General features: G+C 66.5%; 106 protein-coding genes and 1 pseudogene (2 of these 107 cut by a window edge). 69 read left to right on the forward strand and 38 right to left on the reverse strand.

What is annotated here, in order from left to right; genetic code table 11:
- Positions 1-1,346: the 5' portion of a CoA-acylating methylmalonate-semialdehyde dehydrogenase gene (locus ACIQC0_RS11000; RefSeq protein ID WP_400534897.1), read on the reverse strand. 142 nt of this gene lie to the left of the window's left edge; only the first 1,346 of its 1,488 coding nucleotides appear in the window; it begins with the start codon at positions 1,344-1,346; its stop codon lies off the left edge, out of view.
- A gap of 106 nt (positions 1,347-1,452) precedes the next feature.
- Between ACIQC0_RS11000 and ACIQC0_RS11005 the strand changes: the two genes are divergently transcribed.
- From ACIQC0_RS11005 to ACIQC0_RS11055, 11 genes are all read left to right on the forward strand, one after another.
- Complete coding sequence (locus tag ACIQC0_RS11005) at positions 1,453-3,105, forward strand: PucR family transcriptional regulator (RefSeq protein WP_400534899.1); 1,653 nt, start codon at positions 1,453-1,455, stop codon at positions 3,103-3,105.
- A gap of 68 nt (positions 3,106-3,173) precedes the next feature.
- On the forward strand, positions 3,174-4,118 hold the full coding sequence (locus ACIQC0_RS11010; protein WP_377216352.1) for a LysR family transcriptional regulator: 945 nt from the start codon (positions 3,174-3,176) through the stop codon (positions 4,116-4,118).
- 167 nt (positions 4,119-4,285) lie between these two features.
- A complete protein-coding gene (locus ACIQC0_RS11015) occupies positions 4,286-5,659 on the forward strand; it encodes an MFS transporter (RefSeq protein WP_377216351.1) in 1,374 nt (457 codons plus the stop codon).
- A 49-nt stretch (positions 5,660-5,708) separates the two neighbouring features.
- A complete protein-coding gene (locus ACIQC0_RS11020) occupies positions 5,709-6,974 on the forward strand; it encodes a M20 family metallo-hydrolase (RefSeq protein ID WP_400534902.1) in 1,266 nt (421 codons plus the stop codon).
- Positions 6,971-8,398, forward strand: a complete 1,428-nt coding sequence (locus tag ACIQC0_RS11025; RefSeq protein WP_377216349.1) for an amidase — start codon at positions 6,971-6,973, stop codon at positions 8,396-8,398. Before ACIQC0_RS11020 ends, ACIQC0_RS11025 begins: the two co-directional genes overlap by 4 nt.
- 27 nt (positions 8,399-8,425) lie before the next feature.
- Positions 8,426-10,111 (forward strand): ABC-F family ATP-binding cassette domain-containing protein, encoded by a 1,686-nt coding sequence (locus tag ACIQC0_RS11030; RefSeq protein ID WP_377216348.1) that lies wholly within the window; start codon positions 8,426-8,428, stop codon positions 10,109-10,111.
- Complete coding sequence (locus ACIQC0_RS11035; protein WP_400534905.1) at positions 10,108-11,334, forward strand: MFS transporter; 1,227 nt, start codon at positions 10,108-10,110, stop codon at positions 11,332-11,334. The genes ACIQC0_RS11030 and ACIQC0_RS11035 overlap by 4 nt, the downstream gene beginning before the upstream one ends.
- A 31-nt stretch (positions 11,335-11,365) precedes the next feature.
- Positions 11,366-12,880, forward strand: coding sequence for a bifunctional phosphatase PAP2/diacylglycerol kinase family protein (locus ACIQC0_RS11040; protein ID WP_400534907.1), 1,515 nt, complete (start codon positions 11,366-11,368; stop codon positions 12,878-12,880).
- Positions 12,877-13,800 (forward strand): ABC transporter ATP-binding protein, encoded by a 924-nt coding sequence (locus ACIQC0_RS11045; RefSeq protein WP_400534909.1) that lies wholly within the window; start codon positions 12,877-12,879, stop codon positions 13,798-13,800. The genes ACIQC0_RS11040 and ACIQC0_RS11045 overlap by 4 nt, the downstream gene beginning before the upstream one ends.
- Entirely contained in the window at positions 13,797-14,627 is an 831-nt protein-coding gene (locus tag ACIQC0_RS11050) for an ABC transporter permease (protein WP_377216344.1), read from the forward strand. The genes ACIQC0_RS11045 and ACIQC0_RS11050 overlap by 4 nt, the downstream gene beginning before the upstream one ends.
- Positions 14,628-14,649: 22 nt before the next feature.
- Positions 14,650-15,969, forward strand: a complete 1,320-nt coding sequence (locus ACIQC0_RS11055) for a M18 family aminopeptidase (RefSeq protein WP_400534911.1) — start codon at positions 14,650-14,652, stop codon at positions 15,967-15,969.
- Here the strand turns inward: ACIQC0_RS11055 and ACIQC0_RS11060 are convergent.
- From ACIQC0_RS11060 to ACIQC0_RS11080, 5 genes are all read right to left on the reverse strand, one after another.
- On the reverse strand, positions 15,963-16,619 hold the full coding sequence (locus ACIQC0_RS11060; RefSeq protein ID WP_400534913.1) for a NeuD/PglB/VioB family sugar acetyltransferase: 657 nt from the start codon (positions 16,617-16,619) through the stop codon (positions 15,963-15,965). The two genes, ACIQC0_RS11055 and ACIQC0_RS11060, sit on opposite strands and share 7 nt — an antisense overlap.
- Positions 16,616-17,779: a DegT/DnrJ/EryC1/StrS family aminotransferase gene (locus ACIQC0_RS11065; RefSeq protein ID WP_400534915.1), complete on the reverse strand. Its 1,164-nt coding sequence runs from the start codon at positions 17,777-17,779 to the stop codon at positions 16,616-16,618. Before ACIQC0_RS11065 ends, ACIQC0_RS11060 begins: the two co-directional genes overlap by 4 nt.
- Positions 17,776-18,870, reverse strand: coding sequence for a Gfo/Idh/MocA family protein (locus tag ACIQC0_RS11070; protein ID WP_400534917.1), 1,095 nt, complete (start codon positions 18,868-18,870; stop codon positions 17,776-17,778). Before ACIQC0_RS11070 ends, ACIQC0_RS11065 begins: the two co-directional genes overlap by 4 nt.
- A 22-nt stretch (positions 18,871-18,892) precedes the next feature.
- The gene (locus tag ACIQC0_RS11075) at positions 18,893-20,434 is read right to left on the reverse strand and encodes a sugar transferase (protein WP_377216332.1); all 1,542 of its coding nucleotides are present in this window, start codon (positions 20,432-20,434) and stop codon (positions 18,893-18,895) included.
- Positions 20,435-20,588: 154 nt separating this feature from the next.
- The gene (locus ACIQC0_RS11080) at positions 20,589-23,294 is read right to left on the reverse strand and encodes an AAA family ATPase (RefSeq protein ID WP_400534919.1); all 2,706 of its coding nucleotides are present in this window, start codon (positions 23,292-23,294) and stop codon (positions 20,589-20,591) included.
- A gap of 487 nt (positions 23,295-23,781) precedes the next feature.
- Here ACIQC0_RS11080 and rpsF point away from each other — a divergent pair, with 487 nt between their 5' ends.
- The 5 genes from rpsF to ACIQC0_RS11105 all read left to right on the forward strand — a co-directional run bounded on the left by rpsF (position 23,782) and on the right by ACIQC0_RS11105 (position 26,343).
- Positions 23,782-24,087: a 30S ribosomal protein S6 gene (gene rpsF / locus ACIQC0_RS11085; protein WP_377216330.1), complete on the forward strand. Its 306-nt coding sequence runs from the start codon at positions 23,782-23,784 to the stop codon at positions 24,085-24,087.
- 70 nt (positions 24,088-24,157) lie between these two features.
- A complete protein-coding gene (locus ACIQC0_RS11090) occupies positions 24,158-24,733 on the forward strand; it encodes a single-stranded DNA-binding protein (protein WP_377216329.1) in 576 nt (191 codons plus the stop codon).
- A 128-nt stretch (positions 24,734-24,861) separates the two neighbouring features.
- Complete coding sequence (gene rpsR / locus ACIQC0_RS11095; protein ID WP_003800144.1) at positions 24,862-25,101, forward strand: 30S ribosomal protein S18; 240 nt, start codon at positions 24,862-24,864, stop codon at positions 25,099-25,101.
- 18 nt (positions 25,102-25,119) lie between these two features.
- On the forward strand, positions 25,120-25,572 hold the full coding sequence (rplI, locus tag ACIQC0_RS11100; RefSeq protein ID WP_377216328.1) for a 50S ribosomal protein L9: 453 nt from the start codon (positions 25,120-25,122) through the stop codon (positions 25,570-25,572).
- Between the two features lie 144 nt (positions 25,573-25,716).
- Positions 25,717-26,343 (forward strand): FMN reductase, encoded by a 627-nt coding sequence (locus ACIQC0_RS11105; RefSeq protein WP_377216327.1) that lies wholly within the window; start codon positions 25,717-25,719, stop codon positions 26,341-26,343.
- 21 nt (positions 26,344-26,364) lie between these two features.
- On the opposite strand, the gene ACIQC0_RS11110 is transcribed toward ACIQC0_RS11105, so the two are convergent.
- Both ACIQC0_RS11110 and ACIQC0_RS11115 read right to left on the reverse strand, forming a co-directional pair.
- On the reverse strand, positions 26,365-27,141 hold the full coding sequence (locus ACIQC0_RS11110; RefSeq protein ID WP_377216326.1) for an SDR family NAD(P)-dependent oxidoreductase: 777 nt from the start codon (positions 27,139-27,141) through the stop codon (positions 26,365-26,367).
- The gene (locus tag ACIQC0_RS11115; RefSeq protein ID WP_400534923.1) at positions 27,138-27,866 is read right to left on the reverse strand and encodes a FadR/GntR family transcriptional regulator; all 729 of its coding nucleotides are present in this window, start codon (positions 27,864-27,866) and stop codon (positions 27,138-27,140) included. The genes ACIQC0_RS11110 and ACIQC0_RS11115 overlap by 4 nt, the downstream gene beginning before the upstream one ends.
- Before the next feature lie 157 nt (positions 27,867-28,023).
- Between ACIQC0_RS11115 and ACIQC0_RS11120 the strand changes: the two genes are divergently transcribed.
- A complete protein-coding gene (locus ACIQC0_RS11120; RefSeq protein ID WP_400534925.1) occupies positions 28,024-29,517 on the forward strand; it encodes a GntP family permease in 1,494 nt (497 codons plus the stop codon).
- Between the two features lie 61 nt (positions 29,518-29,578).
- Here ACIQC0_RS11120 and ACIQC0_RS11125 read toward each other — a convergent pair whose 3' ends face one another.
- The gene (locus tag ACIQC0_RS11125) at positions 29,579-30,145 is read right to left on the reverse strand and encodes a hypothetical protein (RefSeq protein WP_377216323.1); all 567 of its coding nucleotides are present in this window, start codon (positions 30,143-30,145) and stop codon (positions 29,579-29,581) included.
- A gap of 663 nt (positions 30,146-30,808) precedes the next feature.
- On the opposite strand from ACIQC0_RS11125, the gene dnaB reads away from it, so the two are divergent.
- Complete coding sequence (gene dnaB / locus ACIQC0_RS11130; protein ID WP_377216322.1) at positions 30,809-32,191, forward strand: replicative DNA helicase; 1,383 nt, start codon at positions 30,809-30,811, stop codon at positions 32,189-32,191.
- On the opposite strand, the gene ACIQC0_RS11135 is transcribed toward dnaB, so the two are convergent.
- Together ACIQC0_RS11135 and ACIQC0_RS11140 are read right to left on the reverse strand one after the other, a co-directional pair.
- Positions 32,188-33,168, reverse strand: coding sequence for an acyl-CoA thioesterase (locus ACIQC0_RS11135; protein WP_400534927.1), 981 nt, complete (start codon positions 33,166-33,168; stop codon positions 32,188-32,190). The two genes, dnaB and ACIQC0_RS11135, sit on opposite strands and share 4 nt — an antisense overlap.
- A 194-nt stretch (positions 33,169-33,362) precedes the next feature.
- Positions 33,363-33,797 (reverse strand): DoxX family protein, encoded by a 435-nt coding sequence (locus ACIQC0_RS11140; protein ID WP_400534929.1) that lies wholly within the window; start codon positions 33,795-33,797, stop codon positions 33,363-33,365.
- A gap of 68 nt (positions 33,798-33,865) precedes the next feature.
- On the opposite strand from ACIQC0_RS11140, the gene ACIQC0_RS11145 reads away from it, so the two are divergent.
- From ACIQC0_RS11145 to ACIQC0_RS11155, 3 genes are all read left to right on the forward strand, one after another.
- Entirely contained in the window at positions 33,866-35,224 is a 1,359-nt protein-coding gene (locus ACIQC0_RS11145) for an MATE family efflux transporter (protein WP_400534931.1), read from the forward strand.
- A gap of 4 nt (positions 35,225-35,228) precedes the next feature.
- Complete coding sequence (locus tag ACIQC0_RS11150) at positions 35,229-35,819, forward strand: hypothetical protein (RefSeq protein ID WP_400534933.1); 591 nt, start codon at positions 35,229-35,231, stop codon at positions 35,817-35,819.
- 98 nt (positions 35,820-35,917) lie between these two features.
- Complete coding sequence (locus ACIQC0_RS11155; protein WP_377216317.1) at positions 35,918-36,277, forward strand: hypothetical protein; 360 nt, start codon at positions 35,918-35,920, stop codon at positions 36,275-36,277.
- On the opposite strand, the gene ACIQC0_RS11160 is transcribed toward ACIQC0_RS11155, so the two are convergent.
- On the reverse strand, positions 36,257-37,657 hold the full coding sequence (locus tag ACIQC0_RS11160; protein WP_377216316.1) for a Tat pathway signal sequence domain protein: 1,401 nt from the start codon (positions 37,655-37,657) through the stop codon (positions 36,257-36,259). The two genes, ACIQC0_RS11155 and ACIQC0_RS11160, sit on opposite strands and share 21 nt — an antisense overlap.
- Before the next feature lie 245 nt (positions 37,658-37,902).
- Here ACIQC0_RS11160 and ACIQC0_RS11165 point away from each other — a divergent pair, with 245 nt between their 5' ends.
- The 5 genes from ACIQC0_RS11165 to ACIQC0_RS11185 are packed head-to-tail and all read left to right on the forward strand — an operon-like array spanning position 37,903 to position 43,655.
- Positions 37,903-39,195 carry an ABC transporter substrate-binding protein gene (locus ACIQC0_RS11165; RefSeq protein ID WP_377216315.1) on the forward strand — a complete coding sequence of 431 codons (1,293 nt, stop codon included), beginning with the start codon at positions 37,903-37,905 and terminating at the stop codon, positions 39,193-39,195.
- Positions 39,196-39,197: 2 nt separating this feature from the next.
- Positions 39,198-40,190, forward strand: coding sequence for a carbohydrate ABC transporter permease (locus tag ACIQC0_RS11170; RefSeq protein WP_377216314.1), 993 nt, complete (start codon positions 39,198-39,200; stop codon positions 40,188-40,190).
- On the forward strand, positions 40,187-41,113 hold the full coding sequence (locus ACIQC0_RS11175) for a carbohydrate ABC transporter permease (protein ID WP_377216313.1): 927 nt from the start codon (positions 40,187-40,189) through the stop codon (positions 41,111-41,113). The genes ACIQC0_RS11170 and ACIQC0_RS11175 overlap by 4 nt, the downstream gene beginning before the upstream one ends.
- The gene (locus tag ACIQC0_RS11180) at positions 41,110-42,594 is read left to right on the forward strand and encodes a glycoside hydrolase family 1 protein (protein ID WP_377216312.1); all 1,485 of its coding nucleotides are present in this window, start codon (positions 41,110-41,112) and stop codon (positions 42,592-42,594) included. Before ACIQC0_RS11175 ends, ACIQC0_RS11180 begins: the two co-directional genes overlap by 4 nt.
- Positions 42,594-43,655: a LacI family DNA-binding transcriptional regulator gene (locus ACIQC0_RS11185; RefSeq protein ID WP_400534937.1), complete on the forward strand. Its 1,062-nt coding sequence runs from the start codon at positions 42,594-42,596 to the stop codon at positions 43,653-43,655. The genes ACIQC0_RS11180 and ACIQC0_RS11185 overlap by 1 nt, the downstream gene beginning before the upstream one ends.
- On the opposite strand, the gene ACIQC0_RS11190 is transcribed toward ACIQC0_RS11185, so the two are convergent.
- Positions 43,604-44,182 (reverse strand): CGNR zinc finger domain-containing protein, encoded by a 579-nt coding sequence (locus ACIQC0_RS11190; RefSeq protein WP_400534939.1) that lies wholly within the window; start codon positions 44,180-44,182, stop codon positions 43,604-43,606. The two genes, ACIQC0_RS11185 and ACIQC0_RS11190, sit on opposite strands and share 52 nt — an antisense overlap.
- 71 nt (positions 44,183-44,253) lie before the next feature.
- Between ACIQC0_RS11190 and ACIQC0_RS11195 the strand changes: the two genes are divergently transcribed.
- A complete protein-coding gene (locus ACIQC0_RS11195) occupies positions 44,254-45,264 on the forward strand; it encodes an EamA family transporter (RefSeq protein ID WP_400534941.1) in 1,011 nt (336 codons plus the stop codon).
- Between the two features lie 45 nt (positions 45,265-45,309).
- Positions 45,310-45,582 (forward strand): DUF2277 domain-containing protein, encoded by a 273-nt coding sequence (locus ACIQC0_RS11200; RefSeq protein WP_377216308.1) that lies wholly within the window; start codon positions 45,310-45,312, stop codon positions 45,580-45,582.
- 27 nt (positions 45,583-45,609) lie between these two features.
- Here ACIQC0_RS11200 and ACIQC0_RS11205 read toward each other — a convergent pair whose 3' ends face one another.
- The 5 genes from ACIQC0_RS11205 to ACIQC0_RS11225 form a co-directional block, all read right to left on the reverse strand.
- On the reverse strand, positions 45,610-47,892 hold the full coding sequence (locus ACIQC0_RS11205) for a heavy metal translocating P-type ATPase (protein ID WP_400534944.1): 2,283 nt from the start codon (positions 47,890-47,892) through the stop codon (positions 45,610-45,612).
- Between the two features lie 58 nt (positions 47,893-47,950).
- Positions 47,951-48,190: a heavy-metal-associated domain-containing protein gene (locus ACIQC0_RS11210; protein WP_377216306.1), complete on the reverse strand. Its 240-nt coding sequence runs from the start codon at positions 48,188-48,190 to the stop codon at positions 47,951-47,953.
- A gap of 55 nt (positions 48,191-48,245) precedes the next feature.
- Positions 48,246-48,587: a metal-sensitive transcriptional regulator gene (locus ACIQC0_RS11215; RefSeq protein WP_377216305.1), complete on the reverse strand. Its 342-nt coding sequence runs from the start codon at positions 48,585-48,587 to the stop codon at positions 48,246-48,248.
- A 252-nt stretch (positions 48,588-48,839) separates the two neighbouring features.
- Positions 48,840-49,370 (reverse strand): universal stress protein, encoded by a 531-nt coding sequence (locus ACIQC0_RS11220; RefSeq protein ID WP_400534946.1) that lies wholly within the window; start codon positions 49,368-49,370, stop codon positions 48,840-48,842.
- Between the two features lie 44 nt (positions 49,371-49,414).
- Positions 49,415-50,176 carry a class F sortase gene (locus tag ACIQC0_RS11225; RefSeq protein WP_400534948.1) on the reverse strand — a complete coding sequence of 254 codons (762 nt, stop codon included), beginning with the start codon at positions 50,174-50,176 and terminating at the stop codon, positions 49,415-49,417.
- A gap of 243 nt (positions 50,177-50,419) precedes the next feature.
- Between ACIQC0_RS11225 and ACIQC0_RS11230 the strand changes: the two genes are divergently transcribed.
- The 3 genes from ACIQC0_RS11230 to ACIQC0_RS11240 are packed head-to-tail and all read left to right on the forward strand — an operon-like array spanning position 50,420 to position 52,000.
- The gene (locus ACIQC0_RS11230) at positions 50,420-50,620 is read left to right on the forward strand and encodes a hypothetical protein (RefSeq protein ID WP_377216302.1); all 201 of its coding nucleotides are present in this window, start codon (positions 50,420-50,422) and stop codon (positions 50,618-50,620) included.
- Between the two features lie 2 nt (positions 50,621-50,622).
- Complete coding sequence (locus ACIQC0_RS11235) at positions 50,623-51,720, forward strand: WD40/YVTN/BNR-like repeat-containing protein (RefSeq protein WP_400534950.1); 1,098 nt, start codon at positions 50,623-50,625, stop codon at positions 51,718-51,720.
- The gene (locus ACIQC0_RS11240) at positions 51,680-52,000 is read left to right on the forward strand and encodes a MoaD/ThiS family protein (protein ID WP_377216300.1); all 321 of its coding nucleotides are present in this window, start codon (positions 51,680-51,682) and stop codon (positions 51,998-52,000) included. Before ACIQC0_RS11235 ends, ACIQC0_RS11240 begins: the two co-directional genes overlap by 41 nt.
- Before the next feature lie 262 nt (positions 52,001-52,262).
- Here the strand turns inward: ACIQC0_RS11240 and ACIQC0_RS11245 are convergent, their stop codons facing one another.
- The 3 genes from ACIQC0_RS11245 to ACIQC0_RS11255 form a co-directional block, all read right to left on the reverse strand.
- Positions 52,263-52,499, reverse strand: coding sequence for a hypothetical protein (locus ACIQC0_RS11245; protein WP_377216299.1), 237 nt, complete (start codon positions 52,497-52,499; stop codon positions 52,263-52,265).
- 119 nt (positions 52,500-52,618) lie between these two features.
- Complete coding sequence (locus tag ACIQC0_RS11250) at positions 52,619-54,313, reverse strand: alpha-amylase family protein (protein WP_400534953.1); 1,695 nt, start codon at positions 54,311-54,313, stop codon at positions 52,619-52,621.
- Positions 54,310-55,284: a TIGR03885 family FMN-dependent LLM class oxidoreductase gene (locus tag ACIQC0_RS11255; protein WP_400534955.1), complete on the reverse strand. Its 975-nt coding sequence runs from the start codon at positions 55,282-55,284 to the stop codon at positions 54,310-54,312. The genes ACIQC0_RS11250 and ACIQC0_RS11255 overlap by 4 nt, the downstream gene beginning before the upstream one ends.
- 215 nt (positions 55,285-55,499) lie before the next feature.
- On the opposite strand from ACIQC0_RS11255, the gene ACIQC0_RS11260 reads away from it, so the two are divergent.
- Both ACIQC0_RS11260 and ACIQC0_RS11265 read left to right on the forward strand, forming a co-directional pair.
- Positions 55,500-55,991 (forward strand): hypothetical protein, encoded by a 492-nt coding sequence (locus ACIQC0_RS11260; RefSeq protein ID WP_400534957.1) that lies wholly within the window; start codon positions 55,500-55,502, stop codon positions 55,989-55,991.
- A gap of 96 nt (positions 55,992-56,087) precedes the next feature.
- Positions 56,088-57,176 carry an ATP-dependent DNA ligase gene (locus ACIQC0_RS11265; protein ID WP_400534959.1) on the forward strand — a complete coding sequence of 363 codons (1,089 nt, stop codon included), beginning with the start codon at positions 56,088-56,090 and terminating at the stop codon, positions 57,174-57,176.
- 143 nt (positions 57,177-57,319) lie between these two features.
- Here ACIQC0_RS11265 and ACIQC0_RS11270 read toward each other — a convergent pair whose 3' ends face one another.
- Positions 57,320-58,639: an MFS transporter gene (locus tag ACIQC0_RS11270; RefSeq protein WP_400534961.1), complete on the reverse strand. Its 1,320-nt coding sequence runs from the start codon at positions 58,637-58,639 to the stop codon at positions 57,320-57,322.
- Positions 58,640-58,871: 232 nt separating this feature from the next.
- Between ACIQC0_RS11270 and ACIQC0_RS11275 the strand changes: the two genes are divergently transcribed.
- The 12 genes from ACIQC0_RS11275 to ACIQC0_RS11330 all read left to right on the forward strand — a co-directional run bounded on the left by ACIQC0_RS11275 (position 58,872) and on the right by ACIQC0_RS11330 (position 70,184).
- Positions 58,872-59,696 (forward strand): IclR family transcriptional regulator, encoded by an 825-nt coding sequence (locus ACIQC0_RS11275; RefSeq protein WP_400534963.1) that lies wholly within the window; start codon positions 58,872-58,874, stop codon positions 59,694-59,696.
- Positions 59,697-59,822: 126 nt separating this feature from the next.
- Positions 59,823-60,704, forward strand: coding sequence for a shikimate dehydrogenase (locus tag ACIQC0_RS11280; protein ID WP_400534965.1), 882 nt, complete (start codon positions 59,823-59,825; stop codon positions 60,702-60,704).
- Entirely contained in the window at positions 60,704-62,605 is a 1,902-nt protein-coding gene (locus tag ACIQC0_RS11285) for a bifunctional sugar phosphate isomerase/epimerase/4-hydroxyphenylpyruvate dioxygenase family protein (protein WP_400534967.1), read from the forward strand. The genes ACIQC0_RS11280 and ACIQC0_RS11285 overlap by 1 nt, the downstream gene beginning before the upstream one ends.
- A 25-nt stretch (positions 62,606-62,630) precedes the next feature.
- The gene (gene pcaH, locus ACIQC0_RS11290; RefSeq protein WP_400534969.1) at positions 62,631-63,500 is read left to right on the forward strand and encodes a protocatechuate 3,4-dioxygenase subunit beta; all 870 of its coding nucleotides are present in this window, start codon (positions 62,631-62,633) and stop codon (positions 63,498-63,500) included.
- Positions 63,493-64,047, forward strand: a complete 555-nt coding sequence (gene pcaG / locus ACIQC0_RS11295; protein WP_400534971.1) for a protocatechuate 3,4-dioxygenase subunit alpha — start codon at positions 63,493-63,495, stop codon at positions 64,045-64,047. Before pcaH ends, pcaG begins: the two co-directional genes overlap by 8 nt.
- Entirely contained in the window at positions 64,044-65,534 is a 1,491-nt protein-coding gene (locus ACIQC0_RS11300) for a lyase family protein (protein WP_400534973.1), read from the forward strand. The genes pcaG and ACIQC0_RS11300 overlap by 4 nt, the downstream gene beginning before the upstream one ends.
- Positions 65,527-66,345: an alpha/beta fold hydrolase gene (locus tag ACIQC0_RS11305; RefSeq protein ID WP_400534975.1), complete on the forward strand. Its 819-nt coding sequence runs from the start codon at positions 65,527-65,529 to the stop codon at positions 66,343-66,345. The genes ACIQC0_RS11300 and ACIQC0_RS11305 overlap by 8 nt, the downstream gene beginning before the upstream one ends.
- Complete coding sequence (gene pcaC, locus ACIQC0_RS11310; RefSeq protein ID WP_400534977.1) at positions 66,342-66,770, forward strand: 4-carboxymuconolactone decarboxylase; 429 nt, start codon at positions 66,342-66,344, stop codon at positions 66,768-66,770. The genes ACIQC0_RS11305 and pcaC overlap by 4 nt, the downstream gene beginning before the upstream one ends.
- Positions 66,767-67,966, forward strand: coding sequence for a thiolase family protein (locus ACIQC0_RS11315; RefSeq protein ID WP_400534979.1), 1,200 nt, complete (start codon positions 66,767-66,769; stop codon positions 67,964-67,966). Before pcaC ends, ACIQC0_RS11315 begins: the two co-directional genes overlap by 4 nt.
- 2 nt (positions 67,967-67,968) lie before the next feature.
- The gene (locus tag ACIQC0_RS11320; RefSeq protein WP_400534981.1) at positions 67,969-68,658 is read left to right on the forward strand and encodes a 3-oxoacid CoA-transferase subunit A; all 690 of its coding nucleotides are present in this window, start codon (positions 67,969-67,971) and stop codon (positions 68,656-68,658) included.
- A 1-nt stretch (position 68,659) separates the two neighbouring features.
- Positions 68,660-69,349 carry a 3-oxoacid CoA-transferase subunit B gene (locus ACIQC0_RS11325; RefSeq protein ID WP_400534983.1) on the forward strand — a complete coding sequence of 230 codons (690 nt, stop codon included), beginning with the start codon at positions 68,660-68,662 and terminating at the stop codon, positions 69,347-69,349.
- A gap of 31 nt (positions 69,350-69,380) precedes the next feature.
- The gene (locus tag ACIQC0_RS11330; RefSeq protein WP_377216282.1) at positions 69,381-70,184 is read left to right on the forward strand and encodes an IclR family transcriptional regulator C-terminal domain-containing protein; all 804 of its coding nucleotides are present in this window, start codon (positions 69,381-69,383) and stop codon (positions 70,182-70,184) included.
- On the opposite strand, the gene ACIQC0_RS11335 is transcribed toward ACIQC0_RS11330, so the two are convergent.
- Positions 70,168-72,603, reverse strand: a complete 2,436-nt coding sequence (locus tag ACIQC0_RS11335) for an EAL domain-containing protein (RefSeq protein ID WP_400534985.1) — start codon at positions 72,601-72,603, stop codon at positions 70,168-70,170. The genes ACIQC0_RS11330 and ACIQC0_RS11335 overlap by 17 nt on opposite strands.
- Positions 72,604-72,778: 175 nt before the next feature.
- On the opposite strand from ACIQC0_RS11335, the gene ACIQC0_RS11340 reads away from it, so the two are divergent.
- The 5 genes and pseudogenes from ACIQC0_RS11340 to ACIQC0_RS11360 all read left to right on the forward strand — a co-directional run.
- Entirely contained in the window at positions 72,779-73,948 is a 1,170-nt protein-coding gene (locus ACIQC0_RS11340; protein ID WP_400534987.1) for a Re/Si-specific NAD(P)(+) transhydrogenase subunit alpha, read from the forward strand.
- A complete protein-coding gene (locus ACIQC0_RS11345; RefSeq protein ID WP_400534989.1) occupies positions 73,948-74,253 on the forward strand; it encodes an NAD(P) transhydrogenase subunit alpha in 306 nt (101 codons plus the stop codon). The genes ACIQC0_RS11340 and ACIQC0_RS11345 overlap by 1 nt, the downstream gene beginning before the upstream one ends.
- Positions 74,250-75,623, forward strand: a complete 1,374-nt coding sequence (locus ACIQC0_RS11350; protein WP_400534991.1) for an NAD(P)(+) transhydrogenase (Re/Si-specific) subunit beta — start codon at positions 74,250-74,252, stop codon at positions 75,621-75,623. The genes ACIQC0_RS11345 and ACIQC0_RS11350 overlap by 4 nt, the downstream gene beginning before the upstream one ends.
- A 9-nt stretch (positions 75,624-75,632) precedes the next feature.
- Positions 75,633-76,553: a diacylglycerol/lipid kinase family protein gene (locus ACIQC0_RS11355; RefSeq protein ID WP_400534993.1), complete on the forward strand. Its 921-nt coding sequence runs from the start codon at positions 75,633-75,635 to the stop codon at positions 76,551-76,553.
- 77 nt (positions 76,554-76,630) lie between these two features.
- Positions 76,631-76,987, forward strand: a pseudogene (locus tag ACIQC0_RS11360) (FAD-dependent monooxygenase); the annotation flags it as partial.
- A 10-nt stretch (positions 76,988-76,997) separates the two neighbouring features.
- Here the strand turns inward: ACIQC0_RS11360 and ACIQC0_RS11365 are convergent.
- Entirely contained in the window at positions 76,998-77,501 is a 504-nt protein-coding gene (locus ACIQC0_RS11365; protein ID WP_400534995.1) for a GNAT family N-acetyltransferase, read from the reverse strand.
- A gap of 177 nt (positions 77,502-77,678) precedes the next feature.
- Here ACIQC0_RS11365 and ACIQC0_RS11370 point away from each other — a divergent pair, with 177 nt between their 5' ends.
- From ACIQC0_RS11370 to ACIQC0_RS11380, 3 genes are all read left to right on the forward strand, one after another.
- Positions 77,679-78,182, forward strand: a complete 504-nt coding sequence (locus ACIQC0_RS11370) for a MarR family winged helix-turn-helix transcriptional regulator (RefSeq protein ID WP_377216273.1) — start codon at positions 77,679-77,681, stop codon at positions 78,180-78,182.
- A 74-nt stretch (positions 78,183-78,256) separates the two neighbouring features.
- Entirely contained in the window at positions 78,257-78,541 is a 285-nt protein-coding gene (locus ACIQC0_RS11375; protein WP_377216272.1) for a hypothetical protein, read from the forward strand.
- Entirely contained in the window at positions 78,538-79,449 is a 912-nt protein-coding gene (locus ACIQC0_RS11380; protein WP_400534998.1) for a serine/threonine-protein kinase, read from the forward strand. Before ACIQC0_RS11375 ends, ACIQC0_RS11380 begins: the two co-directional genes overlap by 4 nt.
- Here the strand turns inward: ACIQC0_RS11380 and ACIQC0_RS11385 are convergent.
- Positions 79,446-80,120 carry a histidine phosphatase family protein gene (locus ACIQC0_RS11385; RefSeq protein WP_400535000.1) on the reverse strand — a complete coding sequence of 225 codons (675 nt, stop codon included), beginning with the start codon at positions 80,118-80,120 and terminating at the stop codon, positions 79,446-79,448. The two genes, ACIQC0_RS11380 and ACIQC0_RS11385, sit on opposite strands and share 4 nt — an antisense overlap.
- A gap of 108 nt (positions 80,121-80,228) precedes the next feature.
- Positions 80,229-81,668, reverse strand: a complete 1,440-nt coding sequence (gene purB, locus ACIQC0_RS11390; protein ID WP_400535002.1) for an adenylosuccinate lyase — start codon at positions 81,666-81,668, stop codon at positions 80,229-80,231.
- 154 nt (positions 81,669-81,822) lie between these two features.
- Here purB and ACIQC0_RS11395 point away from each other — a divergent pair, with 154 nt between their 5' ends.
- Both ACIQC0_RS11395 and ACIQC0_RS11400 read left to right on the forward strand, forming a co-directional pair.
- On the forward strand, positions 81,823-82,137 hold the full coding sequence (locus tag ACIQC0_RS11395) for a hypothetical protein (protein ID WP_377216268.1): 315 nt from the start codon (positions 81,823-81,825) through the stop codon (positions 82,135-82,137).
- Positions 82,137-83,543: a hypothetical protein gene (locus tag ACIQC0_RS11400; protein WP_377216267.1), complete on the forward strand. Its 1,407-nt coding sequence runs from the start codon at positions 82,137-82,139 to the stop codon at positions 83,541-83,543. Before ACIQC0_RS11395 ends, ACIQC0_RS11400 begins: the two co-directional genes overlap by 1 nt.
- Here the strand turns inward: ACIQC0_RS11400 and ACIQC0_RS11405 are convergent.
- Both ACIQC0_RS11405 and ACIQC0_RS11410 read right to left on the reverse strand, forming a co-directional pair.
- Positions 83,491-83,916 carry a phage holin family protein gene (locus ACIQC0_RS11405; RefSeq protein ID WP_377216266.1) on the reverse strand — a complete coding sequence of 142 codons (426 nt, stop codon included), beginning with the start codon at positions 83,914-83,916 and terminating at the stop codon, positions 83,491-83,493. The genes ACIQC0_RS11400 and ACIQC0_RS11405 overlap by 53 nt on opposite strands.
- Before the next feature lie 64 nt (positions 83,917-83,980).
- Positions 83,981-84,856 carry an endonuclease/exonuclease/phosphatase family protein gene (locus tag ACIQC0_RS11410; protein ID WP_377216265.1) on the reverse strand — a complete coding sequence of 292 codons (876 nt, stop codon included), beginning with the start codon at positions 84,854-84,856 and terminating at the stop codon, positions 83,981-83,983.
- A 128-nt stretch (positions 84,857-84,984) separates the two neighbouring features.
- Here ACIQC0_RS11410 and ACIQC0_RS11415 point away from each other — a divergent pair, with 128 nt between their 5' ends.
- The 4 genes from ACIQC0_RS11415 to ACIQC0_RS11430 all read left to right on the forward strand — a co-directional run bounded on the left by ACIQC0_RS11415 (position 84,985) and on the right by ACIQC0_RS11430 (position 89,916).
- Complete coding sequence (locus ACIQC0_RS11415) at positions 84,985-86,103, forward strand: histidinol-phosphate transaminase (RefSeq protein WP_400535005.1); 1,119 nt, start codon at positions 84,985-84,987, stop codon at positions 86,101-86,103.
- 149 nt (positions 86,104-86,252) lie between these two features.
- Positions 86,253-87,476 carry a pyruvate dehydrogenase (acetyl-transferring) E1 component subunit alpha gene (gene pdhA / locus ACIQC0_RS11420; protein WP_377216263.1) on the forward strand — a complete coding sequence of 408 codons (1,224 nt, stop codon included), beginning with the start codon at positions 86,253-86,255 and terminating at the stop codon, positions 87,474-87,476.
- A complete protein-coding gene (locus ACIQC0_RS11425) occupies positions 87,476-88,456 on the forward strand; it encodes an alpha-ketoacid dehydrogenase subunit beta (RefSeq protein ID WP_377216262.1) in 981 nt (326 codons plus the stop codon). Before pdhA ends, ACIQC0_RS11425 begins: the two co-directional genes overlap by 1 nt.
- A 23-nt stretch (positions 88,457-88,479) precedes the next feature.
- Entirely contained in the window at positions 88,480-89,916 is a 1,437-nt protein-coding gene (locus tag ACIQC0_RS11430; RefSeq protein WP_400535008.1) for a dihydrolipoamide acetyltransferase family protein, read from the forward strand.
- 81 nt (positions 89,917-89,997) lie between these two features.
- Here the strand turns inward: ACIQC0_RS11430 and ACIQC0_RS11435 are convergent, their stop codons facing one another.
- From ACIQC0_RS11435 to ACIQC0_RS11455, 5 genes are all read right to left on the reverse strand, one after another.
- The gene (locus ACIQC0_RS11435; RefSeq protein ID WP_400535010.1) at positions 89,998-91,023 is read right to left on the reverse strand and encodes a DUF6454 family protein; all 1,026 of its coding nucleotides are present in this window, start codon (positions 91,021-91,023) and stop codon (positions 89,998-90,000) included.
- Between the two features lie 105 nt (positions 91,024-91,128).
- Positions 91,129-91,467: a hypothetical protein gene (locus ACIQC0_RS11440; RefSeq protein WP_400535012.1), complete on the reverse strand. Its 339-nt coding sequence runs from the start codon at positions 91,465-91,467 to the stop codon at positions 91,129-91,131.
- Positions 91,468-91,636: 169 nt separating this feature from the next.
- Positions 91,637-92,065 carry a universal stress protein gene (locus tag ACIQC0_RS11445; protein WP_377216259.1) on the reverse strand — a complete coding sequence of 143 codons (429 nt, stop codon included), beginning with the start codon at positions 92,063-92,065 and terminating at the stop codon, positions 91,637-91,639.
- Positions 92,066-92,111: 46 nt separating this feature from the next.
- A complete protein-coding gene (locus ACIQC0_RS11450; RefSeq protein ID WP_400535014.1) occupies positions 92,112-93,404 on the reverse strand; it encodes a PLP-dependent aminotransferase family protein in 1,293 nt (430 codons plus the stop codon).
- A gap of 127 nt (positions 93,405-93,531) precedes the next feature.
- On the reverse strand, positions 93,532-94,089 hold the full coding sequence (locus tag ACIQC0_RS11455) for an NAD(P)H-dependent oxidoreductase (RefSeq protein ID WP_377216257.1): 558 nt from the start codon (positions 94,087-94,089) through the stop codon (positions 93,532-93,534).
- Positions 94,090-94,214: 125 nt separating this feature from the next.
- Between ACIQC0_RS11455 and ACIQC0_RS11460 the strand changes: the two genes are divergently transcribed.
- The 6 genes from ACIQC0_RS11460 (at position 94,215) to ACIQC0_RS11485 (ending at position 102,319) form a co-directional block, all read left to right on the forward strand.
- Positions 94,215-94,823 carry a TetR/AcrR family transcriptional regulator gene (locus ACIQC0_RS11460; RefSeq protein WP_377216256.1) on the forward strand — a complete coding sequence of 203 codons (609 nt, stop codon included), beginning with the start codon at positions 94,215-94,217 and terminating at the stop codon, positions 94,821-94,823.
- Positions 94,824-95,078: 255 nt separating this feature from the next.
- Entirely contained in the window at positions 95,079-96,062 is a 984-nt protein-coding gene (locus ACIQC0_RS11465) for an ABC transporter permease (protein WP_377216400.1), read from the forward strand.
- A gap of 2 nt (positions 96,063-96,064) precedes the next feature.
- Positions 96,065-97,081 (forward strand): ABC transporter permease, encoded by a 1,017-nt coding sequence (locus tag ACIQC0_RS11470; RefSeq protein ID WP_377216255.1) that lies wholly within the window; start codon positions 96,065-96,067, stop codon positions 97,079-97,081.
- On the forward strand, positions 97,078-99,339 hold the full coding sequence (locus tag ACIQC0_RS11475) for a dipeptide ABC transporter ATP-binding protein (protein WP_400535017.1): 2,262 nt from the start codon (positions 97,078-97,080) through the stop codon (positions 99,337-99,339). Before ACIQC0_RS11470 ends, ACIQC0_RS11475 begins: the two co-directional genes overlap by 4 nt.
- Positions 99,340-99,403: 64 nt before the next feature.
- Complete coding sequence (locus ACIQC0_RS11480) at positions 99,404-101,116, forward strand: ABC transporter family substrate-binding protein (protein ID WP_377216253.1); 1,713 nt, start codon at positions 99,404-99,406, stop codon at positions 101,114-101,116.
- A gap of 129 nt (positions 101,117-101,245) precedes the next feature.
- Positions 101,246-102,319: a Gfo/Idh/MocA family oxidoreductase gene (locus ACIQC0_RS11485; protein WP_400535019.1), complete on the forward strand. Its 1,074-nt coding sequence runs from the start codon at positions 101,246-101,248 to the stop codon at positions 102,317-102,319.
- Between the two features lie 14 nt (positions 102,320-102,333).
- Here ACIQC0_RS11485 and ald read toward each other — a convergent pair whose 3' ends face one another.
- Positions 102,334-103,452, reverse strand: coding sequence for an alanine dehydrogenase (gene ald, locus ACIQC0_RS11490; RefSeq protein WP_377216251.1), 1,119 nt, complete (start codon positions 103,450-103,452; stop codon positions 102,334-102,336).
- Positions 103,453-103,686: 234 nt separating this feature from the next.
- Between ald and ACIQC0_RS11495 the strand changes: the two genes are divergently transcribed.
- On the forward strand, positions 103,687-104,904 hold the full coding sequence (locus tag ACIQC0_RS11495) for a PucR family transcriptional regulator (RefSeq protein WP_377216250.1): 1,218 nt from the start codon (positions 103,687-103,689) through the stop codon (positions 104,902-104,904).
- A gap of 43 nt (positions 104,905-104,947) precedes the next feature.
- Here ACIQC0_RS11495 and ACIQC0_RS11500 read toward each other — a convergent pair whose 3' ends face one another.
- The 3 genes from ACIQC0_RS11500 to ptsP are packed head-to-tail and all read right to left on the reverse strand — an operon-like array spanning position 104,948 to position 107,837.
- Positions 104,948-105,721, reverse strand: coding sequence for an alpha/beta fold hydrolase (locus ACIQC0_RS11500; RefSeq protein WP_400535022.1), 774 nt, complete (start codon positions 105,719-105,721; stop codon positions 104,948-104,950).
- Positions 105,718-106,113 carry a helix-turn-helix domain-containing protein gene (locus ACIQC0_RS11505; RefSeq protein WP_377216248.1) on the reverse strand — a complete coding sequence of 132 codons (396 nt, stop codon included), beginning with the start codon at positions 106,111-106,113 and terminating at the stop codon, positions 105,718-105,720. Before ACIQC0_RS11505 ends, ACIQC0_RS11500 begins: the two co-directional genes overlap by 4 nt.
- Before the next feature lie 38 nt (positions 106,114-106,151).
- On the reverse strand, positions 106,152-107,837 hold the full coding sequence (gene ptsP / locus ACIQC0_RS11510) for a phosphoenolpyruvate--protein phosphotransferase (RefSeq protein WP_400535024.1): 1,686 nt from the start codon (positions 107,835-107,837) through the stop codon (positions 106,152-106,154).
- 91 nt (positions 107,838-107,928) lie between these two features.
- Between ptsP and ACIQC0_RS11515 the strand changes: the two genes are divergently transcribed.
- The 3 genes from ACIQC0_RS11515 to ACIQC0_RS11525 are packed head-to-tail and all read left to right on the forward strand — an operon-like array spanning position 107,929 to position 111,863.
- Complete coding sequence (locus ACIQC0_RS11515; protein WP_377216246.1) at positions 107,929-108,651, forward strand: TetR/AcrR family transcriptional regulator; 723 nt, start codon at positions 107,929-107,931, stop codon at positions 108,649-108,651.
- Positions 108,652-108,699: 48 nt separating this feature from the next.
- Complete coding sequence (locus ACIQC0_RS11520; RefSeq protein WP_400535026.1) at positions 108,700-110,700, forward strand: PTS mannitol transporter subunit IICBA; 2,001 nt, start codon at positions 108,700-108,702, stop codon at positions 110,698-110,700.
- Positions 110,700-111,863: a mannitol-1-phosphate 5-dehydrogenase gene (locus ACIQC0_RS11525; protein WP_400535028.1), complete on the forward strand. Its 1,164-nt coding sequence runs from the start codon at positions 110,700-110,702 to the stop codon at positions 111,861-111,863. The genes ACIQC0_RS11520 and ACIQC0_RS11525 overlap by 1 nt, the downstream gene beginning before the upstream one ends.
- A 69-nt stretch (positions 111,864-111,932) precedes the next feature.
- Here ACIQC0_RS11525 and ACIQC0_RS11530 read toward each other — a convergent pair whose 3' ends face one another.
- On the reverse strand, positions 111,933-112,109 hold the end of the coding sequence (locus tag ACIQC0_RS11530) for a sugar porter family MFS transporter (protein WP_400535030.1). It continues 1,263 nt past the right edge of the window; 177 of the gene's 1,440 nt are visible here — the last part of the coding sequence; its start codon lies off the right edge, out of view; it ends in the stop codon at positions 111,933-111,935.

The raw sequence follows: 112,109 nt of genomic DNA on the forward strand, positions 1-112,109 counted from the left end.
CCGCCGAACGAGTAGTAAGCCATGGGCACGGGCACGGGCACGTTGATCCCCACCATCCCTACTTCCACTTCGTTTTCGAAGCGCCGGGCGGCCCCGCCGTCATTGGTGAAGATGGCTGTGCCGTTGCCGTACGGGTTGCTGTTGATGAGGTTCAGTGCCTGCTCATAGGTATCTACGCGCACCACGGACAGGACCGGGCCGAAGATTTCGTCCTGGTAGATGGACATGTCCGGCGTGACGTTATCGAAGAGCGTGGGCCCGACAAAGAAGCCGTCGCCCTCAGCGTCGGCGGCGATGTTCCGGCCGTCCACGACGACAGTGGCGCCGGCTGCTTCGCCGGCGTCGATGTAGCCGGCCACCTTGTCCCGGTGCTGGGCGGTAACAAGCGGTCCCATGTCACAGCCGCGAAGTCCGTCCCCGGTGCGCAGTCCGGTGGCGCGTTCAGCGATCTTGGCAACCAGTTCGTCTGCTATGTCACCGACGGCAAGGAGGGCCGAAATGGCCATGCACCGTTCGCCAGCTGAGCCGAAACCTGCATTGATTGCCGCGTCTGCCGCCAGGTCAAGATCGGCGTCGGGGAGGACGATCATGTGGTTCTTTGCACCGCCTAGGGCCTGGACACGCTTCCCGGCGGCCGTAGCGGTCTGGTAAACGTACTTGGCGATCGGAGTGGATCCGACGAAGGAAACGGCCTTGACGTCCGGGTGGTTCAGGAGCGCGTCAACCGCCACCTTGTCACCGTGAAGGACGTTGAAGACACCGTCCGGAAGTCCGGCTTCTTTCCACAGTTCAGCCATCCAGTTGACAGCGGTGGGGTCCTTTTCGCTGGGCTTGATGATTACCGTGTTGCCGGCCGCGATGGCCAGCGGGAAGAACCACATGGGGACCATGGCCGGAAAGTTGAAGGGGCTGATGACGGCTACGGGACCCAGCGGCTGGCGGATGGAGTGGACATCGACGCTGGTGGAGGCGTTCTCCGTATAACTGCCCTTGAGCAGGTGCGGGATTCCGCAGGCAAATTCGACCACTTCCTGGCCGCGGGTGACCTCACCGAGGGCATCGGACAGAACTTTGCCGTGTTCGGCGGTGATGATTGCTGCGAGCTCATCCTTGCGTGCATTGAGGAGTTCACGGAATGAGAACAGGATCTGGGTGCGGCGGGCAAGGGACGTGTCCCGCCAGGCCGGGAAGGCGCCTTTAGCGGCAGCCACAGCCGCCTGGCTGTCCTGGGCCGTGGCCAGGGCAACCTGCCCGGTGACTTTCCCCGTGGCGGGATTGGTGACCGGCGCCGTGTTCTCCCCAACAGGGACATAGCTGCCGTTGATCCAGTGCTCGATGATGTTCAAAGTGTCTCCTTGAGGTCGCTGCGTTTGCGTCCAGTCTTACCGTCACGCAAGGGCAGCGTTAGAGCCGATGTGTAAGGTAAATCACAGGCTCGTTTACACTTTGTAAATGCTCCCCTCGGTCCGCGACGTTCTCGCCCTTCCGGTCCTCCAGGCAGCTGCACCGCAGCTGCTGGGCGGCTCCGCGCGTTTGGATGCTCAGGTCCGCTGGGTACATGTCAGTGAACTGCTGGACATCTCGGGCCTGCTGGCCGGCGGTGAACTGGTCCTCACCACCGGACTGGAGCTGGAAAAGCACCCTGACCTCACGGTCGGGTTCGTCGCATCTCTTGAACAGGCCGGCGCGGCAGGCCTGGTGGTTGAGCTCACGGGCAACCGTGAACGCAGTATGGCCGCGCTTCACGCCGCCGCGCGGCGCACCTCGCTTCCGATCGCCGTGGTTCAGCGGCGGGTACGTTTCGTGCAGGTCACGGAGGTCGTACACCGCATGATCGTTGCTGAGCAGCTGGAACGCGTGGAGCGCGCGCGCGACGTCCATGAGGCGTTCACGCTCCTCAGCCTGGAGAATGCCGGCACGCAACTCGTGGTGGAAAAGGCAGCCGAACTGATCGGCGCCCCGGTCATCCTGGAAGACCTGGCCCACCTGGTGCTCGCGTTCTCGGCCCACGGGAGGTCCGCCGCGGAGCTGCTGGCGGACTGGGAACGCCGCTCCCGGACCACCCCATCGACTGCCGGGACATCCCGGGCGGGCGCCGAGGCCTGGCTGCAGACTCCGGTGGGTGTGCAGCGCCAGCTTTGGGGACGGCTGGTGGTTCCCATGGAAATGGACGACGATGGCCCGGCGGCTATGGTCCTGGAGCGCGCCGCGCAGGCGCTTGCGATCAACCGGCTTGCCGAACGCGATCGGCGCGAACTTAGCCAGCAGGCCCAGGCGGGACTGCTCAACGCACTGCGACAGCCCCGCGGCCTTGACGAGGCCGAAGCGCTGGCACGGGCGGCTGCATTGGGCCTGAAACGGTCACCGTTCTACGTGCCGGTCGTTTTCCGAAGGACTGGCCATACGGCCGCTGCTGAGGCAAGTGCCGGACCAAGGCCGGGCGGGGCCTCCCGGGATCCGCTTGCCGGCCAGGAGGAGGAAAGGATCCTGCTCGAGCAGCTGGGGCGCGCACTGAAGACAATCTCCAGTACCGCCCTGTCAGCAAGTATCCAGTCAGGTTCCGTAGGCATGATCCTGGCCCTGCCGGCAAGGCAGCTGGAGGACCCTACCTTGCACCGGCTGACCGATGCCTTGGGCCGGGAGCCCGACAGCGTGTCGGCGGAGTGGACCGTCGGCGTCGGACATCCGCGGGGAAGCCTGCTCGAAGCCGCCGCCGGAGTGGATGGAGCCGCGCACGTAGCGGAAACTTCGGCAACCCTGCGCGGGGTCCGCAAACCGTTCTACCGGGCCACTGACGTCCGGCTGCGTGGACTGTTGGCGCTCCTGCGAAACGATCCGCGCGTCCAGCAGTTCGTGGAGTCGGAACTGGAGGCCCTGCTGCAGGCTGAAGCCCAGGGCCGGGGCGGTCACCTCGAACTACTGGCCCGGTACCTGGAATCGGGCGGCAATAAGGCAGCAATGGCGCGCAGCGGCTACTTTAGCCGACCCACGCTGTACGCCCGCCTGGCGCGGCTCGAGGAACTCCTGGGCGTTGATCTTGATGACGCCGAGTCCCGAACTTCGCTGCACGTGGCGCTCCTGCTCCACAGGCTCCGGGCTCTTTGAACCCGATGAGGACCCCAACCGACCGGACATCCGTAACGGCACGTGCCGTAGAGAGTGGACGTTGACCGATGGCAAAGCCCTTTACCCTTACCCAGTTGCGCTACTTCGCTGTGGTCGCCGAACTGGAGAACATGACGGCGGCGGCGGAACGCCTGCTGGTCACCCAGTCCACCCTTTCAACCGCGGTTTCCCAGCTGGAGTCAAGCCTTTCAACGCAACTGTTCGTGCGGCTTCCGACCCGCGGGCTGAGGCTCACTCCGTCCGGCCGACAGCTTTCGCAGGACATCAAAGTGCTGCTGGAACATGCGGACGCGTTGTACGAATCTGCCCGGGGCCTGTCCGCCGGCCTGGTCGGGGAGCTGAAGGTGGGAGTTTTCGCGCCCCTGGCTCCTTTCAGGCTGCCCGCGATCCTGCAGACCTTCGAGGTCCAGCACCCCGGCGTGGAGGTGTCATTCCTGGAGGCCGATCTCGCCACACTCCAGAGCGCCCTGCTGGACGGGCGGTGCGACGTTGCGTTGATGTATGGCCTGGGCCTTGGGCGCGGCTTTACCTACAAGGTGCTGGAACGCGTACCGCCGCACGTCCTGGTACATGCCGGGCATCCGGCCGCAGCACGCCCCGGCCGCAGCATTGCACTCAAAGAACTCGACGGCGAACCGTCCGTGGTGCTGGACCTCCCCCACAGCCGCGAATATTACGAACAGCTCTATGCACTTGCCGGCATTGTGCCCAACGTCCGGCACCGCTTCGCGGGATATGAGACGGTCCGGTCCTTTGTGGCGAAGGGGCACGGTTACGCGATGCTCAACCAGCGGCTGAACAGTGACATGACGTATTCCGGCGGGAAGGTGGTGGCGTTGACCCTGCAAGACGATTTCCCGCCCATTGAGGTGATGCTGGTCCGGCCGGAAGGCGTACAGCCCACGCGGCGTACGCTCGCTTTTGAAGAGACCTGCCGCCGAATCTATACGACTGCCGTCGGGGGCCAGCTGCCCGGGTCTGTCGTACATTGATGAAATCTATCGATGGCACCAAATCAATCAATTGGACACATGTGCCGCAGATCACACATGGTTATTGCAGCGCGGATGTCGGCGGGTCCCGGGAAGGGAAACCCCTCTAACCACGGCGCACACCCCACCTCCCCGGCGGGACAACCATGTTGATCAAAGGAGATTCTGTGGTTCAGATCCATCCCCAACCCCAGCAGGCACCCGAAGTTGCACCAACCCCCGGGCTGGGGGCACCCGTTCTCGAAACGGAGGCCCTGAGCGCGCGTCCCGGCGTTACGAAGATGCAGAAGCGGGTGCTGGCAGGCGGAAGTATCGGCCAGTTCATTGAGTTCTACGACTTTACGCTTTACGGACTCACCGCGGTGATCTTCTCGCAGCTCTTCTTCCCCGCGGCCAACCCCGTTGCAGCGATGCTGGCCACATTTGCCACGTTCGGCGTCGCGTTCGTGGTGCGGCCCATTGGCGGGCTCTTCTTCGGCGCGCTTGGTGACAGGATCGGCCGACGGCGGGTCCTCACCATCACGCTCATCGCGATCGGCGCAGCCACCGCCCTCATGGGCATCCTGCCCACCTATGGCCAGATCGGCGCATGGGCACCGGCCCTCCTGGTCCTCTGCCGGCTGGTCCAAGGCTTCTCGGCAGGCGGCGAGTCCGTAGGTGCCCCGTCCTTCGTCTTCGAGCACGCACCAGTCAAGAGCCGCGGGTTCTGGCTGAACATCACTATCGCCGCAACCGCGCTGCCTTCTGTGACTGCCGGAACCATGATCCTCATCCTTAGCCAATCCATGTCCAACGAGTCCTTCATGGCCTGGGGATGGCGCATCCCGTTCCTGCTGGCCCTGCCGCTTGCACTCTTCGGCGTCTGGATCCGCAGCCGCACGGTGGAGAGTGAAGCCTTCAACGAGGCCAAGGCCAGCCGGACGAAGGAATTCAGTCCCGTCCGCGAGGCCTTCCGCGAAAACAAGCTCCGGATGGTCCAGGTCATCTTCGTCATGGGCCTGACCGCCATGGGGTTCTACTTCCTTTCCGCTTACTTCGTCTCGTACGTCCAGACCTCGGGCGGCCTCAGCCGCGAGCAGTCCCTGTTGGTCAACGCTGCCGCACTGGCGCTTTACGCCGTACTCCTGCCATTGGGCGGCCGCATTGGTGACCGCGTGGGCCGGAAGCCGATGCTGATCGCAGGCTCCGCTGTCCTGGCACTCGTTTCCGTACCCTGCTTCATGCTGGTCACCAGCGGCAGCCTGCCGCTCGCGCTTTTGGGCCAGTCACTGTTCGTTGTGGCGCTGTGCATCTACGGCGGCGGCTGCTACACGTTCTTTGTCGAGATCTTCACGACGAAGACGCGCTTCACCTCGGCTGCGATCAGCTACAACGGCGCCTACGCCCTGTTTGGCGGCACCGCACCGTTCATCGGCACCGCCCTGGTGGGAAGCAGTGGCGTGCCGCACGCGCCGGGCTTCTACATGGCCGCGGCAGCCGCCGTCGTGCTTCTCCTGGTGCTCTTTACCCGGGTGCCGGAGACGCGCGGCCGGATGGGCTAGAAGCCCCCGCCCTCTTTCCTCTCCACAGCCAGACCTAAGGACTTCTCCCATGAATTCAGCAGCTTTCCTGTCCGACTTCCACCACGTTGCCACCATCGGCGCCACAGCGAACAACGGTGTGGACCGGCAGGCCGCAACTGCCGAGGATGCGCTCACCCGGCAGTGGTTCGCGGCCTGGGTGAACGACGCCGGATGGGAACTTCGGGTGGACGGAATCGGCAACATGTTCGGGCTGGTGGAGTGGGTGCCCGGGGCTCCTTACGTCATCATCGGATCACACCTGGACAGCCAGCCGCTGGGAGGCCGTTTCGACGGCGCCTACGGTGTCATCGCCGCGCTGCACGCGGCCCGGCGGCTCCAGGAGGAGGTGGCTGCCGGCAGGGCGGTGCCCCGCTTCAACCTGGCGGTGGTCAACTGGTTCAACGAAGAGGGCGGGCGCTTTGCCCCGAGCATCATGGGCAGCTCGGTGTACGCAGGCCTGCTCGACCAGGGGCAGATGCTCGACGTCGCCGACCTGCAGGGTGTCACTGTCCGCGATGCCCTGGCCGGCATCGGGTACCTCGGCACGGCCGAGGCGCCCGATGCCGCCGCCTACGCTGAAATCCACATCGAGCAGGGCCGCATCCTGGAGCGCGAGGGGATCACGATCGGACTGGTGGACAGCAGCTGGTACACCCAGAAGCTGGATATCGAAGTACTGGGGGAACAGTCGCACACCGGCGCCACGGCGATGGCTGACCGGCACGACGCCCTGGTGGCTGCCTCCAAGATCATCCTCATGGTTCACGATGTCACGAAGGAATTTGCCGACGAGGCGATTGTTTCCTCTGTGGGCCAGCTGACCTTGGAACCGAACTCACCGATCGTGGTGGCCCGTCGGGTGCACCTCGTCGCCGACCTGCGCTCGGCCGACCCGGACATCGTCACGGAAGCGCGGGCGAAACTCCTGAAGGACATCGACGTCCTGGCGCGTGCACACGACATCAAAGTGAACGTTAAAGACTTCGACATCCGCCCCATCCGGCGCTTTCCTGAGGCTGGCCTGGAACTTGCGAACAAGGTTGCTGCTGATCTGGGTCTTTCAGCCCGGCGCATCCAGACCATGGCGGGCCACGACTCCGTGGCCATGAACACGGTGGTCCCCTCCGTCATGCTGTTCATCCCCAGTGTGGAGGGCGTATCACACTGCGAGCGGGAGTTCACCACCGACGCCGACATGGTGGCCGGCGTGGACATGCTCACTGGGGTTGCCCGCGAGCTTGTGGCGGGCGCCTTGACCGAGGCCCCGGCCCGCGCTGCGGCGGCGCTGGCATGACGGACCTGCACTACCTTGATGCCACAAGCGCGCTGAAGTTGTTCCGGAGCCGGGAGCTGTCACCGGTGGAGCTCCTGGACGCGCTGATTGCGCGGACCGATGCGGTCAACGGGGCCATCAACGCTCTCACCGAAACGCTCTTCGCGGAAGCACGGCTGGCCGCCCGGCAGGCTGCAGCCCGGTACGCGCGCGGCCGGGACCTCGCTCCGCTCCTGGGTCTTCCGGTGGCCACGAAGGAAAAGCACGGGCTCCGTGGCCGCACACTCTCGCAGGGTCTCCTGGCGCGCAAAGGCGATATCGCGATGGCCGACCATCCGGTGATCGAACGCATCATAAACGCAGGCGGCATCATCCATGCCCGCACCACCACCCCCGAGTACAGCTGCGCCACCGTGACCCACAGCCCGTTGTGGGGCGTGACGCGCAATCCATGGAACCTGCAGTACTCCCCCGGTGGATCCTCCGGCGGTTCCGGAGCGGCGCTGGCAGCCGGCCTGGCACCCTTGGCCACGGCCTCGGATATCGCCGGGTCAACCCGGCTGCCGGCAGCCTTCACCGGGACCGTTGGGTTCAAGGCTTCCTACGGCCGGATCCCGGGGCTGGCACCGCTCGCCGCGGACCACTACCGCGGAGATGGGCCGATGGCCCGGACGGTGGCGGACACGGCGCTGCTGGCCGGTGTCATGGCGGGGCGGTCCCGGGCGGACCATGCGTCCCTGGCGGACCTCCCCGAGGGCTGGCCCGGACCGGGCACTGCGGTTGGAGGGATTTCGGTGGCGGGGATGAGGATCGCCCTGTGCATTCGTCTGGGCAATTACCCGGTGGCAGCAGACGTCGAAGCCAATACCCGTGCCACCGCAGAGGCGCTTCGCCAAGCCGGCGCGGTGGTGGAGGAAATCGAGCTCCCGTGGACCACGGAGAGTATCCGGCGGACCATCTTCACCCACTTTGGCTATCTCCTGGGACCTGCAATGGAGGACGAGACAGCGGCATCCGTGGAGCAGTTGGCTCCCTACACGCGGCAGTTCATGGCGGATGCCCGCCGGGCAGCCGAGGAGAACCGTTACCTGGACGGCATCCGGGCCGAGGCCCAGCTTCAGTCTGAGCTGGCCGAAGCCATGGCGGATTTTGACGCGTTGGTCTGCCCGGCGTCCGCAGTCCCCGCACTGGAGGCGGAGGGTCAGTACCTTGACGGGATCGATGCCGGCGCTGTGCACCTCGAGCACTACTGGCAAGGGCACATGACGGCTCCGTTCAACATCGCAAACCGCTGTCCGGTGCTTGCCGTCCCGAGCGGGATAGCCGACTGTGGAATCCCTACGGGCGTCCAGATCGTTGGACATCCGTTCGATGACGCAACGGTGTTCCGGCTGGGCGCCGCGCTGGAAGCCGTGCAGCCCTGGACCTGCCGGCCCCCGCTCTAGGGAGGGGTTCGTGGGAGTATTGAACGTGTGGCCCATATTGACGTTTCCGGCATAGATTACTTCCTTTCCGACGGCACGCAGCTGCTGAACGGGGTGACCTTCAAGGTCCCGGACGGCACCAAGACCGCGCTGATAGGTCCGAATGGCACGGGCAAGACGACGCTGTTCCGCATCATTGCCGGCGACCTCGCCCCGGATGAAGGCGTGATCGGACGCTCCGGCAACATGGGCATCATGCGCCAGTTCGTGGGCCAGGTCCGGGACGGGTCCACGGTGCGCGACCTGCTGGTCTCCGCCGCGCCGCCCGCCTTGGCCGCGGCCGCGCGCGAGGTGGACGACGCAGAGCTCGCCATGGTGGAGCACGACGACGAGCCAAGCCAGCTGCGGTACGCCCAGTCGATCGTGGACTGGGGAGACGCCGGAGGGTACGACGTCGAGACGGTCTGGGACGAGGTCTGCATGGCCGCGCTGGGAATCCCCTACGACCGCGCCCAGCACCGCCCGGCGTCGACCCTTTCCGGCGGTGAGCAAAAGCGCCTGGTGCTGGAGGCTCTCTTCGCCGGTCCGGATGAGCTGCTCCTCCTCGACGAACCGGACAACTACTTGGACGTTCCCGGCAAGCGCTGGCTCGAAGAGAAACTCAACGAATCCCGGAAGACCGTGTTCTTCATCAGCCACGACCGGGAGCTCCTGAACAACGCAGCCGGCCGGATCGTCACGTTGGAGCCCGGCATCAACGGGGCCTCTGCGTGGATCCACGGCGGCGGCTTCGGCTCCTACGTCGACGCGCGGGCAGACCGCAACGCCCGGTTCGAGGAGCTGCGCAAGCGCTGGGACGAGGAGCACGTGAAGCTCAAGGAACTCGTGAACATGTACAAGAACAAGGCGGCGTTCCGTTCCGACATGGCCAACCGGTACCACGCAGCCCAGACCCGCCTTGCCAAGTTCCTGGAGATCGGACCGCCCGAAGCGCTGCCTGTTGAACAGAACGTGCAGATGCGGCTGAAAGGCGGGCGGACCGCCAAGCGCGCCATCGTTGCCGAGAAGCTGGAGCTGACCGGCCTGATGAAACCGTTCTCCACCGAAGTCTGGTTCGGCGACAGGGTTGGCGTGCTGGGCTCCAACGGCTCCGGCAAGTCGCACTTCCTCCGCCTGCTGGCCACCGGCGGCACGGACCCAGAGCGCGAACACCTGCCCGTCTCTGACGTCGAGATCGCCGAAGTGCCGCACGAGGGCACAGTGAAGCTGGGCGCACGCATCCGGCCAGGCTTCTTCGCCCAAACGCACGTCCGCCCCGACCTGTTGGGCAAGACCCTGTTGGAAATCCTGCATCGGGGCGACGAGCACCGCTCCGGACTGGGCCGTGAGGCCGCGGCCGGTGCCCTGGACGGTTACGGGCTGGCGGGACAGTCCGAGCAGAAGTACGAGTCGCTCTCCGGCGGGCAACAGGCACGCTTCCAGATCCTGCTCCTCCAGCTCTCCGGCGCTACCCTGCTGCTCCTGGACGAGCCCACGGACAACCTGGACCTGCACTCGGCCGAGGCACTGGAACGGGCCATCGACCACTTCGAAGGCACGGTCCTGGCCGTCACCCATGACCGCTGGTTCGCGCGGACCTTCGACCGGTTCCTGGTGTTCGGCTCGGACGGGAAGGTCTATGAATCCGCGGAACCGGTGTGGGACGAAAAGCGCGTGGAACGGGCGCGCGCGTGAGCGCCAGCACCAGGACAGGCGAACACCACGGGCTGAAGGCTGCCGCCGCCGCGACCTTCGTCGTCTTCGGGATTAACGGGCTTGCCTTTGCCAGCTGGGCCGCACGCATCCCGGCAGTCACCGAAATCCTGCGCATCAGTTCCGGACAGATGGGCACGCTCCTGCTGTGCACGGCGGTGGGATCCCTTCTGGCGCTCCCGACGGCGGGACTGGTGGTGGGCAGGATCGGCACCGCCAATGCGGTACGCACCGGAGGCGTCCTCGCCGCTGCCGCGGCGGTGGGCATCGCGGGATCGCTTTTCGCGACGTCAATCCCCGGTACGGCGGTTTCCCTCTTTTTCTTCGGGATCGCGGTGGGCCTCTGGGATGTTTCCCAGAACATCGAGGGCGCGGATGTGGAACACAAGATGCGCCGGACCATCATGCCGCAGTTTCACGCGGCATTCAGTGGCGGCGCGTTTATTGGGGCGATCGTCGGCGCTGGCCTGTCCAATCTCGGTGTCGGGCTGCCCGTCCACCTCGTTGCCGTTGCGGCAGTGGTTCTGCTGTCTACGCTCGTGGCTCCCCGGTACTTCCTCCCCCACCTCACCCGGACCGTCGCCGAGGGTGAACCTAAGCCCGCCAAGGGACCGACCGCCTGGCGCGATGGCCGAACGCTGCTGATCGGCGTCGTGGTCCTCGGCGCGACTCTCACCGAAGGCGCCGGCAACGACTGGATCGCGAAGGCGTCGGTGGACGGGCTCGGTACCTCCAATTCCACCGGGGCCCTGATGTTCGCCCTGTTCGTCCTGGCCATGACAGCCATGCGCTTCCTTGGCGGACGGGTTATCGACGCCTACGGCCGGGTCACGGTTCTCCGGACAAGCATGGCGGCGGCCGCGGCCGGCCTCTGCCTGTTCGTGCTGGCCGGCAACGTCTGGCTGGCCGCGGTGGGCGCTGCCCTCTGGGGCGTGGGCGCCGCACTGGCGTTCCCGATGGGGATGTCGGCGGCGGCAGACGACCCCCAACACGCGGCAGCAAGGGTATCTGTTGTATCCACCCTGGGGTATGTATCCTTCCTGGCCGGGCCTCCGCTGCTGGGTTATTTGGGCGACCTCACCGGCATCCATCTCGCCCTCCTGGCCATCCTGGCACCCATCGTCCTGGCGCTCCTGCTGGCGGGAGCGGCCCGTCCGTTGCCTGTGCAACCCATGAAGACCGCGGAAACGGGCCCCCGCGGATAGTCGGCCCAATCGGGTGGAGTAGGGTGATCGCATGCAGAGCACCTGGCGCCGCAGCCATCGCTGGATCGGTCGGATGGATAAATATCTGGTACGGCATGTTTCCCGTTTCCCCGGCGGCGGGCACGACGACTTCTTCCGCAGGCTCTCGGCCGCAGCCAATCATGGAAAGCTGTGGATGGGGGCGGCCGCCGTCATGGCCGCCTTCCCGGGGAAGCCCCGCCGCGCGGCGCTCCATGGGCTGATCGCACAGGCTGTGGCATCGGCGGTCACCAACATGGGCTTCAAGACCCTTCTTCCCCGGGCACGTCCGCTGCCAGAGCACCTCCCGGTCTTCCGCTTCGTCCACCCTCAGCCCACGAGCTCCTCCATGCCCTCGGGGCACTCAGCCTCGGCAGTGGCCTTTGCTACCGGCGCGGGCCTGATCCACCCGGCACTGGGGGCCGTTCTAGCCCCCGTTGCTGCCGGCGTTGCCTACTCCCGCGTGCATACAGGCGCGCACTGGCCCTCCGACGTCGTGTTTGGATCTGCGCTCGGCGCCGGGGCGGCGCTGGTGACCCGTAAATGGTGGCCGGTTAGGCCTCCGATCCCGGATACAGCACGGGCCTGGACTGACGCCGCGGAACTGCCCGGCGGTGAAGGCCTCAGCATTGTGGTGAACACCTTAGGCGGATCGTTCAAAGAGGAAACTGCGGATGCTCTGCGGGAGGTATTCCCCAAAGCGTATATAAATGCCGTCCAGCCGGAGGCGGATCTCCGCCAGGAAATCGAAGAGACGCTGAACCACCCTGGTACAAAAGCGTTGGGCGTGTGGGGCGGTGACGGGACGGTGGGCGCTGCCGCTGCGGCCGCCGTCGAACATTCCCTTCCCCTGCTGGTGCTGCCGGGCGGCACGCTCAACCATTTTGCCCGCGACGCCGGAACCGGGAGCCTCAAGGAGGCAGTGCTGGCCGCTAATAATGGCGAGGCGGCGTTGTCGGATACCGGCCTCGTAGAGGTGGAGAGGGGACTTCCGGACGAGCCCGAAACGTCGCACCTGCTGATGCTGAACACCTCCAGCATCGGGCTATACCCCAACTTCGTCAGGCGCCGCGAGCAGCTGACACCGGCGCTGGGCAAGCCGCTGGCAGGCGTCGTGGCCATGTTCCGTACCTACGCGGCGGGTACGCCGGTGACCCTCGCGGTGGATGGCGTCCGGCACCGGGTGTGGATCGCCTACCTGGGGCGGGGCCGCTACTATCCGCGGGACCATGCGCCACTGCTCCGCCCGGTCCTTGACGACGGTGTCCTGGATGTCCGGCTTATCACCGCCGATGAACGCTTTGCCCGGATCCGGCTGCTGTGGTCCGTCGTGACGGGGACTGTGTCAACGTCGCGCATCACCCATCTGCGGGAGGCCACCGAGGTGGAGATCGACGCTGGCGGGGCACCCATGGCGCTGGCCGTAGACGGTGAGGCTTTGGCCGGCGTGCGGAGGGTCCGGTACCGCGTGACGCCGAGATCGCTCATCTACTACTCGCCGCGGCCGTTGAAAGGAAACCAACCATGATTGAGGCTCAGGACCTGACGAAGGTGTACGGCAGCAAGACCGCCGTGGCCGGAGCGAATTTCACAGTGGAACCGGGTCGGGTGACGGGCTTCCTGGGCCCGAACGGCGCCGGAAAATCCACCACCATGCGGATGATTATGGGGCTGGACCGGCCGACGTCGGGCAGCGTGACCGTCAATGGCGTGCCCTACGCCCGGCACAAGGCGCCGCTGCGTGAGGTGGGTGCGCTGCTGGACGCCAAGGCGGTTCATACCAGCCGCAGCGCCTACAACCACCTGCTGGCCATGGCCGCCACGCATGGGATTCCCAAGGCCCGGGTGCACGAAGTGATAGAGATGACTGGATTGGAGGCGGTGGCGCGGAAGAAAGCCGGCGGATTCTCCCTGGGCATGGGGCAGCGCCTCGGTATTGCCGGAGCCCTGCTCGGCGACCCGCAGGTGCTGATCCTGGATGAGCCGGTGAACGGCCTGGACCCCGAGGGAGTGGTGTGGGTCCGTAACCTGGTGCGCTACCTGGCCGGGCAGGGGCGCACGGTGTTCCTCTCGAGCCACCTGATGAGTGAGATGGCGCAGACGGCGGACCACCTGATTGTGATCGGCCGCGGCCGGGTGATTGCCGATGCCCCCATCCGCGACATCATTAGCGGCAAAGGCCAGGCGCGGGTCCGGGTGCGGACCGAGGAGCCGGAACGGCTGGCGCCGCTGCTCACTGCCGAAGGTGCCGCGGTTGAGTCGCCGGAGCGCGAGCTGCTCGAGGTCACGGGGCTGGATCCGCGAGCCATCGCCGCCGCAGCACTGGCGCACCAGGTCATGGTCTACGAGCTCACGCCGCTGGTCGCCAGCCTCGAGGAGGCCTACATGGAACTGACCAAGGACGACGTCGAATACCACTCCCTGCCCGCTGCGGAGGTGAGCAAATGAGCACTACCACTGACCGGGCCATGACCGGCCCGAGCTTCCTCCGCGTGCTGAGGTCTGAAGGAATCAAGTTCCGCACCCTTCTTTCCACGCTGGTCCTGATCGCTTCCACGGCGGCGGTGATGGTGGGCTTCGGCGCACTGTCCGCCTGGGGCACGGGCCAGTTCGCCGATGCGGCCACGAGGGACCCGCAGGCAGCGGCCCGGCTGGCGGCCCAGGGCGGCGATCTGGCAGTCAGCGTGCCCACTTCAGGGATCGCCTTTGCCCAGCTGATCCTTGGGTCCCTGGGCGTGCTCCTCATGAGCTCGGAGTTCTCCACCGGCATGGCCCGTTCCACGTTTTCCGCGGTGCCGAAGCGCCTTCCCGCGTTCGCGGCCAAACTGGTGGTCGTTACAGTGACGTCCTTCGCCGTCACCGCTGCTTCCACCTGGGTGGCCGGCCTGGTGGCCGTGCCCATTCTGGACAACTATGGGCTCAAGCTGGACCTGGGCAGTTCCCAGTCCCTGAAGCTCCTTCTGGTGAGCAGCGTCTACGTTGCGGCTGTTGCAGCGATCGGCCTGGCGCTGGGCACGTTGCTCAGGAACTCCGCCGGCGGCATCATGACCCTGGTGGGACTCTTCTTCGTGGCACCCATTGCCTTCCAGCTGATCCCCGGCGAGTTCTTCGAGGAGACCCGCAAGTATCTGCCAGGCAACACGGTTGAACCGTTGACGGCCGTGGAGCATGTGCCGGAGACCCTCGAGGCATGGCAGGCCGGACTGGTTCTGGGCGCGTGGGTCGTGGTTCCGCTGGTGCTCGCCGCGGTGCTGCTTAAACGCCGGGACGTGTAGGCGGCTGGCTAGACTCGTCACCATGCCCAACCACCGCTCAGCTGCCGCCCACATCCAGGACCTCGGCGCGTATGTCAGCGCGTCGCCGTCGAGCTTTCACGCCGTTCACGAGGCGGCCAGGCGTCTCACTGACGCCGGGTTCACCCGGCTCGACGAGCTGGAGCCGTGGGAGGCAGGAGAGGGATCCTTCTTCGTGGTCCGCGACGGCGCGCTGGTGGCGTGGGTGGTGCCGCAGGGTGCCGGGCCCACCACGGGGTTCAACATCCTGGGCGCGCACACCGATTCGCCGTCCTTCAAACTCAAGCCGAAGCCCACCATGGGCGCGTTCGGCTGGCTGCAGGCGGGGGTGGAGGTGTACGGCGGGCCGCTCCTGAACTCATGGCTGGACCGGGAGCTGCAGCTGGCCGGCCGGCTCGTGCTGCGCGACGGCACCGAGCACCTGACCGCCACCGGCCCCATGCTCCGCTTCCCCCAGCTGGCGATCCACCTGGACCGGGCCGCCAACGAGGGCCTCGTGCTGGACAAGCAGCGGCACATGAATCCGGTATGGGGACTGGGCAACCCCGGTTCGGCGGACGTCCTGGCAGTGCTCGCCTCGCACGTGCAGGATGCCGCGGTGGATCCGGCGGACATCGGAGGGTACGACGTCGTCATGGCGGACACGCAGGCACCTGCGGTTTTCGGGGGTGAGGGGGAGTTCTTCGCGTCAGGGCGCCTGGACAACCTTTCCTCCACGCACGCCGGGCTGGCGGCGCTGATCGCGCACGCGGCGTCACTGCTTCTTTCCCCGGGCGCCCCGATCGCGGTGCTGGCAGCGTTCGACCATGAGGAAATCGGTTCCAACTCGCGTTCCGGCGCATGCGGTCCATTCCTCGAGGACGTCCTGGTGCGCATCTCCGACGGCCTCGACGCGACGGCGGGCCAGCGGCGGCAGGCGATGTCGGCGTCGTTCTGTGTTTCCGCGGACGCCGGCCATGCCGTGCACCCGAACTATCCCGAGCGGCACGACCCCGCCAACCACCCGGTTCTCAACGGCGGCCCGCTGCTGAAGATCAACGCCAACCAGCGGTACGCCACGGATGCCCCGGGTGCCGCGTTCTGGGCGCGGCTGTGCGCGGAGTCCGGCGTGCCGTACCAGGAGTTCGTGTCCAACAACGTGATGCCGTGCGGGTCCACCATTGGCCCGCTCACCGCCACGCGCCTGGGGATCCGGACGGTGGACGTGGGCATCCCGCTGCTGTCCATGCACTCGGCGCGCGAGATGTGCGGGGTGGAGGACCCGGCGCACCTGGCGGCAGTGGCGGAGCTGTTCTTCCGGACGGCCGCGGTCCCTCCTCAGTGATTGTCCTGCGCGAAAACCTGTACGTCGTTTTCGTGGGCTGGAACGCCCACCCACGTTTCGCCGTCCGGCACGTTGCTTAGAACGGCGGCCCCCATCCCCACCGAGGCGTAATCGCCCACGGACGTGCGGTCACGCACACTGGAATGCATGCCCAGACAGGCGGCACGGCCTATCCGGACGCCGCCGCCCAACGAAACGCCGGCGGCGAAGGTTGCAAAATCCGCTACGTCGTCATCATGCGAAAAGGTCACCGACGGCATCGCGACAACATGGGCGCCCAGCGTCACACCTGCGGTGAGGGTTACGTTGCGGAGGAGGATGCTGCCCCGCCCTACACGGCATCCCTCCGGGTATTGGACAGAGGGGTCAATCGCCGTCGCATACCGGGATTCCTGGAGTCCCAGCCGGGCGAGCCGCTCGACTACAGCCTGCCTTCTCCGGCCGGAACTCATGCACACGAGCAGGAAGGCATGAATGAATTTGACCGCATCGTCAATGCCGCCCAGGACCGGTGCCCCGTCCACCGTCACGCCGGCCAATTCCTTGTCGTCGTCCAGCAGCCCCACAATGTCGTACTGTCCACTGCTCCGCACCATGGCGAGCACCTCCCGGGCCAGTCCGCTCGCTGAGATCAGGATCAGTTCACTCATGGCGTCACCGGCGTCGCTGCGTTTCGGATGACGTTGACCACGCGGTTGATACTGGCGGAGTCAAGCTCGTGGAACATCGGCAGGGCCACGGTGTGCTCGCTGAGCCGTTGGGTGTGTGGGAGCCTGACGTTATCAGTACTCCGCCACCGGAAGGCAGGCTGCCGATGGCAGGCAGGGGAGCCGCGCCGTGCCGATATGCCGGCATCGGCAAGCTTCGACAACAGGCGCTCCCTGCTGGCAGGGAAGCCGGGCAGAAGTTCTAGCCACAGTGTCTGGAAATTAGTGGTGCCGTAGGGTGGGTCGGCCACCAGTCGGAGGAACTTGAGGTTCTCGAGGGCTCTTGAGTAAGCCGCCGCAATTGTCCGTCGCCGGTCCACCATCTCCGGGAGTCGTTTGAGCTGGACAGTCCCAACGGCCGCCTGAAGGTCTGTCATCCGGTAGTCATACCCGACCTCCACGCAAACCTTCCGGGGAGAGAGGAAGGCGTCACGGGAAGGGTCTGGAACGCTGATTGCATGTTCGCGCAGCATGCGTGCCCGGGCTGCCCAGTCCGCCCGGTTCGTGGTGAGCATTCCGCCTTCACCTGTTGTAAGGATGCTGGTGCGATGAAAAGACCAGACGGCTACTTCGGAGCCGGTTCCGACCGGCCGGTTCCGATACTTGGAGCCTGCCGCGCAGGCTGCGTCTTCAATGACGGTTATTTCGTGCTTGTCGCACAGCAGGCGGATCTGCTCGAGGTCAGCCGGGACTCCAGCGTGGTCCGCCACGATGACCGCGCGTGTATCGATTGTGATTGCGGCATGAATGGTTTCAGCCGTCACATTGCCGGTGGCAGGATCAACGTCGCAGAAGATTGGGCGGGCCCCCACGTAGGTCACCGCATTTGCCGCGGCGATAAAGGAGAGGGAAGGCACCACAACGTGATCCCCTCGGCCAACGCCGGCGATTAGCAGCGCCAAGTGCAGGGCGGCGGTGCAGCTCGAAGTGGCGACTGCGTGGCGGGCCTCCTGTGCCCCCGCGAAAGCGTCTTCGAACTCTCTTACCCGGGGGCCCTGGCTGAGGCGCCCCGAGGCGATGACGGAAGCAAGGGCAAGGCTCTCTTCATGTCCGAGCCAGGGTTTCGTCACGTCGATGCGGGCGAGTGCTGTTTCCACCCTCATGGCTTCACGGCCTTTCCGGCAGCGACCGGCGGTCGAACAGGCGACGCCATGCCCTCCCTGCTGCAGCTGACTGCCACCGCGTCGAGCATGGCGAGCACGCGCAGTGCTGACGCGTCAGGTGATGCGAGTCCGTCCGCTTCGCGAATACGCCGGGCGAATTCGGCTACGAGATGGGTCTCCTGGCCATGGATCGCGGCAGGAAATGATTCCGTATTCCAGGGCTGCCGGGATTCACGCCAGTGACCGGGAAGCGTGCCAGTATCCCACCCCGGCTTCGAGGCGACCACGGAGAGCTGGTTCCCGGGCCGCATGCCATCCCACAAAACAGTCAGCCGGGAACCTGCGATGACCACCTGGTGCCTTATAACGCAACTCAGCCTATTCACATACAAATGGGCCAGGGCGTCATTGCCAAGCCTGAAATTGATGTGGCCCACGCAGTCACGGCCCGTTCCCAGAGGATCTCCTCCAAATGCCGAGACTTCCCGGGAATTCAAGCCCTCGGGAAGCACACGATCCAGGATGGCCAGGCTTTCCGGCGCCAAGTCCCAAAACACGTCCCGTTGTGCGGGGTCGGGAAGTGTCCCTGTCCGTACGACATCGACGAACAGGAGTTCCCCAAGTGAGCCGCTAAGGGTGAGCGTTCTCAGGTGTTGGACCGCAGGGGTAAAGGAATGGGCATGGTTGGCCATGAGGACGACGCTGTTGGACTGTGCTTCTGCAACCAGTTCCAGGCCGCGTTCCAGGCTGTCTGCCAGTGGCCTTTCAACCAAGGCATGCTTACCGGCCCGCAGGGCTGTCATTGCCGTTCCGTGGACGAAACGAAGCGGTGTGGCAACCGCAACCGTGTCCAGCGGCACGCAGTCCAAGGCTTCGTCGATGGTTCCGAAGTGCGGGGCGCCGCCAAGCTTCCTGGAAAGCTCTGCGGCCCGCATGGCATCCGGATCGCAGATGGCGGCCAGGTTCCAGTCGCGGCTTTCCTGCAGCGTGCGGGCAAGCCTGCTTCCCCGCACACCCGCTCCGATGACGGCGATGCCCAGTCTGCCGGCTTCGTCGGCCCTCCCGATGGACTTTTCAGCGTCCGCATTCATCGTTCGTCCTCCTGCTCCTTGGTCAGTAGGCGCCGGCGGGCCGGAGTATCACGCGGAACGTTCGCCAGACGATCAGCAGGTCACCGGCGATCGACCAGTTTTCCACGTAGTAAAGGTCCAGGCGTACGGCTTCGTCCCAGTCCAAGTCCGAGCGGCCATTGATCTGCCACAGCCCCGTGAGGCCGGGCTTGATCAATAGACGGCGAAGAGCGTGCCGCCCGTAGCCTTCGACTTCGCTGGCGAGCGGAGGACGCGGACCAACCATGCTCATGTCGCCCATGACGACGTTCCACAGCTGCGGCAGTTCGTCCAGCGAGTACTTTCGCATCCACCGCCCGCAACGGGTAATCCGTGGATCGTGATGCATTTTGAACAGGACTCCTGCTCCTTCGTTTTCCTTCTCCAGACCGGGCTTGAGGGCTTCCGCATCAGCGACCATGGACCGAAACTTGAACATCCTGAACGTCCTGCCGTTCTTTCCCACGCGGTCCTGCCGGAAAATGACGGGGCCCGGGCTGTCCAACCGGACAATGACGGCCAGGACCAGGAACAAGGGAGCCAAAGCCACTAGAGCACAGCCCGCCGTGGCTATGTCCATGACCCTTTTCAGGCTGTGCTTCGCACCCGAATACTGCGGTATGTCCACGTGCATAAGCGGCAGGCCTTCCACCGGCCGCCAGTGGATGCGAGGGCCCGCCACGTTGGTGAGAGTGGCCGCCAGAACCATTTCCGCCGCGCATTCTTCCAACTTCCAGCCCAGTTCGCGGATAAAGCTATTCCCGCCCGGCAGCGGTCCGGCGACGATAACTGCGTCAGCCTGAACCAGGCCTGCCGTCCGGGCGATGTCGTCGGTAGATGACAGAACTGACACGTGATGATCGTCAACTCGGAACTTCGCCCCCCGGCGTGCCCCGGGGAGGCATACACCGAGCACCTCATACACCACGCCGGACTTCTTCTCGATCTGGTGGACGACATAGCGGACGTCTTCAGGTTCGCCTACCACGATGGCCCGTGAGAGGTGGTGGCCCTTGGCCTTTTCCAAAGCGAGCCTCCGCCGGAAGACCCAGCGGTTCGCAGTGAGAGCGCAGATGCCCAGTGGAAGAGAAACCGTGATGAGCGCTGCTCCGCCCTCAACGGAAAAAACGACCGAGGCAATGGCCACGGCTGCAAATGTCCGGAATGTCGCGGTGCCGACGAGCTTGTACTCGTGCGCGCCGACACCGAGCACCTTCGAGTCCCGGGTGCGGTGGACCCCAAGGGCTGCCATCCACAGCAGGGCAACTCCGGCGCTGGCAGCGACCCCGATGTCCGTGGTTCCGGTTCCGGTGCCCGTGGGGCCAGCGGGAAAGGACACCGGGCCGGCAGACAGGTAGCCGGCCAGGACCGCCAGCGCGACCAGGACAGAGTCGGTGAGGCGCAGCAGGTTGATGTGGGTGGAGATCCATTCCGCTGATTCTTTTCGACTTAGCGCTGGTCGTGTTTCCGCCCCTACAGACTGGACCGGCCGTATCTCCCGACGGAGGACCTCTTGCTGGCCCCGTGCCACAGATACGCCTGTCATTCTGACCCCTTCCCGAGTGTCTGCCGGCACTGGCACCGTGAAGCAAACTTAGCTTCAGCGCCGCATTAGGGGTCCAATACCAAAGGCAGGCTGTGGGTCCGTTTAAGGATCATTGTGGAAAATGCGGGTGCCCGCCGAAGCCGCCGGCGAACGTCTAGTAGAGGGGCAGTGCGTAGGGCTCCGGGGAGCTCTGCTGTTTGTTTGCCGCCAGGGCGGTCAGCTGCGCCCGCGATTCAACTCCGAGCTTGCGGTAGATCGCTGTCAAGCGCACCTCGACCGTCCTGACGGAAACAAAAAGCGTGGCCGCGATCTCTTTGTTGCGCATTCCACGCGCCACCATCGTTGCAAGTGCCCGTTCATGGTCGGCAAGCATCAGCAGGGCTGGATTTCCCTGGGGGTTGGCAGGTTCCACCCGCTCGTCGAGCAACAGCGCGTCGATGTGCTGGACCCAGGCATACGCCCCTATTTCGTCGAACATCACCTTGGCCCGCATCAGCGCGTCACGCGCCTCCCGGACCCGTCCAAAGGCGTTCAAACGCTCCGCGTAACACATCAGAGTCCGGGCGCGTTCGAGTACAGACTCGCGGCCGGGCCTGGTCTCGAGGGCTTGCGTGAAGAGCTGCAGGGACTGTTCGCCGTCCGCGAGCATGGCCCGGCTCCGGGTTATTGCCATGATGAGCCACGGTGAGCGCAACCCTACTGACCGGCTTTCCAGTCGGAGGAGGGTCTGTGTAGCCTCGCGGTGCCGGCCCAGCCGGATCAGCACCTCCACCAAGTCAGGCTCACATCTCAACAACGAAGGGTTGCCGAAGCCCATGCCGATCTCCGTCGCCCGGGACAACTGGGCCAAGGCCTCGGCCAGGTCACCCCGCAGGAGTGCAAAGTGGCCCTGCCAGGCAGCCAATTGGGCGGTGAGGGCAGGGTGGCTTGCGGCGCCAATGTAGCGCTGAGCGTCTGCAGCGCAGACCTGCGCCGATGCCTCGTCCCCCATTGCATGGGCGCGCCAGAGCCGGAAGACGTGCCGGAGCCCGCGGTGATACTTGATCCCATCGTCGCGGCGTTCGATCTCTCCGATGAGATTGACGGCGGCGCGGACGTGGCCGGCCCGGATTTCATTGTCCGCTGCAAGGAGGGCGGCCGTCTCCCGCCAGTTGACCCCATACGCTTCAGTGGAGTTGAGAACCATCGTGAACGCCTCGTTCGCCGGGCCGTAGCGCTCCGCGTAGCTGAGGGCACGACCCTGGACCAAGAGACTGGGCAGCAGCGCATTTCCGGGCGGTTCATGCATCCGGCCGAACGCCCCCGATTCGCCCCTGATGGACTCGACAATCAGCTTTGCCCGTTCGCTGATTGCCAGGCATTCAGGCGACGCCGAGCCTTGGAATTCAGGGTAGCGGAGAAGCTCAACCGCATCCACTAGTTCCCAACGCTCAGCGAAATAAAGGGCCGCAAGGGACAGCAGGGTGGCGGCATAGGACGGGTCGTGCCGGCCGAACTCCTTCACGAGGCGCAGTACCATGCTGGAGCGCACCGGAGCGCCTTGCATAAAGGCGATCTCGAAGGACAGGCCTGTCAACCTCAGGACCAGCGCCGGATTGCGGGTGACCCGCTGCGCCCATTCAAGGTAGCGCTGGGCGTAGGCGAGATGGCCACGGTTAAACAGCAGTTCGGCTACGGTTGTCAGACGTGCCGCTGTCTCCGCTTCCCAGGGGTTGATCGTCAGGGCGCGTTCGACATATTCCAGCGCGAATGGCACTTCTCCAGCCCGAATCAGGTCAATGGCGTGGCGCAGGAGGCCAAAAGCTGTCTGCCGTTCGAGGCCGGTGAAGCTGAGGTGCCACCGCCTGCCGTAGGAATCTGTGTCTTCCGCGGCTTCGGCCAGTGCGCGATGATCCGCAGTCCGGGATGCCGGTGGCGTCGCGGCAAAAACATGCCCCCGCAGCAGTTGGTTGGATATCTGAAGGCAGGACCCGGATCGGCTCACCACGCCGCTGGTGAGCAACTCTTCCACGCCCGCCCACACGTCGGGGCAGATCTTTTCAAGCGTGGTGATCTCGCTTCGGTAGGAAAGCGACAGCAGCTCCAGCACCCGGCGGGCGATGGGGGAAAGACCGCCCAGCAGCATTGCGAACTCCCCCTCGAAACAGCACTGGCCGGGCAGCGGTACGGGCAGCGCATACTCCCCCTCCGCCTGCCGTTCCAGCAGCCGCTGATAAAGCTCGACGGCGGCAAGGGGGTTCCCCTGGGCAACTGCGGCAACTGCATGGGCGGATGCCGGCGTTGCGTGGGATGCAGGGATCGCTTCCAGCATCAGGACCAAGTCGTTGTGGCCGAGCGCCTCGAGCTGCAGGACCGGCAAGCCGCTGAACGCGGTGCCCGGAACGTCGGTACGGAGCCCCACGAATAAGGCGATGTCCGTGCCGGCCAGGCGGCGGGCCAGAAATCCGATCACAGCCTGGCTGCCCGGGTCCAGCTGGTCGGCATCATCAATCACGATGACCGTCCGGCATGACGACCGCTGGTGGACTGCGTTGAGGAGCATGATGGAAACGGTCGCTACGTCCATTGAGCCCGTGGCATCTCTCAGAACTTCCTCGGCAACCCGGTTCAGGACAGGGTCATCCATGCCGTTGAGCAGAGCCGTCAGGCCGGACAGCGGCCACTCGGACTCAGAGGCACTGGCGCCAAGGAATACCGTCCGGCAATCGCATATCGAGGGAATTTCGGCGAGCAGGGCAGACTTTCCGGCGCCCCGCGGACCCGCCACGGCGAGAGCGGAATCCCGAGGCCCTCGAATCACGGCAAGAATGCGGTCCAGTTCCTTGCTTCGACCAACCAACGACATAGGGTCCCCACTCATCGAAGAAGGAGACCGATGCTGTCTTCGTACGTTGTTAAGACCCTTGCAGCCATTGGCCTGGCCGTTCGGGCCTATTTTTTCCTGGCCGCTTCGTTGCGTCCAGCGCGGTACCCAGCCGTCACGTCAATATAGTGGGCAAACACATGACGCACCAGCGAACTCCGGGCCCCCGAGTACTCTATTTTCGGCGCTCTACTACTTGGATTCTTGGGCGACCGGGCACGCTTCAGTGGGCGCCAGGAATCCGACGTCAGTGGCTTGCGCCCCGTTATCCACATACCCGCATCCAGGCAGGACGCGGGTCCGGCATGGGAGATAGGCTCGAGTCAAGCGCGAATCGCCTTACACGGTCCACATGGACTAAGATAGTGAAGTCTGTGCTGCGTCCTGCCTCCGTTCCGGTGGCCGGCCATGGCACGGAATCGCAAATGAACCTCCTGTTACGGAAATGCCGTAACCGCTTAGCCCAAAGGAGGTGGGTTCACATATGCGTCCTTACGAATTGATGGTAATCATCGACCCCGAGGTCGAAGAGCGTACCGTTGAGCCGTCGCTTCAGAAGTTCCTGAACGTCATCACCAACGATGGTGGAACCATCGAAAAGGTTGACATCTGGGGCCGTCGTCGCCTGGCTTACGACATCAAGAAGAAGTCCGAAGGTATCTACGCCGTGGTGAACTTCACCGCTACGCCGGAAACCGCCAAGGAACTTGACCGCCAGCTGTCTCTTAACGAGACCATCATGCGCACCAAGATCACCCGCCCCGAAGAGCAGAAGGTTGTTGCTGAGTAGTTCAGCACCATCTTCATTCTTTACTCCCGCAGGAAACGTACTCTTCAACCAGGAACCAAGGAGGCAATAGATGGCAGGCGAAACCACTATCACGGTCGTCGGTAATCTCACCAATGACCCGGAACTGCGGTTCACCCCGTCCGGTTCGGCAGTAGCGAACTTCACCATTGCTTCCACCCCGCGTACCTTTGACCGCCAGTCCAACGAGTGGAAGGACGGGGAAACCCTGTTCCTCCGTGCGTCTGTCTGGCGCGAAGCAGCCGAGAACGTCGCCGAATCCCTGACCAAGGGCATGCGCGTGATTGTGACCGGCCGGCTGAAGAGCCGCTCCTACGAAACCAAAGAAGGCGAAAAGCGCACCGTTATCGAGCTTGAGGTCGACGAAATCGGCCCGAGCCTGCGCTACGCCAATGCCAAGGTCAACCGTACCCAGCGCTCCGGCGGTCAGGGCGGCGGCTTCGGTGGCGGCAACGGCGGCGGTGGCTTCGGAGGCGGCAACCCTGGTGGAAACCAGGGCGGTAACTCCGGTGGCGGCTGGGGTGGCGGCAACAGCCAGCAGTCCGGCCAGGACGATCCCTGGGCTACGCCCGGTGTCTCCAACGCCGGGGGCTGGGGCAACGGCCCCGACTCCGAACCTCCCTTCTAAAAAACCATTATTAAGGCCCGACGCCGGGACCGCCCGGGTGCCTAAGGCACCCAAGGTGGCTGCCGCCGTCGGACCACCACCATCCCGTGGATCAACATCCACGGGCTCCCTAGAATAGGAGCTCCACGATGGCTAAGGCTGAACTCCGTAAGCCCAAACCAAAGTCCAACCCCTTGAAGGCCGCTGACATCACTGTCATCGACTACAAGGACGTAGCATTGCTGCGCAAGTTCATCTCCGACCGCGGCAAGATCCGCGCCCGTCGCGTCACCGGCGTTACGGTCCAGGAACAGCGCAAGATCGCACAGGCAATCAAGAACGCCCGCGAAGTTGCCCTGCTGCCTTACTCCGGCGCTGGCCGCGGCTAAGGAAAGGGATTAACTAACATGGCAAAGCTCATTCTGACCCACGAAGTTACCGGTCTCGGTGCTGCTGGCGACATTGTCGAGGTCAAGGACGGTTACGCACGTAACTACCTGCTGCCCCGCAACTTCGCCCTGACCTGGTCGAAGGGTGGCGAGAAGCAGGTTGAGTCCATCAAGGCCGCCCGCGCCGCCCGCGAGCACGCTTCCCTGGAAGACGCTCAGAAGCAGGCTGCTGCACTCTCCGCCAAGCCGGTCCAGCTGGTTGTCAAGGCAGGTGAGACGGGCCGCCTGTTCGGCACCGTCAAGCAGGCCGACGTTGCTGACGCCGTCGAGGCCGCCGGCCTCGGCCGCATCGACAAGCGCAAGGTTGAACTGCCGGCTCACATCAAGTCGGTCGGTTCCTACCAGGCCAACGTCCGTCTCCACGAGGACGTGTCCGCAGTGATCGACCTCAACGTGGTTGCTGGCAAGTAGTTCTTACTGCTGCACGCGGAAAACCCCCGTCGCCGGATTCCGGCGGCGGGGGTTTTCTCATGTCCGGGAATACTTCCGGCGGGGCGCAGGTTCTCCATGTAGATGCAAATGCATATAAGCCCGAGCAAGCACCAGGAGCGCCCCATGGAAACCCGCCGCATCACCGTTCTGTCCGCCGGCCTCGGCGTCCCGTCGTCGAGCCGCCTGCTGGCTGACCAGCTCGCCACGGCAGCCGAAAGGCAGCTGTCGGCAGCGGGTTACGCCGTGCAGGTGGAGACGGTCGAACTGCGCGATCTTGCCGTGGACATCGCCAATAACTTCGTGACCGGCTACGCGGCATCGAGGCTGGCCGAGGTGATCTCCGGCGTCGAGGCATCCGACGGCATTATCGCCGTGAGTCCGGTCTTCAGTGCCTCCTACAGCGGCCTCTTCAAGTCCTTCATGGACGTTTTGGACCCCCAGGCACTGGACGGCAAGGCGGTGCTGCTGGGCGCTACCGGCGGCACCGACCGACACCAGATGGTGCTGGACTACGCCATGCGGCCGCTGTTCACGTACCTGCGCGCCCGGATCGCCGCCACGGGCGTCTTCGCGGGGCCGCAGGACTGGGGCGCCGCGGACGACGGCGGCTCCTTGCTTTCGGCGCGCATCGACCGGGCCGCGGGGGAGTTCTCAGGGCTCCTGGAAGGGGCGCAGCCCAATCGCAAAAAGGCCCCCGCCGAATCCCTGCCGTTCGAAGAACTCCTGGCAGGCATCAGCGGAGGCCGGTAAGCGGCGCAGGCTGTATGGGCGCTAGGAAACCTGGAGGCCGCCGTTGATGTCGTAGGTGGCCGCCGTGATGAACCCGGCGTCCTCGCCCATGAGGAAGGACATCAGGGCAGCCATCTCGCCCACGGTCCCCACCCGGCCCACCAGGATGTCGCGGGACATTTCCTTCTTGCGCTCGTCCGTGAGGGTGCCGCCCATGATGTCGGTATCCACCGGACCCGGTGCGATGGCGTTTACGGTGATGCCGTGCTCGCCCATTTCGCGGGCCAGTGCGCGCGTAAAGCCGATGATGCCGGCCTTGGCCGAGCTGTAGGCCACCTTGGAGTAGGTGCCGCCGCCGCGTTGGGCGGAGATGGAGGAGATGCTGACCACGCGCCCGAGCTTCCGGTCGATCATGCCGCCGAGGACACGCTGGGTGACAAGGAACGTGCCGGTCATGTTGATGGCAAAGACACGCTCCCAGCCCTCCTTGGTTTCCTCCATGAACGGCCGCGGCGAGCTGATGCCTGCGATGTTGGCCAGGCCTACAATCGGCGGCAGCTCGGCCTCGACGCGGCTAATGGCCGCATCGATGGAGGCCTCGTCGGAGACGTCGGTCCGGAGGCCAATGGCCTGGACGCCGTGGCGTGCGGCAATGTCCTTCGCCGCCTGCGCGGCAGCTTCGCCGTCGATATCGAGGATGGCGATGCTCCAGCCCTCGCTGGCCAGGCGGTCCGCGGTGGCGCGGCCGATGCCGCGCTCTGAGGCTGCACCGGTGAGTACCGCGGTGCGCTGGGCGGGGAAAGTTGCCGTTTCGGTCATGCTGTTTCAGCTCCTGTGTTGGGTTCCTGGTTATTGATGAAGCGGGCGTAGTCGTCGTACGTCTGGTTGATGTGGTCTTCCATCGCCTTGCGCGCCGTTTCCGGCTTACGGGTCTCGATCGCGGCCAGCACCAGGTGGTGGTGCTCGATGGCGTGGCGCTGCACCTCCACGAAGGCGGATGTTTCGCGGCGCGTGGAGTAGAGCAGGTTTCCCAGCTGCCCCAGCAGTGCCGGCAGGAAGGGGTTGGCAGAGGCGCGCAGCACCGCGTCGTGGAATGCGAGGTCGGCCACCGTAACGCGGTCCAGGTCGCCTGCCGCGTGCGCGTCCTCCAACTCCCGGATGGACTCGTGCATGGCAGCCAGGTGTTCCGGTCGGGCATTCTTGGCGGCGAGCTCCGCGGAGCCGGTTTCCACCATCCTGCGGACCTCAAGCAGGCGCAGCGCCACCTCGTCCCCGCCAGTGCCGCGGGATGCGGCCCGGAGGATGGCTTCCAGACCGGTCCACTCTTCCACGGGATTCACGAATGTGCCCAGGCCGCGGCGCACCGCGACGATGTTCTGCGCCTGCAGCGTCTTCAGCGCCTCCCGCACGGTCAGGCGGCTGACGTCCGCCTCCCGGGCGATCTCCGGCTCGGACGGCAAAGGCTCGCGGGGTTTGAGTTCGCCGCTGAGGATCCGCTCCAGAAGGTCCTCAAACACCGCAACCGCCAGCGTATTCCGGCTCATCCACGCACCTCCATCGCTGCACTTGTCAGATGTCTTATGTGCAAGTAGTGTGGCACCAGTCACTCGTTGGAGTCAACTCGTTGCAGAAACGTCGCGGCCCCTTCGAGGAGCGGCCGGGCACACCGTCCGGCTGTCCTTTCCCAAGGAGTAAATCAACGTGGATCTACAACTCTTACTTGCGCTGGTCCTGGGCATCGCGACGATCGTCGTCCTGGTCCTGCGCACCCGCCTCGATGCCTTCGTGGCATTGCTCATCGCCTCACTGGTCACGGGCCTGGTGGCCGGCCAGTCCGCCCTGGACATCACCAAGGCCATCACCACCGGTTTCGGCAACACGCTGGCCTCCATCGGCATCGTGATCGGCCTCGGCGTCGCCATCGGCAAGATCCTGGAAGTTTCGGGAGCCGCCAACGCGCTGGCCTTGGCCTTCCTCCGCCTCTTCGGCAAGGGCCGGGAGCCGTGGGCTTTGGGAACGGTGGGCGCCCTCGTCTCCATCCCCGTATTCTGCGATTCCGGCTATGTCATCATGAACCCGTTGGCGCGCTCCATTGCCCGGGTCAAACGTGCCGGCTACGTCACGCTTGCCCTGGCGCTCGGCTGCGGCATGACCCTGACGCACCACCTCGTGCCGCCGACTCCCGGCCCGCTCGCCGTCTCCGGCCTCCTCGGCGCCGACCTCGGCGCAGTGATCCTCACCGGCCTGGCCTTCACCGTCCTGCTGCTGCCCATCGTGGTGGCCTACGCCAAGTGGATCGGTCCCAAGCTGGAGTCCTCCGTCAGTGAGGAAGTGCGCACTGCCGTTTACGGCCGCGCCGCGCTGGTGGGTGCGGGCGAGGGATCCCGCAGCGGTGGTTCGGCAGGGGTCGCAGATTACGACGGCGGCACGGACCATGCAGCCGATCTCGCCGACGATTCCGACGTTGATCTCGGTACCCGGCCGGCAGGTGCCAAGCCGCACCGCGTAGGCGCCTTCCTGGCATCGCTGCCGCTCCTGGTGCCGCTGCTGCTGATCGTGCTGAACACGGTCACCGGCGCCATGGACCAGAACGCCCAGGGCGTTGTGGGCGGTAAGTACGAGCCTTCCGACTGGGTAGTGCCCTTCGCGTTCATCGGCAACCCCGTCATCGCGCTGACCATCGGCGTGCTGCTGGCGGTCTACGTCCTCCTTCCGCGCTGGACCCCGCGCAACAAGGTCCAGCACTGGTTCTCCGAAGCTGCCGCCTCTGCGGGGCTCATCCTGCTGATTACCGGCGCCGGCGGCGCACTGGGCCAGGTGCTGCGCACTTCAGGCGTAGGCGACGCCCTGGCCGAGGCCATCGCTGCTACCGCCCTGCCGGCCTTCCTGGTCCCGTTCCTCGTGGCCACCTTGGTCCGTCTGGCCCAGGGCTCCGGCACGGTGGCCATGATCACGGCAGCCTCCGTCACCGCACCTTTGGTGGGCACGCTCGGCATCGATCCGCTGGTGGCCGCCATCGCCTGCACCGCCGGCTCCATGATCCTGAGCTACTTCAACGACTCCTACTTCTGGGTAGTCACCCGGTTCACCGGCCTGGACGGTACCGCTGCGCTGCGCGGCTGGTCCGGTATCACCACGGCCGTGTGGGCAGGCTCGATTCCGCTGCTGTTCATCCTGAACCTGGTGATGGGCTAGCGAAAACCAGGACTAACGCCGCGGCCCCCGGAACTGCAGAGTTCCGGGGGCCGCGGCGTTCCTAGTCCTCCAGGAGGGAGATGAACTCCCTGGCCTGGACCAGTGTGATGTCCGAGTGCCGGCTGAGGGCCGCCGCAGCGCCTTCCAGGTCGCCACTGCGGGCCAAGGTGCGGATCCTGCCGTAGATCTCGTCGTTGAGCATGTTGCTGCTGACTTCCCGGGTCACGTCGCCCTTGCTGGCAATGGCACGGTACCGGTAGGGGAACCGCTCGGGTTCGTCCTCGTCCTCCTCGACGGCGGGCGGCGAAGTTTCGGGGCTTCGGTAGGGCTGCGGGTGGGCGGCCAGGGCGCCGACGGCGTCCCTGGAGGCGCGCAGGCCGGCTCCGCTGATTTCGTAATACAGCTTGATGGCCGCCATGGCCTGCCCCTGGGCGATCAGGGCGTACAGCCTTCGGTGCTCGTCCTCAGAGAGCTTGGCGGCAGCGGCCCGGGCCAGCTCCACTGCGTTGGGGGCAGGTACCGGCGGGCCCGCGACTGACTTCCGCCTCGCCGCTGCGCGGGCAACAAGCAGTACCCCCGCAGCCACTGCCAGGAGGATCAGGACAGGGACCACAAGCGTTTCACCCATATTCCAAGCTTAGGCCAGCCAGGGTTATCCACAGCAATATTCACTGGGCTGCATGGATGATGGCCCTCCATGCGCCGCCCGGCATCTGTCCGGTCCTCCGAGGGCATGTAGAGGGTCGGGGACTGGCGGAACGACCCGCCGAGGAGTGGTCAGCCCCTCCTTCACACTGTCCGGAGCCGCCTCCGGTTGTGGATGAAATTCCACAGAAGAAATATTTACTCCACAGACTGGAATGGATGTATCCGCAGGTCAGCGCGATATTAGGCGGCAAACTTTTTCCTTGTCCACAGCCTTTCCCACAGACTGTGCACAAGCTATGCCCCGTAGTGCACAGGTTATCCACACGTTGTCCGGCCTTCCGGCTTTGCAGGGCATCGAAGGGCGGCTACCGTTGCGGGGTACCCGTTTTCCACTGCCGTGCGCGCGCCCCACAAAGCGGTCTGCGGCACCTGTGAAGGACCGGCGAAGCGACCCCTGTGGAAAACCTGTGGACACTGGGGATAACCATTCCCGCCTCCGGTCTGCGGCCGTTGTCGGTGCAGGCGGGTATACCTGTGCAGGTAGGGCGGGCGTGGAGAACCAGAGGCGGGGATCCGGGGCCGGCCCGGCAGGATGGACAACTATCGGCGCCCCCGGGGCCGGTACAAATTGAGGACGGCAGCATTGTCAATCGCGCACTTGGATACGGTCGAGACCACCCGGGGATCGGACGCGGGCCGGAAGCCTCCCCAGGATATCGCCGCCGAGCAGTCCGTCCTGGGCGGCATGATGCTTTCCAAGGACGCGATCGCTGATGTGGTGGAAATCCTTCGCGGACAGGACTTCTACCGGCCAGCTCACGAAACCATCTACGAAGCCATCATCGACCTCTACGGCCGCGGTGAGCCCGCGGATGCCGTGACGGTCTCCGATGAGCTGACCAAGCGGGCCGAGATCAACCGGATCGGCGGCCCGGCCTACCTGCACGAACTCATCCAGACCGTTCCCACGGCTGCCAATGCCGGTTATTACGCGGAAATCGTTGCCGAACGGGCTGTACTCCGGCGCCTTGTGAATGCCGGCACCAAGATCGTCCAGCTGGGCTATGGCTCGGACGGCGAAGTGGAGGACCTGGTTAACCAGGCCCAGGCGGAGGTCTACGCCGTGGCCGAACGCCGCACCGCAGAGGACTACGTGGTCCTCAAGGACGTCATGGAATCCACGGTGGATGAGATCGAGGCGTCCGGCCACCGCGGGGAAGGCATGACCGGCGTGCCCACCGGCTTCTATGAACTGGATGAGCTGACCCACGGCCTGCACCCCGGCCAGATGATCGTGATCGCGGCCCGCCCGGCCGTCGGTAAGTCGACGTTCGCACTGGATTTCGCACGCTCCGCGGCCATCAAGAACAACCTCTCCACCGTCATGTTCTCCCTCGAAATGGGCCGGAACGAGATCGCCATGCGCCTCCTGTCAGCTGAGGCCACCATCGGGCTGCAGGACCTCCGCAAAGGCACCATCAAGGACGAGCAGTGGTCCAAGATCGCCACCACCATGGGCCGGATGAACGACGCGCCGCTGTTTATCGACGACAGCCCCAACATGTCCCTCATGGAGATCCGGGCCAAGTGCCGCCGCCTGAAACAGCAGCATGACCTGAAGCTGGTCATCCTGGACTACCTGCAGCTCATGAGTTCCGGTAAGAAGGTGGAGTCCCGCCAGCAGGAAGTCTCCGAATTCTCGCGTGCCCTCAAGCTCCTCGCCAAGGAACTGCAGGTGCCGGTCATCGCGCTGTCCCAGCTGAACCGTGGTTCGGAGCAGCGCCAAGACAAACGTCCCATGGTGTCGGACCTCCGCGAGTCCGGCTCCATCGAACAGGATGCGGACATGGTCATCCTGCTGCACCGCGAAGACGTCTACGACAAGGAGTCTCCGCGCGCCGGAGAGGCCGACATCCTCGTGGCCAAGCACCGTAACGGCCCCACCAAGGACATTGTCGTGGCCTTCCAGGGCCACTACTCCCGGTTCGCCAACATGGCCGGAGACGCCGGCGGCGGCGGCTTCTAGGCTTCGCCCGCCTGCGCCAGCAGGTGGTTCGGAAGCCTGTTGCCCGGTGCAGTTCCGCGGATTTCCAGCAACTCGAGCGCGTGCGCGTGCAGCCGCCTGTCCTCCTCGCTGACCGGCACCCAGGCGGGCACCGGCACTGAGGTGCCTTCGTCGTCGCGCGCCACCATGACGGTGAGGCAATAGGTGGTGAGCTGAAGCTCACCGCCCTTGGGGTCGCCCGAGCGGACATGGACGGCGATATGCATCCCCTTGGTGCCGGTGTAGACCAGGCGCGCCTCCACCTCAACCACGTGGCCAATTAAGAGGGGCCGGTAGAAGCGGACGCCGCCCGAGAACACCGCGACGGTGTCCCGGCCGCAGTAGCGCGAGGCGCAGACATAGGCGGCCTCGTCGATCCACTTCATCACGATGCCGCCGTGGACCTTGCCGCCCCAGTTCACGTCCGTGGGGGCCGCCATGAACCGCAGGGTCACCCGTTCGGCGGTGCCGGCGTCGGTATATTCCTGACGGTTCATGGCTTCGACGATTTGCTCGCGCACCTTGATGCGCGCCAGGGCATGGTCGCGCTCCTCGACTTCCTGCGGAGTGCGTGGTGCAAACTGGGGGACGGGGACGGGCTTTCCGTCCTCGCCGACAGCAACGAAGATCACCAGGCACTGGCTGCGCATTCTTGCCGGTCCGCCCTTGGGATCCCCGGAGGAGACCACGGTGCGGATGTGCATTGAAGACCGGCCGGTGTAGACGATGGTGGCTTCCACCTCCACCATGTCGCCGCTGTTCACGGGGTCGGCGAAGTGGATATTGCCCACGTAGGCGGTGACGCAGTAGGACTTGGCCCAACCGACCGCGGCGGCGTATGCGGCCTTGTCCACCCATTCGAGAACGGTCCCGGCGTCGACGGATCCGCTGTGGCCCACGTCCATGGGCGCTGCCAGGAAGCGGAGGGTCACGGAGTTGGCCGGGCCGGTCTCAGTCATGGTGCCCACTGTAGAACGTGGTCCCGCTCCGCCCCACTTGTGACGCTCTCTCACTTGATGCGCTTTAAGCCGCAACGCTCTCTCACTTCGCAGCCGAAAGACGGCCGGAAGTGAGAGAGCGTTGGCCCACCACTGCCGCTAACTGAGAGAGCGTCGGGTGTTGGGGGCGTTAAGTGAGAGAGCGTCGGGTGGGGTTACGCGAGGACGGCCAGCTTGGACTGCGAGCGGCCGAACAGTGCGCGGTCGACGGACACGCGGCCGGCGCCGGTCAGGGCCAGCACGAAGGCTGCTGCGCCGAGGAGGAGGACCAGCTCGTAGCCGCCCTTGTCTGCGTAGACGCCGGCGCCGGCGTGGACCAGGAAGAGGGCGCCGAGCATGTCGGCCACCAGGAGGGCGGCGACAACGCGGGTCAGGACGCCCAGGATCAGGGCGATGCCGCCGGCGAGTTCCAGCACGGCGATGACGGGAGCTGCCACCTCGGCCGCCGGGATGCCCATCTTAGAGAAAGCAGCTTGGGTGCCGGCAATGGTCCATTCGTTGAACTTCTGCCAGCCGTGGGCTGCGAAGAGGAAGCCGAGGACGATGCGCAGGGCGGTAATAGCGGTGGTGGTAAGGCTCGATTGGTTCATACTTCAAGTATTCCACCAATCGTTGAAGTGTCAACTAACGTGACGTGGACACAGTTTAAGCTGGCAGCGTGCCCACCCCGTCCCACACCACAGCGCCGCCCGCCCGCCGCCATGCCCGGGACATACTGCGGCTTGCCGTTCCGGCCTTCGGCGCCCTGGTAGCTGAGCCGCTTTTCCTGCTGGCGGATTCGGCCATCGTGGGCCATCTCGGCGTGGCTCAACTGGCAGGCGTTGGCCTGGCGACCGCGGTGCTGCACACCGCCGTCGGACTTATGGTGTTCCTCGCCTACTCAACCACCCCCGCCGTTGCGCGCGCCGTGGGGGAGGGGCGCATGGACAAGGCGCTCGCGGCTGGACGCGACGGCGTATGGCTGGCCCTGGTCCTGGGTTCGGCCCTCGCCGTGGCCGGCCTTACCGCTGCCGGACCGCTCGTGGACCTTTTGGGTGCCGAGGGGGAGGTGCGGGTCTTTGCGGTGGAGTATCTCCGCTGGTCGATGCCCGGACTCGTGGCCATGCTGCTGGTCTTTGCGGGGACCGGCGTGCTTCGCGGGCTGCAGGACACCCGGACCCCGCTGGTGGTGGCCACCGCAGGATTCGGGCTGAACATTGTCCTGAACTTCTGGCTGGTCTACGGCCTGCACTGGTCCGTGGCGGGTTCGGCCGCCGGCACCAGCGTGGCCCAGTGGGCCATGGCCCTGGTCTATGTGCTAATGGTGCGGCGGTACGCCGCCAGCCAGGGCGTCACGCTGCAGCCCTCGTGGCGCGGTGTCCGTGCGATGGCGGGGGTCGGATCGTGGCTGATGCTCCGGACCCTCAGCCTGCGCCTGGCGATCCTTGCCACGGTCCTGGTTGCCACGGCGCAGGGCACGGTGAACCTTGCGGCCCACCAGCTGGCCCTGACGATCTTCTCCTTCCTGGCCTTCGGACTGGACGCCTTGGCCATCGCCGCGCAGGCGCTCATCGGTAAGGAACTGGGTGCCGGCCGCGCAAAACATGCCAGGCTCCTGACCCGGACCATGACCCGCTGGGGCATCGGCATGGGCATCGTTACGGGCATGCTGCTGGCCGCTGCTGCGCCTTGGGTGGGCCGTCTTTTCAGCCCGGATCCGCAGGTGCAGTGGGCGCTCGCCATGGCACTGTGGGTTGTCGCGGTGGGGCAGCCCGTGGCCGGATACGTGTTTGTGCTGGACGGAGTGCTCATCGGCGCGGGCGACGCCCGCTACCTTGCCCTCGCAGGCCTGGTCAACGTTGCCGCGTACGCTCCGCTGCTGGGCGCTGTAGCACTGTCCGGCGCCGCCGGACCGGCCGGGCTGGGCTGGCTCTGGGCCGCCTTCGCACTTGGCTACATGGCGGCCCGGGCCCTGACCCTGGGGTTCAGGGCCCGGTCCGACCGGTGGATGGTCTCCGGCGCGGGCGCACTAAACTGAACCGGTGACACAACCACTGACACCATCCGGTACGACCGCCGGTACCAACCCCCGGGCGGACCTCTGGAAGCCCGTCGTGCTCCGCTCCGCAGCGGCACTGGTGTTCGGCGCGGTGACGATCTTCTGGCCCTCTCCCTCCATCGAAGTGATGGGCTGGGCCGGGGGTCTCTACCTGCTGGCCACCGGCCTGACCGTCCTGCGGGGCGTCCCGGCGGCGGGATTCGCCCCGAAGTCCACCCCGGGGAAGCTGCTGTCCGCCGCCGGTTCCGTGCTCGCCGGAGCGGGCTTCGCCGTCGTACTCCTGAATGGTGACCTGCTCTACGCTGTGATCGCCGCGCTCGGCCTGGGCGTTGCCGGAGCCCTGGAATTGGCGTGTGGCCTGAGGTTCCGCGGCCGGCATCTCCTGGCGCGCGACTGGATCGCCTCCGGCGTCATCGGACTCGGAACGGCTGCGGCCCTGCCCTTCTTTACCGCACTGGGCGCGCATGCGCTGCTGGGCGTCACTGGGGGCGGCGCGATCATCTCGGGCGTCCTGTGGATCCTGGCCGGACTGACCCTGCGGCACGATGCCCGCGGCACTGCGGCGAAGCCGTAAACTAGGAAGGACCCGGTTCTACTTCCTGTAGAAACAATGCCGGGAACCACATCACGCAATCCAGGCTGGCCACGCGCCGCCTGCAGGGAGGAATCACCGTGGCAGACCAGCATCCAGGCAAACCGCGCAACCTGCGGACCTCGGTGAAGGGGCCGCTGATGTTCTCCGCATTCTGGGGCGTTGTGGCGTTCGTGGCCGTCCTGATTTTCGCGTCGGGCGGCAGCGCCCGCGAGCCGCGTTTCGACCTCGCGTTCACCGGCGCCGGCATCGCCTTCATCGTCACCCTGGTGATCGCGGCCATGCTCTCCATGAGCTACAAGGAAAACGCCGAGCACCTGGGCAAGGGCTCTGGCGTGAACCTCTCCTCGAAACGCCCCGCCCACGGTTTCGGCGCCCAGGGCGGACAGGAGCCGCCGGCAGCGTCCGACGGCGGCGCCTCAAGTCCCGCTGACCGCTAACCCTCCCAGCTTCATGGGGTTCACCCCGAGTTCGGCCATGACGTACCACGCTGTCGCGCCGACGTGTTGGATCTGGAAGTAGCCGAACCCGAATCCGGAGTCGATCAGGCTGGAAGCGGCGACGAGCCCTCCCGGCGCCAACGGTGTACCACCAACATGTTGGTTTCCCCCCAGCTCTGCCTGGGCTCTGCGAAGCTCTTGGAGCAGCTGGTTGGCCCGGGCACGGTCCCGCGGGGCGCGGCGGTCAGTCAGCGCGGTGGCCAGCTGCGCGGTGCCTTCGAACCAGACGCCGTTCGGGGCGACCTGGCGGTTGTTGTAAACGGCCGTCGAAGTGAGGCTGGCCGAGCTGAACGTCACTCCGGAAACGGCGAAGCCGGCTGGCAGCTCGGAGAACTCTGATGTCGCAGCGTCCGTTGTGCCTAGTGTCCGCTCCGCCCAGTCGAGGGACCCTGCGAAGCGTTGCTCCTGTAGCGTGAGCCAGCTCCAGGTCTGCGGGTCCAGCGGGAGGGGATGACGGTTGATTGTCGACCCGTCGTTGGAGCCGGTGTAGAAGAAACCCTCCGCCGGTTCCCACATGGCTTCAACCAGGCGTGACGCCCTGTTGGCCGCTTCGAGCCAGCGTGCGTCACCGTCGACCTGGTGGAGCATCGTGAAGAACGCCACCGAGTCGATGTTGTGTTCCGTCGAGACGTTGGGAATCCGCTGATCCGCGGCGTCGACGCCAAAGCTGAATCCGCCAAGGGTGCCTTCGTTGATCGCCCGGGTGGTGATCCAGTCCGCGATTCGCTGAGCGCCCCTAAGATATGACTTCTCTCCTGTGGCTTCGTGGAGCTGTACCAGGGCAATTCCGGGCCAGGCCATGTCCCCGACTGCTGTCCCGAGGAAGCCGAACTGCCAGCCGATGTTGGCCGTCCCATCAGGCTGAACCAGGCCGTGCTCGTTCCGGGTTCCGTCGTAGAAGGTGTACGGCCCAACGTTGTAACCCTGGCGCAGCCGGCCGTCGCTGTGTGCCGGATCGTGGGTCTGTGCATAGAGGAGACCGTCACCGATGGTCCGGGCCAGGTCGAGCCGGCCGGCGGGGATGGCTGCAACGATCGCAAGTGCCGAGTCGTAGACGAAGGCGGTGGAGAACAGCCCCAGCTCGTCGGCGTAGCTCTGCGGAAGCCTGGGCTGGTGGAGGGTCTCCGCGTAGGCACCGGTCATCGAGTCGAGGAAGTTCAGCGCACTGCGGACTGGTGGTTGCCGGTGCGGGCGGGTCCGGGGCAATCCGTTAGCGGCTTGGGCCATGGCTGACGGCGCGGCGAAGGTGGCCAAGCCCGCCGAAGCTGCAATCAGCAGGGTGCGGCGGGCCAGTTGCCGGGGGGTGGGACTGATGGTCATGGGGACTCCGTCGTCGAGATGAATGTCCCGACAGAGCCTAGGTGGAAGCGCTCCCATGGTCAAGAGTCCGACGCTTGGCGGGTGCCAGCGCCTCCCCTTGACAAGACGCTGTGAAGTGGGACACGATCTGGTGAGAGCGCTCCCACCACTATGTACTCCATCGCCAGGCTCCATCCCAGCCATGGCACCTCCACCGTCTGTCCCAGCGGGACCGAAACGAATCTTTGACAAAGGAGTCTTATCCTGTGAAAAATCCCAGCAAGTTTTCCGTGCTTTCGGCGGCGGCCGCCTGCCTTGCCCTCTCCCTCACTGGCTGTGGGTCCTCATCCCCTGAGAAGGCCAGCGCGGACGACGCTACCGGTTCCGAGGCCGTCACCCTCACGGTGGGCACGTTCAACGAATTCGGCTACGAAAAGCTCTTTGAGGAATATGAAGAGCTGAATCCGAATGTCACCATCGAGCACAAGAAAGCAGCCACCACTAACGAAGCCCGGGACAACCTCACTACACGCCTGGCCGCCGGGTCAGGGCTGTCCGACATAGAGGCCGTAGAGGTGGACTGGCTTCCGGAGCTCCTGGAGTATCCGGACCGCTTTGCGGACTTGAAGGATCCTGCTGTCGAAGGGCGCTGGCTGGACTGGAAGGCGGAGGCTGCCACCACCGCCGACGGCAAGCTGCTGGGCTACGGAACCGACTCAGGCCCCGAGGCCGTCTGCTACAACGCCGAGCTGCTGAAGAAGGCGGGCATGCCCACGGACCGCGCCGAGGTCGCCAAAATGCTGGGCACCACCTGGGACAGCTACTTCGAAGCGGGCAAGAAATTCAAGGCCGCAAGCCCCGATTCCGCATGGTTCGACTCGGCTGGGGCGATATACCAGGGTATGAGCAACCAGCTTGACAAGGTCTATGAGGAGGAGGACGGCACCGTCATCGCCACGGAGAACCAGAAGGTCAAGGACACGTACAACCAGGTCCTGAAAGCCTCCACCGAGGACGGGCTGTCCGCCCACCTGAGCCAGTGGAGCGAGGACTGGGCCTCAGGTTTCCAGACCGGCGCCTTTGCCACCACACTCTGCCCGGGCTGGATGCTCGGAGTTATCGAGGGCAACGCGGCCGGGGTCACCGGCTGGGACGTCGCCAACGTCTTCCCCGGCGGCGGCGGAAACTGGGGCGGGTCTTACCTGACGGTTCCCACCCAGGGAGGGAACCAGGCCGAGGCCAAGAAACTGGCAGGTTGGCTGACGGCTCCTGAGCAGCAGATCAAGGCATTCACCGCCAAGGGCACCTTCCCCAGCCAGAAGGAAGCACTGGAAAGCAGCGAGCTGCTGGGCCAGACGAACGAGTTCTTCAACGGCGCGCCCACCGGCCAGATCTTCGCCGAACGTGCCAAGGCTGTTTCGGTGACGCCCTTCAAGGGAACCAAGTATTTCGCCATCAATGACGCCATGCAGCAGGCCCTCACGCGTGTGGACGTTGATAAGTCGGACGACGCCGCTTCCTCCTGGGAGAAGTTCGTCACCGCAGTGAAGTCCCTCTAAGCATGGCTGTCACTGACCGGGTCAAGCCCCGGAAGGCCGGGGGACAGTCCCTGCCTCCGGTAGGGACGAACGATGTCCGGCGCCTGGCCTTCTCCCAGCAGGTCTCCAAGTGGGACGTCAGGCTGTCCCCCTACCTCTACATTTCGCCGTTCTTCCTCCTGTTTGCTGTCACCGGACTCTTCCCGCTGGTGTACACAGCATGGGTTTCCCTGCACAACTGGAATCTCATTGGCGGGCAGGGGAAGTTCACGGGCCTGGAAAACTACGGCTTCGTTGTAGCCCAGCCCTACTTCTGGAATGCGGTGGGTAACACCTTCAGCATCTTCATCCTGTCCTCCGTTCCCCAGGTCGTCATCGCCCTGATGATCGCGGCGGTGCTGGATGCGAACCTGAGGGCCAGGACGTTTTGGCGGATGGGGGTTCTGGTCCCGTTCGTCGTTGCGCCGGTGGCGGTGGGCCTGATCTTCAACAACCTCTTTGCAGACCAGTTCGGGCTGATCAACGAGATGTTGAAGGCTGCAGGGCTGGACCCGGTCCGGTGGCATTCTGATTCCCTTGCAAGCCACTTGGCAATCGCCACCATGGTGAACTTCCGCTGGACCGGCTACAACGCGCTGATCTTCCTCGCAGCCATGCAGGCCATACCGCGGGATGTGTTTGAAGCGGCAACCATCGACGGCGCCGGCAGGCTGCGGCAGTTCTTCTCCGTGACCGTCCCCATGCTGCGGCCGACGGTGATCTTCGTGGTGATCACCTCCACCATCGGCGGCCTGCAGATCTTCGACGAACCGCGGGTCTTTGACCAGTCCGGCCTGGGCGGTGCGGACAGGCAGTGGCAGACGCTGACGATGTACATCTGGGAACTCGGCTGGGGCCAGCGCAACTTCGGCAGGGCTTCTGCCGTGGCCTGGCTGCTCTTCGTGATTATCGTCCTGATCGCGCTGCTCAATTTCCTCATTACCAAGCGCATCGCAAGCCAGGGAGGCCGCAAGTGAGCTCCATTCCCATGATTGAGCAGACGGCCGGAAAGGGGGCCGCCCGGGCGGCAGCACGGCGGGGACCGGGTGCGCGGGGTGCCAAGGGTGGCGGGTCCGGCCACGGCAGTGCCCGCAGGCCCGGCTTCCTTACCTACGGCTTCCTGGGTGCTGTGCTCCTGGCGTCCCTCTTTCCGCTCTATTGGTCTTTCCTGGTGGGCAGCCATGACAACACCGTGCTGAGCCGTGGCATCCCGCTGCTGCCCGGTGGGAACTTCCTGGCCAACGCTGCGAAAGTCTTTGACAGCATTCCGTTCTGGAAGGCGATGGGCAACAGCCTTATCGTCTCGTGCGTGACCGCGGCATCCGTCGTCGTGTTCTCCACCCTGGCCGGCTTCGCCTTTGCCAAGCTTCGCTTCCGCGGCAGCAAGGGGCTGCTGGTGTTTGTCATCGCAACCATGGCTGTTCCTACCCAGCTCGGCGTGGTCCCGCTGTTTATCGTGATGTCCAAGCTCGGCTGGACCGGCTCACTCTGGGCCGTCATCGTCCCGGGCGTTGTTACGGCCTTCGGCGTATTCTGGATGACCCAATACCTGCGTGACGCCCTCCCTGATGAGCTCATCGAGGCCGTGCGGATGGACGGGGCGTCCATGATCCAGGCGTTCTGGCACATTGGATTCCCGGCGGCCCGCCCGGCCGCGGCCATGCTCGCGCTGTTCACCTTCGTGGCCACCTGGACGAATTTCTTCTGGCCGTTCATCGTCCTTGACCCGTCAAACCCCACCCTCCCGGTGGCCCTGCAGCTGCTGCAGGCGGCCCACTTCGTGGACTACTCCGTGGTCCTGGCCGGCGCCGTCCTGGCCACCGTCCCGCTCCTGCTCCTCTTTATTGCGGCAGGCAGGCAGCTCGTATCTGGAATTATGCAAGGAGCAGTTAAAGGATGAGTTCCACCCAACTTCCGTTTCCGGAGGGCTTCCTGTGGGGCGCGGCAACCGCTGCCTACCAAATCGAAGGTGCAGCACACGCCGGCGGGCGGCAGGACTCCATCTGGGACGTCTTCGCACGCCAGCCCGGTGCGGTGGCTGACGGCCATAACGGCGACGTTGCCTGCGACCACTACCGGCGCTACAAGCAGGATGTTGCCCTGATGGCCCACATGAACATGAAGGCCTACCGGTTCTCCACGTCCTGGGCGCGGTGTATGCCCGACGGTGTCACCCCCAACCCTGAAGGCCTCGACTTCTACTCCCGCCTGGTGGACGAGCTGTTGGCAGCGGGCATTACGCCCTGGCTGACCCTGTATCACTGGGACCTGCCCCAGGCGCTGGAAGATAAGGGCGGCTGGGCCAACCGGGACACGGCCTACCGTTTCGCCGAGTACGCGGCCCTTATGCACGGCGTCCTGGGTGACCGCGTACGGATCTGGACCACCCTGAACGAACCGTGGTGCTCGGCGTTCCTTGGCTATGCGGCCGGCATCCACGCGCCGGGAAGACAGGACCCTCGGGCAGGGCTGGCTGCCGCCCACCATTTGCTGCTTGGGCATGGACTTGCAGCACGGGAACTCCGCCGGGTGGACCCGGATGCAAACCTGGGCATCACCCTGAACCTGACGGTCCCGGATCCGCGGGATCCCGGCAGTGCGGGGGACAGGGATGCGGCCAGGCGCATCGACGGGCAGTTCAACAGGATTTTCCTGGACCCGCTGTTCAGGGGGGAGTACCCGGCCGACCTGCTGGCTGATGTTGCGCACCTTGGACTGGCTGATCTGGTGCAGGACGGGGACCTGGAGACCATTTCCACGCCCCTGGACCTGCTGGGCGTCAACTACTACCACGGGGAATCCCTCACGAAGGACCCGGTGGACGTGAGAGAAGAAGCCGGCGCGCAGACGACGGCGGCTCCCGAACAGATTGCCCGCCCGGTGTCCTCACCCTTCGTGGCAGCTGACGGCGCGCGGTCGGTACCCCGCGGCCTGCCGGTGACGGGAATGGGCTGGGAGGTCCAGCCGGAGGGTCTGCGGCGTCTGCTCAACCGGCTGCAGGCGGAGTACACGGGTCCGGCAGGGATCCCCGTTTATATCACGGAAAACGGTGCAGCCTACGAGGATGTCCCCGACGACGCGGGGTTCGTCGACGACCAAAACCGGCTGGGGTTCTTTGCATCCCATCTCCAGGCAGTTCATAGTGCCATCGCAGACGGCGTGGACGTCCGCGGCTACCTTGCCTGGTCCCTGCTGGACAACTTCGAGTGGTCCTTCGGCTATCACCAGCGCTTCGGTCTGGTCCGGGTGGACTACGCAACGCAGGAACGCATCCCTAAGGCCAGCGCCTTGTGGTACTCGGCGGTGGCGGCTTCCAATACCGTTCCGGCCAGCAGCAGCGCCGTCCCCCCATCGGAGCCGGGTGTCGTATTGTCAGTGTAATGAACGAAAAGTCCCGCCGGTCCGGCCTCCTGCAGGCCGGGCGGCCCAGTCCGACGCTTGAGGATCTTGCCACGGCCGCTGGAGTCTCCCGCTCCACCGCGTCCAGGGCGATCAATGGCGGGCTGAAGGTCAGCCCGGAAGCCCAGGCCGCCGTCGATGCCGCCATCGTGGCACTCGGATACACGCCGAACCGCGCGGCCCGGAGCCTGGTGACTAAGCGAACCAATTCGGTCGCGCTGGTCATCCCGGAGCCGGATGCACGGGTCATGATGGATCCGTTTTTCGCAGCCGTCATTACTGGCGTGAACGAGGCCCTTCGCGAGACGGACATGCAGCTGGTCCTCCTCATGTCCCGTGCCGGGGACGACTCTGCGCGCACCATACGGTACCTGCGGGGCGGCCATGTGGACGGGGCCATCGTGGTGTCCTTCCACAAGGCCGACGACTGGGCGGAAGCCCTCGGCACGGCCGGCCTGCCCACCGTCTTCATCGGCCGGCCCTGGGCAGTGGGCTTCGGACTCCCGTACGTGGACCTGGACAACTTTGAGGGCGGCCGGCTGGCAGCCAGGCACCTGGCCGCCACCGGTCGCACCCGGCTCGGGACCGTGGCCGGCCCTGCCGACATGACAGCCGCCGTCGACCGTTTGGAAGGATGGCTGCAGGGGCTGCGGGAGGCCGGGCTGCAGCCCGGCCCCGTCATCCACGGGGACTTCACGACGGCGGGCGGCGCCGAAGCGGCACGGGACCTGTTCTCTGGGTCGCCCGGGCTGGACGGTGTTTTCGCCGCCTCTGACCTGATGGCGCTGGGCGTCATTGAAACAGTGCAGGGCGACGGCCGGAAGGTTCCGGAGGACGTGGCCGTGGTGGGGTTCGACAATCATGCCCTCCTGGCCGCCAATGGGCTGGGCCTCACCACGGTGACCCAGCCGATGGTCGACATGGCCGCCACGGCAGGCCAGCTCCTCATCCGCGCCATCGATGATCCGGAGCTGCACCTGGAACCGGTCATCTACCCGGCTGAGCTCGTGGTGCGCGGCAGCACCCCGCCCCCGGCGGCCTGACGGGCTCGATAGGCCGCGACGTGCACGCGGTTGGCGCAGTTCCCGGTGTCGCAGTACCGCTTTGACCGGTTCCGGCTGAGATCCAGCACTGCCGCGTTGCAGTCCTCCGCCTCGCACCTTCGCAGCCGGTCCATCTCTTTGCCGCGGACCACATCCGCCAAGGCCATGGCCGCCTCCGTGCTCATCCTGTCCGCCAGCGGTGCATCGTGCGTGGTGGCGTGCAGGTGCCAGTCCCAGCCGTCGTGCCGGACCAGCTGGGGGAGTGCGTTGGCTTCCCGGAGCAGCCGGTTGATGATCTCCACGGCGGCAGCCTGGTCCGCGGTCCACAATTCCGCCAGTTGGCCCCTGAGCGCATGCACGCTGGCCAGTTCCGCGGCGTCCCGCGTGCGGGAACCCGTGAATCCCTCCTCCTCCAGAAACACGTCCAGGTCCGCCACGGAAGCAAGCCCTTCGCTGCCGTTGGCTGCGGAGTTAATGAGGTTCACCACGGTGCGCAGCGCCATCTCGGTGTCAGGGGCAAAGACCATCTTGACTCCTTACCAGGGGGAAGCGTAGTGTCAGGGGCATTACCCTACTTTACTCCTGACAGGAGGCGACGGTGCCTGCCGTAAACAACTCCACTTCCGCCCGGCTGCAGCAGGCCCGCGGCGGCTTCCTGGCGTCCGGCCTGGGCATCGCGCTGTTCTCGTCCGCCGTCTTTGGGATCTCCGGCTCCTTTGGGAAGGCGCTGCTGGAGACCGGCTGGTCCCCGGGGGCTGCTGTGACCGCCCGCCTTACGGGGGCGGCCCTGATCCTGGCGGTGCCCGCCATTCCGGCGCTGCGCGGCCGGTGGCACCAGTTGCGGGACAACTGGCTCACCATCGTGCTCTTCGGCCTGATTGGAGTGGCTGCCTGCCAGCTGTTCTATTTCAACGCCGTGGCGCGCCTCTCCGTGGGCGTGGCGCTTCTCCTGGAATACCTGGCGCCGGTCCTCATTGTCCTCTGGCTTTGGGCGGCAAGCCGGCGCCGGCCGAGCGCGCTGACCTTCGCTGGCACGCTGCTCTCCTTGGGCGGCCTGGTGCTGGTGCTGGACCTGACCGGCGCCATCCGGATCGACCTGGTGGGCGTCCTGTGGGGCATGGCCGCCGCCGTCTGCCTGGCCATCTACTTCTTCATCACGGCCAAGGAGAACGACACCCTTCCGCCGCTGGTCCTGGCCTCCGGCGGGCTCATGGTGGGCGCCGCCGTGATGTGGCTGGCCGCAGCCACCGGCCTGCTCCCCATGGCTTTCAGCACAGCCGATACCCGGCTCGGTCCATGGGTCACGCCCTGGTGGGTTTCGGTTGCCGGCCTCGTGGTCCTGGCCACGGTGCTCGCCTACGTTTCCGGAATCATGGCCGCCCGGGCCCTGGGCTCCAAGGTGGCGTCGTTCGTCTCTCTCACCGAGGTGCTGTTTGCCGTCCTCTGGGCCTGGCTCCTGCTGGGTGAGCTGCCCGGTCCGATCCAGCTCCTGGGCGGCGTCCTGATTGTGGGCGGCGTGGTCCTGGTCCGCCTGGATGAACTTCGGCGGGCGGCACCCGGGCAGGCCTCACCGCTGGAGCACGCGAACGACGTCGAACCCGTTCCCTAGCGCCAGCCACTGACGCATCAGCGGGCCCGGGCCTAGCATGGGGTTATGTGCCGGAACATCCGAACCCTCCACAACTTCGAGCCGCACGCCACCTCCGAGGAGGTCCACGCCGCGGCCCTGCAATATGTCCGCAAGATCAGCGGCAGCACCAAGCCGTCCAAGGCCAACCAGGAAGCGTTCGACCATGCCGTCCATGAGATCGCGCACATCACCCAGCACCTCCTGGACGCCCTCGTCACCCAGGCGCCGCCCAAGGACCGCGACACCGAGGCCGCCAAGGCCAAGGCGCGCGCCGCGGTACGCTACGGCACGGCCTGACGCACCGGCCGGCAGCGGCGGACGTGGCTACCTGCCGAAGCTCCGGAGCCGCAGCGAGTTGGCCACCACCAGCACCGAGCTCGCGGCCATCGCGGCGCCGGCAATCATCGGATTGAGCAGGCCCAGGGCCGCCACCGGAATGCCCACGGCGTTGTAGAAGAACGCCCAGAACAGGTTGGTCTTGATGGTGGCCAGCGTGCGCCGGGACAGCTCGATGGCCTGCGCCACCTGGGCCAGGTCGTTGCCCATCACGGTCAGGTCCGCGGCCTCGATGGCCACATCCGTTCCCGACCCCATCGCGATGCCGAGGTCAGCCTGTGCCAGCGCTGCGGCGTCGTTCACGCCGTCCCCGGCCATGGCCACGGTGGCACCGGCGGCCTGGAGCTTCCGGACGGCGTCCACTTTCCCCTCGGGCAGCACGCCCGCGTACACATCCTCCGCAGCGATTCCGACGGCGGCAGCCACCTGGGCGGCCACGGCGGCGTTGTCGCCGGTCAGCAGGATGGGCCGCAGCCCGAGTTCCCGGAGACGGGACACTGCCTGCGCGGACCCGTCCTTAATGGAGTCCCGGAGGCTCACAATCCCGGCCACGCCACCGTCAATGGCGACCCAGATGGCGGTGGCACCGGCATCCTCGGCGGCGGCCAAAGCCCCTCGCTGCTCCTCGCTGAGTGCCACGCTGTTCTGCTCCAGCCATCCGGTGCGGCCGGCGATGACCAGCTGCCCTTCCACGGTTCCGGCCACTCCGCCGCCCGGCGCGGAACTGAACTTGTCCACGGAAGGCAGGCGTCCGTCGTCGGCCGCATTCCGTGCTGCAGCCGCAATGGCGTGCGCAATGGGGTGCTCGGAAGCGGCTTCCACCGCGCCCGCCAGGCGCAGCACCCGGGCGGCATCGAGGCCCCCGAACGCGATGATGCCGTCAACGGCAAGGACGCCGGTGGTGACCGTGCCGGTCTTGTCCAGCAGGATGGTGTCCACCGTCCGGGTGTCCTCCAGGACCTGCGGGCCCTTGATCAGGATGCCCAGCTGGGCGCCGCGTCCCGTCCCCGTCAGCAGGCCGACCGGAGTGGCCAGCCCGAGGGCGCACGGGCAGGCAATGACCAAAACCGCGACGGCGGCGGTGAAGGCCGCGCGCAGCTCACCGGAGGTGATGTCCGGCCCTGCCGTGAGCAGCCATGCCGCGAAGGTCGCCACGGCGATGGCCAGGACCACCGGAACGAAGACGGCGCTGATCCGGTCCGCCAGCCGTGCGATGGGTGCCTTGCCCGTCTGCGCCTGGGACACCAGCCGGGCCATCTGCGCCAGCGTGGTTTCGCTGCCCACCCGGGTGGCGCGCACCAGCAGCCGGCCGGAGGTATTGATGGTGGCGCCGGTGACGCGGCTGTCCGGTCCCACTTCGACGGGGACCGATTCGCCGGTGACCAAAGAGGCATCGACGGCGGAACTGCCGTTGACGACCACGCCGTCCGTGGCGATTTTCTCGCCGGGCCGGACCACCAGGACGTCGCCCACCCGCAGGGTCTCCGCGGGCACCCGCAGCTCGGTACCGTCCCGCAGCACGGTGGCATCCTTGGCGCCCAGGTTCAGGAGAGCCTTAAGCGCATCGCCGGCCTTCTGCTTGGCATTGGCCTCCAGGTAGCGTCCCAGCAGCAGGAACGTGGTGACCACGGCGGCCACCTCGAAGTAGAGGCCCCCGGTGTCCATGCCCTCCATGCCCGGGTGCTCGGTCATGCGGGGATCGGCGAGCAGTTGCCACGCCGAGAACAGGTACGCCGCGGTCACGCCGATGGAGACCAGCGTGTCCATGGTGGAGGCAAGGTGCCGCGCGTTCACGGCGGCTGCGCGGTGGAACGGCCAGGCCGCCCACGTGACCACCGGCAGCGAGAGCGCCGCCGCCGCCCAGCCCCAGTGCGGAAACTGGAAGCCCGGGACCATCGAGATCACGAAGACCGGCAGCGTCAGTACGGCCGCGAGGATCAGGCGCGGGCGGAGGGTGCCGGCGGCGTGGGATTCGCCGTGCGCGGTTGGTTCCGTGGGCAGGTCCCCGGCATCGATGGCCGACTCCTGAGGCACCCGGACCCGTGCCTTGTAGCCGGCCGCCGCTACGGTTGCCGTGATCTGTTCATCCGTGATGCCGGCCGGTACTGTGACGTGGGCCGATTCCAGCGGAAGGTTGACCGAAGCCGCCACCCCGTCCAGCTTGCCGAGCTTCTTCTCCACCCGCGCCACGCAGGAGGCGCAGGTCATGCCCTCGATATCAAGCTCAACCACCCGGCTGCCGGGCTGGTTGAGGAGTTCCTGGCTGCTCATGGCGTCTCCTTGGGACGGTCCGGCGTCCGCCGAGGCGGTCGCCCAGCGGCGGGTTTTCCTAGGCTTCGTTGGCGACGACGAGGTAGCCGGCCTCCGCCACGGCCTCGCCGATCTCCGCCGGGGAGAGTTCCTTGGCGGAGGTGATGGTCACGGTGGACACCCCGCCGGCGTTGAGGTCCACGTCAACGCCCTGGACGCCTTCAAGGGCCTCCAGTTCTTCGGTAACGGCCGAGACGCAGTGGCCGCAGGTCATCCCGGAAACGCTGACCTCGGTGGTAGTGGGGGAGGTGGTGCTCATGGCATGCTCCTTCGCGGTGTGCCTGCGGTGGCAGGAGGGTTGGGTGGGGGAATGCTTAGCGGAGCAGGCGGCCGATGGCGTCTGCCGCTTCCTTGACTTTGGCGTCGATGGCTTCGGCGCGGGCCTCCGGGTCCGGCTCGGCAGCTGCGCCGACCACGCAGTGGCCGATGTGCTCTTCCATGAGCCCCAGGCTGACCGCATGCAGCGCCTTGGTCACAGCGGACACCTGGGTGAGGATGTCGATGCAGTACTTGTCCTCATCCACCATGCGCGCGATGCCGCGCACCTGACCCTCAATCCGCTTGAGGCGGCGGAGGTAGGCGTCCTTGTTGCCGGAATAACCGTGCTGCGGGGCTGGGCCCCCAACGCCGGCCAGCGTCTCTTCCGTATGCTCCATAGCCACAACATATACCCCCGAGGGGTATCCACGCAAGTACCCCCAGGGGGTATAGCCTCGGGCGGCGACGCATGGACAGCCCGGCACCCCAACGGCACCCGGAACGCAAAAAGCTCCGGAGTGCGTTATTGGGGGATACGCACTCCGGAGCAGCTTTGGGGCAGTCCCGGAAACCCTGGGGATCCGGCCTGCTTGGTCCAGCTTACGGGCTGGTATGGTCCGCCGCCAGCACCGCGAATAACTACTTTCGCTTTATTTTCCGCGGCGCTTTTCCGGGCTCGAGTCCCGCTCCGGGCGCGGCGGAACCACCAGGACGGGACGGTCCTGGTGATGGCTCAGCCATGTCCCTACGGAACCGTTCAACGCCTCCGAGATGCGGTGGGCGAGGCCGCGCTCCGAGGTGCCGACAATGATCATCGAAGCTCCCAGTTCTGCGGCCTGCCGGCCCAGGGCGCGGGCCGCGTCACCAGTCAGTGTGTGCAGCGACCACTGCACGGGAGGGGTCCCTCCTGCTGCCTCAGCCGCAGCTCCCGTGATCGCCTCCTTCAGCCCGGCGGCCAGTGCAGCCATGTCGGCATCGTCCGCGCCGGGGTGCGGGGATAACCGGTGGGCTGAGCGCGCAGGGTCCCACTCGACGACGTAGCTTGCCTCGTCCACATAGGCGCAGGACAGCGGGACTCCCAGCCGTGCTGCCAGCGACGCTGCCGTGGCCAGCACTTCGGGATGCTGCCCGGGGACCACCCCGACCAGCAGGGGCAGGGAAGCGGACTCTTCAGCGGCCATACCTTATTGTCTGCCCGCCCATCACGGTTGAACAGGCCGCACCGTTACGCGGGGGCCGGTGAGGCTATAACCACCACGTTCTTGCCCCACAGGTCCTGCGTGTAGCAGCTGATAAGCACCAGCCGGTTGGGCACAACGTCCCAGACAGGACTGTCCTTGAGGCTGGATTTCAGGTACGTGGTGATGCTCTCCACCCGGTAGGTGATGGTCCCGGAGGCCGTGTCGACGGCGAACCGGTCACCTTTCGCGGCCTGTGAGCTGAGGTGGTTGAAGGGGGCGTCCACGCCGTCCCAGCTGTGGCCGATCACGTACGTCGTGTTGGTGGACCCCTTCCCCGGCGAACCGTACGGGCTGAGCCAGTACCCGTCCTTGGTGGGCGGCGGTTTGATGGTGGTGGCCCGGCTGTCGAGCTTCAGCGGATGCACCGGAACGTTGAAATCCGCGCCGGCGTAACGGACCCGCAACGGTGCCGCGGCGGCCGGAAGCACCGGACCAGGCGGGGGCGTGGAGGCGGGCGCGGGAGTCGCCGTCGTCCGGTGTGCCGCGGTGGGGGACGGTGCAGTAGGAGAAGGCACGACGCCGGCCGGCAACGAGGCGGGCGGCGCCCCCACCCCCCCGCCAGGCCCGCCGTCGCCCAGCGTCAGGCTGCTGCCGTACTGGACGAGGGGGCCGCCGAAGGTGAGGACAAGGAAGGCCAGGGCGCCGGACATCAGGATGGCAACGTCGGCGCGGTCCCACCGCCACCAGGGCACCCCGCACCAGGGCACCCCGCGCGGGGCGGCATGGCGGCTGCGTTCCGTGCGCATGATGCTCCTGGTCCGCTGCGGGAAATTCGGGCAAAGGTGGTGAGATTCAGGCTAGGAACACCCCGGCGGCGCGTCCCGGGTGGGCGGTACCCGACTTTTTCCACCGTGGCTACGGGGACGGCCGCGCAGCTACGCGGAAAACGTCCGCGCCACCTGTCCGGCCATCCATAGCCGGTGGGGGGACCCTTGTCCGGTCCCGCGCCCGCGCCTAACGTGGAAACAAACGAAAGGGTGCGTGACGGCATGCAAATCTTCATGTGGTGGCTGGACCTGGACCTGGCCAGCAAGGAATGGCTGCGGGAGAACCTCCGGGCCGCGGAGATTCCGCCGCCGGTGCTGCAGGGCATCGCCCGGGCCGGAGGCCCCTCCCCGGACCAGGCGGCGGCCGTACTCTCGGAGGCTGACTGGGACTTCATCGAGACGCAGTCGGAATTTGTTGATTAGCCGTGGCGTCAGCTGAGAGCTACCTCCTGGCGATCGGCACCAAGAAGGGCCTGTGGCTGGCCACCAGCAGTGACCGCCGCGATTGGTCCCTGAACGGGCCGCACTTCCTGATGAACGAGATTCCCAGCATCGGAATCGACACGCGTGAAGGCCGCACCCGGATCATGGTGGGCGTCCGCAGCGAACATTGGGGACCCACCGTGGCCCATTCGGATGATCTCGGTGCCACGTGGTCCGAACCCCTGGAAGGCGCCATCAGCTTCCCGCCGGACACCGGAGCCGCGGTGGAGCGGATCTGGCAGATCCACCCGGACGCAGCGTCCCGCCCCGGTGTGGTCTGGGCGGGCGCCGAGCCCATTTCGCTCTGGAAATCCACGGACGGCGGGCAGCATTTCGAGCTCAACCGCGGCCTCTGGGACCATCCGCACCGCTCCGAGTGGGGCGCCGGGTACGGCGGTGCTGCGGCCCACTCCATCGCGGTGCAGCCGGACGGGGACACCGTGCACGTCGCCATGAGCACCGGCGGCGTTTACCGGTCTTCCGACGGCGGAGCCTCCTGGGAGCCCAGGAACCGCGGCATTTCCGCGTACTTCATGCCGGATCCCCAGCCCGAGTTCGGCCAGTGCGTCCACAAGATCGCTGCCGACGCAGCCGTCCCGGGCCGCCTCTACGCCCAGAACCACCACGGCGTCTACCGCACGGAAAACAACGGAGACACGTGGGAATCCATCGCCGACGGCCTGCCCGCGGACTTCGGCTTCGTCATGCTGGCACATCCCCGGCGGGCCGGCACGGCGTGGGTTATTCCCCTGAAGGCCGACGGCGAACGCATCCCTCCCGGGGGCGAACTAGCCGTGCACCGGACGGACGACGCCGGGGCCACCTGGCGGAGGCATGATGCGGGGCTGCCGGACCGGGAGTACAACAGCGTCCTGCGCGATGCCGCTTCAGTGGACACCGCGGAGCCGGCCGGGGTCTACTTCGGGACCCGCGGCGGATCCGTTTACGCCAGCGCGGACGAAGGCGAAACCTTTGCGGAAGTGGCGTCGCACCTGCCCGATGTCCTGTGCGTCCGTGCCGCCGTGGTGGCCGGTGGCTGAGATCAGCGTGGTCCTTCCCGGCGTCCTGCAGCCACTCGCCGGCGGGCAGTCCATCCTGACTGCGCCCGCTGACGGGCCGGTGACGGTGGGAAAACTCCTGGATGCCGTGACCGGCGACTTCACAGTGCTCGGCCGCCGGTTGCGGGACGAAACCGGAGCGCTGCGGCGGTTCGTGAACATCTACGTGGACGGGGACGAGGTGCGGCGGCTGCAGGGCTTGGAAACGGAGGTCCTGCCCGGGCAGGAAATCCTGGTCATCCAGTCCGTGGCCGGCGGCTAGACGTCGGGGGCGTTACCACCGCGGCTGCGGGCAGTCCCTCCTGACTGCGCCCGCCGCCGCGACCGGTGTGCCGCCGTCGTCCGTCCGCCCGCCACCCTTCCCACGCTCTCTCACTTGATGTCGCTCCCCGGGGGACGCTCTGTCACTGACCGCCACCGGGCCGCCGCAAAGGTGAGAGAGCGTTTTGGTTTCGTGCGCATCAACTGAGAGAGGGTTGGGACTTTAAGAGCGTTAACTGAGAGAGGGTCGCGAGGGGCGATGATCAGGCGACCCGCCACACGCTGCACTCGTCCGTATTGACGGCCTTCCGGAGCCCGCTCACGCGGTCCAGGATCCAGACCACACCGATGCCCGGCGCCGTCTCCTGGACGCTGCCGCGGCGCACCACCACGTCATCGTAGGACGGGCCCACCGAGAGGCGGGCCTCAATTTCGTCGCCGCGGTGCAGCTGATCCAAGGCGCGGACGCGGGTAACCTGCGGGGTCGCTTTCTTCAACATGGCGGGGCCTCCTGACTGGAAGTGCCGGCTCTTGCCTGCACTTCCAGTGTGGCCGGGCGTTATTGCGTCCCTGTTTCCCCGCGGTTAGGGGGCTGTTAGTTCTTGGCGCCCTGCAGGTTTCACGGCGCCAGCCGGTCCCCCTTGCGGTGCAGGCGGAACCACCGGTAGCCGTAGCGCCCAAGCTCCACCGTGAAGGTGCCGTCCGGTTCCACAGCGGCGTTCTCGCCGTCGAATAGGTCAAGGAGCTGGGAATTCCGGAAATCGCCGGACGGACCAGACTCCGAGGCGACTGAACCCGTGACCTTCACAGTCTTTTCGCTGAAGTTGTGGAGCAGGACGAGGGTGCCGCCGTCGGAGGTGGAGGTGTGCGCGAAGACAGCGGGCTCAGGCTGGTCGATGATGCTGAATTCGCCCCACCCCAGTTCAGGTGATTCGCGGTAGCGGCTGATCAGGGCCGACATGAAATTGAAGAGTGACTCCGGGTCCCGCTTGGCCGCCGCTGCGTTAACGTTCTCCGGGCCGTATTCGCCCTGGACCAGCGGAGCCACAAGGTCCGAGGCCTTGGCGGTGGAGAATCCGCCGTTCTTTTCGCTGGTCCACTGCATGGGGGTGCGGACGGCGGCGCGGCCCTTCTGCCGCAGGTTCTCGCCCATGCCCAGTTCCTCGCCATAGAACAGGACCGGGGTGCCCGGCAGCGAAAACATCAGCGAGTACACCATTCGCAGCCGTTCAGCATCGCCGCCCAGCATCGGAGGCAGGCGGCGGCGCAGGCCCCGGCCGTAGATCTGCATGTTCTTCTCCGGCCCGAAGGCGTCGAAGACCTCCTGCAGTTCCCCTTCGCCAAGTTTGTCCAGCGTCAGTTCGTCATGGTTGCGCACGAACATGGCCCACTGGTTGTCCGGATGGATAGGCGGACGGCTCTTCAGCGTCTCCCCGAGGTGGCGTGCATCCTGGCGTGCCAGGGACAGGTAGATATTCTGCATGGACAAGAAATCGAACTGCATGTTCAGCTCGTTGCCCTCCGGGCCGCCGAAGTACTCCAGCTGTTCCTTGTAGGGCAGGTTCACCTCACCCAGCAGCACGGCGCTGCCGTTGCGGCGGCTCACGAAGCTCCGCAGCGCGGCAAGATAGCCGTGCGGATCGAGGTTGGCCGCCTGGTCCTTTGGCTGGCCGCGGGTCTCCAGGAAAAACGGCACCGCGTCCAGTCGGAAGCCGTCCAGGCCAATTTCCAGCCAGAGCCCCATCGCCTTGGCAATCTGGTCCCGCACCTTCGGGTGGGTTACGTTCAGGTCAGGCTGGTGCTTGGCGAACATGTGCAGGTACCACTCCCCGGTGGCCTCATCCTTGGTCCACAGCGAGTTCTCCTCTCCGGGAAACACCACCTCGTCGGAGGTGTCCGGCGGAGAGTCCGGGCGCCAGACGTAGAAGTCCCGGTAAGGGTTGTCCGTTGACTTGCGGGCCTCGACGAACCAGGGGTGCTGGTCCGAGGTGTGGTTCACCACGAAGTCCGCGATAACCCTCATGCCGCGGTCCTTGGCGGCGCGGATGAACTCCACCACATCACCCAGCGTGCCCAGGCGCGGATCCACGCCGAAGAAGTCCGTCACGTCGTACCCATCGTCCCGGTCCGGGGACGGATAGAAGGGCATGAGCCAGATGCAGGTAACCCCCAGGGCGGCCAGGTAGTCCACACGCTGGGTGAGGCCGGCGAAGTCGCCGGTGCCGTCGCCGTCGTGGTCGAAGAACGTCTCCACGTCCAGGCAGTAGATGACGGCGTTCTTCCACCACAGGTCCGAGGTTTCCGCGATCCTCATGCGTAGGCTCCCGCGGTCCGCAGCTGGGGCAGGACCTGGTCCGCGAACGTGTCGATGAACGCGGCCTGCTCCTGACCCACGAAGTGCAGGTACAGCTCATCGAAGCCCAGGTCCGCGTACTCAGCGAGCCATGCGGCATGCCGGGCAGGGTCTGCCGAAACGTTGACCGATTTCCGGACCTGTTCCTCGCCCACGGTGCCGCTCACGCCGTCGAAATGCCCTGCGGTGGGCAGGTCCCACGGAACGGGCGGGGCGAAGGTGTTGGTCCGCCACTGGTCCATTGCGATGGCCGTGGCCTCTTCCTCGCTGGGCGCCCAGGACAGGTGGACCTGGAGGACGGCCTTGCCGCGGCCGCCGTTGTCCCGGTAGGCAGCCAGCATGTCCTTGAGTTTTGCGGCGGGCTGGTTCACGGTGACCAGGCCGTCCGCCCACGCTGCCCCGCGGCGTGCCGTTTCCACGCTGATGGCCGGAGCGATCAGCGGCGGCGGAGTGTCCGGGACATCCCAGATCCGGGCCTGTTCCACTGTCACCAGGCCATGGTGGGTGACTTCCTCACCGCGATGCAGCCTGCGGATGACGTCCACACATTCTTCAAGCCGCTGCTGCCGGGTTGCCTTGGGCGGCCAGGCGTCTCCGGTGACGTGCTCGTTCATGTTCTCGCCGCTGCCGGGTGCCATCCAGAACCGGTCCGGAAACATGCTGGCCAGGGTGGCCGAGGCGTGGGCGATGATGGCCGGGTGGTAGCGCTGGCCCGGCGCGGTGACGACTCCGAAGCGCAGCCCCGTGGTGGCCAGCGCGGCGCCCAGCCAGGACCAGGCGAAACCGGAGTGGCCCTGCCTTGCGGACCAGGGTTCGATGTGGTCCGAGCACATGGCGGCGTCAAAGCCGGCTTGCTCAGCGTGCTGGACGTCCTGGAGCAGGCGGCCCGGACTGATTTGTTCATGCGATGCGTGAAACCCGACAGTAACCATCGTTAACCTCTACCGTCCCCGATAGCGTTCTGTCGAGCGTTCAACAGCCCAAGGCAAGCATGCGTGCAGGTTTCCCGCAGGAAAATCCGACCCCGGAAAGGGTTTGGCAAGGATCAGCCCAAGGTTCCCTCCACGCTGGTTTCGGCTGGCTACTTTGGAATGGACAGCTGGTGCTGGACCGGCTGCGACACTTCCCCAACCAATGGAGTCATTACATGTCAGCAATCACCAAAATGGCAGCAGCAGTCCTCGCAACCGGCCTCATGGCAGGCGCAGGCGCAGGGGCCGCGTCCGCTTCTGACGCCACCGTGGACAGCGGCTACGTGGCCGTGGAGGAAATTGTGGCTGCACCGGTCACCCTCGAAGAGGTAGAGGCGGCATTCGCGGCCTTCAAGACCGTCCAGGCCGATGCTCTCGCTGCCGAGAAGCAGGCACACGCCGATTACCAGGCCGCCGAAAAGGCTGCCCTCGAGGCCACCAAGTCGGCCAAGGGCACCGCCAAGAAAGCAGCCCAGGACCAGGTCCAGGCCCTCCGCGCCACCAACCTCGAAGCGCTGAAGGCCCTGAAGGCCGCCAACCAGGTTGCCGTGGACCAGGCCAAGGCCGCCTACCAGGCTCTTGCCGAGCAGTACGAAGCACAGAACGCCGTGGTGGAGGCGCCGGTTGAGGAAGCGCCGGTCACCGACCCGGCAGGCCTGCCCGCCTAATTTCCCGGAATCATCCGCGGACTGCCGCACGGAAAGGGTCCCGTCCTCTGGACGGGGCCCTTTCCCGTCTGCGCGGGACGGGCAAGAATGGGCACCATGGAACTGCCCGTGATGCCGCCCGTCCCGCCCATGCTCGCCAAGTCAGTCAGCGGGATCGGAAATATCCCGGTCGGCGCGGGCCTCAGCTACGAACCCAAGTGGGACGGTTTCCGGTCCATCATCTTCCGCGACGGGGATGACGTGGAGATCGGCAGCCGCAACGAGAAACCCATGACCCGCTACTTCCCGGAGCTGGTGGCAGCGTTCAAGGAGAACCTGCCGCCTCGCTGCGTGGTGGACGGCGAAATCATCCTGGTGGGATCATCCGGGGACAGGCTCGATTTCGACGCGCTGCAGCAGCGCATCCACCCCGCGGCCAGCCGGGTGAAACTGCTCTCCGAACAGACCCCGGCCAGCTTCGTCGCCTTCGACCTGCTGGCCCTGGGGGACGACAACTTCACAGGAAGGCCTTTTTCGGAGCGCCGGGCGGCCCTTGAGAAGGCGCTCGCAGCCAGTACTGCCCCGGTGCACCTCACTGCCGCCACCACGGACCAGGACACGGCAGGGCAGTGGTTCGAGCAGTTCGAGGGGGCAGGTCTGGACGGCATCGTGGCCAAGCGGCTGGACGGCAGGTATGAGCCGGATAAGCGCGTCATGTACAAGGTCAAGCATGAACGGACCGCGGACTGCGTGGTGGCCGGGTACCGGCTGCACAAGAGCGGCCCGGACGCCATCGGATCCCTGCTGCTCGGCCTGTACAAGGAGGACGGCGGCCTGGCCAGTGTCGGGGTGATCGGCGCCTTTCCCATGGCCCGGCGCCGGGAATTGTTTGAACAGCTGCAGCCCCTGGTGACGGACTTCGAGGACCACCCGTGGGCCTGGGCCAGGCAGGAAGAAGGGGAGCGCACACCGCGGAACGCTGAGGGCAGCCGCTGGAGCGCCGGGAAGGACCTCTCCTTCGTCCCGCTCCGCCCCGAACTGGTGGTGGAGGTCCGGTACGACCATATGGAGGGCGAGCGGTTCCGCCACACGGCCCAGTTCAACCGCTGGCGCCCGGACCGGGACCCGGAATCCTGCACCTACGCGCAGCTGGAGGAACCGGTGAACTTCGATTTGGCCTCGGTCCTCGAGACCGGGCGAGGGTAGCAGCGGGCCACTGTGCGTTCCAGCCCGGTTGGTGCCGCCCCAGCCGGAGGCAAGCAGAGAGAAAGCCCTCCGTTCCCGGGATTACTGCCGGGAACGGCGGGCTTTCGCAATAGCAACCGGGCGGGAGCGAACGGCGCCCGGCGTTACTTGAGCCCCAGCTCCTTGGTGGGGACCTTGAAGGATTCCTTGGCGGTCGAGGCGGAGATGGCCGCAACCGTGCAGATGACGGCCGTGAAGATGCTGATCTGCACCCATCCGCCGGGCTTGATGCCGCCCATGGCCGCCACGATGGCCGGTGCGAACCCTGCCATCAGGAAGCCGAGCTGCGTGCCGATGGCCAGGCCGGAGAACCGTACCTTGGTGCTGAACATTTCCGCGTAGAAGGACGGCCAGACGGCGTTGGAGGCGGCGTAGCCGCAGGAGAACATTCCAATGGCGGCCAGGAACATCAGCGGGATGCTGCCGGATTCCAGGCTGAGCAGGAAGAGCGGCGTCAGCGCTGCGCTGGACAGTGCGCCGTAGATGAAGACGGGCTTCCGGCCGATCCGGTCCGCCAGCATGCCGAAGAGCGGCTGCGTGCCCAGTGCCACCAGGTTGGCACCCACCACCAGCCAGAGGGTGATGCTGCCGTCCACGCCGGCTACCGTCTTGGCGTAGCTGATGGCAAGGGTGCCGAACACTGTGGACACCGCGGCAATGAAGGCGCAGCAGATAACGCGCAGGACGTCCTGCCAGTGTCCGCGGAGCAGGTCTGCGACGGGAAGCTTGGAGATCTGGGCGGACTTCTGTGCTTCTTCGAAGGCCGGGGGTTCGTGCAGGGTGCGGCGGATGAAGAACGCCACCACAACCACCAGTGCGCTAAGCCAGAACGGGATGCGCCACCCGATGCCGAACTTGATCTCGTCCGGTAGGGCCAGGACCGGGATGAACACCAGCGCTGCGAGGATCTGGCCGCCCTGGGTGCCCGTGAGGGTCCAGGAGGTGAAGAACGCGCGGCGGTGGTCCGGAGCGTGTTCCAAGGTCATGGAGGATGCACCGGCCTGCTCGCCGGCAGCGGACAGACCCTGGCACAGGCGGGCCAGCACCAACAGCGCCGGGGCCCACCAGCCCACCGTGTTGAAGTCCGGAAGGCAGCCGATGAGGAAGGTCGAGGCGCCCATCAGCACGAGCGTGAACATGAGGACTTTTTGCCTGCCCACCCGGTCCCCAAAGTGGCCCAGGATGACGGCCCCCACGGGCCGCGCCACGTAGGCGAACCCGAACGTGGCAAAGGACATGATGGCTGCGTTGGCATCGGCGTTGGGGAAGAAGACGGTGGGGAAGATCAGTGCGGCAGCCGAACCGAAGATGAAGAAGTCGTAGTACTCGACGGCGCTGCCCAGGAAGCTGGCGACTGCGGCTTTCTTTGGGGTGCCGCCGTGGACGCCCGAGGCCTGCGCGGCCGGCGAAGTTGTCTGGCTCATGAAGTTCCTTAGTGTGACGACATTGTCGCTGGTGGATCTGGGTCCGCAGCCGCCGGTGCCTTGGTGCGGGCAGGGTGCGGTGCGCGGCTGGTGTCCGGAGAAGAACCGGGACGAGTAGCCACATGGTGGGAGCTACTTGTGCGATACAGCAATGATGGCTGTGAGTCCCATCACCTGTCAAGAAATTTCTCACAATCTAGAAATAGCTCTCACATTGTGGCAATATCGAGTCATGAGTGTGAATCAAACCACAGTGGACGATGATGTCGAAGCTGCTGACAACCAGCCCGCAGGCAAGAGCCCGGGACGCATGGACATGGTCGGCAAAGCCCTGAGCCTGCTGGTTCTCCTGGGCGACGAACCCCGCGGCGCCAGTGCGGCGGAAATTTCCCGCCAGGCGCAATTGCCCTTCAGTACCACGTACCGCCTTCTCGGCTCCCTGGCCCGCGACGGGTTCGTCGACTACGAGCCGGATGGCCGGCGCTACCACCTGGGCCTCCGCGTGTTCCAGCTGGGCCAGCGGGTCTCGAACCACCATGGATTCGCCGGTGCGGCCATGCCGGTCCTGCGCCGGGTGACCGAACAGACCGGCGAGGCCACGATCCTGAGCGTGCGCGACGGCCAGCATCACCTCACCGTGAACAAGGTGGACGGGCCGCAGATGTTTCGGGTAACCAGCGACCCCGGCCATCTGGGTTCCCTGTCCACCACCGCCGTGGGCAAGGCGCTGGTGGCGTTCGCGGAGGACGCGGAGCGGGAGGAATTGCTGGCAGAACTGCCGCTGGAGGCGCTGACCGAGAAATCCATCACCAGCCGCGAGGCCTTCCGGGCGGAGATCGAGCAGGTGCGGCGGCAGGGCTATGCGGTGATGGACGAGGAAAACGAGGCGGGCATGCGCGCGGTGGCTGTCCCGCTGCTGAACGCCCAGGGCTTCGCGTTCGCCTCCTTGGCTACGGCCGTCCCCGTTTTCCGTCTCTCCCTTGAGGAGCTGATAGCCCACGTGCCGCTCCTCCAGGAGGCCGCCGCGGAACTGGCGGCCCGCTTGCCGCAGCGCTAATGTTCGTATCTCGAACGATAGTGCGCTAAGTGAACTTTTCCTGTACCGTAATCACCATCATCGAAACCGGCCCTGCGGCACAGCCCGCACCCGGCTTCCGGTGCCGTAACCAAAGGAGCTGCGCGGATGAGTAATCAGACTGAGTCCTGCCTTGTAGGACTGGTCGGCGAGGGCGTCATGCCTTCACTCACGCCTCCCATGCACGAACGTGAGGGGGATGTGCAGGGCCTGCGCTACCTCTACCGGCCCATCGACCTCCTGGAGCTGGGCCTGCCCGGGGAGGCCGTCGGCAGCATCCTCCAGAGCGCCCGCACCCTGGGCTTCAACGGCCTGAACATCACTCACCCCTGCAAGCAGCTGGTCCTCGAACACCTTGACGAGGTCACCCCGGACGCCCGCCGGCTGGGCGCGGTTAACACAGTGCTTATCCGGGATGGCCGCTTCATCGGCCACAACACCGACTTTTCCGGCTTCGCTGCGGCGCTCGCCTCCGGACTCCCCGGCGCAGCGCTGGACCGCGTCGTCCAGCTCGGCGCCGGCGGTGCCGGGTCCGCCGTCGCCTACGCCCTGCTGACCGCCGGGGTCCGTGCCCTGGACCTCGTGGACGTTGACCCGATGCGCGCCGAAGTGCGCGCTGCCGAGCTGGGCGGTCTCTTCCCGGACAGCACCGTAACGGCGCGTACGACGTCGGAGCTGCCGCAGCTGATGCGCGCCGCCGACGGCCTGGTGCACTGCACTCCGGTGGGCATGGCCGCGCACCCGGGCGCGCCATTGGACCTGGAACTGCTGGAGCCGCGCCACTGGGTGGCGGACATCGTCTACCGGCCCATTGACACCGAGCTGGTCCGTGCCGCCCGTGGCAAGGGCTGCCAGGTGCTCGACGGCGGCCGCATGGCTGTCGGCCAGGCTGCTGACGCCTTCCGGATCTTCACCGGCCTGGAAGCGGATCCGGAGCGCATGCGCGCCCACTTCCTGGAGCTCGTGGCCGCTGAAGAGGTGGCCGCCTGATGCGCACCGGAATCGCCACGGTCTGCCTGTCCGGCACGCTGAAGGAAAAGATGCAGGCCTGCGCCATCGCCGGCTTCGACGGCATCGAAATCTTCGAACAGGACCTGGTCACCTCCCCGCTCAGCCCGGAGGACGTCCGCAAAATGGCCGCGGACCTAGGGCTGGGACTTGACCTTTACCAGCCGTTCAGGGATTTCGACGGCGTCACCCCGGACCTGCTCGAAGCCAACCTCCGCAGGGCCGCGGCAAAGTTCCGGCTCATGACCCGTCTGGGAATGGACACGGTCCTGGTTTGCTCCAACGTCGCCACAGCCACCATCGACGACGACGGCCTCCGCGCCGAACAGCTGGCCCGCCTCGCCGAACTGGCAGGGGAGCACGGGGTCAAGGTTGCTTACGAGGCCCTGGCCTGGGGCAAGTACGTGAACGACTACGAGCACGCGTACCGGCTGGTGCAGATGGTGGACCACCCCAATCTCGGAACCTGCCTGGACTCCTTCCACATCCTGTCCCGCGACTGGGACACCGCTCCGATCGAGCAGATCAACGCGGACAAGATCTTCTTCGTCCAGGTGGCCGATGCCCCCAAGCTCTCCATGGACGTCCTCTCCTGGAGCCGCCACTACCGGGTTTTCCCGGGCGAAGGGCAGTTCGAGCTGGCCAAGTTCATGGGCCACGTGGTCCGTGCCGGCTACTCCGGGCCGGTCTCGCTGGAGGTCTTCAACGACGTGTTCCGCCAGTCGGATGTGGAACGGACGGCCGTGGACGCCATGCGGTCCCTCATCTGGCTGGAGGAGCAGAGTGCCAAATGGCTCGCGGGGAACGCCGCCGGAGCCGACGGGACCGGCCGCGCTGCGCTCCGCCGTCGTTATCCCATGGAGCTGGCCACCCTGCCCAAGGTGAACGAACCCGCCGGCTTCAACTTTGCCGAGGTCAAGGCTGAGGACACCGCCCAGCTGGAGAAGCTCCTGGGCCATCTTGGCTTCCAGTTTGAGGGCCGGCACCGGACCAAGGACGTTCAGCTCTGGACCATGGGCCAGGCGCGGGTCATCATCAACGAACAGGCCGCCGGGCACGCCGAGCCGGCCATCGCGGCGCTGGGGTTCGACGTCGAATCCCCCGTGATTGCCTCAGCGCGGGCCCAGCAGCTCAAGGCCCCCGTGGTCGCCCGGAAAGTGCAGGCGGACGAGGAGGTATTCCAGGGAATCTGCGCCCCGGACTCCACCGAAATCTTCCTGTGCCAGGGCAGCCCGGACGGCACGGCAGCATGGACCCACGAATTCGGCGAAGGCCTGGAGCATCCCCATTCCCCCACCCGGGCGGTGATCGACCACGTGAATCTCGCCCAGCCGTGGCAGCACTTCGACGAGGCCGTGCTGTTCTACACCAGCGCGCTGGCCCTGGAGCCGCTGCCGTTCGCCGAGGTGCCCAGCCCCAGCGGCCTGGTCCGGTCGCAGGTCATGCAGACCTCGGACGCGGCCGTTCGCCTGGTGCTGAACCTCGCGCCCATCCAGCAGGCACCCGCGGCGCAGGGGGACCGGCAGCCGCGCAAGGCCTACCAGGAGCACGTGGCCTTCGCCGTGGACGACCTGGTGGCCACCGCCCGTGCCGCCCGGGACCGGGGCCTCGATTTCCTGCAGATCCCGGCCAACTACTACGAGGACCTGGACGCCCGTTTCGGCCTGGACCCGGAGTTCCTCGCCACCCTGCAGGACCTGAACCTGCTCTATGACCGGGACGGAGACGGCGAGTTCCTCCACTTCTACACCGCCACCGTGGGCAGCGTGTTCTTCGAAATGGTGGAACGCCGAGACGGCTATGACGGCTACGGCGCCCCCAACGCCCCGGTCCGGCACGCCGTCCAGTACGACCACCGCCAACCCCGCCAACCCAGCAGATAACCAGAGCACCAGAAAGGAGCCAGCCGTGCCGGAAGAGACCAACGCCGAATCAGAGGAGCTCGTGCCTCCCGCCGAACCCAAGGCAGGCCACGCACCCCTCGACGCCGCCGCAGAGAGTCAGGCGGACCTCAGCGCCGAGATGGCCGCCCTCGGCGAAGCGTACGCCCGGGCCGTCAAGGACGGAGCTGCCGTGGAGACGCAGCCACGGCTGGACTACGCCCCCTACCGCAGCAGCATCCTGCGGCACCCCACCAAGAGCCTGCACCATGCGGACCCGGAGACCATCGAGCTGTACTCCCCGGCCTTCGGCCACCAGGACGTGCATGCGCTGGAATCGGACCTGACCATCCAGCACAACGGTGAACCACTGGGCGAAAGGATCATTGTCACCGGCCGCGTCCTGGACGGCGACGGCCGCCCGGTGGCCGGTCAGCTGGTGGAGATCTGGCAGGCCAACTCCGCGGGCCGCTACATCCACAAGCGCGACCAGCACCCGGCGCCGCTGGACCCCAACTTCACCGGCGTGGGCCGCTGCATCACCGGCCCGGACGGCTCCTACCGGTTCACCACCATCAAGCCCGGCGCCTACCCGTGGAAGAACCACCTGAACGCGTGGCGTCCGGCGCACATCCACTTCTCGTTATTCGGCACCGAGTTCACCCAGCGCATCGTGACCCAGATGTACTTCCCGGGGGACCAGCTGTTCCCGCTGGACCCCATCTACCAGTCCATCGTGGACCAGGACGCGCGCGACCGGCTGGTGGCCAGCTACGACCACAGCCTCACCAGCCCCGAGTGGGCGCTGGGCTACAACTGGGACATCGTCCTGACCGGCCCCAAGCGGACCTGGACCGAGAATGAAGCGATGGGAGCAGACGGAGATGACCATGAATAAGCTCGTCCCCACCCCCGGCCAGACCGTGGGCCCCTTCTACGGCTACGCGCTGCCATTCGCCAAGGACAGCGAACTGCTGGCGGCCGGTTCGCCCGGCTCCATCAGCCTCCAGGGCACCGTGTATGACGGCGCCGGCCAGCCCATCCCGGACGCCATCCTGGAAATTTGGCAGCCGGACGCCGAGGGCAAGGTGGTCCAGCGCACCGGTTCCCTGGTTCGCGACGGTTACACGTTCACCGGCTGGGGCCGTTCTGCCGTGGGCAACACGGGACAGTTCACCTTCACTACGGTCAACCCCGGCCCTACCGAGCCGGGCGCGGCGCCGTTCATCTCGGTGGCCGTCTTTGCCCGCGGCCTGATGAACCGCCTGTTCACCAGGGTGTACCTGCCGGAGGACCAGGCCGCCCTGGCTAAGGACCCGCTGCTCTCATCGCTGGAGCCGGAGCGGCGCAGCACGCTGATTGCGCGCCGCGGCGCCGACGGCGGCCTCACCTGGGACATCCGCCTGCAGGGCGAGGGCGAAACAGTCTTCCTGGACTTCCAGTGAGCCAGTCAGCCGGCGCGGGTGGCGCCTTTCCGGGAACGTTCGACGCCGGCCTGCTCAGTCCCGTCTCCGCCTCACCCGTGGTGGCGGCGCTGACAGGCGACGGCGCGGTACTCGCGGCGATCCTCGCCGTCGAGTCCGGCTGGGCTGCCGTCCTCGAAAAGGCGGGCCTGGCCCCTGCCGGTTCTGCCGCCGTCGTCAGCACAGCCGCTGAACCCGGCCGCTACGACGCAGCGGATATCGCCCGGCGCGCACAGGGCGGGGGCAACCCCGTCATCCCGCTGCTGGCAGACCTGCGGAAGAACGTGGCCGCGCTGGACCATGCGGGCATTGGGGCAGCGAAGGCCGTGCACACGTCGCTGACCAGCCAGGATGTCCTGGACACGGCACTCATGCTGCTGGCCCGGAACACCGTGGAGGCGGTGCTGGGGGACCTCAAAGGCACGACGGCGGCGCTCGCCGCCCTGGCCGGGCAGCATGCGGACACGCTGTGCGTCGGCAGGAGCCTGACCCAGCATTCCCTGCCCTACACCTTCGGGCTGCGGGCTGCGCAGTGGTTCCACGGCGTGGCCGCCGCCGGTCGTCAGCTCGCCGGGCTGCAGTTTCCCGTGCAGTCCGGCGGCGCGGCCGGGACGCTCGCCGCCGCGACGGTCCTCACCGCGGACTCTGCGGCCACGCCGTTCAACCCGGCCACCCCGTTCAGCCTGGCCGACGGACTGGCTGCACAGCTGGGCCTGGCGCCCGCGCCGGGACCGTGGCACACCAACCGGCTGCCCGTCACCGCACTTGGCCACGCCCTGGCCTCCGTGCTGGACGCGCTCGGCAAGATCGCCGCGGACGTGCTCTTCCTGAGCCGGCCCGAGGTGGCCGAGGTGGCGGAGCCGCGGGCTGCCGGCCGAGGCGTGTCCTCCGCAATGCCGCAGAAGCAGAACCCGGTCCTGTCCGTCCTGGTCCGCAGCGCGGCGCTGCAGGCCCCCGGGCTGGCCGCCCAGCTGCACCTTGCCGCCGCGAACTTCAACGACGAGCGCCCCGACGGTGCCTGGCACACCGAATGGCCCGCACTCCGGCAGCTGCTGGCGTTGACGCTGGGCGCTGCAGGCCACGCCCGGGAACTGGCCGAAGGCCTGCGGGTGTTTTCGGACGCCATGCGCCGCAACCTGGACCTGGCCGGGCCGCTGCTGCTGGCCGAAGGCGTGAGCGCGGCCGTGGCCCCGCTGCTTCCGGAACGGGACGGCCTGAACGGCAGGCAGCAGCTCCAGGCCGTGGTCGACCGGACCCTGGAAGCCCCGCCCGCAGAGCAGCCGGTTACCTACCGCAGGCTGCTGCGCGACGCCGTCCCGGCCGGCACCCTCACGGACCTGCGGCTCGCCGAACTCCTGGATCCGGCCAGCTACCTTGGCCAGTCGCCGGAGATCGCGCGGCGCATCCTGGCCGCCTATCCCGACTTTGCCCCATCCAGCACCGACCCGAACGGAGCCAACCGTGGTTAAGCCCGCACTGAAAGCCGCCCTGCTGTCTCCCCAGCGCCCCCTCGGTGAGCACCCCCTGCTGGTGGTTGGCCCATCCCTGGGCACGTCCACCCTCCTGTGGAACCGGGCTGCCTCCCTGCTGGGCAACGACTACGACGTGGTCGCGTGGGACCTGCCCGGCCACGGTGTCTCGCCTGCCGCGGCCGAGACCTTCGACGTCGCCGACCTGGCCGGTGCCGTGGTGGACCTGGTGGATTCCATCGCACCGGGTGCGGACTTCCACTACGCCGGCGTCTCCCTGGGCGGGGCCACCGGCCTGCAGCTGGGCATCAAGCACGGGGAACGCCTCAGGAGCCTGTCCGTGCAGTGCAGCGGAGCCAAAATCGGCACCCCGGAGGCCTGGCTCGAACGCGCCGAAACCGTACGTACGCAGGGGACGGCCGTGATGATCCAAGGTTCCGCCGAGCGCTGGTTCGCCCCCGGTTTCATGGACCGCGAGCCGGACTTCAGCAGCCGCCTCCTGCATTCCCTGCGCGACGCCGATCGTTTCAGCTACTCGTTCTGCTGCGAGGCCCTGGCAGCCTTTGACGTGCGCAGCGAACTGGGCAGCATCCGCGTCCCCACGCAGATCATTGCCGGCGCCCTGGACGGGGTGGCGCCGCCGTCGATGGCTGAAGAGATGGCGTCCGGAATCACCGCGGGCGGCGGCACCGCCACGGCCGTGAGCCTTGAGGGCGTGGCGCACCTTGCCCCGGCAGAGGCACCGGCGCACGTTGCGGACCTGATGCGCAGCCTCATTTCCTGGGCCGAAACGAACGGAGAACAGGCATGAGCGCCGGCGACCCGCGCCACGGTGTCGTACAGCCGGAGGCCACCAGTCAGGAAATTTACGACGGCGGCATGGCCGTCAGGCGCGAAGTGCTGGGCGACGCCCACGTTGACCGGGCCAACGCCAGCAAGGACGGGTTCACCGAGGACTTCCAGGACATGATCACCAGGATCGCCTGGGGCGGAATCTGGACCCGGCCCGGACTGTCCCGCCAGATGCGCTCCGCCGTGACCCTGACGGCCATGGTGGCGCACGGGCACTGGGAAGAGCTGGCCATGCACGTCCGCGCAGCACTCCGCAACGGCCTGACCCGGGACGAGATCAAGGAAATCCTCCTCCAGACCGCCATCTACTGCGGCGTCCCCTCAGCCAACACCGCCTTCAAAACCGCCCAGCAAGTGTTTCGAGAAATGGACACCACCCCATGAACCAGGCTTTTGTGTACGACGCCGTGCGCACCCCGTTCGGCAAGTTCGGCTCCGGACTGGCTGCGGTCCGCCCGGACGACCTGGCCGCGCACGTGATCAAAGAGTCCGTGAAGCGCGCCCCCGCACTGGACCCGGAGCGGATCGATGAAGTGGTCTTCGGCAACGCCAACGGCGCCGGCGAGGAGAACCGCAACATCGCCCGCATGGGGACGCTCCTGGCCGGACTGCCGGTCTCCATTCCCGGGACCACGGTCAACAGGCTCTGCGGCTCTTCGCTGGACGCTGCCATCATCGCGTCCCGCCAGATCAATGCGGGCGACGCGGACCTGATGCTGGTGGGCGGCGCCGAATCGATGTCCCGCGCGCCCTGGGTGCTGCCCAAGACGGAGAAGCCCTACCCGGCCGGGGACATGACACTGGCCTCCACCACTTTAGGCTGGCGCCTGGTGAACAAGGCGATGCCCCAGGACTGGACCATCTCCCTGGGCGAGGCCACCGAGCGGCTCCGCGAAAAGTACGGCGTCACCCGCGAGGCCCAGGACGAATTCGCCGCCAACTCCCACAGCCTCTCCGCCGCCGCCTGGGACGAGGGGTTCTATGACAACCTTGTGGCTCCGGTGCCGGGCACGGACCTGGTGCGGGACGAGGGCATCCGCCCCGGTTCCTCTGCGGAGAAGCTTGCTGGCCTCAAGACCGTGTTCCGCGCGGAAAACGGCACCGTCACCGCGGGCAACGCGTCCCCGCTGTCCGACGGCGCCTCCGCGGCCTGGATTGGATCCGAGGCTGCCGCCGGGGTGCTCGGGCTGGACCCGCTCGCCCGGATCGCTGGCCGTGGAGCGCACGCGAACGATCCGCAGTATTTCGGTTTCGCCCCGGTGGAGGCGGCGAACAAGGCCCTCGCAAAGGCGGGCATCGGCTGGGACCAGGTGGGCGCCGTCGAACTTAACGAAGCGTTTGCCGCGCAGTCCCTGGCCTGCCTCAACGCCTGGGGCATCGACCACTCGATCGTGAACCGGCACGGCGGCGCGATCGCCATGGGCCACCCGCTGGGTGCGTCCGGGACCCGGATCCTGGGTACCCTGGCCCGCTCGCTGCAGGCCTCCGGGGAACGCTGGGGTGTCGCGGCCATTTGCATTGGCGTGGGCCAGGGCCTGGCCGTCGTCCTCGAAAACGTAACTGCCGGAGTGAAGGGCTAAAGATGCTGAATTTCATTGACACTGTTGGCGAGGCCGTGGCCGGGATCAAGGACGGCTCCACCGTGATGATCGGGGGGTTCGGCAACGCCGGGCAGCCGTTCGAGCTGATCGACGCGCTGATGGACTGCGGCGCCACGGACCTGACCGTCGTCAACAACAACGCCGGCCAGGGGGACCAGGGCCTGGCGCTGCTCATCAAGGAGGGCCGGGTGAAGAAGATGATCTGCTCCTTCCCGCGGCAGTCCGACTCCTGGCACTTCGACGCCAAGTACAAGGCGGGGCAGATTGAGCTGGAGCTGGTGCCGCAGGGCAACCTGGCGGAGCGGATCCGCGCCGCCGGTGCCGGGATCGGCGGGTTCTTCACGCCCACCGGCTACGGCACGATGCTTGCCGAGGGCAAGGAAACCCGCATCATCGACGGCCGGGGCCAGGTGTTCGAGACGCCCATCCACGCCGATGTCGCCCTGATCAAGGCGCTCAAGGCGGACGGCAAGGGCAACCTGGTGTACCGCAAGACCGCCCGGAACTTCGGCCCGATCATGGCCGCCGCCGCGAAGCACACCATCGTGCAGGTTTCCGAAATCGTGCCCACCGGGGCGCTGGACCCGGAAAACGTGGTCACCCCGGGGATTTACGTCAACACCATCGTCCAGGTGGCCGGCAGCGGCGCCACGGCAGAAAAGGTGGCCTGAAATGACCATCCAGTCCAACAAACTGTCCCTCCAGACCTCCGTTACCCCGCTGGGCCGTGACGACCTGGCCCGCCTGGTGGCCCGTGACATCGCCCCGGGCTCGTTCGTGAACCTCGGCATCGGCCAGCCCACCCTGGTGTCCAACTTCCTCACCGAGGAACAGAACATCACGCTCCACACGGAGAACGGGATGCTCGGCATGGGCCCCGAGGCCAAGGGCGAGGAGATCGACGGCGATCTCATCAACGCCGGCAAGATTCCGGTCACCGAACTCCCGGGCGCCTCGTACTTCCACCACGCGGACTCGTTCGCGATGATGCGCGGCGGGCACCTGGATATCTGCGTCCTGGGCGCATTCCAGGTCTCCGTCACCGGCGACCTCGCCAACTGGCACACCGGCGCACCCGGCGCCATCCCGGCCGTCGGCGGGGCCATGGACCTGGCCACCGGCGCCAAGGACGTCTTCGTGATGATGACCCTCCTGACCCGGGAAGGCGCCTCGAAGATCGTGGAAGCCTGCACCTACCCGCTGACCGGCGTCGGCTGCGTCACCCGCGTCTACACGGACAAGGCCGTCTTCCTCACCGGCCCCGAGGGCGTCACCGTCCGCGAAACCTTCGGCTGCACCCTCGAAGAACTCCAGGAACTGGTGCCTGTACCGCTGAAGCCCGCCGCCGCCGTCGGACGTTAAGGAAAGGCGCCGGGGCCTAGGATTGGTAACCATGACCGACGCTGCCCGTCCAGGAACCCCGCAGGCCAGCGACCAGTACGTCCAGTCGCTGGCGCGCGGCCTGGCGGTGATCCGCGCGTTCGGGGCCGAACACCCGGTCATGACGCTCACTGAAGTGGCGGCGCGGACCGGACTGACGCGTGCCACTGCGCGTCGCTTCCTGCACACCCTGGTGGAGCTCGGCTACGTGCGGACGGACGGCAAGACGTTCGCGCTGACGGCCAGGGTCCTGCAGCTGGGCTATGCGTACCTGTCCGGGCTTTCACTGCCGCAGCTGGCGCAACCGCACCTGGAGGAACTGTCCCTGAAACTGGGGGAGTCCACCTCCGCGGCCGTGCTGGACGGCACCGACATCGCCTACATTGCGCGGGTGACCACGCGGCGGATCATGAACATCGGCATCACCGTGGGGACCCGCTTCCCGGCGTATGCCACGTCGATGGGCCGGGTATTGCTGGCGAACCTGCCGCCGGAGGCACTGGCTGCCTACCTTGAAGCAGCGGACCTCAAACCCCTCACGCCGCGTGCGCTGGGAACCGTCCCCGAACTGCTCGCCGTCCTGGATACCGTCCGCGCGCAGGGCTGGTGCGTGCTGGACCAGGAGCTGGAACTCGGGCTCATGTCCGTGGCGGCGCCGGTGTTTGACGGATCCAAGGTGGTGGCGGCGGTGAACGTGTCCCTGCAGGCGCAGTCCGTGGCGGCGCAGCCGGAGCCTGACGCCTACCTGGCCTCCGTGGCGCAGGAAACCGTGGCCACGGCCAAGCTGATTTCGGCGGACCTCACGGCCCGCGGCTGACCTTCCGCCCGAGGAGCCACGTCGGAACCTCCTCCGCCGGCATGGGTCTCTGCCAATGGTAACCCTGGGCGTTCGGCACCCCCAGCCGCCGGAGCTCGGACACCTGCGCTGGAGTTTCGACGCCCTCGGCGATCACATCCAGTCCGTAGCTGCGCGCCGTACCCAGGATCAGTTCGATGAGGGTGGCGCCCTGGGGATTCTCGCCGAGTTCGTCCACGAAGGCCTTGTCGATCTTAAGCACTCGGGCAAAGAGCCAGCGCAGGTAGCTCAGGGACGAGTAGCCGGTCCCGAAATCGTCGATGGAAAGCCGGATCCCCTGCCTGTGGAGCTCCCGCAGCGCCTCCATGGGCAGCTGTGCCTGTTCCATGAGCACGCTTTCCGTGATTTCCAGGCTGATGGAGCCCGGATCGATGCCCGCCTCCCCGACGGCTTGGCGCACCCTCTCCGGGAAGTCCGGGACCGCGAGCTGGCGGACCGAGATGTTCACGCTGATGCCCAGGTTTTCCGCTCCGGGAACGGTCCGGCGCCATGTCGCAGCCTGGCCGAGTGCCCGGCGCAGGATCCACTCGCCGATCGGAACAATCAGCCCGGTCTCCTCCGCAACCGGGATGAACGTCTGCGGGTCGATGGGCCCATGAAGGGCGTGCCGCCAGCGCAGGAGGGCTTCCATGCCCACGGGCTGCTCCGTAGCCAAGTCCACGATGGGCTGGTAGACGACGGTCAGTTCGTTCCGTTCCAGCGCCTGGCGCAGGCCGGACTCAAGGTCCAGCCGCCTGATGCCGCCGTTCTGTGGTTCCAGGTCAAAGATTTCAGCCCGGTCGCCTCCTGCGGCCTTCGCGGCATACATGGCGGTATCGGCGCTGCTAAGCAGCGTTTCGGCGGTATCGCCAGGTTCCGCGCGGGCTATGCCGATGCTGACGTTGAGGTAGATCTTGCGGCCCTGGAGTTCGAAGCCTTCCCGCGTGGCTGCGCGGATCCTTTCTGCCATCCCCAAGGACTGGTCCACGCCCAGGTCTTCGCAAATAACGATGAATTCGTCGCCGCCGAACCGGCCCACGGTGTCCGTGCCGCGGACGTTGGCCCTGATACGTTCGCCCAGCTGGAGGAGGATGCTGTCTCCTGCACCGTGGCCGATTCCGTCGTTCACCAGCTTGAACCGGTCAACGTCCACGAACATCACCACCACCCGTGGGCGACCCCGGTCAAGGAGGCCTTGCAGGACGTTGGCGAGCATGTACCGATTGGGCAGCCCGGTGAGGGCATCGTGGAAGGCCTGGTGTTCCAGGACCTCCTGCGCCCGCTTTTGTCCGGTGATGTCCATGGCAGTGACCAGGAGCCGGGCAGGGCGTCCATCCGGCCCCTCGGCGATCCGGGCTACGCACTGCAGCCAGCGGATTTCTCCGCCCCCGCGGACGATCCTGAATTCGTATTCAGCGTGGCGTTCCCCATTATTGAAGCGGTCGAAAACCGACTCCAGCAGGGCCCGGTCCTGGGGATGAGCGAGGGAGCGGATCTTTTCCCGTGAAGCCTTCTCGCCCGGGCCGAGACCGATCATCCGTGCATACTCCCGGGAATGCCACCACGTTCCCGATCCGTAGTTGTATTCGACCGTTCCCACGTGGGCCAGTTCCTGGGCAGCGAGGAGCCGCTCCCGTTCAGTGTCCGCTTCCATCCGAAGCCGCTTCAGCGCCGTCACGTCGCGGGCAATGACAGACGATCCCACCCGGAACCCGTCCTCATCGTGGACCGGCGAGACCGTCAGGGAAACGTCGATCGGTGACCCGTCCTTGCGCTGCCACCTGGCCTCGATCCCCTGGGTGTGGCTGTTGCGGTCGAAAAAGGCCAGGACGCCGTTGCCGGCCCCATCCTCCGCAGAGCCGGTCATCAGCCTGTGATCTCTCCCCGTCGCCTCGACCGCCGTCCAGCCGAACATCCGGGCGGCCCCAGTATTCCAGCTGGTGACCTTCCCCTTCAGGTCTGTACCGATGATGGCGTCTCCTGAGGATTCCACCAGCGCCGCCATTCGACGGAGGACCGCTTCCCGGTGCTTGCGTTGTGAGATGTCCTTGGAAATGATCACCAGCGACCAGTCGCCCGGCAGGCCGTCGTCGAGCATGGAAATGGTGGCGTGGATGGGGAAGCCGTGCCCGTCGCGGTGCCTGACCCAGCACTCGCCGGACCACTCCAGTCCGGACCGCACCATGGCGGCAATTTCCGCGGTCCGGGCATCGGTGCGGTCGATAATGCCCAAGTCGTTGATGCCGGCCCCCAGGACTTCGTCGGCCGGAAAGCCGTAAAGGCGCTCCGACGCCGGATTCCAGTAGCAAATTCGGTACCCGGCATCCAGCGCTATGACCGACTGCCCGATTTTCTCCAGCAGCCGGGCCTGACGCAGCAGGTCGTCATGGCTTTGTGCCATCCGGCATTTCCTCCCCCACGAGCTGGCCGCCCCGGGCGACGGCGCGTTGGTAGTACGTTACTCCCGGCAAGGGGCGGGGAGCCATAGACTCTAGCCAACCGCGTGCTGCAGTGGCGCCGCCCGCGGATCTTGTGCCGGATGCAGCAGGACATGTGCAGCAGGAAGGGAGTCGCGGGTGAAACTGGGCATACCGCGGGAACGCACGGACGGGGAACGGCGCGTCGCCGCCACTCCGGAGACGGTTAAGCAGCTGGCCGGGCTGGGCCTGGACGTCGTCGTCGAGGCCGGCGCGGGCGAGTTCGCCGGGCATCCGGACCAGGACTACCGCCAGGCCGGCGCGGAGGTGGTCGACGAACTGGAGCCGGGCGCCCTGGACATCCTGGCCCACGTCCGCCCGCTGGATCCGGGCGAAGCCGCCGCGCTGAAACCGGGCGCCGTGACGGTAGGCCTCGCGTCGCCGTCGTCCTCGCTTCCCACGGTGCAGGCGCTCGCGGACGCCGGCGCCACGTCCTTCGCGCTGGAGCTGGTACCGCGCATTTCCCGGGCGCAGTCGATGGACGCGCTCAGCTCCCAGGCGCTGGTGGCCGGCTACCGCTGCGTCCTTGAGGCGGCGATCCGCCTGCCCCGCTTCTTCCCGCTCTACATGACCGCCGCCGGCACGGTTCCCCCGGCGCGGGTCCTGGTCCTCGGCGCCGGGGTGGCCGGCCTCCAGGCGATCGGCACGGCCAAACGGCTGGGCGCCCGAGTCTTCGCCAACGACATCCGGCCCGCCTCCGCCGACGAGGTCGCGTCCATGGGCGGCACCTTCATCCGGCTCGACCTGGAGACTGCGGAGGCGGCCGGCGGGTACGCCCGCCAGTTGAGTTCCGACGCCGGCACCCGACAGCGCCAGCTGCTGGCACCGCACGTGGCGCAGTCGGACGTATTGATTACGACGGCGGCAGTCCCCGGCCGCCCGGCGCCCCGCCTCGTGACGCGCGAAATGCTACAGGGCATGCGCCCGGGATCGGTTGTCATCGACCTCGCCGCGGAGTCCGGCGGCAACGTGGAAGGTTCCGTGCCCGGGCAGGACATCCTGGTCCCCACCGCGGACGGCTCCGGCTACGTCACCCTGGTGGGCCTGAAGGACCCGGCGTCGGCCATGGCCTCGGACGCCTCCCGGTTGTATGCCAAGAACGTTGCCAACCTGCTGGCCCTGCTGGTCAGGGATGGCTCGCTAACACTGGATTTCGACGACGACGTGGTAGCTGGCGCGTGTCTTACCCACGGCGGCGCGGTGCGGCACCAGCCCACCGCCGAGCTGTTGGCGCCGCGCCTCGAGACCCGGCAGGAAGGGGTGCAGTGATGGACGGGATGAGCCTGCTGACTATTACGGTCCTGGCGGTCTTTGTGGGTTTTGAGGTGGTGTCCAAGGTCTCCAGCACCCTGCACACACCGTTGATGTCAGGCGCCAACGCCATCCACGGCATCATCCTGGTGGGCGCCATCATCGTGGCCGGCCAGGCAACGGACCTCTGGGTCCTGGGGGTGGCGCTGCTGGCCGTGGTTCTGGCAACAGCCAACCTGGTGGGCGGGTTCGTGGTCACGGACCGGATGCTGCACATGTTCCGGACCAGGCAATCAGCCACACCGAAGGGGGACAGCGAATGAGCATCCTGGACCCGGTGTGGACCTCGCTCCTGTACCTCGTTGCCGCCGTCTTCTTCATCCTGGCGCTGCGGGGCCTCAGCTCGCCGCGTACCGCCCGCCGCGGAAACCTGGTAGGCGCCCTCGGCGCCGTGCTCGGCGTGGTGACGGTGTTCCTGTCCGCCCGGTTGGACAACATTCCGTGGATCCTGGCGGCCATCGCCCTGGGAAGTGCAGTGGCAGCACCCGTTGCGCGCCGGGTGAAGATGACCCAGATGCCCCAGCTTGTTGCGCTGTTCAATGGCGTGGGCGGCGGTGCGGCAGCGCTGGTGGCCCTGCTGGAGCTGGCCCACACGGACAATCCCTGGGTGCGCCTGGCCATCGTCTTCACACTGCTGGTGGGCGCCGTGTCCTTCGCCGGCTCCGGCGTCACGTTCGCCAAGCTGCAGGAACTGATGACCACCCGCCCCGTCGTTTTCCCCGGCCTTCCCGTGGTGATGGCGCTGGTGCTGCTCGCCGCGGTGGGCTCCGCCGTCGGAATCATCATGACGGGATCCCTGGCGCTCGCGGTGGGCCTGCTGCTCCTGGGCCTGGCTGCCGGCGTCCTGCTGGTGCTCCCCGTGGGCGGTGCGGACGTTCCCATTGTCATCTCGCTGCTGAACGCATTCACCGGCCTGGCCGTCGCGGCGTCCGGCGTCGTGCTCGGCAACGTCCTCCTCGTGGTGGCCGGCACGCTGGTGGGCGCCTCGGGTACCATCCTCACCCGGGCCATGGCCGCGGCGATGGGACGCAGCGTTGCGGGCATCCTGTTCGGGGCCTTCCGTGGCGGTTCGACGGCGGGATCCACCGCCGTGAGCGACCGTCCCGTCAGGTCCTCCAGCGCGGAGGATGTTGCGGTGCTGCTGGGTTACGCGCAGCGGGTGATCATCGTGCCGGGGTACGGCCTGGCGGTGGCGCAGGGGCAGCATACGGCGGCGGAACTGGCGCAGGCGCTGGAGGCGCGGGGCATCGAGGTGGACTTTGCCATCCATCCGGTGGCGGGCCGCATGCCCGGGCACATGAACGTGCTGTTGGCCGAGGCCAATGTGCCGTACGAGTCCCTGAAGGAAATGGGGGAGATTAACCCGGCCTTCAAGACCGCGGACGTGGCACTGGTGGTAGGTGCCAACGACGTGGTTAACCCGGCGGCCAAGACGTCTTCCAGCTCGCCGATCTACGGTATGCCCATCCTGGAGGTGGCGGAGGCCCGGCAGGTGGTGTTCCTCAAACGCTCCATGCGGCCGGGCTTCGCCGGAGTCGAGAATGAGCTGCTGTACGAGCCGCAGACGTCCCTGCTCTTCGGGGACGCCAAGGACTCGCTGGCCCAGGTCCTGGGGGCGGTCAAGGCACTGTAGGCTGGCGCCATGACTGCCACGAACTCCACATCGCCCCGGCGCGCTGCCATCATCGTCAATCCGGCCAAGCCGGTGGACATCGACGTGCGCGGGCTGGTGGCCAAGCACTGTGTGGAGAACGGGTGGGGCGAGGCCATCTGGTTGGAGACCACCAAGGAGGATCCGGGTGTCGGCCAGGCCAAGGAGGCGCTGGCCCAGGGGGCGGACCTGGTGATTGCTGCCGGCGGTGACGGCACCGTGCGGTGCGTGGCCGAGGTACTCGCCGGCGGGGACACCCCGATGGGCCTGCTTCCGCTGGGCACCGGCAACCTGCTGGCCCGGAACCTGGGCATGGATGTGACGGATTACGACGGCGCCATGGCCGGCGCGCTGACCGGCACCGAACGTAAAATCGACGTCGTCCGGGCCCGTCGCAGCGACCCGGACCAGGAACAGATGTTCCTGGTGATGGCAGGCGTGGGGTACGACGCCACGATCATGGCGGACACCAACGAGGACCTCAAGGACAAGGTGGGCTGGCTGGCCTACGTCGATGCGGGGATCCGTAACCTGCCAGGCAAGCCGGTGAAGGCGGCCGTGGTCATCGACGGCAGGACCGTGGTGCGGCGGGGAGTCCGCAGCGTGATGGTGGGCAACTGTGGCAAGGTCCAGGGCGGCCTGGAGATCTTCCCGGATGCCAAGATCGACGACGGCCTGCTGGATGTCGCTGTCCTCGCCCCCCACAACGGCAAACTGGGCTGGCTGTCCGTGCTGGCCGGGATCATGGGCAAGGGACGCAACCGCGACACGTCCGTGGAGTACTTCCAGGGCAAGTCCGTGGAAATCACCCTTGAACACAACGACGACTATCAGTTGGACGGGGACCACGAGGGGGAAGGTAAGCACGTCCTGATGACCATGGACCCCGGCGCGCTGACCCTCCGCATGTAGCCGGTACCGGCGCGCCGTGGCGAATTCACCCTCCGGCGACTCAGTGGTGGACAGGATCGTACGACTCATCTCCGCCCCCCATGCGCTACGGCAACCTCTTCCTGGCCGGGGACGCCGCCCACACTGTTCCGCCCACCGGCGCCAAGGGCCTGAACCTCGCCATCCACGACGTCAAGGTCCTGTTCGAGGGACTCGACAGCCACTACCACGCCGGCTCCGGCCGCCTCCTGGAGACTTATAGCGACCGGGCCCTGGAGCGGGTCTGGAAGGCGCAGCAGTTCTCCTACTGGATGACCACCATGCTGCACACTCCGGCCGACGCGGATGACTTTTCCCGCGCCCGACAGCTGGGAGAGCTGCACTCGGTGGTGTCCTCCCGCCACGGCAGGGCCTACCTTGCCGAGGCCTACACCGGTTGGCCGGGCGCCCAGTAAACGGGTTGGCTTAAGCCATGGCCGTGTGTGCCGCGCTGTGGCAGTCGATGCTCTTGGCGTAGCAGGCGGAGTGTTCCATGCCGATATAGGGTCCGAAGTTGGGTACGGGGTCAAAGCCGGAGCTGGCGTAGAAGTTGCGCCCGTCCGGCTGGGCAGACCCGGCCTCGGCCAAGATGCGCGTGATGCCCTGCCGGAACGCCTCTGCCTCCAGCGCTGCCAGGATGGAGCCGGCAACACCTGAGCCGCGGGTGTAGGGCACCACGTAGAGCCGCTTGATCTCCGCCGTCGCCTGATCCAGCAGCCGGAGTCCGCCGCAGCCCACGGGCTGTCCGGAGCCTTTGTCGTAAGCCACCAGGAAGACTGCACAGTCGGCGGCCGACGGCGGCGTGCCGGCTTCGTGGTCAGGGGTGCCGAAGCGGGCGTCCAGTTCCGCCTGCTGTGCCCTGCGCAGATCCGCGCCCACCGGGTTGGCCCAGGCCACCTGCCGGATGTTGAGTCTGGGGTTTGTCTGCATGGGGCCTCGATTCGCCGAAGGGGTATGCATCCCAAGGCTAAGAGGGGCCGGTTACGCGGGTGTTACTGGGTCGTAAGCGATGGGATAACAGGCCGGGCAGCCCGAACTGTCGCTCGGAAGTGGCCGCGAGTCAAGTTTCTCGGTGGCCTAGTTATCAGGTGGCCTAAGATGTTCTGCATGGCTGCATCGGTGAATGAAGGTTCGGGGTACTGGTACGGGCAGGGCGGGCAACTGGACAACAGTGCCGCGATCCTGAAGTCCCTGCGTGATTACCGGAGCGCCGAAACGGCCGTGCGACGGTCCACCCGCGACTCCATGGGCATGGGCGAAACCGACATCCTGGCCCTCCGCTACCTGCTTCGGGCCCAGGCGTCCGGACGGTCCGTGGTCCCCAAGGACCTTAGCCGGTTCCTTGGCATCACCAGCGCCTCCACCACTTCGCTGATTGACCGGCTGGTGGCCAGCGGCCACGTCCGGCGTGAGGCACACCCCACCGACCGTCGCTCGGTAGTGGTGGTCCCCACGGTGGAATCGGACAAGGAAGTGCGGGTCACGCTGGGTGCCATGCACCGCCGCATGATGGCCGTTGCCGAGAGCCTTAGCGCTGATGAAGCTCGAGTGGTGGTGGACTTCCTCCGCCGCATGACCAAGGCCCTGGAAGAAGTTTCCGAGGAGAAGTAGCTAGGCGGACTAGCTAGTGCGACTAGTAATATGTATGCTTACGATCAGTCCTGAGTTTACATCCAGATGGAGTCGTGAGCATTTTGGTTACCTTCGCAGAGTTTTCACCGTCGAATTCTTTCGCCGGCATGCCAACGACAGACGCCGGCCCCATGCACTGCGGCGAGCCCATGGAACTGGTGGTTCCGGCCGTCGGACCGCAGGCCGTGGAATACAGCTTCGAACCGGAAGATGGCGTGCCCGTCCACCTTCCCCCGGTGTGGCGCTGCAGCTGCGGCTTTCAGCTGGACGCTGGGGCCGCCGCGCCTGAGTCGCTGCTGCAGCCCGCGTCCCCCTACGAATCCGCACTCTGCGCGTGAGCACCCCGACTCTCGCCATGCCCGGCAGCCCTGCCGCGCCCAGCAGCCCCGCTGCGCCGGCCACCTCCCCTGCCCCCATCGGCAGGCACGCCGGCGGGCAGGCGAACGACGCCATCCTCGCAGGCCGCTATGAATTGCGGGAACGCGTGGGCCGGGGTTCTGCCGCCGAGGTCTACCGAGCCGTGGACCTGACCGGGGGACCGGATGCTGCCGTGAAGATCGCGGTGGCGGTCGAGCCCAAGCACCGCAACGTGATCCTGAACGAAGCGGCGGTGCTTGCCACCCTGGACCACCCCTCCATCATCCGCTTCATCGCCTCCGGAACCACCCCGGAGCCCGGCACCCACGCCGGCCGCCCCTACCTGGTGGAAGAGCTTGCGCTCGGCGAGAACCTGTCCCGGGTCGTGTCGCGGGGGCGCTGCCCGGAAGCAGAGCTGGCGGCCTGGGCGTACTGCCTGTTCGAGGCGCTCGCCCACCTGCACTCCCACGGGCTGGTCCACAGGGACATCAAGCCCTCCAATCTGATGCTCAGCGGACTTCGCCGCAGTCCTGTCCGGATCATCGACTTCGGCATCACCGCCCGTGCGGGAGCCTCCCCGGAACCCGGCATCTCCTCCGGGACCGTGCACTACATGAGCCCGGAACAGGCCTCCGGCGGCGCGGCGCAGACCTCGTGGGACATCTACTCCATGGGCCTGGTGCTCCTGGAACTGCACACCGGCGACAAGGCCTTCCCGGGAACTGCCGTGGAGTCGCTCGTGGCACGGACTTTCCGCAGCCCCCACGTCCCCGATTCGCTGGGTCCGGAGTGGCAGTCATTCCTCCGTTCCCTGACGGCCATGGACAGCGCGGAACGGCCGACGGCGGAACAGGCCGCTGCGATGGCCGCGCGCCTTATGCGTCGCTAGGGCCGTGCACCGCGCCCTGCCGGGTCCTCGGCGGTGGGGTCGGCCAGTGCGAGTCCGCCGACGGGACTGCCATCCCAATGAATGAGCTTCCAGCCGCTGTCAGGGTCACCTTCGAGTGCCACGATTCCGGTGTTGGCCAGAATGTGCCGGGCGGCGAATTCGTGGTCCACGTCCCTGGCCCGGCTACCGGCCCACGTGCGGATGGCCGCACCGTGGCTGACCACGGCGGCCGCGGCATCCTCCCGGTCCGCCGCGCGTTCGGCCACCTGCGCAATGGCGGCATCGAAGCGGCCAAAGAACTCGTGGCCGTCCGGCCCGGCAGGCATCCTGCGGTCGAGTTCGCCGGCGGCCCAGGAAAACACGGTTCCCAGGTAGCGGCGGATGGATTCATGGTCCGTCAGCATTTCCAGGGCGCCCGCTTCAATCTCCTGCACGCCCTCCAGTACCTCAACGTCCAGATTGTGCAGCCGGCCCAGCGGGGCAGCGGTCATCCGCGTCCGGACCAGCGTGGAGGAGTAGAGGGCACCAATCGGCTCGTGCGCCAGGGAACGCGCCATCGCCTCGGCCTGCCGCACGCCGAGCTCGGTCAGTCCGGGGCCGGGATGGGCGGTGTCCAGCTGGCCCAGGACATTGCCGGGGGTCTGGCCGTGCCGGATGAGGAGGAGCTTCATCCTCCCAGTTTCGCACCCGGCCTGCCCAAACTTCGCCGCGTCAACACGAAGGCGCCGGACCCCGAAGAGCCCGGCGCCGCCGTCGTACGCTGTAGTGCGGGCAGCCGCCTACCTGAGGTGGTCCACCAACTGGTCCGCGATGCCCGTGTACTTGCCCGGGGTGAGCGCCAGCAGGCGCGCCTCGGCCTCGGGCGAGAGGCCCAGGCCCTGGACGAATTCCTGCATGCGGGCCGCGTCCACGCGCTGGCCGCGGGTCAGGTCCTTGAGGCGCTCGTACGGGTTCTCCATGCCTTCGACGCCGGCAATCGCCTCGGCGCGCATGACCATCTGGATCGCCTCGCCCAGCACTTCCCAGTTGGTATCCAGGTCCCCGGCCAGGACGTCTTCCGCAACGTCCAGCCGCTCCAGGCCCTTGGCCACGTTGGAGATGGCCAGCAGGGAGTGGCCGAACGCCACGCCGATGTTGCGTTGGCTGGAGGAGTCCGTGAGGTCGCGCTGCCAGCGGGAGGTGACCAGGGTGGAACCCAGCACGTCCAGCAGGCCGGAGGAGATTTCCAGGTTGGCTTCGGCGTTCTCGAAGCGGATGGGGTTCACCTTGTGCGGCATGGTGGAAGAACCCGTGGCGCCCGCCACCGGGATCTGCGCGAAGTAGCCGATGGAAATGTAGCTCCAGATGTCCGTGCAGACGTTGTGCAGGATGCGGTTGAAGCGCGCCACGTCTGCATAGAGCTCAGCCTGCCAGTCGTGGCTTTCGATCTGGGTGGTCAGCGGGTTCCAGGTGAGCCCGAGGCCCTCGACGAAGGACTTCGAAACCTGCTGCCAGTCGGCTGTGGGGACCGATGCGACGTGCGCGGCGTAGGTTCCGGTGGCGCCGTTGATCTTGCCCAGGTACTCAGTCCTGGCGATCCGGTCCAGCTGGCGGTTCAGCCGGTGCGCGACGACGGCCAGTTCCTTGCCCAGCGTGGTGGGCGTGGCGGGCTGGCCGTGGGTGCGGGAAAGCATCGGGACTGAACGGTTGTCCTCCGCCATCTTGCTGATCTGGGCCACGAGACTGCGGGCTGCCGGAAGCCACACGTCCTCCACAGCCCCCTTGACGCCCAGTGCGTAGGACAGGTTGTTGATGTCCTCGGAGGTGCAGCCGAAGTGGACCATGGCGGTCAGATTTTCGATGCCGATGCCCGGAAGTCGCCTGCCGATGTAGTACTCCACGGCCTTCACGTCGTGGACCGTCACGGCCTCAATTTCGGCGAGTTCGGCCACGGATGCGGCGTCGAATTCGGTGACGATCGCACGCAGCTGCTCCTGCTGTTCCGCGCTCAGGGGTCCGGCGCCGGGAAGGACGTTGTTGCTGGTCAGGTGGATGAGCCACTCGACCTCGACGGCCACGCGGTCCCGGTTCAGGGCGGCCTCGGACAGGTAATCGACCAGCGGCGCCACGGCGGCCTGGTAACGGCCGTCCAGCGGGCCCAGCGCGATTTGTTCCGGGGACGCGGCGAGGGCCAGGCGTCCTGAGGGCGTACGGGTGTCGGTGGCGGCAGTTTGAGGCATGTGCTGATTCTTTCATGAACTCCCGCGGCCCTCTAAGCCCGGCAGCTGCGTTACTTGGCCGCTGGCCGGTTATCCACATAGCCGACGACGGCGCTTACCACTGTTCCGGGGCTTGCCTAGGGTGGTGCCCGGGAACGCAGTAAAGGGGGAAGTGATGGGCAACGACCTGCTGGAGGGCATCGGGAGTGAAGTTCCGCGGGCGCTGGAACGCGCGGCGGAACTGGAGCAGCTGGCGCGCCGCCTGGACGTGTGTGCCGGCAGGGTGGCGGAGGTATTGCGGCGGTGCGCGGACGTGCAGCTGTACAACTGGCGGTCTCCTGCGGGCAACGCGTACCGGGAAAGAGCGGCCGGTCATGCCGCGGTGCTGCGCGGCTCGTTGAACGGGCTTGCGGAGGCGGGAATTGCCCTCAGGTCCCGCGCCCGTGAAGAGCCGGAGGGAACGGCCGGTTCCCCGCTCCGGTTGCGCTGATGAGGGCATCGGATCCCGGGGACGACTCCCTTCGGATCTATGGGCCGGCCCGGGATGGCAGCCTGGTGGTCAGGGGCGGAACCAGCGGCATCACCGTCCAGTTGGAGGAACTGACGGACGGCGCGGAAAAGCTGGATGTCCTCGCTGCGGAGCTGCTGGCCGTGCGGGACGAGACGGGGCGGATCCTGCAGGAATTCTGCTGGCTGGAGCGCCTTCCGTCATGGTCGCTGTTGCCCGCCGCGCAGGCAATGCGCGGGGCGCAGGGGCACATAGGCCGCGCTGCGGCTGACATGGCGGGCACCAGCGGGCGGATCAGGGACTGTATCCGGGACTACCGGTTCGCCGAAATGGCAACTGAATCGCGTCGCGTGCTGGGGTTCCTCACCCTTGATGAGGTGTGGCTGGGCCTGAAGAACGCCGCTGTAACCCTGAGACCGGACCGGGACGGCATGGACCGGTCTCCGGCCGCGTGGCTTCCCGCGGGGGCGGCAGGACTCGTCTCGGAGTGGACGCAGGCGGCAGGCGGCGCCCCTCCGGTCTGGCTCTCCCGGCCCATCGAGCTGCGGAAGGCCGAGACCGTTCCCATCCAGCTCGATGCCACTCCGGCAGGCCTCCTGGCACGGATCCGCGCCATCGAGGCGCGGGGTGCCGGCTACATCGAAATCATCGAGGTACAGAACGGGGGCCGGAAGGCATTCGTTGTGGTGGTGCCGGGGACCCAGTCGCTCGCCGTCGGCCAGGAAAATCCTTTTGATCTCGGCGGCATCCATGAATCCATGGCCTGGGACTCCGGCCACGTCACGGCTGCCACCCTGCAGGCCCTGCGGGCCGCCGGCGCGCAGGAGGGTGATCCGGTTGCCGTGGTGGGCTACAGCCAGGGCGGGATCCATGCCATGAACTTCGCGGCGGACCCCGAGGTCCTGAAGGAGTTTGACGTCCGCTACGTCCTTACGGCTGGCTCGCCGGTAGGGCGGATCCAGCCGGGCGCCGGGGTGGAGTCACTGCACCTGGAGCACCAGGCGGACGGAGTGCCCGGAGGGGAGGGGGCCGTCAACCCGGATACCGGCCGCCGCGTGACGGTCACGCTGACCAATGACGTGTCAGCCTATGAGCGGGGTGCGCTGGGGCCGGGCCACGCATTGGCCAACTACGAAGACGGCGCCCGGGCAGTGTCCAACAGCGCAGATCCTGCACTTGCGGCCTCCTCCGCCGTGCTCACCGGTGTCCTGGGTGCAGGAGGCACGGCAACGGCGACGCGGTTTTCCCTGACCAGGACGCACCTGCAGACCGGAAAACCGTTCCGTGCCTTCTCTCCCCAAGTGCACCGCTCAGGTGCCGGCGGCGGCTCAGGTGTCAGCGGCGGCCTGCACCAGCAAGCCGCCCGGTCACCAGGGAGATCAGGGTGATGATGATGGCCGCCAGCACAGCGGTCCAGAAAAAGGAGTCAATGGTGAACTTCACCGGTGTGTAGCTGCTGATCCAGGCCGTCAGGTAGAGCATGGCCGCGTTGATCACGATGGTGAACAGGCCGAGGGTGAGGATGGTGATGGGAAGTGCCAGGAAGCTCACCAGGGGTCGGACGAGGGCGTTGACCACTCCGAAGATCGCCCCGATGAACAGGTAGGCCAGAACCACACCCGTGGTCTCACTTCCCTGGGTAACCCCGGTCTTTGCCACGGCTTCCGAGGCGGCGGAGGTGGTGATGTCCAGTCCCGGCAGCAGCCAGCTGGCAACCCAGAGGGCGGCAGCGTTGATGATGACCCGAAGGATGATGCGCATGCTCTAATGCTGTCACAGGCCGTGGGAGGCAGCGGTGAAACCACCGCTGCCTCCCACGGTCTGCCTAGCGCATCAGTCCGTTGGGCTTCTGTGCCACCACGACATCGGCCACGATGGGCAGGTGATCTGATGCTGCGGTGTTGATCACTTCAGCGAAGCGGGGTTCGATTTCCCCTTCGCTGAGGATGTAGTCGATACGGCGGGTGGGGTTCTCCACCGGCATCGTGTAGTCACCGCCTTGGCCGAGAGCTGCGAAGACGTCATTGAAACGCGTCATGAGCTGCTGCATTTCGACCGACTCCGGGACCGCGTTGAGGTCTCCCACCAGCAGTGAGGGCCTGCGGGATTCGGCGGCGATCGCCATCATCTCTTTGACCTGCAGCTGACGCTGTTCGCTGCGTCGGTGGTCAAGGTGGGTGTTGTAGAAGTTAACGTGGTTGCCTGCGACGTTGATGACCGTCTCAAGGAGCCCCCGCTGCTCCGTCGGTTTCTCCGCGTATTGGATGTTGGTGAGCAGGTGGTTCTCCGAGCTGAGGATCGGGTACGTGCTGAGGACTGCCGTTCCATACTGGCGGCGCTCGGTCCGTCCCGGCTCCGGATCCAGATCGAGGTTGGCCGCAAACACGTAGTGCATGTCGAGCCGGTCAGCCAACCATGCAGCCTGGTCCACGTAGTCGCTGCGGGCTGACCAGTGGCGGTCCACTTCCTGAAGACCGACAAGCTGGGCTCCCGTGGACTCGATTTCCTGTGCGATCCGCTCCAGGTCAAGGACGTCTTCGCCGCTGGCACCGTGGTGGATGTTGTAGGACATGACGCGGATCCCGCTCGATCCGGTCGTCGTGACGTCGTCTCCGGCGCGTGCCGGCGCATAGGTGGCCAGCACGCCGGCGACCGCCAGCGCGGCGGCGGTGAGAGCCGCGGCAAGTTTTCGCATCATCATTGTGGTGTCTTTCGTGTTGGTCCTCGTGGGGGTGCCAGTCCATCAGCGCATTGTGACGCCGTGGCAAAAATTCGGTGAACCGCACCGGGCCCCGCGGAAGATGATTGCCGGGAAGTAGGCTAGGTCCCATGACCCCTACTGATGCCCTGGCCGGCGGTATCCCGCCCCGCCCTGTGGTGAACAGACTGCCCCGGTATGCGGCCGGCAAGCCGCCCGTCGCCGTCGACGGACTGGCCAGTTACAAACTGTCCTCCAACGAAAACCCGCTGCCGCCGCTCCCCGCCGTTGTGGACGCGATCGCACGGCAGACCGATTTCAACAGGTACCCGGACCCGCTCAGCAGCCGGCTCCGCGCCACGCTGGCCGAGTTCCTGAACGTCCCTGCCGACGACATCGTCACCGGTGCCGGCAGCCTGGGCGCCTTGAACCAAATTCTGGCCACCTTTGCCGGACAGAACGATGACGGCAAGGCAGACGAAGTCATCTACGCCTGGCGGTCCTTCGAGGCCTACCCCATCAGCGTCGGCCTGGCCGGCGCCGAGAGCGTCCGCATTCCCGTCACCGCCGACGGCCGCCACGACCTCGACGCCATGGCCGCCGCTGTCAGCGCACGGACCAAGGTGATCCTGCTTTGCACCCCGAACAACCCCACGGGCCCAGCCCTGACCACAGTGGAAACAGAGCGCTTCATCCGCTCCGTCCCCGCGAACGTTGTGGTGGTGATCGATGAGGCCTACCAGGAATTCGTCCGCGCTGAAGACGCCGTGGACGGCATCGCCCTCTACCGCAAATACCCCAACGTGGTGGTGCTCCGGACGTTCTCCAAAGCACACGGCCTGGCAGGGCTGCGGGTGGGCTACAGCGTGTCCGGTCCGGAACTCACCCAGCACCTGCGGGTGGCCGCCACGCCCTTTGCCGTGTCGCAGATCGCCGAAAAAGCCGCCATGGTTTCGGTGCAGAACTATGACCAGGTTGTAGAAAGGGTACAAACCCTAGTGGACGAACGCTCCCGGGTCATGGCCGGATTGCGCGATCTCGGCTGGCGCGTCCCGGACGCGCAGGGCAACTTTGTGTGGTTGGAGCTGGGTGGGGAAAGCTCCCGCTTTGCGGAGCTAGCCGGGGAACGCGCGCTCTCCGTACGGGCCTTTCCAGGGGAGGGTGTGCGGGTCAGCATCGGCGAGCCGGAGGCGAACACCCGTTTCCTCGACCTCTGTGCGGACTATACAAAGGCATCGGAGCGTTCCTAGCGCTTAACAAGTAGCCCTGCCGCTGGGTGCTGACGATAAAGTTAGGATCAGTAAGCCAATGTATATGCCGCGCGCGGAATGTATTCCCCGCGCGGCATATATCCCAGCTATATTGCGGTCCATCCGGACGCGGCAAGCGAGGAGACGGTATGGGCACACATCTGCCTGCCACCGAGTTCGACGGTACAGCGGTAGACGACCAGCGTGAGGCTGACGCGGAAGCCGTAATGGGTGAGCCCCCGGTCAAGATGGTCCAGTTGCTGACCGCCGACGGAAAGCTCGGTCATGATCCCGTCTACAGCCCCTATGCTCAGAAGCTGAAGCCCGAGGCGCTCCGCGGCCTGTACGCGGACATGGCGTCCATCCGCCGGTTCGACGTGGAGGCCACAGCGCTGCAGCGCCAGGGCCAGCTGGCCCTCTGGGTGCCGCTGACCGGCCAGGAGGCCGCGCAGATTGGTTCCGGCCGGGCCAGCCAGCCGCAGGACTACATCTTCCCCACCTACCGCGAACACGGCGTTGCGCTGACGCGAAACGTGGACCTGGCTGAGCTCCTGCGCCAGTTCCGCGGTGTTTCCAATGGCGGCTGGAACCCCAAGGACACGAACTTCCACCTGTACACCCTGGTCCTGGCAGCCCAGACCCTCCACGCCGTGGGCTACGCCATGGGTATCCAGCGGGACCGCAAGCTGGCGGCTGCCAGCGGGCAGGAAGCCCCGGACGCGGCCGTGATCGCCTACTTCGGTGACGGCGCCAGCTCCGAGGGCGACGTGCATGAATCCATGGTCTTCGCCTCTTCCTACAACGCGCCCGTGGTCTTCTTCTGCCAGAACAACCACTGGGCCATCTCCGTCCCCACGAACGTCCAGACGAAGGTTCCGCTGTCCGACCGTGCCAAGGGCTACGGCTTCCCGGGCATCCGGGTGGACGGAAACGATGTCATCGCCGTGCACGCGGTCACCGAATGGGCGCTGGAGCACGCCCGCCAGGGCAAAGGCCCCGTGCTGATCGAGGCGTTCACCTACCGCGTGGGCGCCCACACCACGGCGGATGACCCCACCAAATACCGCGAATCGGCGGAAGAGGACGCCTGGCGCGCCAAGGACCCGCTGAAGCGGCTGGAGAGGTACCTCCGGGCCGAGGGGCTGGCCGATGATGCGTTCTTCGACCAGGTGAAGGCCGACGGCGATGAGCTCGCCGCCTACGTCCGGCGCACCACCCATGACCTGGAAACCCCGGATATCCGGTCCGCCTTCGCCAACACCTATGCCGAGGCGCACCCGCTGGTGGCCGAGGAACTGGCCTGGTTTGAAAACTACACCGCCGGTTTCGCCGAGGACGGGGCCGGCGAAACAGCAGCGAAGGCAGGCCACTGATGACCACCATGACCATTGCCAAGGCCATCAACGAGGGCCTTCGCGCCACGCTGGCCAGCAATCCCAAGTCCCTCCTGATGGGCGAGGACATCGGTCCGCTGGGCGGTGTCTACCGTGTCACGGACGGGCTGATCGGTGAATTCGGCCCGGACCGGGTGGTGGACACCCCGCTGGCGGAATCCGGCATCATCGGCACAGCGATCGGCTTGGCGCTGCGCGGCTATAACCCGGTATGCGAGATCCAGTTCGATGGCTTCGTCTTCCCCGGGTTCAACCAGATCACCACGCAGCTGGCCAAGATGCACGCCCGCAGCAACGGCAACCTTACCGTTCCCGTGGTGATCCGCATTCCCTACGGCGGCGGCATCGGTTCGGTGGAGCACCACTCCGAATCGCCCGAGGCGCTCTTCGCCCACACCGCCGGGCTGCGCATCATCACCCCGTCCAACCCGCACGACGCCTACTGGATGATCCAGCAGGCCGTCGCCTGCCAGGACCCGGTCATCGTCTTCGAGCCCAAGCGCCGCTACTGGCTGAAGGGCGAGGTGGACACAGAAGCTCCGGGCCCGTCCGCGGATCCCTTCCAGGCACACGTCCTCCGCACTGGCACCGACGCCACCATCGTGGCCTACGGCCCGCTGGTTCCCGTCGCGCTGGCCGCCGCCAACGCCGCCCAAGAGGACGGCCGCAGCGTGGAGGTCATCGATCTCCGTTCCATCTCGCCGATCGACTTCGACACCGTGACCGCCTCGGTACAAAAGACCGGTCGTCTGATCATTGCCCACGAGGCACCCACCTTCGGCGGCATCGGCGGCGAGATCGCGGCCCGCATCAGCGAGCGGGCCTTCCATTCGCTGGAGGCGCCCGTCATCCGCGTCGGCGGCTTCCACATGCCGTACCCCGTGGCCAAGGTGGAGGAAGACTACCTTCCGGACATCGACCGCATCCTCGAGGCGCTGGACCGCGCCCTCGCGTACTGATTCCTGCCCAACCCGAGGACACCATGACACTGAACAAGTTCAACCTTCCGGACGTCGGCGAGGGCCTCACGGAGGCGGAGATCGTCTCGTGGAAGGTCAAGCCGGGCGACGCCGTGGCCGTCAATGACGTCCTGTGCGAGATCGAAACCGCCAAGTCCCTGGTGGAACTGCCGTCGCCGTTCGCCGGAACCGTCAGCGAACTGCTGGTGCCGGAGGGCGTTACGGTGGACGTCGGGACAGCCATCATCAGCGTCAGTGACGATATCGCGGGGGACCCCACCCCGGCCGATGTGCGCGCCCCCGAAAAGCCGGTGCAGCCGGTGTACGGCACCCTTCCGGCACCGGGCGCGGACAGCCCGGCAGGCGGTCCGCTGGTGGGCTCCGGTCCCAAGGCCGACGCCGTCAAGCGCCGCCCGCGCAAGGCGCAGCCTTCCGCCGCGGTGACGGTAAACGCCCCGGAGGTGGAGCCCATCCAGCCCCGCACGGCTGCCGACGTGTCCGCGAACCTCGCCGCCGCCGTCGTCGACCCCCGTCCCACCCTGGGCGGCACCATCACGGGCCTGGTCAGCAAAGTCCTGGCCAAGCCACCCGTGCGCAAGATCGCCCGGGATCTGGGTATCGACCTGGCGGACGTGGTGGCAACCGGCTCACGCGGCGAGGTCACCCGGGAGGACCTGGTGAGCTACCAGGCCCAGCGCGACGCCGAACTGGACAAAGCGGACGGCTTCTGGGGCGCAGCAGGCAAGCCGCAGGAGCAGCGAATCGAACGGGTTCCGGTCAAGGGCGTCCGGAAGGCTACGGCGAAGGCGATGGTGGACTCCGCCTTCTCTGCCCCGCACGTCAGCATCTTCGTTGATGTGGACGCCAGCCGGACCATGGAATTCGTCAAGCGGCTCAAGGCATCGCGGGACTTCGAAGGCATCCGCGTCTCGCCGCTGCTCATTCTGGCCAAGGCGGTCATCTGGGCGGCGGCCCGGAACCCGAGCGTCAACGCCAGTTGGGTGGACAACGCTGACGGTAGCGCCGAGATCCAGGTGAAGCACTTCATGAACCTTGGCATCGCAGCGGCGACCCCGCGCGGGCTGATGGTGCCCAACATCAAGAACGCCCAGGATCTGTCCCTGAAGGAACTGGCCCTGGCGCTCAACAACCTGGCCACCACCGCCCGGGCCGGCAAGACCCAGCCTGCGGAGATGCAGGGCGGGACGCTGACCATCACCAACATCGGCGCCCTGGGCATCGACACCGGCACCCCGATCATCAACCCGGGCGAGGTGGCCATCGTGGCCTTCGGCACCATCAAGCAGAAGCCGTGGGTCCTGGACGGCGAAGTGATTCCCCGCTGGATCACCACCCTGGGCGGCTCCTTTGACCACCGCGTGGTGGACGGCGACCTGTCCGCCCGGTTCATGGCCGATGTTGCCGCGATCCTCGAAGAGCCCGCGCTCCTGCTGGACTAGGAGCCCCGGCCTACGGCAGCGCCCGCCGGTCCGTGATGGACTGGCGGGCGCCGGTGTCGCGAAGGCCTGCTGGGGGCGGTCCTACTTGACGGTTGCCTCGTAGGTCAGGATCTCCGTGCCGTTGACCTCGTCGCCGTCGTCGGGTGCCACCTTCATGGTGAGCCGGTCACCGTCAGCAGTCATCTTGAACGGGTTGCGCGTCGCAACGTGGCCTGCGCTGGACCACTGCTGGAACGGGATATCGCGGATCACCGTACGGGTCTTGAGGTCGGTCAGGGCAATACCGCCCAGCTCATACTTTGCTTCGGTGCCGCCGGCGGACGGGGTCTGGGGCAGGTTGGCGATGCCCGAGCACAGCATCTTGGAGTTCGGCACGTACTGGCAGTCCTGGTAATCGATGAAGTTATTCGGGTTCTCCCAGCTTGCCAGTTCCTTGCCGTGCAGGTTCCATTCGGCAAACCGGCGCGAGCCCCAGGTGTTGCCCACCAGATGGCCTGTCTGCTTGTCCATGACGATGCCGCCGAAGTGGTCCTTCACCTCGAACTGCTTCTGGACGTCCAGGCTTTCGGCGTTCACCTTGTAGATGAGGGTGCTGCTGTTCGGGCGGTACTGCGAGACGGGCACCCAGACGTTGGTTCCATCGAAGTCGATGCCGCCGGGGTGGTACATGTCGCCTTCGCCCAGGATGATGTCCTGCTGCAGGTTGCCCTGCTTGTCCATGACGAACAGGTGGCCGACGCCCTTGCCGGCGGTACGGTCGTAGCCGTCCTGTGGGGTTGGGTACTTGACGGTGGGCTCGGTGATTTCCACGGAGGAGAGGAAGATGCGGTCTTCGGTGAAGGCGATGCCTTCTGTGTGGAACGTGGGGAAATCCAGCTTCAGCTTGCCGGTCTGCTCCCAGACGGTGCTGCGGTCAACCCGGGCAAAGGCATCAGCCAGTGCCGTGTCCGCCGTGTGGTGGTTGGTGGCCCTGACAGCCTGGTTGGAGGCGGTTGCCTGGCTGGATCCGTCTGCCTGGGGGCTGACGAATGCGCCGGCGATGGTGGAGCCGGCCAGCACCAGCGTGGCCGCGGTGGTGAGGATGCCTTGGATACGGGGGATGCTCATGGGGGAGCCTCTCAGGATTGTGTCTCTGCAGATGCCCTCCGGAACCTACCCCCTTCCGGTGAACCCAAGGCGGATCCCTGATTAACAGCCAGGGTGAAGGGAGCCTTAGAACGGCGGGTAGGCGGAAAGGATCTCCAGGCTGGCCGTCTCGCCCAGCGCGCTGCCGATGACGACGGCGGCGCCCACCATCAGGGCGGCAAACGCGGCTGCCGCTCCGCTCATCGCAGCCAGCAGTTTCCAGTCTTCGCGCAGGAGGCTGTCCACGCCCAGTGGAAGGTCCAGGTCCGGGGCGATCACGTTGGGGGCGCTGTCAAGGGTGCCGTCGTCGAGCAGGGCCACCACCCTGCCGTTGGGGCGGTCCACGCGCATGGAGCAGATGTGGTTGCCATGGCGGGCCAGGAGGATGTCGTGGCCGACGAGCTGGCGGCGCTGGAGGGTGAGCATGGAAAAACCCCTTCGGGTGGGCGGAAACGGGATGTCCGCGCCGTTGGGGGCTCACTCCATTTTATCGCCGTGCGGAGGGCGCCAGTGGCCGTTTAGGGCGTGAGAACAGACACCCTCCGGCAGGAACGCAGGAGGGTGTCTGTCGAAGGAGTGCTGTCCGCCGTTGGTGCTAGTCGGCGTCGTACGTGTTGGCGATGTACACGTCGCAGTGGGCGTTGTGCGCAACGCTGTTGGCAACGCTGCCCAGGACGCGGCCGATGCCGTGCATCCGGCGGTTACCCACCACGATGATGCGCGCGTCCATGCGCAGAGCCTCCTTGATGAGGGCGTCGGCCGGGCGGCCGCGGGCGGAGGAGTAGGTCACCTTGACGTCCCGGCCCAGCGACTCCGCGACGGTGCGGGCCACGTGCTCGGCGGCATCTGCGTCGGAGACGATCCAGCGGTCGCTGCCGCTGCCGAAGATCTCAGTGCGGTCGCTGTCGAAGGCCGAGACGACGTGCAGCGACGCTCCCAGGGCTGCTGCGAGGTCCCTGGCGGACTCGGCTGCCTTCTTCGCCGTGGCGCTGCCGTCCACGCCTACAACGATGGTTCCGCTCATGTGTGTGCTCCTTTGCTCATGTCATACGCGATGTGTGAGGCCAACGCTACAGCGCGGCAATGGCTTCCCGTAGTACCGGCGCCAGGCGCCGCACGCCCTCGGTGATGGACTCGGCGGGCACAGCGCTGAAAGCGAGGCGCAATTTGTTGGACGGCTCGTCCGAGGGCGTGAAGGCGGCTCCCGGGATAAACACCACTCCGGCGTCGATCGCCTTTTGCAGCAACGGGTAGGTGTCGAGCCCTTCGGGCAGTGTGACCCAGACGAAGAATCCGCCCTCGGGGCTGGTCCAGCTGGTGCCGGCGGGCATGTGCTCCGCCAGGGCTGCGAGCATGGCCCGGCACCGCTCGGCGTAAAGCCCGCGGTACGTCTCGATCTGTCCGCGCCAGTCGAAGTCCCGGAGGTATGCCGAGACGAGCATCTGGTTGAACGCCGGCGGGCAAAGAGTGACGGCTTCGGCGGCAAGGTAATACCGGCGCTGCAGGTGCTCCGGCACCAGTGCCCATCCGATCCGCAGGCCCGGGGCGAAAATCTTGGAAAACGAGCCCATGTAGATAACGTCGTCAGGGTTCGCAGCCCGCAGCGGCGCGATCGGCTCCCCGTCAAAGCGCAGCAGGCCGTACGGGTTGTCCTCCAGAATGAGAATATTCGCTTTGCGACATATGTCGACGATCTGCTGCCGCCGTTCCTTCGCCAGCGTGATCCCCGACGGGTTGTTGAAGTTGGGGATGGTGTACAGGAACTTCACGTTCTTGCCCGCCAGCTGCAGGGCCGCGATCCTGGCCTCCAGGAGTTCAGGCACCAGTCCCGATTCGTCCATCTCCACGGTCTCCACCCGGACCTGGTACGCCTCGAAGGTGTTCAGGGCGCCGACGTAGGTGGGGTCTTCTACCAGGACCACGTCCCCCGGGTTGCAGAAGACCTTGGTGGCGATGTCTTGGGCCGACTGGGAGCCCGCGGTGATGACCACGTTCTCCGGGCGGGCGTCGAGGATGCCCTCCGCAGTCATCACCTCGCAGATTTGGCTGCGCAGCTCGGCAGTACCCTGCCCCGCGCCATACTGCAGCGCGGTGAGGCCATCTCCGGCGATGATCTCCGCCGCAGTCGCGGCCAGGCGGTCCAGCGGAAGTGACTGGAGGTAGGGGCTCCCCCCGGCCAATGACACCAGACCCGGACGCATGGAGATGTCGAAGACGTCGCGGACGGCGGACTGGCGGATGTTTGCGGCGCGCTCCGAGAAGAGTTCCTCGTGGCGGTGGGCGGAGGTGGCCGCCCTCTCGATGGCATCAATTGCTTCGGCTGGCAGCGTCCCTGCTGCGGCGTCGATTGTTTCGTGGCTCACATCATTAGGATACAGCCTGTTGTTGTCAAAAAGGCAACAGGTGTTGAGTAATGATTCACAAACGGCGCGGATAAACCCGGGCACAACAATGCCCGGCGCGGTCGCGCCGGGCACCGCTGTTCGTTTGTTAAGCGGCTGCGCGCTCGGCGGCCAGGGTGTCGAAAATGCCCTTGATCTGCTCCACGACTTCGGCGTCATCCTTGGGGTGAACCTCCGCGAAGCGGACCATGGAGCCGGGAACGGCGAGCTTAACGTCCTCCAGGACTTCGGCGCCGGCGATGCCGACAGCCTTGCGGGCCTCATCCTGGGCCCACACGCCGCCGTACTGGCCAAAGGCGGTTCCAACAACGGCAGTCGGCTTGCCGGCGAGGGCGCCGGCGCCGAACGGGCGGGACAGCCAGTCGATGGCGTTCTTCAGGGACGCCGGGACGGTGCCATTGTGCTCGGGGGTCACCAGCAGCAGGGTGTCGGCAGCGTCGGCAGCGGCGCGGAGTGCTGCAGCCGCAGCCGGGACCTGGCCCTCGACGTCGATGTCCTCGTTGTAGAAGGGAATGTTGCCCAGGCTTTCGTGGATGACCACATCAACGTGCTCCGGGGCGTTGAGCTGGATAGCCTCGGCCAGCTTCTGGTTGGTGGACTCGGCGCGCAGGCTGCCGACGAGGGTCAGGACGGTGCTCTTCGTCATAGGAACTCCTGGTTTTGTATCGGGGGATATTCCGGGCTGAACGCGGTAGGCGTCCACCGCCGGTCTTCATTAGAGTAAACGGACCATAGTCCGTTTTCTATTCCCGCCCCCATACACTGGATCTTGTGAGATCCATCCCACTCAGGTCCGGCATAGCTCCCGGCGCGGTGCCGGAGCGCAGCGACGCCGCCCGGAACAGGGCGCGCCTGCTCGGTGCTGCCCGTGAGCTTATCGAGCAGGGCGGCACGGCCTGCCTCACCATGGACCGGCTCGCCAGGCATGCGGGCGTGGGCAAGGGAACCGTCTTCCGCCGGTTCGGCAGCCGCTCAGGCCTGATGCTCGCACTCCTGGACGAATCGGAGTCCGCCTTCCAGGCGCGCTTCATGTTCGGCCCTCCCCCCTTGGGACCGGGCGCCCCGCCGATGGAGCGGCTCATTGCCTACGGGACGGAGCGGATCCGGTACGTGGTGGAGTTTGGCGACCTGGTGGTGGCCGCGGAGGCGGCGTCGCCCGGCCGGTTCGAGGTCCCGGCCGCCGTCCTCGGCCAGCGGCACATTCGAATGCTGCTGGAGCAGGCAGGGTTTGACCACGAACCGTGGCTCATGGCCGGCGCCCTGAGTGCCACGTTGGACCCGGAGCGCATCCTGGGCCTTGTCCAGCGTGACAGCGTCAGCCGCACCCGCCTTGCCGCGTCGTGGACCGACCTTGTCACACGGGTCCTCGCCGGAGCTTAGCTGATGCACTTTTCCGGACGTTCGTCCAGTCACATCGACTTCACAAATTTATTCATAACGATCTGGTCCAGACGGGTCGTTTTACCTGCAACGGCATGCGGTTTGCGCTCTTCGTTGTGATACTTTCCTCTCAATGTGACCCGCGACATAGTCCATCAGGGCTGGCCTTACTGGCGGCGGGAGGCCGGCTACCCGCTGGTGAAAGGCCCGGCGCGACGCCACGAACGTCCCGGCCTGGAAGATTCGGAAGGATTCATGCTCAGGTACCTCGCTAAACGCGGCATCACCTATCTCTTCATGATCTTCCTGACGACGTCCGCCGGATACTTCCTGGCGGTCAGCTCGCTCAAGCCTGCCCTGCTGGAGCAGGAGCGCATTCCCCGCCCCAGCCCTGAGCAGGTTGCCAATTCCATGCGGCTCAAAGGCCTGGACCCCGAACTGAGTCCCTGGGAGCGGTACGTCGAATGGTTGACTGCCATCGTGACCCGCTGGGACTGGGGCCGCAGCCCCAACGGCGCCTTCATCAACGCCGAGTTCGGTGACCGCGTGTGGATCTCCACCCGGCTCTTTCTCGCTTCCATCATCCTCACCCTGGTGATCGGCGTTGCCCTGGGCGTCTACTCGGCCGCGCGTCAATACAAACTGCAGGACCGGGTCATTACGTCGTACAGCTACCTCGCATACATCGTGCCCGCGCCAATTGCCTACTTCCTCGTGCAGTTGGGCGCCATCAACATCAATGAGGGCGTGGGCCAGCGGATCTTCTTCGTCACGGGAATTTCCACCCCCGGCATGGCGCCGGGCTGGGGCCAGTTCCTGGACATGCTGGGCCACTATGTGGTGCCCACTGTGGCCATCACCCTGGTGGGCTGGGGCGCCTACCAGATCGCCCAGCGCCAGTACCTCCTGGACAACGTCAACGCCGATTTTGTCCGGACCGCCCGCGCCAAGGGCCTCACCCGGAACCAGGCCATCACCCGGCATGCCCTGCGGGTATCCTTCATTCCGGTGGCCCAGAGCATCGCCTTCACCATTCCCGCGATCTTTGCCGGCGGTTTCTTCGCCGAGAAGATTTTCGCCTGGCCGGGCGTCGGCTCCTGGAGCATCGACGCCATCGCGCTCCAGGACGTCAACGCCGCCACGGCCACCCTGGCCTACGGCTCCGTCATCTTCGCGCTGGGGGCAATCCTGGCCGACTTCGCCACCACCCTGGTGGACCCGAGAGTGCGGGTGCAGTAACCATGACCAACCTGAACGCCGTTGACCCGGCAGCCGTGGCGCAGGACGCGCACCTGGAAAGCGCCGACGTCGTTATTGGAAAGTCCACCATCATTTTCCGGAGGTTCCTCCGGAACCGCACCGCAGTGGCCGGACTCGCCATCTTCCTGGCCCTGACCATCTTCTCCCTGGTCGGTGGCTACTTCACGCCGTGGGACAAGGAGACCATCGACCCTTTCAATATCGGCATGCCCCCGTCCGGAGACCACTACCTGGGCACCTCCCAGGCGGGCATCGACCTCTACGCCATGACCGTCGAAGGTACCCGGATCTCCATCCTGATCGGTTTGGTGGTGGGCCTGGTGTCCGTCCTGGTGGCTGCCGTCTACGGCTGCACCATGGCGTATTTTGGCGGCAAGGTGGACAAGGTCATGCTCTTTGTCCTCGAGGCCCTGATCATGATGCCCGCCCTGCTTGTGGTGGCGGTGGCCACCAGCGGCGGCGGGGAAGGGCTCAAGCGTGAGCTGCCGTCCTGGCTCCTGCTGACCGTCGTGCTGCTCGTCTTCAGCTGGATGGGTACGGCAAGGCTTATCCGATCGCTCTCCATGTCCCTCATGCAGCGCGATTTCGTCAAGGCCGCCCAGTACATGGGCGTCCCGCCCCGCCGGATCGTCTGGCGGCACCTGGTTCCGAACATCGGCTCGCTCCTGGTCCTGGACATCACCCGCGGCGTCACCGGCGCCATCCTTGCCGAGGTGGCCTTCTCCTTTATCGGCATCGGGATCAAGCTGCCGGATGTAAGCCTCGGCGTCCTCATCGGCGGGGCCACGTCCCAGGTGCAGACCTTTCCCTGGATGTTTTGGGTGCCGCTGACCGTGATGTTCCTGCTGACCGGTTCCCTGGCCATGATGAACGACGGGCTGCGGGACGCCTTCGATCCGAGCAGCAGTTCCACCGGCCGGGCCAGGAAGCGCCGGCCGCGGAAGTCCCCGGCGGGCCGCAGTACAGCAACCCCCAACGTGGAGAAGATGGCACCATGAGCAGCGAGATCACCACCGGCCCGCTTGAACCCGCCGCTGCAACGGTGGAGCAGCGACTCCAGGCAGCCGGACTCCGCGCCGCGCCGGCCAGCCTGGCCGCCGCCACCGACGCCGTCCTGTCCGTCCGGGGCCTGAACGTCAGCTTCAACTCGGAGAACGGTGTGGTCCATGCAGTCCGCGGCGTGGATTTCGACCTGATGCCGGGCAAGACGCTCGGCATCGTGGGGGAGTCCGGATCCGGCAAGTCCGTTACGTCCCTGGCCGTGATGGGCCTGCTGCCACCCACTGCTGATGTCACCGGCTCCGTTCGGCTCAACGGCAAGGAACTGCTGGGACTCAGTGACAAGGCCATGTGCGCCTATCGCGGCAACGAACTGGCGATGGTCTTCCAGGACCCGCTGTCCTCCCTGACGCCGGTCTATACCGTGGGCACCCAGATCATCGAGGCGCTCACTGTCCACAACCCCGGCATGACCGGGAAGGCCAAAGAAGCCCGCGCCGTCGAACTCCTGGCCATGGTGGGTATTCCCAGCCCGCGGAACCGGCTCAAGGCATTTCCGCACGAATTCTCCGGCGGCATGCGTCAGCGGGTGATGATTGCCATTGCCATAGCCAACAATCCGCGGGTCCTCATTGCCGATGAACCCACCACCGCGCTGGACGTGACCATCCAGGCGCAGGTGTTGGAAGTTCTGCACACGGCGCAGGAGGAGACCGGGGCCGCCGTCGTCATGATCACCCACGACCTGGGCGTGGTGGCGGGCATGGCGGACGACATCATGGTGATGTACGCGGGCAAACCCGTCGAAACCGGGCCCGTGGACGAGCTCTACTACAACCCGCGCATGCCGTACACCATGGGGCTGCTCGGCGCCGTTCCCCGCGTCGACGTGGCGGAAAAGGCATCGCTGGTCCCCATCGATGGAATGCCGCCCAACCTCATCCATGAACCCACCGGATGCTCCTTCGCACCCCGCTGCCCCCTGGCGTCGGAGCCGTGCCTGCAGGGTGAACCGCCACTGGGGGCAGTCACCGGCGACGGGTTGCACCTCGCCGCGTGCGTCAAGTCCGAAGCGCTGGGTGGAGGGGCTGATGTCCATGACATTTTTGCCGCGCCGCCGGTCCCGGTCTCCAGGTTCGACGCCATACCGCGTGGCGAACGGTCCACCGTGCTGCAGCTGACGGACGTCCGCAAGCACTTCCCGCTCACCAAGGGCGCGCTCATGAAGCGGCGAATCGGCACGGTGAAGGCCGTGGATGGAGTGAGCTTCGACATCCGCGAGGGCGAGTGCTTCTCCATCGTGGGTGAATCGGGGTCCGGCAAGACCACCACGCTGCTGGAAATCATGGAATTCCACAAGGACCAGGACGGCGAAGTGGTGATCGGCGGCATCAGCAACCGAAAGGCAGTTGACGCCCGGACCAAGAGCGCCATGCGCCGGGAACTGCAGATGGTTTTCCAGGACCCCACCGGAGCGCTGGACCCGCGGTTCACCGTCTACGAGGTTCTCGCCGAGCCGCTGCAGAACGCAGGCATGGACCGCAAAGCCGTCCGTGCCCGCATCATGGAACTGATGAAGCTGGTGGGCCTTCAGCCGGACCACGTGAACCGTTTCCCCAACCAGTTTTCGGGCGGCCAGCGCCAGCGCATTGGCTTTGCCCGCGCGCTGGCGGTCAACCCCAAGCTCGTGGTCCTGGACGAGCCCGTTTCCGCACTGGATGTGTCCGTGCAGGCCGGCGTCATCAATCTTCTGGACAAGTTGCGGGCCGAGTTGGGACTCAGCTATCTGCTGGTCGCACACGATCTTTCGGTAGTGCGGCACATCTCCAACCGGGTGGCTGTCATGTACCTGGGCAAGATCGTGGAAATCGGCGAGGTGGACCGGGTCTTCGACAACCCGCGGCACCCCTACACGCGGGCGCTCCTCTCCGCGATCCCGGTCCCGGATCCGCAGGTGGAACGCACAAGGGAGCGGATCATCCTGCGGGGCGACCTGCCGTCCCCGCTCGATGCGCCCAAGGGCTGCAATTTCGCCACCCGCTGCCCCATATACGCGGCGCTGCCGGCGGCCAAGCAGGAGCAGTGCCGCACTTTGGAGCCGCCCCTTGAACCTGCGGGGTCCTCAGCAGCTGCCCGGGCCCTTGAGGGAACGCCGGAAAGGCGGGTTGACCAGCGGTTCGCTTGCTTCTTCCCCGACGGCGAAATCGACGGCGACATGCTGGTGAGCCATGGCGATGCAGGACATACTGCGTCCTAGGATTCTCTCGATACTTCACTCGCTTCACACCCTTACCAAGACCCGCACAAATGAAGGGAACACCATGAGGAACATGACCAGGATCGGCGGCGTGGCAGCAGTAGCTGCTGCCCTGACGCTGACGGCCTGCGGCGGCGGCTCCACCGGCCCCGACGCAGGCAAGGGGCAGGAGGCAGGCAGCGACCTGTCCAAGCTCATCAGCGTTAACGAAAAGCCCGCAGCCGACCTGGAACCCGGCGGGAAGGTCACCCTGCCCCTGGGCAGCATCGGCCCGAACTTCAACGGTTTCTCGAACGACGGCAACAGCTCGGACAACTCGGCACTGCAGATTCCGATGAATCCTGTTGCCATCAACAGCGGCGGCATCGGCGGCTGCTGGAAGGTGAACTTCGAGGGCGAGGCCTCGCCCAACCCTGATTTCTGCGAGTCGGTGGAGAGCAAGGTGGAGGACGGCAAGCAGACCATCACCATCAAGATCAATGAGAAGGCCACCTACAACGACGGCACGCCCATCGACGTCAAGGCCTTCCAGAACACATGGAACATCCTCAAGAGCGCAGACGCCGGCTATGACATTGTCAGCTCCGGCGCATATGAGTTCGTGGAGTCCGTGGAGGCCGGCGCGAATGACAAGGAAGTCATCGTCAAGACGTCACAGCCGGTGTACCCGCTCGAGTCGCTCTTCTTCGGCCTGATCCACCCGGCGGTGAACTCACCGGAGATCTTCAACGAGGGCTTCGTGGGCGAGATGCACCCGGAATGGATGGCCGGACCCTTCAAGCTGGACCAGTATGACTCCGCTGCCCTGACCGTGACCATGGTCCCCAATGAGAAGTGGTGGGGCAACAAGCCGGTCCTGGACAGCGTCGTGTTCCGCCAGCTGGAGACCAGCGCCCAGGTGGCGGCCTTCAAGAACGGCGAGATCGACGGCGTCTCCGCCAACACCATCGCCCTGTACAAGCAGCTGGAAGGCACCAAGGACGCCGAAGTCCGCCGCGGCCAGCGACTGTTTGCCGGCGGCCTGAATCTTAACGCCCAGAAGATTACCGACGTCGAAGTCCGCAAGGCCATCTTCAGCGCCGTGGACCGCGAGGCCCTGCGCAAGGTGCGCTTCAACGGCCTGAACTGGGAGGAACCCAGCTCCGGCTCCATGATGCTCCTGCCCTTCTCCGACTACTACCAGGACAACTACCCGGTCAAGGAGACCGGTCCGGAGGCTGCCAAGAAGGTCCTGACGGAGGCTGGCTACACCGAGAACGCCGACGGCATCATGGAGAAGGACGGCAAGCCCGTCTCCTTCAAGATCAGCAACTTCGGTGACGATCCCACCACCCTCGCCTTTACCCAGACCCTGCAGAAGCAGCTTCAGGCGGGCGGCATGGACGTGGGCATTGACCAGCGCGCCTCCGCGGACTTCGGTAAGGTCATCGGCGGCCGGGACTTCGACCTGAGCGTCTCCGGCTACACTGTCGGCGCCGACGCCACGGACACTGTGAAGCAGTTCTATGACTCCAAGACCAACGTCAACGGCCTGGGAGACGCGGAACTGGACAAGAAGATCGCCGACCTTGCCTCGATCGAGGACAACGCCGAGCGCAACAAGGCAGCCATGGATGTCGAGAAGGATCACATGGCGAAGTACTTCTCGATGGGCCCGGTCATGAACGGCCCGCAGATCTCGTTCGTCCGCACCGGCCTGGCCAACTACGGGCCGTCCCTCTTCCAGAGCCTGTCCCAGGTTCCGGACTGGACCACCATCGGCTGGGAAAAGAAGTAGCCCACTCTCAATAGATGCCGGTTTTCGGCAGACGCTCTCTCACTTCCGCGACGTCCGGCGGCGGGAAGTGAGAGAGCGTCCGCTTTTAAGGGGCATCAGGTGAGAGAGGGTGGGGGTAGCGTTGGTGGGATGAGCCAGACTGACGCCTTTCCGCGCACCATCCGCACCGCCGTCGTGGGTTATGGCCTGTCCGGGCGCGTGTTCCACGCGCCTTTTATCGCGGCGGATCCGCGCTACTCGCTGGAGGTCATCGCAACGTCCGACGCCGGCCGGCAGGCAGCTGCGGCGGCGCACCATCCAGGGGCCAGGACGGTGCCCGACGCCGCCGCGGTGTTCGGGGTCGCCGCCGAACTGGACCTGGTGGTCCTGGGTACTCCGCCGGCCACGCACTACCCGCTGGCGAAGGCGGCGCTGGAGGCCGGGCTGGACGTGGTGGTGGACAAGCCGTTTGCCGTGTCCAGCGGCGAGGGCCGGGAACTGGTGCAGCTGGCGGAGGACCTGGGCCGGGTACTCACCGTGTTCCACAACCGGCGCTGGGACGGCGATTTCCTGACCGTCCAAAAACTGCTGGCCGCCGAGGCGCTGGGCACGGTGACGAGGTTCGAATCGCGGTTTGAGCGGTGGCAGCCCGTGACGTCCAAGGCGTGGAAAGCATCCGCCACGCCTGGGGAGGGAGGCGGTGTGCTGTTTGACTTGGGTACCCACCTGATTGACCAGGCCCTGCAGCTTTTCGGCCCGGCGCGCGTCGTCCATGCGGAGCTGGAGACCCGCCGGCCGGACGCACGCGCCGAGGATGACGCCTTCCTGGTGCTGCGCCACGATTCAGGGGTGACGAGCCACCTGACCATGAACCTGATGTGCGCCCAGCAGGGGCACCGGTTCCGCGTGCTGGGTTCCGGCGGCGGCTATACCAAGAACGGGGTGGACCCGCAGGAGCCGTACATTGCGGCCGGAGGAAGTCCGCTCGATCCGGACTTCGGGCGGGAGGCGCCGGAGTGGGCAGGGCAGCTGGGCCGTGACGGCCACTTGGATGCCCTGCCCACTGAGCGCGGCGCCTATTCCGAGTTCTACCGGATCCTGGCGGACAGGATCCTCCCGGACAAGATTCTGGCTGGCCCGGCCCCGGCGGCGCCGCTCCCGGTAAGTCCGGAAGACGCCGTCGGGGTCCTCGAGATCATCGAGGAGGCCCGGGCACTCGCCTAGGGCAATCGATGGGGCTAGGCGGAAACCAGTTCGTGCCAGTCGGCGACGAGGGGCAGGTTGTGCGCCTCGGACACCGAGTGGTGTGCCACGTGGCCTGCGGCGATGTTGAGGCCGGCAGCGAGGGCGGGGTCGCGGTCGAAGGCAGCCTTGACGCCCAGGTTGGCCAGGGACACCGCGTAGCGCAGGGTGACGTTGGTCAGTGCGTACGTGGAGGTGTTGGGCACGGCGCCGGGCATGTTGGCCACGCAGTAGAAGATCGTGTTGTGGACCTTGTACGTGGGCTCCTGGTGCGTGGTGGGACGGGTGTCCTCGAAGCAGCCGCCCTGGTCCACGGCGATGTCCACCAGGACCGAGCCCGGCTTCATGCGGGCCACGAGGTCGTTGGTGACCAGCTTGGGGGCCTTGGCGCCAGGGATCAGCACGGAGCCGATGACCAGGTCTGCGTCCACCACGGACTTCTCGATCTCGTACTTGTTTGAGGCCACGGTCTTCAGGCGGCCCTGGTACTGGGCGTCGAGTTCGCGCAGGCGGTTGATGTTGATGTCCAGGATGGTGACGTCGGCACCCAGGCCGAGAGCCATGGCGGCGGCATTGGTGCCGGCCACGCCCGCACCGAGCACAACAACCTTGGCGGGACGGACGCCGGGGACGCCGCCCAGCAGGACGCCCTTGCCGCCGGCGGGGGCCATCAGCGAGGTGGCGCCGACCTGGACGGACAGGCGGCCCGCAACCTCGGACATCGGGGCCAGCAGCGGCAGCGCTCGGCCGTCCTGGACGGTTTCGTAGGCGATGGCGGTGACGCCGGAGTTGATCAGTTCCTGGGTCAGCTCGGGCTCAGCGGCCAGGTGCAGGTAGGTGAAGAGGATCAGGCCCTTGCGGAAGCGGTGGTATTCGGCCTTGACCGGCTCCTTGACCTTCATGACCATGTCGGCGCGGCCCCAGACGTCGTCCGCTTCGTTGACGATCTCGGCGCCGGCGATGGCGTATTCCTCGTCGGTGATGCCGGAGCCCAGGCCCGCGCCGCGCTCCACCAGGACGGTGTGGCCGTGGGTACGGAACTCGTGCACGCCGGCGGCGGTGATGGCCACCCGGAACTCGTTGTTCTTGATTTCTTTGGGGACGCCGATGATCATTTTTGGCTCCAGTTCTCGGCCGGTTTCGCCGGAAAAAGGTGGAAGGGGATTCGTTAATCCACGATAGGACCGGTTGTGAGCCACCTGACACGGCCAAGAACGGCCGAAGCGGGGCCGCCCGCGGAATTCCGCGGAATTCCCGTCACTCAGCTCGACATTTGTTCAGCTCCAGGGCGTCAGGTGTCGCCTCATGTCCGTTCGTGCAGGAGCCGCTGCAGGCAGTACTGTTGGCCCATGCAGCAGGATGTGGAGCAGCTCGTCGAGCACGTGGCGCAGAAGCTGGGCCGGGGACTTTCCCTGGAGGACCTGGACGGCCTGCTGCTGGCCTACAGCTCTAACCAGTCCCACGCCGACCGGGTCCGGGTGAACTTCCTCCTGAGCAAGAAGGTCCCCGCGGACGTGAGCGCCTGGCAGCTTTCGCACGGCATCGCCACGGCGGTGCGGCCCGTGGTGGTGCCCGGCAACCCGGAGCTGGGCATGCTGGGCCGGGTGTGCGTGCCGTTGCTGGTGCGGGGTTTCCGCGTGGGGTACCTCTGGGTGCAGCAGGACTCCGCGGAGGAAAGCCCGACGGCGATCCTCACCCAGCTGCCCGGCGTGAGCCAGGAGCTGGAGACGCTGTCCGGGCTGCTTTTGGATTCAAATACCGCCGAATCGGAGTTCCGGCGCAGCCGCGAACGCGAATTCCTGGCCGCGTGCGCCGGTGAACCGAACGCCGTGGCTGCGGTGGCCGGCTGGAAGGAAGTGCAGGGCAAGGGGCCCTGGCAGATGGTGACCGTACTGGACTCCGATGGCTGGTCCGGCGGCCCGGACGCCATCGCGTCCACCCTGATCCACCGGTCGGCGGCGCTGCAGGCCACCATCGGCGTCGACTCCGCCCTCTTCAGTGCCGGCACCGAAACCCACTCGGTGGTGCTGTTCCGTGAAATGTCCGGACGGGCCAGCCATGCGCAGGTCCTGGTCCACTACCAGCTGGAGCTGGCCAAGCGCTCCGGCCGGCCGGTGCACCGGATCATCCTGGGGATCAGTGAAGGCTTTGCCCGTCCCCGCGAGCTGGCGGAAGCGTACCGGCAGTCGAAGCAGGCCGCGCAGGCTGCCGCGGTGGATCCGCAGCTGGGCGAGCTGGTGGAATGCCGCGCCACCGGCGTCTACCAGCTCCTCGCATCCGCCGGGGGAGGGGCCGGCGCCTGGGCGGACACCGGCTCGGTCTACTACCGGATGCTGGAGGACCACGACCGCAACGCGGAACTCATCCCCGTCCTGGAGCTGCTCTACGACAATGACGGCTCCGTGCAGGACGTGGCCGCCAAACTCCACCTCCACCGCAGCAGCATCTACAACCGGCTGGGCCGCATCCGGCAGTTGCTGGGCGTGGACCCGCTCAAGGGGATGGCCAGGCTGGAACTCCACGCCGCGCTCAAGATGCGGCGCTGGGCGGCGCGGCCACGCATCTGAGGCGTCCCGCCGTCGTCGTACGCTTGCCGCGGCAGCAAGGGCCTCAGGCGCGGCGCGCTGTGGCCGTGACGAAGCTCCGGATGGCCTCCGCCACGGCGTCCGGCCGAAGGTGCTGCGCCACGTGGCCCGCACCGGGAATCTCGACGAAACGGCCCTGGGGAACTGCCTGGGCCAGGCGGCGGGACCAGTCTGGCCCGGCCACGCGGTCGCGTTCTCCGCGGAGCACCAGGACGGGAGCGGCCACGGAGCGGAGCCGTTCCTCGGTGCGGTAGGCCATCATCACGGGCAGTTCGGTGAAGTACCAGCGCGGGCCGCAGCGGAGGTAGTCGGTGAATACGGCCCAGTTGGACGACGGGGTCTCGGCCAGCAGGGCGTCCAGGAACAGCGCCAGCGACTGGCGCCGGACGCTCCGATGGCGCGAATCCACCACCGGTCCCATCAGTACCAGCTGTTCCGCCCGCTCGGGAGCCGCCAGGGCCGCCTCGATGGCGAACTGCACTCCCATCGAGTGGCCCACCAGAACATAGGAGGTGATGCCGCACGCGGCCAAGGCCTCTGCGATGAACGCGCCGTAATCGGCAACGGACAGCTGCCGGCCCGGTTTGGGCGTGCCGGCGAAACCGGGCAGGTCCACGGAGTACGTTGGGGCCGACGCCGAGAGCACCGAGTGCAGCCGCGCCAGGTAGCGGTGGGACACGCCGATGCCGTGGATCAGCACGTACGCAGGTTCCCCGCCGTGCGGCGCGGACGTCCCGCCGGCCCACAGGATGCGCCCCGTGAGCCCGCCGGCGTGGACGGTCTCCGACCGCAGCTTCACTCCTGGTCCCCGGAGCCTTCGGACTGTTTCTTCTTCTGGCCTTCCAACCACGCCATGATGGCGGCCTGGCGGATGCGCCGGTGCGTACCGCGGTACTCCACCGGGATCTCGCCGCGGTCCGTCATGTTGCGCAGGTACGTGTGCGAGATGCCGGCCAGTTCCGCAGCCTGCGAGGTGGTCAGCATCTCCTCCACGCTGCCCACGGTCACCGTTTCGCCCCGCCCCAGCCGCGCCAGGAGGTCCACGACGGCGTCCCTTGCCTCCCCGGGCAGGCGGTGGACGGTGCCGTCAACGAACACGGTGATGTCCTGCCCGCCTTCGAGCGCGCGCGTGAGGCTGCGCGCTTCCTCTGCGGGCAGGCCTGCCGTGACCCGGGGAGCTATCAATGCCATGGCAGAAGCCTAGCCGCCGATATACCCAGCGCGGGCAGCTACAGGCCGAGCTCCGACAGGGCCGGCAGCTTTTCCCGCACCCAGGCCCGGGCCTCGGTGGCGCTGGGGGCGGAGAGGGCCAGCTTGGCCAGTTCCTGCGCCTCGGCCAGGGTTACGGTTTTCAGCACGGCAGCTACGGCGGCCAGGGAGCGCGCGGTCATGGACAGGGTGGTCACGCCCAGGCCGGTAAGGACGACGGCGAGGGCCGGGTCCGCGGCAGCCTCACCGCACACGCCCACGGGTTTGTTGCTGCCTTCCGCCCGCGAGCCTTCCACGGTGAGGCCCACCAGGCGCAGGACGGCCGGCTGCCAGGGGGTGTTCAGGTTGGCGAGCGGGCCCAGCTGGCGGTCCGCCGCCATGGCGTACTGCGTGAGGTCGTTGGTGCCCAGGCTGGCGAACCCGACCTCGCGCAGGATGGACTCGGCCGTCAGGGCGGCGGAGGGAACCTCCACCATCACGCCAGGTGTCTTGATGCCGGCGTCCGCGCACATGGAGGCGAAGCGTGCGGCCTCTTCCGCGGTGGAGATCATCGGTGCCATGACCCACACGTCCGCTTCGGACTGGTCCGCTGCCAGCGCGATGGCTTCGAGCTGCCGGTCCAGCACGCCGGGGGTGGTGAAATCGGTGCGGTAGCCGCGGACGCCCAAGGCCGGATTGGGTTCGGTGGAATCGGTGAGGAAGGGCAGCGGCTTGTCGGCCCCGGCGTCCAGCGTGCGCAGGACCACCTTCTTGCCGGGAAAGGCGTCGAACACGCTCTTGTACGCCGCGGCCTGCTCTTCCACGGAGGGTTCGGTGTCCCGTTCCAGGAAGCAGAATTCGGTGCGGAACAGGCCCACGCCCTGGGCGCCCAACTTGGCGGCAGCCTCTGCGTCCTTGCCGCCACCCACGTTGGCCAGCAGCGGCACCTCGTGGCCGTCCGCCGTCATGCCGGTACCGGTGAACTCGGCCAGCAGGGACGCGGTGGCCGCCCAGGCCTCGGCGGCGTCGCGGAGCTGAGCGTCAGGCTCTGCGGTGACAGTGCCGGCGGCGCCGTCCACGTAGACCTCGGCGCCGTCCGGCAGTTCGTCAACGCCGACGGCGGCAACCACCGCGGGCAGTCCCAGCGAGCGGGCGATGATGGCGGTGTGGGACTGCGGCCCGCCGCCGGAGGTCACCAGAGCCAGGACCTTGTTGGGGTCCAGGGTGGCGGTGTCCGCCGGGGCGAGGTCGTCCGCCACCAGGACAAACGGGGTGTCCGAGGCAGGAATGCCGGGTGCGGCCACTCCGCGCAGCTCCGCCACGATGCGGGCACGGACATCCAGGACGTCCGTGGCACGCTCGGCCATGTAGCCGCCCAGGTTGAGCAGCATCTCCGACACGGAGGAACCGGACTCCCAGATAGCGCGTTCGGCCGAGGTACCGCGGGCCACCAGCTTGGCGGCGCCCTTGATCAGCATGGTGTCCTTAGCCATCAGTGCGGTGGCTTCCAGGACTGCCTTGCCGTCACCGCTGGCGTGCGCCGCGCGGGCCTTCAGCTCGTCATGGACGGCGGTGGCGGCGGCCTTCAGCGCTGCAGTGGCTTCCTCAGGAGTAGTGCCTTCTGCCAGCTGCTGGCCTGCAGGCGGTTCGCTGATGGGCTTGGGCATCTGCCGGACGGTGCCGATGATACGGCCGGGGCTGACGCCAACTCCTGGGAAGTTCTGCACTGAAGGTCCTTAGGTCTACGGAAATGTGCCGGAAAAAAATTGTATGTGATTCAGTTCATATAGCGATGCTATAGGTGCTAGGGTAGCGGTTATGAGTTTGGATGGCCAGCTTCCCCCCAAAATGCGACTGCTGCGTGCTGCGGCGGAGTTGTTGGCCAAATCCGCGGGGACGCCCGTCTCCACCCGCCAGATCACGCAGCTGGCGGGGGTTACCGCCCCCACGCTGTACCACCACTTCGGCGACAAAGAAGGCCTCTTCGACGCTGTCGTCGCGGCCGGCTTCGAGGAATATGTCGCCGGGGAACGTGATTTCGCCCCGTCCGGGAACCCTCTTGAGGACATCCGGAGAATGTGGGACAACCACGTCCAGTTCGGCCTCAACCAGCCGGAGCTGTACCTGGTGATGTTCGGCAATATCCGTCCGGAAAGCCGCCCGGCCATCGTGGCTGATGCAGAGGCGCTCATGGAGGAAATGCTGAACAAGGCAGCGGTGGCGGGCCAGCTGAACGTCCAGCCGCGCGAGGCGGCCAGGTCCATCCTGGCGGCCAACGTGGGCGTGACGCTGATGCTGATTGCGGAGCCCGCCGCCGAACGGAACCTCGAACTATCCACCATGACCCGCGACGCCATGATTTACGCCGTGGCCACCGAGCGTGCCGCCGATGCGGCTCCGGGCGGCTCCGGAAAGTCATCGGTGGTGGTGGCAGCGATTGCCCTGAACGCCGCACTTCAGGCCTCGCACTCCGACCAGCTCTCCAGCTCGGAACTCAAACTGTTCCTCGAATGGCTTCACCGGATCAGCACCAGCTCTTAGACATCGGACCATCCTGCGGAGCCGCAGGAATCACGGTTAGGAATTCACATGGCAACAGAGACAGTTGCAAAGCCACGTACCAGCGCGCGCGTGCACGTCCAGAAGTTCGGCACCTTCCTCTCCGGAATGATCATGCCCAACATCGGCGCGTTCATCGCCTGGGGCATCATCACGGCCCTCTTCATCGAGAAGGGCTGGCTGCCGGTGCCGGAACTGGGCGGTTTCGGCACCAATGCGGAGGGCGATCCCAACACCGGCCTGGTGGGCCCCATGATCACCTACCTGCTGCCCCTCTTGATTGCCTACACCGGCGGCCGGATGGTCTATGACGTCCGCGGCGGTGTGGTGGGCGCCATCGGCACCATGGGCGTGATCGTGGGCGCCGGCATCCCGATGTTCATTGGCGCCATGATCATGGGTCCCCTGGGTGGCTGGACCATGAAGAAGATCGACTCCCTCTGGGACGGAAAGATCCGCCCGGGCTTCGAAATGCTGGTCAACAACTTCTCCGCCGGCATCTGGGGCGCGCTCCTGGCCATGCTGGGTTTCTACGGCATCTCGCCACTGGTCACCGCATTCAGCGAAGGCGCCGGTAGGGTGGTCCAGTTCCTGGTGGACAACGGCCTGCTGCCGCTTACCAGCATTTTCATCGAGCCGGCCAAGGTCCTCTTCCTGAACAACGCCATCAACCACGGCGTGCTGACCCCGCTGGGCGTCCAGCAGTCCCTGGAGCAGGGCAAATCCATCCTGTTCCTGCTCGAAGCCAACCCCGGCCCCGGCCTGGGCATCCTGCTGGCCTACATGTTCTTCGGCCGCGGCGTGGCCAAGGCCTCTGCTCCCGGTGCGGCCATCATTCATTTCCTGGGTGGCATCCACGAGATCTATTTCCCGTACGTGCTGATGCGCCCGCTGCTCATCCTGGCCGCCATCGCCGGCGGCATGACCGGCGTGGCAACGCTGGCCATCACCGGTTCCGGCCTGGTTGCCCCGGCAGCCCCGGGCTCCATCATTGCGGTCCTCGCCCAGACGTCCCGGGACAGCTACGTGGGCGTCATCCTTTCGGTGCTGCTGGCCACTACGGTGTCCTTCCTGGTGGCCTCGGTGATCCTCAAGACCACCAAGCACAGTGATGAGGTGGACCTCAACGACGCCACCGCGAAGATGGAGCAGATGAAGGGCAAAAAGAGCTCAGTTGCCTCCACCTTGACCGCCGCCGGCGCCGGTGCTGCCGCAGGCGGCGGCGTGGGCGTCCTGGCCGGGCCGGTGCGCAACATCGTCTTCGCGTGCGACGCCGGGATGGGCTCCAGCGCCATGGGCGCCTCCGTGCTGCGGAACAAGATCAAGGCGGCCGGCTTCCCGGAGGTGAAGGTCACCAACGCCTCCATCGCCAACCTCAGCGACACCTACGACGTTGTGGTCACCCACCAGGACCTCACAGAGCGGGCAAAGCATTCGACCGGAAGCGCAGTGCACTACTCCGTGGACAACTTCATGAACAGCCCGCGCTACGACGAGATCGTGGAGCTGGTCCGGGAGAAGAACACTGAAGGGGAGGCGGAGGCCGTTGCCGCGCCTGAGGCAAGTGCCGCCGTCGTACGCCCCGAAACCGGCGCGGCACCCGAGGTGCTGGCGCGCGACAGCGTGATCCTGGAAGGTTCCGCCACCACGCGGGACGCCGCGATCGACGAGGCAGGGCAGCTGCTGCTGGCCCGTGGCGCCGTGGATGAGGGCTACCTGGCCGCGATGCACGAGCGCGAGGAATCCGTGTCCACGTATATGGGCAGCTACCTGGCCATCCCGCACGGCACCAACGCCGCCAAGGACCACATCCGCACGTCGGCCGTGTCCGTGGTGCGCTATCCGCAGGGCATCGACTGGAACGGCAAGGAGGTCAAGTTCGTGGTGGGCGTGGCCGGCGTGAACAACGAGCACCTGCACATCCTGTCCTCCATCGCCAAGGTGTTCACGGACAAGGAGCAGGTGGCCCGGCTGGAGGCTGCCACCACCGTGGACGAGGTCCTGGCGCTCTTCGGAAAGGTCAATTCCTAGTGAAGGCTGTCCATTTCGGCGCAGGGAACATCGGCCGCGGCTTCGTGGGACTGCTGCTGCACGACGCCGGCTACGAGGTGGTGTTCGCGGACGTCGCCGACGAGCTGATCAAGCAGTTGGCGGCCGCGGACAGCTACGCGGTGCACGAGGTGGGGGAGGACCCCGCCGTGCGGACGGTCAACAACTTCCGAGCGCTGAACTCCACCACGCAGGAGGCGGAACTCGTTGCGGAAATCGCGACGGCGGACATCGTCACGACGGCGGTGGGACCCCACATCCTGAAGTTCGTGGCGCCGGTTATTGCGCGCGGCATCGTTGCGCGGGAGCCCGGCCTGGCACCGCTGCAGGTGATGGCGTGCGAGAACGCAATCAACGCCACGGACATCCTGGCCAAGGAGGTGGCCGCCCAGCCGGGCGCCGCCGCAGGTGCCCTGGACGGGAAAGTTGTGTTCGCCAACACAGCCGTGGACCGGATCGTGCCCAACCAGGAGCCCGGGCAGGGCCTGGACGTCACCGTGGAGACGTTCTACGAGTGGGTCATCGATCGCACTGCCTTTGGTGATGCCGCACCGGTAATTCCCGGTGCCACCTTCGTGGACGACCTCGCGCCCTACATCGAGCGGAAGCTGTTCACGGTCAATACCGGGCACGCCTCGGCCGCCTACCTCGGGTTCGAGGCGGGGCTGGAGAAGATCTCCGACGCGATGGCGGACCAGGACGTGGCCGAGGACGTCCGGGCGGTGCTGGAGGAAACCAAGCAACTCCTGGTGGCCAAGCACGGTTTCAGCAACGACGAGCAGGAGGCGTATGTCCAGAAGATTCTGGTCCGCTTCGCCAACCCGCACTTGCCGGACACCGTCACCCGGGTGGGGCGGGCGCCGCTGCGGAAGCTGAGCCGGCACGAGCGGTTCATCGGTCCGGCGGCTGAGCTCGCCGAACGCGGCGTTGTCCCGGAGGCGCTGCTGGGGGCCATCGCCGCCGCGCTGCGCTTCACCGACCCGGCCGACGCCGAGGCTACCGAGCTGGCAGCCATCCTGGCCGCCGAAAGCGCGGCAGGGGCAACGGCGCGGATCACCGGGCTGGAGCCGGAGCACCCGCTGTTCAACGCCGTCGCCACCCTGGTGGAGGAGCGGCAGGCGGAACTGGCAGCCGCCCCGAACTGACCCCATCCCGCTTAAACCGCGACGCCGGCACCCACCCGGGTGCCGGCGTCGTGCGTTGAGGGCGGGGTGCTACGCCTTAGCCGAGCCTTTCGCGACGAACAGCGTCTCGGCCTGTTCCAGGGACATGCCATTGGTTTCCGGCACCTTGAACATGACGAAAAAGAAGGACGCCGCGGCGAACAGCGCGTACATGGCGTAGGTCAGCGGCAGCGAGCCTGCGGCCATTACCGGGAAGCTCAGGGTGAT

It is taken from the genome of Pseudarthrobacter sp. NPDC092419, assembly GCF_044755045.1.
Classification (GTDB): Bacteria; Actinomycetota; Actinomycetes; order Actinomycetales; family Micrococcaceae; genus Arthrobacter.

Bases quoted from the DNA above. Each gene is read 5' to 3' on its own strand.
- ACIQC0_RS11330 (WP_377216282.1), top strand. From the start codon at position 69,381: ATGACCGACGCTGCCCGTCCAGGAACCCCGCAGGCCAGCGACCAGTAC.
- ACIQC0_RS11215 (WP_377216305.1), bottom strand. From the start codon at position 48,587: ATGGAGCATACGGAAGAGACGCTGGCCGGCGTTGGGGGCCCAGCCCCG.
- ACIQC0_RS11045 (WP_400534909.1), top strand. From the start codon at position 12,877: ATGATTGAGGCTCAGGACCTGACGAAGGTGTACGGCAGCAAGACCGCC.
- ACIQC0_RS11445 (WP_377216259.1), bottom strand. From the start codon at position 92,065: ATGAGCGGAACCATCGTTGTAGGCGTGGACGGCAGCGCCACGGCGAAG.
- ACIQC0_RS11080 (WP_400534919.1), bottom strand. From the start codon at position 23,294: ATGAGTGGGGACCCTATGTCGTTGGTTGGTCGAAGCAAGGAACTGGAC.
- ACIQC0_RS11365 (WP_400534995.1), bottom strand. From the start codon at position 77,501: ATGCAGACAAACCCCAGACTCAACATCCGGCAGGTGGCCTGGGCCAAC.
- ACIQC0_RS11430 (WP_400535008.1), top strand. From the start codon at position 88,480: ATGACACTGAACAAGTTCAACCTTCCGGACGTCGGCGAGGGCCTCACG.
- ACIQC0_RS11065 (WP_400534915.1), bottom strand. From the start codon at position 17,779: ATGAGGGTGGAAACAGCACTCGCCCGCATCGACGTGACGAAACCCTGG.
- ACIQC0_RS11230 (WP_377216302.1), top strand. From the start codon at position 50,420: ATGCAAATCTTCATGTGGTGGCTGGACCTGGACCTGGCCAGCAAGGAA.
- ACIQC0_RS11440 (WP_400535012.1), bottom strand. From the start codon at position 91,467: ATGCTCACCCTCCAGCGCCGCCAGCTCGTCGGCCACGACATCCTCCTG.
- ACIQC0_RS11185 (WP_400534937.1), top strand. From the start codon at position 42,594: ATGAACGAAAAGTCCCGCCGGTCCGGCCTCCTGCAGGCCGGGCGGCCC.
- ald (WP_377216251.1), bottom strand. From the start codon at position 103,452: ATGATCATCGGCGTCCCCAAAGAAATCAAGAACAACGAGTTCCGGGTG.
- ACIQC0_RS11280 (WP_400534965.1), top strand. From the start codon at position 59,823: ATGAGTAATCAGACTGAGTCCTGCCTTGTAGGACTGGTCGGCGAGGGC.
- ACIQC0_RS11320 (WP_400534981.1), top strand. From the start codon at position 67,969: ATGCTGAATTTCATTGACACTGTTGGCGAGGCCGTGGCCGGGATCAAG.
- pcaG (WP_400534971.1), top strand. From the start codon at position 63,493: ATGAATAAGCTCGTCCCCACCCCCGGCCAGACCGTGGGCCCCTTCTAC.
- ACIQC0_RS11285 (WP_400534967.1), top strand. From the start codon at position 60,704: ATGCGCACCGGAATCGCCACGGTCTGCCTGTCCGGCACGCTGAAGGAA.
- ACIQC0_RS11135 (WP_400534927.1), bottom strand. From the start codon at position 33,168: ATGACTGAGACCGGCCCGGCCAACTCCGTGACCCTCCGCTTCCTGGCA.
- ACIQC0_RS11140 (WP_400534929.1), bottom strand. From the start codon at position 33,797: ATGAACCAATCGAGCCTTACCACCACCGCTATTACCGCCCTGCGCATC.
- purB (WP_400535002.1), bottom strand. From the start codon at position 81,668: ATGCCTCAAACTGCCGCCACCGACACCCGTACGCCCTCAGGACGCCTG.
- ACIQC0_RS11435 (WP_400535010.1), bottom strand. From the start codon at position 91,023: ATGAGCATCCCCCGTATCCAAGGCATCCTCACCACCGCGGCCACGCTG.
- ACIQC0_RS11480 (WP_377216253.1), top strand. From the start codon at position 99,404: ATGAGGAACATGACCAGGATCGGCGGCGTGGCAGCAGTAGCTGCTGCC.
- ACIQC0_RS11090 (WP_377216329.1), top strand. From the start codon at position 24,158: ATGGCAGGCGAAACCACTATCACGGTCGTCGGTAATCTCACCAATGAC.
- ACIQC0_RS11350 (WP_400534991.1), top strand. From the start codon at position 74,250: ATGAGCATCCTGGACCCGGTGTGGACCTCGCTCCTGTACCTCGTTGCC.
- ACIQC0_RS11220 (WP_400534946.1), bottom strand. From the start codon at position 49,370: ATGGCCGCTGAAGAGTCCGCTTCCCTGCCCCTGCTGGTCGGGGTGGTC.
- ACIQC0_RS11370 (WP_377216273.1), top strand. From the start codon at position 77,679: ATGGCTGCATCGGTGAATGAAGGTTCGGGGTACTGGTACGGGCAGGGC.
- rpsF (WP_377216330.1), top strand. From the start codon at position 23,782: ATGCGTCCTTACGAATTGATGGTAATCATCGACCCCGAGGTCGAAGAG.
- ACIQC0_RS11115 (WP_400534923.1), bottom strand. From the start codon at position 27,866: ATGAGCCGGAATACGCTGGCGGTTGCGGTGTTTGAGGACCTTCTGGAG.
- ACIQC0_RS11005 (WP_400534899.1), top strand. From the start codon at position 1,453: ATGCTCCCCTCGGTCCGCGACGTTCTCGCCCTTCCGGTCCTCCAGGCA.
- ACIQC0_RS11170 (WP_377216314.1), top strand. From the start codon at position 39,198: ATGGCTGTCACTGACCGGGTCAAGCCCCGGAAGGCCGGGGGACAGTCC.
- ACIQC0_RS11260 (WP_400534957.1), top strand. From the start codon at position 55,500: ATGTCAGCAATCACCAAAATGGCAGCAGCAGTCCTCGCAACCGGCCTC.
- ACIQC0_RS11465 (WP_377216400.1), top strand. From the start codon at position 95,079: ATGCTCAGGTACCTCGCTAAACGCGGCATCACCTATCTCTTCATGATC.
- ACIQC0_RS11475 (WP_400535017.1), top strand. From the start codon at position 97,078: ATGAGCAGCGAGATCACCACCGGCCCGCTTGAACCCGCCGCTGCAACG.
- ACIQC0_RS11410 (WP_377216265.1), bottom strand. From the start codon at position 84,856: ATGATGATGCGAAAACTTGCCGCGGCTCTCACCGCCGCCGCGCTGGCG.
- ACIQC0_RS11355 (WP_400534993.1), top strand. From the start codon at position 75,633: ATGACTGCCACGAACTCCACATCGCCCCGGCGCGCTGCCATCATCGTC.
- ACIQC0_RS11070 (WP_400534917.1), bottom strand. From the start codon at position 18,870: ATGAATGCGGACGCTGAAAAGTCCATCGGGAGGGCCGACGAAGCCGGC.
- ACIQC0_RS11055 (WP_400534911.1), top strand. From the start codon at position 14,650: ATGCCCAACCACCGCTCAGCTGCCGCCCACATCCAGGACCTCGGCGCG.
- ACIQC0_RS11395 (WP_377216268.1), top strand. From the start codon at position 81,823: ATGGGCAACGACCTGCTGGAGGGCATCGGGAGTGAAGTTCCGCGGGCG.
- ACIQC0_RS11345 (WP_400534989.1), top strand. From the start codon at position 73,948: ATGGACGGGATGAGCCTGCTGACTATTACGGTCCTGGCGGTCTTTGTG.
- ACIQC0_RS11160 (WP_377216316.1), bottom strand. From the start codon at position 37,657: ATGACCATCAGTCCCACCCCCCGGCAACTGGCCCGCCGCACCCTGCTG.
- ACIQC0_RS11180 (WP_377216312.1), top strand. From the start codon at position 41,110: ATGAGTTCCACCCAACTTCCGTTTCCGGAGGGCTTCCTGTGGGGCGCG.
- ACIQC0_RS11025 (WP_377216349.1), top strand. From the start codon at position 6,971: ATGACGGACCTGCACTACCTTGATGCCACAAGCGCGCTGAAGTTGTTC.
- ACIQC0_RS11040 (WP_400534907.1), top strand. From the start codon at position 11,366: ATGCAGAGCACCTGGCGCCGCAGCCATCGCTGGATCGGTCGGATGGAT.
- ACIQC0_RS11520 (WP_400535026.1), top strand. From the start codon at position 108,700: ATGGCAACAGAGACAGTTGCAAAGCCACGTACCAGCGCGCGCGTGCAC.
- ACIQC0_RS11225 (WP_400534948.1), bottom strand. From the start codon at position 50,176: ATGCGCACGGAACGCAGCCGCCATGCCGCCCCGCGCGGGGTGCCCTGG.
- ACIQC0_RS11060 (WP_400534913.1), bottom strand. From the start codon at position 16,619: ATGAGTGAACTGATCCTGATCTCAGCGAGCGGACTGGCCCGGGAGGTG.
- ACIQC0_RS11385 (WP_400535000.1), bottom strand. From the start codon at position 80,120: ATGAAGCTCCTCCTCATCCGGCACGGCCAGACCCCCGGCAATGTCCTG.
- ACIQC0_RS11250 (WP_400534953.1), bottom strand. From the start codon at position 54,313: ATGAGGATCGCGGAAACCTCGGACCTGTGGTGGAAGAACGCCGTCATC.
- ACIQC0_RS11110 (WP_377216326.1), bottom strand. From the start codon at position 27,141: ATGACCGAAACGGCAACTTTCCCCGCCCAGCGCACCGCGGTACTCACC.
- ACIQC0_RS11515 (WP_377216246.1), top strand. From the start codon at position 107,929: ATGAGTTTGGATGGCCAGCTTCCCCCCAAAATGCGACTGCTGCGTGCT.
- ACIQC0_RS11505 (WP_377216248.1), bottom strand. From the start codon at position 106,113: ATGGCATTGATAGCTCCCCGGGTCACGGCAGGCCTGCCCGCAGAGGAA.
- ACIQC0_RS11470 (WP_377216255.1), top strand. From the start codon at position 96,065: ATGACCAACCTGAACGCCGTTGACCCGGCAGCCGTGGCGCAGGACGCG.
- ACIQC0_RS11125 (WP_377216323.1), bottom strand. From the start codon at position 30,145: ATGGGTGAAACGCTTGTGGTCCCTGTCCTGATCCTCCTGGCAGTGGCT.
- ACIQC0_RS11495 (WP_377216250.1), top strand. From the start codon at position 103,687: ATGCAGCAGGATGTGGAGCAGCTCGTCGAGCACGTGGCGCAGAAGCTG.
- rplI (WP_377216328.1), top strand. From the start codon at position 25,120: ATGGCAAAGCTCATTCTGACCCACGAAGTTACCGGTCTCGGTGCTGCT.
- ACIQC0_RS11315 (WP_400534979.1), top strand. From the start codon at position 66,767: ATGAACCAGGCTTTTGTGTACGACGCCGTGCGCACCCCGTTCGGCAAG.
- ACIQC0_RS11245 (WP_377216299.1), bottom strand. From the start codon at position 52,499: ATGTTGAAGAAAGCGACCCCGCAGGTTACCCGCGTCCGCGCCTTGGAT.
- ACIQC0_RS11405 (WP_377216266.1), bottom strand. From the start codon at position 83,916: ATGCGCATCATCCTTCGGGTCATCATCAACGCTGCCGCCCTCTGGGTT.
- ACIQC0_RS11415 (WP_400535005.1), top strand. From the start codon at position 84,985: ATGACCCCTACTGATGCCCTGGCCGGCGGTATCCCGCCCCGCCCTGTG.
- ACIQC0_RS11200 (WP_377216308.1), top strand. From the start codon at position 45,310: ATGTGCCGGAACATCCGAACCCTCCACAACTTCGAGCCGCACGCCACC.
- ACIQC0_RS11425 (WP_377216262.1), top strand. From the start codon at position 87,476: ATGACCACCATGACCATTGCCAAGGCCATCAACGAGGGCCTTCGCGCC.
- ACIQC0_RS11400 (WP_377216267.1), top strand. From the start codon at position 82,137: ATGAGGGCATCGGATCCCGGGGACGACTCCCTTCGGATCTATGGGCCG.
- ACIQC0_RS11210 (WP_377216306.1), bottom strand. From the start codon at position 48,190: ATGAGCACCACCTCCCCCACTACCACCGAGGTCAGCGTTTCCGGGATG.
- ACIQC0_RS11255 (WP_400534955.1), bottom strand. From the start codon at position 55,284: ATGGTTACTGTCGGGTTTCACGCATCGCATGAACAAATCAGTCCGGGC.
- ACIQC0_RS11010 (WP_377216352.1), top strand. From the start codon at position 3,174: ATGGCAAAGCCCTTTACCCTTACCCAGTTGCGCTACTTCGCTGTGGTC.
- ACIQC0_RS11335 (WP_400534985.1), bottom strand. From the start codon at position 72,603: ATGGCACAAAGCCATGACGACCTGCTGCGTCAGGCCCGGCTGCTGGAG.
- ACIQC0_RS11050 (WP_377216344.1), top strand. From the start codon at position 13,797: ATGAGCACTACCACTGACCGGGCCATGACCGGCCCGAGCTTCCTCCGC.
- ACIQC0_RS11325 (WP_400534983.1), top strand. From the start codon at position 68,660: ATGACCATCCAGTCCAACAAACTGTCCCTCCAGACCTCCGTTACCCCG.
- ACIQC0_RS11485 (WP_400535019.1), top strand. From the start codon at position 101,246: ATGAGCCAGACTGACGCCTTTCCGCGCACCATCCGCACCGCCGTCGTG.
- ACIQC0_RS11270 (WP_400534961.1), bottom strand. From the start codon at position 58,639: ATGAGCCAGACAACTTCGCCGGCCGCGCAGGCCTCGGGCGTCCACGGC.
- ACIQC0_RS11205 (WP_400534944.1), bottom strand. From the start codon at position 47,892: ATGAGCAGCCAGGAACTCCTCAACCAGCCCGGCAGCCGGGTGGTTGAG.
- ACIQC0_RS11240 (WP_377216300.1), top strand. From the start codon at position 51,680: ATGTCCTGTGCGTCCGTGCCGCCGTGGTGGCCGGTGGCTGAGATCAGC.
- pcaC (WP_400534977.1), top strand. From the start codon at position 66,342: ATGAGCGCCGGCGACCCGCGCCACGGTGTCGTACAGCCGGAGGCCACC.
- ACIQC0_RS11275 (WP_400534963.1), top strand. From the start codon at position 58,872: ATGAGTGTGAATCAAACCACAGTGGACGATGATGTCGAAGCTGCTGAC.
- ACIQC0_RS11455 (WP_377216257.1), bottom strand. From the start codon at position 94,089: ATGACGAAGAGCACCGTCCTGACCCTCGTCGGCAGCCTGCGCGCCGAG.
- ACIQC0_RS11075 (WP_377216332.1), bottom strand. From the start codon at position 20,434: ATGACAGGCGTATCTGTGGCACGGGGCCAGCAAGAGGTCCTCCGTCGG.
- ACIQC0_RS11190 (WP_400534939.1), bottom strand. From the start codon at position 44,182: ATGGTCTTTGCCCCTGACACCGAGATGGCGCTGCGCACCGTGGTGAAC.
- ACIQC0_RS11265 (WP_400534959.1), top strand. From the start codon at position 56,088: ATGGAACTGCCCGTGATGCCGCCCGTCCCGCCCATGCTCGCCAAGTCA.
- pdhA (WP_377216263.1), top strand. From the start codon at position 86,253: ATGGGCACACATCTGCCTGCCACCGAGTTCGACGGTACAGCGGTAGAC.
- rpsR (WP_003800144.1), top strand. From the start codon at position 24,862: ATGGCTAAGGCTGAACTCCGTAAGCCCAAACCAAAGTCCAACCCCTTG.
- ACIQC0_RS11105 (WP_377216327.1), top strand. From the start codon at position 25,717: ATGGAAACCCGCCGCATCACCGTTCTGTCCGCCGGCCTCGGCGTCCCG.
- ACIQC0_RS11020 (WP_400534902.1), top strand. From the start codon at position 5,709: ATGAATTCAGCAGCTTTCCTGTCCGACTTCCACCACGTTGCCACCATC.